The sequence below is a fragment of the Caballeronia sp. AZ7_KS35 genome, from assembly GCF_023631045.1.
GTDB lineage: Bacteria > Pseudomonadota > Gammaproteobacteria > Burkholderiales > Burkholderiaceae > Caballeronia > Caballeronia zhejiangensis.
Map to the genome: position 1 here is coordinate 57,672 of NZ_JALQDV010000063.1, position 112,093 is coordinate 169,764.

The following is a 112,093-nucleotide window of genomic DNA, read 5'->3' on the forward strand; positions in this document are numbered from 1 at the left end:
CGCCAGCGCGGCCTGCGAGGCAGCGGTATCGAGATTGATGACGCGCAGATCGCGTTCGCTGAGGCCGTTTTGCTTCAGCACGTTATCGGCGACGAGTTGCAGATTCGTCCCGCGAAAGATGCCGACGCGCTTGCCCTTCAGATCCTTGACGCTCTTGATGTCCGAATCAGGAGGCACCGCGAGGTACACACCCGTCCGGACGTTCGACGCCAGCAGCAGATGCGTCTTCAATCCGTTCGCGCGGCCGAGCACGGAAGGCAAATCGCCCTGATACGCGAAGTCGAGCTGTTTGTTCGCGAGCGCCTCGTTGACGGCGGGCCCCGCGCCCTTGAAGAAGATCCACTCGACCTTGATGTGCTCGGGCTGCAACGCATCTTCGACGCGATGCTGCAAAAGCGCGGTCGCCGCGGGCGAGCCGCCGAAAACGGGCGGATCGCCGGTTCCCTGCTGCGCGACGCCGATGCGCACCACGGCCGGATCGGCGGCCTGCGCGGGACCGATGAGCGCAGCGAACAGCGTCGCCGCGCCGACGAAGAGCTTGAATCGTAGTGTCATCGTGCAATGAGAAAGAGTGGATCGCCGGCGATGCGATCGCCGGTGCATGGGGTATCGCGCCACGCGTCAGGCGGTGCGCGTTTCCTGCTTGACGATGCGGCTCTTGCGCCCGTCGATGCCTACGGGCACATCGCCGTGCACGGTCGCGCGACGCACGACGCGATGCGCATCGGCGTAATCGGCCACCGCGTAATGCTGCGTCGCGCGGTTGTCCCAGATCGCGACATCGCCTTGCGTCCAGCGCCAGCGCACGGTGTTTTCGAGGCGCGTGACGTGATCGTGGAAGATTTCGGCGAGACGGTCCGAATCGCGCTGCGAAAGACCGATGAAGCGCTGCACGAAGTGACCCAGCACGAGCGTGCGTTCGCCCGTTTCCGGATGCACGCGCACGACCGGATGCTCCGTTTCATAGAGCGTCGAGGTGAATTGCTTGCGGTACTCGCGCTCGGATTCCGTATCGGGCACGTTGCGCGTGGCGGCATAGTCGTAGGCGTTCGAATGCAGCGCCCAGAGTTTGTCGGCGAGATCGCGCAGCGCTTCCGGCAGGTTCGCATATGCGGCGGCCGTGTTGGCCCATACCGTGTCGCCGCCGGCGGGCGGGATCACGACGCCGCGCAGAATCGAAATCTTCGGATAAGCATCGACGAACGTGACGTCCGTATGCCATGAATTCGCGCGCGTGCCATGCTTCGAATCGAGTTCGAGCAGACGGCTTCCGCTCGAAAGCGACGGCACGGTCGGATGCGCGACGGTCTCGCCGAAACGCGCGGCGAAGGCTTCCTGCGCGGCGTCGTCGAGATGCGACTGGCCGCGGAAGAACAGAACCTTGTGTTCGAGCAGCGCATTGTTGATCGCGGCGATGGCGTTATCGTCGAGATCGGCGGAAAGCGTCACGCCGCGCACTTCGGCGCCGATGCGCCCGCCGATCGGGCGCACCTGGAACGGTTCATTCGACGTGACGGGAGACAGCGTGGATTCGGCGGCGAGCGTGGAAAGTTCGGACATCGAAAATCTCCGTTGTGGTTTGCGTTTGTCGGATGCAGGCCGCATTCAATGCGACGGAAACATTGAAGCATCGACAAGACGCGTCGCCAACGAAGCGTTTCGACTATGCATATCGCTGCAATCCCGCGATGCTTTCCCGCAGCTCGCCCATTGCGCGCCGTAGCCGAATTCGTTCGTTGCTTTCGCGGCCGCGTGCGATGCCTTCCTCTGCGATACCGAGTTACCTTTTCGTATTTGCAGCGCGTACTAGGCTTGCTCGGCAGTACCTCAGAAGAACAGCAGGCTGCGCAACTCGATGCTGCGGCGTGGCCGTGCATCGGGCGGCGATGCGGGATCGTCGAAGGCCGTGTGCGCGGTGAAACGCGCAACGCCGTCGCCGGCCGAGTCGTAGATCTTGATGAGCAGCGCCTCGTCGGGCGACATCAGCGGGAAGTAGTACCAGCGATGCAGCGGGTTATGCACGAACGCGTAGGTTTCGCCCGTCATCGTCGGATAGATGAAGTCCTGCGCGACCGTATCGCGTTCGTCGATGCTGCGCGAATCGCACAGTGCGAGCGGTGACGATTCCACGACCTCGCCCACCGGCCGCCACAGATTGACGATCGCAAAGCGCCCTTGCAGCAGGCGGGCGGCTTCATCGGCGGGAAGATGATCGCGCACCCGGCGCGGCCCGGAAACGAAGGTCTGATCGTTGTGGATCAGATGCACCGGCTCCTTCACGCCGTTCGCGCGTGCCGCCGCGCCATCCCGCAGTGTGTGATCGAAGATGACGACGCGCTTCGCCCCCGTCCATTGCTTCAGCAGGCGCTCGGATTGCGGGTAGTAGACCGAACGAATCGCGGCATCGTCGGAGAAATTGCTGAGCGCGCTCGCTTCGCGATGCAACTCGAAACCATTCCGGTCCAGCGACAGGCCGCCCGGCGGCGGTCGCAGCCGCGCATTCGAAATCCTCACCGCGTGCGTGCGATATTCGCCGGTGCGGCGCGGCACGCCGGGCGGCGGATCGTAGGCGTAGGAGGCGGGCTTCACGCCCGTAGGCACGAGATAGTTCAACCCGGCCTCGACTTCGACCGGCTGCTCGATCACGACATCGCTCATGATTGCACGCCCCGCTGGCTAGGTTCGACAGATCGAATCTAGGCTCGCCGGAACGGTTCAACAACGAAGCTTTTCTGCAATGCATTGCACGCGAGGAACGCGCGGCATCGTCAGACGGTCGATCAGCCCGAGCGCAAGCGCGACCAGCGGTGGCTCGAGGTTATAGCTGCTCGCCTTGGCCCACGCGCCTGCCGCGAAGATGGCCGTCGACACCAGATAACGGCGAATAGCGGCGATTGCGCTTAGCTTCTGATGATTCATCGTTTAGCGTTGGCGCACGGGTTGCAGATAATCGACGCTTTCACGAATCACATCGGAGCGCCATGCCTTTCGATCGCAATGCTCCCCTGCCTTCCGGCGTCGAAGTCGGCGCAGCGTGGGGTCCCGGTCCCACTGAACGGTACGCCGCGCTCGCCGCGCGCTTTCGGCCCGTGTTCGCTCGCATCCGCGCACAGAGCGTCGCGCGCGAGCTCGAACGCCGTCTTCCCACCGACGAAATCGCCTGGCTGCGCGACGCCGGCTTCACGTCCTTGCGCGTGCCGGCCGACTATGGCGGCCAGGGCATCCGCCTCGTCGAATTGTTCGAATTGCTGATCGAGTTGTCGGAAGCCGATTCGAACATCACGCAGGCGCTGCGCGCGCACTTCGGCTTCATCGAGCACGCGCTCGACAGTCCCGTCGAACGACGCGAGCGATGGCTCGCGCGGCTCGCGAAGGGCGTCATCGTCGGGGCGGCGTGGTCCGAGACGGGCGAAGCGCCGCGCAGCCAGTTCGCGACGCGTCTCACCCGCGACGCGAACGGCTGGCATCTGAACGGCACGAAGTTCTATACGACCGGCTCGCTCTTCGCCGACTGGATCCACGTCGGCGCAACCGATGCGGACGACGAGGCCGTGTCCGTCACGGTCGATCGTCGTGCGGACGGCGTCGAAGTGATCGACGACTGGGACGGCATGGGCCAGCGCCTCACCGCGAGCGGCACGAGCCGCTTCGACAACGTGAAGGTCGACGAACGCGAAATCGTCGCGGGCCGCGCGCCGTTCCCGTACTCCGAAGCGTTCTATCAGCTCGTGCATCTGGCGACGCTCGCGGGCATCGGCCGGGCCGTCGCGAGCGATGCGGCCGCCGCCATCGCCGCGCGCACGCGCAGTTACAGCCACGCGGTCAGCACGCGCGCCGCGGACGATCCGCAATTGCTGCAAGTAGTCGGCCGCGCCCGCGCGCACGCCTGGACGGCCGGCGCGATCGTCGCGCAGGCGGCGCGCGCGCTCGAACGCGCGGCGGCGTCGTTCGACAGGCCGGATGCGCTCGCCGTCATCGCGGAAACGGAGATCGAGATCTGGCAGGCGCAGACGGTCGCGTCGCAACTCGTTCTCGACGCGAGCGCGAGCGTGTTCGACGCGCTCGGCGCATCCGCGACGCTGCGCACCGCCGGGCTCGACCGCTACTGGCGCAACGCGCGCACCATCGCGTCGCACAATCCGCGCATCTACAAGGACCGGATCGTCGGCGATTTCGCCGTGAACGGCACGCTGCCGCCGGGCCAATGGCGCATCGGCGTGGCCTGACTTTTTCTTCGTTCGCCCCGCCCTTTCATGAGCAAGAAGCACATCATTCTGAACGCGTTCAACATGAACTGCGTCGGCCATATCAATCATGGCCTCTGGACCCATCCGCGCGACCGTTCGACGGACTATCGCAAACTCTCCTATTGGACCGACCTCGCGAAGCTGCTTGAGCGTGGCCTCTTCGACGGGCTGTTCATCGCGGATATCGTCGGCGTGTACGACGTTTATCAGCAATCGGTCGATGTCACGCTGAAGGAGTCGGTGCAGTTACCCGTCAACGATCCGATGATGCTCGTCTCCGCGATGGCCGCCGCGACGCAGAACTTGGGCTTCGGCATCACCGTCAATCTCACCTATGAAGCGCCGTATCTGCTCGCGCGGCGCTTCTCGACGCTCGATCATCTGACCGAGGGACGTATCGGCTGGAACATCGTGACCGGCTATCTCGACAGCGCCGCCCGCGCGATGGGCGCAACCGAGATGATCGCGCACGACGAGCGCTACGATCGCGCCGACGAGTATCTGGACGTGCTCTACAAGCTGTGGGAAGGAAGCTGGCAGGACGATGCCGTGCTGCGCGACCGCGAGGCGCGCGTGTTCGCCCATCCCGCGAAGGTGCGCAAGGTGCGGCATCGCGGCCGTTATTACGACGTCGACGGTTATCACCTGTGCGAGCCGTCGCCGCAACGCACGCCGGTGCTGTTCCAGGCCGGATCGTCGGGGCGCGGCCAGGCGTTCGCCGTGCGTCATGCCGAATGCGTGTTCGTGTCGAGCCAGAGCAAGGAAGGCACGCGCAAGCTCGTGAACGCGCTGCGCGCGCAAGCCGTCGAAGCCGGACGCGATGCGGGCGATCTGAAGATCATCATGGGCATCACCGTGGTAGTCGGCCGCACGCAGCGCGAAGCCGAAGAGAAGCTCGCCGAGTACGCGCGGTATGCGAGTCCTGAAGCGGGTCTCGCGCACTTCGCGGCGGGCAGCGGCATCGACTATTCGACCTACGCGCCCGATGACGAACTCGCGCCGCCCGGCGGCCACAAGGGACGCGGCATCGAATCGTCGGTGCAGCGCGTGACCGACGGCAAGCGCGGCGTCACCGTGCGGCATCTGCTCGACCAGATGCAACTGGGCGGCCGCTACACGACGATCGTCGGCGACCCGGTTCAGGTGGCCGACGCGCTGCAATCCTGGGTCGACGAGGCCGGCATCGACGGCTTCAATCTCACGCGGACCGTGACGCCGGAAAGCTACGAGGACTTCATCGATCTCGTCATTCCGGAATTGCAGTCGCGCGGCATCTACAAGACGGCGTATGCAGAAGGCACGCTGCGCGAGAAGCTCTTCGGCGGCGGCGCGCGGCTCGGCGCGCGTCACACGGCCGCCGGCTTCCGCGATCCGTCCGGGCCGGCCGACAGGCAGGCGACATGAGCGCCGCGACGCCCCTGCTCGAGATCGACCAGTTGAGCGTGTCCTTCGGCGGCCATGCGGCGGTTCGCCCGTTCGATCTGACGATCGCGCGTGGCGAGATCGTCGCGCTCGTCGGCGAATCGGGCAGCGGGAAATCGACCGTCGCGCTCGCGACGATGGGACTGCTGCCGGAACGTGCGCGCGTGCAAGGCGCGATCCGCTTCGAAGGGAAACCGCTCTTCGCGCAAAGCGAGCGTGAATGGAGCGCGCTGCGGGGCGATCGCATCAGCATGATCTTTCAGGAGCCGATGACCTCGCTGAATCCGCTTCAGCCCGTCGGCAAGCAGGTCGCCGAAGCGCTCACGCTGCATCGCCCGATGTCCGCTCAGGCCGCGCGCAAGGAAGCGCTCGAGCTGCTCGAACTCGTGCATCTGCCGGAGCCGCGCCGGCGCTTCGCGCACTATCCGCATCAACTGTCGGGCGGACAGCGGCAACGCGTGATGATCGCCATTGCGGTCGCGTGCCGCCCCGGCCTCCTGATCGCCGACGAGCCGACCACCGCGCTCGACGTCACCATTCAGGCGCAGATTCTGGCGCTGATCGACCGCCTGCGGCGCGAACTGTCGATGGCCGTGCTGCTCATCACGCACGATCTCGGCGTGGTCGGGCGCTGGGCGGATCGCGTGGTCGTGATGAAGGACGGCGCGAAGGTCGAGGAAGCATCGAGCCGGCAACTGTTCACGCAGCCCGCGCAACCGTACACGCGCGCGCTGCTCGGCGCGTCGCTGCATTTCGGCGCGGGACTGCATTATCGCGACGCGCGGCTCACCGACGCGCCGCGCGCCAAGCCGCGATCCACCGCCGAAACGCCCGCGCGCGTGCTGCTGGACGCCCGCGACGTGCGCGTCGACTACGACGGCGTGCGCGCCGTGGACGGCGTCAGCTTCGAGATTCGCGCGGGCGAGACAGTGGGCCTCGTCGGCGAATCGGGATGCGGGAAGTCATCGCTGTCGCGCGCGCTGACGCGGCTCGTGGAGCCCACGGGCGGGCGCATCGTCTTCGACGGCGACGATGTCACGCATCGTGGACGGCGTGCGTTGCGGCCCTATCGCCGCCGCGTGCAGATGATCTTTCAGGATCCGTACGGCTCGCTCAATCCGCGTCATACCGTCGAACGCACGCTCGGTCATGCGCTCGCCATTCACGGCGTCTCGAACCGGCGCGAACGGCACGACAGGATTCGCCGCATCGTCGATGCCGTCGGTCTGCCGGAATCGGCGCTGCGGCGCTATCCGCACGAGTTCTCCGGCGGGCAGCGGCAGCGCATCGGCATCGCGCGCGCGCTCGTGCTGCGGCCGGAACTCGTCATCTGCGACGAGCCCGTGTCCGCGCTCGACGTCTCCATTCAGGCGCAGATTCTCGACCTGCTCGCCGACCTCAAGCACGAGCTGGGCCTTGCGCTGCTCTTCATTTCGCATGACCTGTCGGTAGTCCGCTATATCGCCGACCGCGTGCTCGTGATGCAGGCGGGACGCATCGTCGAGAGCGGGGATCACGCTTCGATCTGGACTTCGCCGCAACACACCTACACGCGCGCGCTGATCGACGCGGTGCCGTCATCGCATGCGCCATTCTTATTCGATACAAGGAAAATTGATCGTGACTTTCAAGCGCAAGCCGCAGCCGACCTCGACCTCGACCTCGACGCTTCTGTTCCGCGATGATCCGCTGGGCGCCGCCGTGGCCGATCTGAAGCGGCGCAGGCTGCTCAAGGGCGCGGGCGCGCTCGTCGCGGGCGCGGCGACGCCGTTCGTGTTCACGGGCAACGCCTGGGCCACGACCGAAACGACGCCGATCACGCTGAACGGCGCGAAGCGCGGCGGCACGCTCACGGCGGTCATCCATCCGGAACCGCCGACGCTCGCCTTCTTCGTCAATTCCGCGACGATGATCGGCGCGGTCGCAAGCAAGATCTTCGACGGCCTCGTCGAATACGGCCCGGACCTCAAGCCGCGCCCGCAGCTCGCGGAGAGCTGGACCGTCTCGCCCGACGGCCTCGCATGGACCTTCAGGCTGCGCCGCCATGCGCTGTGGCACGACGGCCAGCCCTTCACGTCCGCCGACGTCAAATTCTCAGCCGAGGAAGTGTGGTTGAAGATCAGCCCGGCGTCGCGGCGCGTGCTGCAATACCTGACGAAGATCGATACGCCGGATGCGCATACGGTCGTGCTGCATCTGTCGAAATCGACGCCCGCGACCTTCGGCATTCTCGATTCGCTCGGCACGCCGATCCTGCCGAAGCATCTCTATGAGAATACGGACATCCGCAACAATCCGTACAACAACAAGCCGGTCGGCACGGGTCCGTTCATGTTCACGGAATGGGCGCGCGGCGACCGCATCGTGCTCGACCGCTTCGACAAGTATTGGGCGCCGGGTCAGCCGTATCTCGACCGCATCACATGGAAAATCACGCCCGACGTTTCCGGCCGCGCGACCGCGCTGGAAACCGGCGCGGCGCAATATGGCGAACGCAATCCGGTGACTTTCGCCGATGCCGACCGGCTCGCGCAGCTGCCCGATCTCGTCGTTTCGCGTGAAGGCTATAACGGCTACGCGGCGTGGCTCTGGCTGGAACCGAATCTGCGCGATCCGATTCTCGGCAAGCTCGAAGTGCGTCAGGCGATCGCGCACGCGATCAACCGCGACGTGCTCGTCAAGACCGTGTGGGGCGGCTACGCGGTGCCCGCGACGGGGCCGGAGTCGTCGCTGGTGAAGTCTTTCTATACGGCGGATACGCAGCAGTATCCGTACGATCCGAAGCGCGCCGAGGCCTTGCTCGACAAGGCCGGATTCCCGAAGAAGGCGGACGGCTGGCGCTTCAAGCTCGATCACGATTTCATTCCCTACGGCGACGACTATCGGCGCACCGGCGAATTCGTGCGTCAGGCGCTGCGGCGCGTGGGCATCGACGTGAATCTGCGCGGACAAGACTTGCCGACGTGGATCAAGAACGTCTTCACCGATTACAACTTCCAGCTCATCAGCAGTTGGGGCACGGACGGCCTCGATCCGCAGATCGGCATCGAGCAGCATTACTGGTCGAAGGCGGCCTCCAACGGCACGCCGTGGTTCAACGCGTCCGGCTATGCGAGCACCGAGATGGACCGCGTGATCGAAGCGGCGCAGACGGAAACCGATCCGGCCAAACGGCGCGACCTGTACGTCGAGTTGCAGAAGATCGCGCAGCGCGACCTGTCGCTCATCAATCTGTTCGAGTTCCGCTGGTTCGGCGTGTGGGCGAAGGACTTGCGCAACGTCACCGACACCGCCAGCCATTCGCGCGCCAATTTCGCGCGCGTCTGGTTCGACAAGGCGTGACCGTCATGCGGCTTACATCGGCGCTCGCGGGACGCAGGATCGGGCACAGGCTGATTCAGCTCGTGCTCGTGCTGCTCGGCACCACCGTGCTCAACTTCGTGCTGCTCAAGCTGATGCCCGGCGATCTCGTCGATGTCATCGCGAGCGAGAGCGGCAACGTGTCGCCGCAATACGTCGCGCAGTTACGCGAAGCATATGGCTTGAATCACGGCGTCGGGTGGCAACTGCTGCATTACATCGAACATGCGCTGCGGCTCGATCTCGGCTTTTCGTTTCGCTTCGGCGAACCGGTCGCGTCGCTGATCTTCGCGCGCCTGCCCGCCACGCTCGCGCTGATCGGCACGGCGCTCGTCGTCTCCGTCAGTCTCGGGCTCATGCTCGGCGTGCTCGCCGCGCGCCGCCCGCACGGCGTCGTCGATACGCTCGTCTCCACGCTCGCGACCATCGGCTATTCCGCGCCGATGTTCTGGACCGCGCTGCTCCTGATCGTCGTCTTCGGCGTGCATCTCGACTGGCTGCCGATCGGCGGTGTCGCCGATACCAACGTTGCGCATCGCGGCGTTTCGCGCCTGCTCGATCATCTGCGCCATCTCGTGCTGCCCGCCGCGACGCTCGTGCTGTATTACGTGGCCATTTTCGCGCGGCTCGCGCGGGCTTCGATGATCGAGACGCTGCAGGAAGATTTCATCCGCACCGCGCGCGCGAAGGGCGGCCGGCCGTGGTACGTGACGACGCGTCATGCGCTGCGCCATGCGGTGCTGCCCGTGCTCACGATGCTCGGCCTGCAGGGCAGCGCGCTGATCGGCGGCTCGGTGATCGTCGAGACGGTGTTCGGCTGGCCGGGGCTCGGGCAACTGTCGTTCGAGGCCATCAAAAGCCGCGACGTCAACCTGCTGGTCGGCGTGCTGCTGCTCTCGGCATGTCTCGTCGTCCTGCTCAATCTGATGGTCGATCTGCTCTACGGACTCGTCGATCCACGCACGAGGTCGAACCGATGAAGCCGCTCACTTTCCTGCGCCAGCCTTCCGCGTTCGTCGGCGCGCTCCTGCTCGCGCTGGCGCTTGTCGCGGCGCTCTCGGCCAACTGGCTCTTTCCCGGCGATCCGCTCGACATGGTCGCCGCGCCCTATCAATGGCCCGGCGCCGATCGCGCGTTTCCGCTCGGCACCGACCTGATGGGCCGCGACCTGCTCGCCGGTCTCTTTCACGGCGCGCGCGTCTCGCTGTCCGTCGGCGGGACGGTCGCCGTTATCGCGCTCGTGCTGGGCGTGCTGATCGGCGGCGTCGCGGGTTACTTCGGCGGCGCGATCGACCGCGTGCTCATGGCGATCACCGAGTTCTTCCAGACCGTGCCGCCGTTTCTGCTCGCGATCATCCTCGTGGCGATTCTCACGCCGTCGCTTTCGACGATCGTGTTCGCGCTCGGCGTGACCGCGTGGCCGGGCATCGCGCGGCTCACGCGTGGCGAGTTCATCGTGCTGCGCGAGCGCGAGTTCGTCCGCGCGAGCATCGCGCTCGGCGCAAGCGATGCGCATCTGATCTTCATCGAGATCCTGCCCAACGCGCTCACGCCGATTCTCGTTTCGACCGCGCTGCTCGTCGCGAACGCGATTTTGTCGGAGGCGGCGCTGTCGTTTCTCGGGCTCGGCGATCCGAACGTGGTGAGCTGGGGCTCGATGGTCGGCACCGGGCGCGAAGCGCTGCGCACCGCGTGGTACATGATCGCGGTGCCCGGCTCGGCGATCGCCCTGACGGTGCTCGCGCTCAATCTGCTGAGCGATGCGCTGCACGCCGCGTTCAATCCGCGTCTGTCGAGAAGCCGCCGCGACGATGCGGCGTCGCGGCTCGAAGCCGTCGAAGGGCTGCGGCCTTGAGCGTTGCGCCGCAGCGTTCCCGCTTACTGCGCCGGCTTGGAGAATCCCGCGAAGCGCTGCTCGATCACGCGCGCGAAATCCGCCGACCGGTACGCGTTTGCGATGTCCGTCACATACGGCTTGTTCAGATCGGCCGTGCGTACCGCAACGAGATTCAGGTAGTACGGCGGAATCTTTTCGAGCAGGAGCGCGTCATTGAGCTTGAGGCCGGCCGCGAGCGCGAAGTTGCCGTTCACGAACGCATAGTCGACGTCATCGAGCGAGCGCGGCAGTTGCGCGGCTTCGAGCGGCACGAGCTTGATCCTGTGCGGATTCGACGCGATATCCCGCTCCGACGATTTCACCGGATCGACGCCGGACTTGAGCGTCACCCAGCCGAGTTGCTGCAACAGAATGATCGCGCGCGCCTGGTTGGTGACGTCGTTCGGCAGCGACACGGTCGCGCCGTCCTTCAGCTCGTCGAGGCGCTTGTGTTTGTGGCTGTAGAGTCCGATCGGCGCGGTGGGCACCTTCACGAGCTCCGAGAGCGCGAGCTTGTGGTCCGCCGAGAACTTCTTGAGATACACCTCGTGCTGGAATGCGTTGGCGTCGAGCGCGCCGTCGGCGAGCGCGAGGTTCGGCTGCACGTAGTCGCTGAACTCGACGATCGTCACCTTGTAACCTTCCTTCTCCAACTGTGGCTTGATACCGTAGCGAATCTGGTCCGAGTACGGACCGGCCGTCGCGCCGAAGCGAATCTCGGGCTTGTTCGGATCGGCGGCCTGCGCGAGCGATGCGATCATTGCGCTCGATGCGATGGCCAGCACGCCGGCCCGCAACGGATGGAACTTCTTCATTGGGTTCTCCTCTTGCTTCGCGCGCGCGAGGCAGCGAAGCGGTTATCGTCGATGGTGCGCGACAAGCTTACAAATCGGCCCATCCAAGCCAAACCAATGTATTTATCTATGGTTTTCCGGTTTGACGCCAAAGCCGGGCATCGAACACGGCGCACCCTTCATCGACAGGAGACACTGCAATGAGCCGCACTCAAGACGCCCCGTGGGCCGAGCCTTTGGAAGCGGTGCTGCGCGAATGGGCGAAAACCGCCGCGGCACGCGACAAGGCCGGCGGCACCGCCTTTCATGAGCGCCGCCTGTTGCGCGAGAGCGGCCTGCTGCGACTGTCGTTGCCGGTGGAGTACGGCGGCGACGGCGCTCCGTGGTCGACGACGCTCGATGTCGTCAGACGGATGGCACGAGTCGACAGCTCGCTCGCGCATCTGTTCGCGTTCCATCATCTGCAACTCGCGACGATCCGCCTCTTCGGCAGCGATGCGCAGATTCGCCATTGGTCGCGTGAGACTGTCGCGCAGGGCTGGTTCTGGGGCAACGCGCTCAATCCGCTCGACAAGAGCACGCGCGCGCTGCCAGGCGACGCCGGCGGCTATGTCTTCGATGGCCGCAAGAGCTTTTGTTCCGGCGCCCGCGATTCGGACCAGCTGCTCGCGTCCGCGTTCGATGGCGACGGGCGGCTGCTGATCGGCATCACACCGACGAATCGCGCGGGCATCACCGTGCTCGACGACTGGGACAACATGGGGCAGCGCCAGACCGACAGCGGCACGGTGATCTTCGAGCGCGTGCCCATCGCGGCGGACGAATTGCTGCTCAATCCCGGACCGCTTTCCAGCCCGTTCGCGACGCTGCGGCCGCTGCTCGCGCAGTCGATCCTGTGCCATATCTATCTCGGCATCGGCGAAGGCGCATTGCAGGCGGCGCGCGACGCGACGCTCGCGCAGACGCGGCCGTGGATTGCCTCGCAGGCCGAGCGTCCCGCCGAGGATCCGTATGTGATCGCGCACTACGGCGACTTCTTTGTCGCGCTCGAAGGGGCGTGTCTGCTAGTCGAACGTTCGATGCAGGCCTTCGATCGCGCGTGGGCGCGCGGCCTTTCCCTCACCGAAAGCGAGCGCGGCGAAGTGGCCGTCGCAGTCGCCACGGCGAAGGTGGCGGCGGCGCGCGCGGGGCTCGACGTCGCGCATCGCATGTTCGAAGTGACGGGCGCGCGCTCGACGACGGCGGCGTTGCGGCTCGACCGCTTCTGGCGCAATGTGCGCGTGCATACGCTGCACGATCCGCTCGATTACAAGGTGCGCGAGCTGGGCGACTGGGCGCTCAACGGACGAATTCCGAAGCCGTCGTTCTATTCGTGAGACGACGCGCCGCGCCATGCGCTTTCGCCATGGCGCGCGGCCATTCCAGCAAACTGCGCGCGATCTTCAGGCCGCGCACTATTCGAATCCGGAAGTGGACCGACTGCTCGAAGCGGCCTCGGTGGAAACCGACGAAAACAGGCGCCGTCAGCTGTTCCGGCAGTTCCAGCAGATCGTGCATGACGATATTCCGTCGATCGAGTTCGGCGCCAATCCGAACATCACGATCGCATCGACCAAAGTGAAGAACCATGCATCCACAGGCGAAGGTCTGAGAGGCAATTTCGCGGACCTTTACATCCTGCCGTGACGCGCGCCGAAACCGAAGGCAGGCCGGCATAAGGTTATGCCAACGGATTGGTTATCGGAACGGGATCGGGTCCATAGAATGACCGGGTTCGCCATCCTCACGACAAGGACACAGTTCTCGTGCAACGACTCTCCCTTTCCCTTCTGCGCGCGCTGCTATGCGCATTTTTTGCCGTGGTCGTGAGCGCGACCGCGCAGGCGGAAACGCCCTTGCTCAAGATCGGCGTGACGAGCGGACCTCATGAGGAAATCTTCGAGGCTGTGAAAAAGGTCGCGGAGCGCGACTACGGTCTGCGCATCAAGATCGTGTCGTTCAACGACTATATTCAGCCCGACGCGGCCCTCGACGCAGGCGATCTCGATGCCAACAGCTACCAGCACCGGCCTTTCCTCTCCTCGCAGATTCGCGCGCGCGGCTACAAGCTGGTCGGCATCGGCCGCACGTGGATCGGGCCGATCGGACTCTATTCGAAGCGTTACCGGAAGTACTCGGACCTGCCGGACGGCGCGACCATCGGCATTCCGAACGATCCCGCCAACGAGAGCCGGATTCTCCTGCTGTTGCAGAAGGCGGGCAGCATTCGGCTGCGACAGGGCATCGATCCTGTCACGGGCGTCAACGCGACGCCCCTCGACATCATCGACAATCCCAGGCACTTCCGATTCAAGGAAGTGGATGCGGCGCAGCTTCCGCGCACGCTCGACGATTTCGACGCCACGACGGTCAATGCGGACTATGCGATCAAGGCCGGACTCAACCCGGCGAAGGACACGATCCTGCGCGAGGACGGCTCCGGGGTCTACGCGTGTCTGATCGCCGTACGCGAGCAGGATGCGAACAAGCCGTGGGTGCAGCAGATCGTCGCCGCCTATCAGTCTCCCGAAGTCAGGCAGTTCATCCTGTCGCGCTATCGAGGCGCGATCATTCCGGCGTTCTGAGGGGCCGACAGACGCGCCTTCGACGACCGATGCAAACCGCGGATAAGACACGATATCGCGCCGGACCGACTTCGCGCTCAGCGCGACAGAGACTGCGGAGCGTGCCCTCGCGGATGTGTATCGAGCGCGGGGGAGGCGTCGTCTTCCGGCTCGGCGGACAGGTCCCGCTTGAAGGTGCCCGAGCGCCGGTCCTGGCGCATTGGCGCTCGAACCGACGATGGTGCTGGCCGAAATGGCACGGGGTCGCCATCGACATGTCCGCGGCCCTGCAATGCCGTGAGTGATGGCGCGCCGGACTCAACGAGGCGCCGCCCTCGCAGCGGCATGAATGCTCGATCTCGAAGCGACGATAGACAGGACGGCCGAAACGGTCAGACTGCCGCCGACGCACATCATGGCGACGACCAGTGCCTTGGCCAAGGTCACCGGATCCGGCGAAGTCCCCGCGACACTGAAGAAGACACCGCCGATGACCGCGACACCCAGTGCTGCGCTGATTTGCAACGCCGAATTCGTGATGCCCGCGATCATCCCGGAACCGGTCGCCGGTGCGCGATTGATAACCGAGCGCACCAGCGTCGGCAGCGCCCAGCCCTGACCGAATCCCAAGAGCGCTACTGCTGCTATCAGCGGAAACTGAGCCGGCATCTGTCCGGGCGCGCCGGCCACGAGGGCGGCGAGGAGTATGCAGCCGGCGACCTCCAGCATCATGCCGATGGCGGGGACGCGGTCGCCGAAGAGGCGAATGGCCAGCGGGGTCGTCAGCGGCCCGATGAAGGCGCCGACACCGAACGGAAGGAACACCAGCCCTGTCTCGAATGGGCTCATCCCAAGCGCCGCCTGGAGGTAGACGGAGAACGTCAGGAAGAATGCAGAGACGACGTAGAAGAAGAGGACGCCCGTAAGCCCGCTCATCAGGCCGGGCCTGCGGATCAGCTCCACGCTGATTAGAGGCACGCCGCCTCGGCGGGCGTAGGCCATCTCATATCGGCAGAAGCCCACCCCGGCGACGGGGGATGCGATCAGCATTGCGCAGGCCCACCACGGCCAATCCAGTTCCCGCCCTTCGACCAGAGGCACGATGAGCAAGCCCAGCGTGAGTGCGCAGAGCAGCACGCCGATTCGGTCTACAGGTGCCGGGCTGTCACCGCGGACGTCGGGTAGCAACGGCAGCCCGAAGATCAGAACAGCGGCGACGACGGGCAAGTTGATGAGAAAGACGACGCGCCACTCAAGGTGAAAGACGTCCGCAGAGATCAACGCGCCCCCGAGCGCCTGCGCGGCTACGGCGGCCAGACCCACCGCCGCGCCGTATAGGCCCAAGGCGCGCGCACGCTCTCTCTCTGGAAACAGGGCGTGAATGGAGGCCAGTCCTTGCGGCGCCATGGCGGCGGCGCTCAGACCCTGCAGCACTCGCCCGAGGATCAGTATGGCGGGCGACGATGCGAGCCCGCAGATCACCGATGTCAGTCCGAAGCCCATGACGCCGATCAGAAAGATACTTCGTCGTCCGAATAGATCGCCTAGCCGTCCGCCTGTGATAAGGAAAACCGCGTAGGCCGCGGCATATCCGGAAATGACGAGTTGCAGCTCCGCAGCGCTCGTGTGGAGCGTGCTTTGGATGGACGGCAGGGCGACGTTCACGATGAAGAAGTCCAGCGGCGGCAGAAATGCGCCCACCAGCAACACCGCGAACGCCGACCATCGACGTGTGGAAGAGGTTGTCATATGCATAAGTCCCGGCGGCCGCGGGCCGCATCAAGCCGGACGGCCGAAGCGCTCCGTTCCCGCGATGGGGTGCCAGTTCTGGAGCGGCGTCGCGTAGTGCATGGTGAAGGTGCGCTCCATGAATGCCCAGCGGCCTTCGCGTCGCTGATAGATGTCGCGGTATTGGCCGCTCACCTGGAGCGTGCCCTGATCGACGTCGTAGAAAAGACAGTCCGCCGCTACAAGGCCGTGGCCGTTGTCACCGTCCACCGTGATTAACGCGTTCGCCATCCAATGATGCATGTGGGGCATGCGCTTCATGTTGATGCGCGCTTGCGCCAGGATCGCCTCCAGGCCATCGGAGTTGCCGTTCGCGCCCAGGTGCAGTCGCGAATCGGGATGCCAGAGCGTGGCCAGCAGCTCGATATTCATGGTGTCGAACGCCTCGGCGTAGTTGGCGATCAGCGCCTCGATGGCGAAGCGGCTTTCGATGGCGTCAAGACGTGCTTCGAGTTCTTTGGACATTGGCTTATTCCATACCGAATGGTACACAAATAGCTAAAAAAATGCGGGATTCGTGTGATGACCCCGCGCGGCTCCGGCTTTACATACCGAATGGTACATATTTAAAAGAATACGGAAGGCTGTGTCAACCGCTTTCTTGAACGGCCCGCTGACATGCACCAGAGGTGCCAGCTCGCGACTTGCAACGAAATTATGTATCGACTAGTATGTATATTTCGACTGAAGGAGATGTTCATGGTTCAGCGGGGTCGGCCACGCACGTTCGACCGCGATGCGGCAATCATTTCGGCGATGCATCTGTTCTGGGAACATGGCTATGAATCGACGTCTTTGTCGCAGTTGAAGGCCGCGATCGGCGGGGGCATCTCCGCGCCCAGCTTCTATGCGGCCTTCGAGTCCAAAGAGGCGCTGTACAAGGAGGCGCTGGAACGATACATGGAGATTTACGGCAAGGTGACGCGCAGTCTCCATGACACGTCGCTTCCGCCACGGGAGGGCGTGTTTCTGGCGATGCTTCGGTCGGCAAGGATGCAGACCGAGAGCGGCCACCCGAAAGGCTGTATGGTCGCGCTAGGCGTTGTGGGGGCCAGTTCCACCGGCAGCGAAGCCGTCACTCAGTTGCTTCGTGACGTGCGCAATCGCACGCGCGCTGGCTTCCGCGCCTGCGTGGCACGGGGCATCAAGAGTGGGGAGCTGCGCAGCAGCACGGATCCGGCGTCGCTATCCATTGCGCTCGACTGCTTTTTTCAGGGGTTGTCCGTGCTCGCCCGCGATTCAGTCCGGCATGCCGTCATCGAGAAGGCCGTGAACGACGCGATGGGGATCTGGGATGCCGCAGTAGACCGGCCGATGCCGCAGTAGTAGCGCGTGGTGCCGTGGAAGGCACCGATGCATATCATCACGATCGCCCATTCCCGCCGCCGCGCATGTACCGCTGTTAGCACCGGCAACACGCGGCCGGCCTCGTATATGTCGCGATACTGCTTCCGCTGTCCGTTCACGCGCTTCCAGATGACAAGGTAATCGCCCGCGTCATTCCGCAGGGACTCGGCCATCGGCCTTGCTGTCGCATCCGAATGAGGATGACCGGAAACTGGCGGGGATAGCGCTCTCCGCGCTGTATTCGACGGGGCGCATGGCGCATGGCGAGCGGCAGAGCGCGTCGTCTCCCTGCTTTCGTTTGAAGGATGTCTGTCGGCCGAATTTGCGCCGACGCTCCGCTCTGCGTGAAAGAGCCGACAAAAAACTTGACTATACGAGCATATGCACCTAATCTCCATCTTAAGAGAGCATATGCTCTCACTTTCAAACGGAGCGAAGCGATGAACAAGCCTGAGATTCTTGTGAGCGGTGCAACCGGACGGACCGGAGGCAATGCTATTGACGAACTGCTCGAGATGGGCAAACGCGTGCGGGCATATGTGCGTACGGATGACGATCGAGCGGAAGCGCTGAGGCAGCGCGGCGTCGATGTCGCGGTCGGGGACTTTACCGACATCGACGATATTCGGGCAGCGATGGAAGGCATCCGATCGGCCTATTTCCTTCATCCGATTGCGCCGGGAATCATCGGGGCCGCGGCCTATTTCGCGCAGGCAGCACAGGAAGCGGGCGTCACGGCGATCGTCAACATGTCGCAGATTTCCGCGCGTCGGGAATCGATGAGCCACGCAGCACAGGATCACTGGGTCTCCGAGCGAGTCTTCGATTGGTCGGGTGTCGCGACTACGCATTTGCGCCCGACGTTCTTTGCCGATTGGCTCGTCTATCCGCATTTCGCGCGGGAAATCTGGGCCACAAAGAAGATCGAATTTCCGTTCGGCAACGGCCGTCACGCGCCTATCTCCAGCGACGATCAGGGACGCGTGATCGCCCACATCCTCGCCAACCCCGAAGGCCACGAGGGCAGGACCTACACGCTCCACGGCCCCGTCGAGATGAATCACGTCGAGATCGCAGCCAAAATGAGCGAGGTTCTCGGCGCCCGGATCGAATACGCGCCGACTTCCATCGAGGAGTTTCGGATCAAGATGGAAACCCTATACAAGTTTCCGCCGTTCCTCACGCAGCATCTGGTCGAAGTCGCGCAGGACTATCGCGACGGCATTTTCTCGGGCACTAACGACGCCGTCGAGAAGATCACCGGGAAGCCGCCGCTGTCGGTCCAGGAGTTCGTCGCGAAGTATCGGGACGCCTTCGTGTGAACAGGTCCTTGAATAGCTATCGCCGCACTTTCGCACGACGCGCGCGTAAGCTTCTCGCAATTAACCGAATGAGGAGTGCAACGGATGTTGCCAGTAAATAAGCCGCTCGGCATCGATCAATGCAACTGCTTCGCCGTGAGGAAGGCGAGCAGGCAGATTTCCCGACTCTACGATAGCCATCTCGAGCCCTCGGGTCTGCGCATCACGCAATTCCTCACCCTGGCCGCCCTGCGCGAAGTGGGAAGTACCCCGGTCAACGCGCTTGCCGAACGGCTCGATATCGAACGAACCGCGATGGGGAAGATGGTGGGCTTCCTGGAGCGCGACGGTTTCGTCACGATCAAGCCCTCGCCCACCGATGGCCGAAGCCGCCTTGTCGAACTCACCAAGGAGGGACGGCGCCTGCATGAAAGAGCAGCCCCTCTCTGGCAGGAAGCGCAACGGGAGTTCGAGCAGTTGAACGGTGCGGACAACGTGCTCGCGTTACGAGAACGGTTGAGAGGGGTACTCATCGGCGACGTGTCGATGCGTTCGTCGGAAGACTGAGCCTTCCGATGCATTGCGGCAAGAACGTCATTCGTCAAGCACGTGTTCCGCAACCAGATCACCGCACATGTCGAATCAATCGCGCAAACATCTTTCCTGCACGCCGGCACCGGCCACCCCCGGTCCGGCCTGCAACGCCAAAGACCCGCACGCGAGAATGAGGCCGACACCACACACTCCCGGCCATTGCCATACGCTCCACGCCCACACGCCCAGCAACGAACCGAGCGCGCCGCCCGCGAAGCGAATCGTCATATACAGCGTGTTAATGCGGCTCATCGCATCGCTCCTGATACTCATGCTGCGTGCCATGTTCGCGACGTGTGCGCTTTGCAGCCCGAAATCGAGAAGGATCACGCCGGCGATCAGACCGGCGATACCGTAGCCCACCCACGCGAAGATTGCGAACGCCATGAAGAAAATTGCGGAGCTCGCCAAAACCACAAGACGCGGATTGCGCTTGTCTATCAGCTTGCCCGCTCCCGTCGAGGCCAGCGCTCCGACCACGCCCACAAGTCCGAACAGACCGGCGATCTCGCTGCCGTAATGCGCATTCATGCTGCGCAAATGAAACGTCAGCGTGACCCAGAATGCGCTGAACGCAGCGAACTGAAGGGCCGCGATCGCCGACGTCCGACGCAAGAGCGCCTCTTCGCGGATCAGCGTCCATAGCGAACCCATCAGGCGTCGGTACGTGCCCGACCAAGTCGGCGTCGAGCGAGGCAGCCTGTGCGACAGTACGGCGGCCGTGACAAGCATCGCTGCGGATGCAAGCCAGTACACGGTCCGCCATCCCCAATGCTGGGCGATCGATCCGGATACCGCGCGCGACATGAGGATGCCGGATAGCAATCCGAACATCACGATGCCGACCGCTTCGCCGCGTCGCTCGGGTCCTGCAATTTGCGCCGCGAAGGGTGTGAGCAACTGCGGCGCGACGCTGGTAAGCCCGGTCAGGAAACTGGCGGCCACGAGCCAGTCGAGTGTCGGTGACACTGCCACTGCGGCGAGTGCGAGGCTCGAGATGCACAGCAGCGTGCCCAGTATCGAACGTCGATCGAGCTTGTCGCCCAGCGGAACGAAGAGCAGAAGTCCGAGCGCATAGCCGGTCTGCGTCGCAACCGATGCTGCACCGGCTGCGCGCTCGGTGGTGTGAAACGTGAGCGCGAAGTCGGCGAGCAAGGGCTGGTTGTAGTAGTTGTTCGCGACCACGATGCCCGCCGCCGCGGCCATCAGCCAATACACCGACCGTTTCATCTCTGTGCTCCTCAGGCTGCGCCCCGCCTTTGCTATTCCGTTTGCGACGAATGTAGACTATTCCGGATTTCGCCAGTATCCCTCTGATGCGGCAATCACCCTTGCTGAATACGGAAGAGCCGAATCATGGACCGCCTCGAAGCAATGAACGTCTACGTGCGGGTCGTCGATGCCGGTAGTTTGTCGGCCGCCGCGCGCGCGATTCCGATGTCGCTAACTTCGGTCAGCAGGCACATTTCGGCGCTGGAAGAGCATTTCGGCGCGCAACTGCTTCGACGCACCACACGCCATCTCGCGATGACCGACGAAGGTCGCATCCTGTACGACCGCGCGAAGGCAATCCTTGGCGAAGTGGATGAACTCGGCAGTGCGATGTCGGCGGGGCGTGGCAAGCTCTCTGGCCGCCTACGGCTCAGCGCGCCGAACCTGCTCGGCCGGCTGGTGATCGCGCCACTTTTGCCGCGCTTTCTCGAGCTTCATCCGGACGTGGCTGTTGATCTCCTGCTCGTCGATCGTGCGGTCAATCTGGTCGACGAGGGTCTGCATCTCGCCGTGCGCATCGGGCGTCTGCCGGATTCGAGCCTCGTCGCGCGCAAGCTCGGCGACATTCAGATGGTGACCTGCGCAGCGCCCGCGTACCTCGCGCATCGCGGCACGCCTCATACTCCCGGCGATCTGCGCAAGCACGACTGCCTCGTCTTTTCAGACGCACCTGGGGCCGTTGACTGGCGCTTCGAGTCGCGTGCGATGCGCACGCGCGTCAGCGTAACGGGCCGTCTGTGGATGAATAGCCTGGACGCGCTGGTACTGGCGTCGATTCAAGGTGCCGGGATCGTGCGCGCGCCCGCATGGCAGGTCGCGGAGCACGTCCAGTCGGGTCGCTTGCGGCCCGTCCTGGAGATGTACGCACCGCCCGCAACGCCGGTCCACGTGCTGTTTGAACGCGTGAAATTGTCGTCGCCGAAAATCCGGATCTTCGCCGACTATCTCGTCGAACATTGGCCATCCGCATGACCGTCTTGCGCCAGGCAAGCGACGCCGCGCAAGTTCAACCGATCCGAACGCTGTCGAGAATCTCGTCTGAACCGGCCTCGAGCGGAGCGAAATTGGTCGAGCGCACATAATCCGGTCGCGGCTGCTCTACTTCTTCAGGCTTGTTCTTCACCTGGTTGTAGACGATATAGGCCTGCCATCGATCGTCACCGGACAGGTTATGACCCGAAGCATGCACAATGTTCGCGTCGAAAAACACGACTGTTCCCGGGCGGCCGATGATAGGCACGGCCTTGGGATGGCTCGACAAAATATCGAGCATGGTCGGCTTCGGTACCACGTAGAAGCGATAACCGGTTGCCTCGTCGAACGTCGGATCGAGCGAACCCAGTTTGTGGCTCCCCGGGATGAAGTAGAGACATCCGCCCATTTCGGTCGGCTGGTCGAGCATGACCAAGGCAGTTGTCATCCGCGGCTCTTTCACGCCGTCGATATGCCAGGTGCCGAAGTCTTGATGCCATTGCCAGACGGAACCGTCGATTGCCGTCTTCAAATTGCACTTCGTGTGATAGACGTAGAGCTGGTCATCGTCGATCAGTTGTTGTGCCGGCCCGAGCAATCTGGGAGAGCGCACTGCGGCGTGAAAAACCGCCGATGCCGTCGGACTTTCTGTCTCGTGAACCTTGTAGATGGTTTTTGCAATGCCGCCCGTTTTTTCCCGGACAAGATGGTCGGTGTCAATCTTCTGGATTCGGCGCAACTCGCTCTTCATATGCGCAATTTCTTCTTCTGAGAAAAGCTCCGGCAGAACAACGAATCCATCGCGCTCGTATGCTTCCAACTGTGACGCGGTAAGTTTCATGAGGGGTCTCCTGACTTGTCGGCGCAATGTCACGATCGTAAGACCGGTCACGTCCAATGTAAAAGATATAATAAGTTGCGTATCGATACCTCAGAGGTTCCACATGGAACTGCGTCATCTACGCTACTTTCTGGTGGTGGCACGCACACTCAACTTCACGAAAGCGGCGGATGAACTGCACATGGCGCAGCCGCCGTTGAGCCGGCAGATACGCGATCTGGAAGAAGAACTCGGCGTAGCGCTTTTTGAGCGACGGGGCAAACGAGTGTTTCTTTCGTCGGCGGGCCAGGTCTTCGAAGAACGGGCCAAGCGAATCCTGATGGAAACGAACTCCGCGATCGTGGATTCGCAACGCGCGGCACGAGGGGAAGTCGGCCGGGTGGCGGTGGGGTTCTTCGAGCACATCGCGTATACGCTGCTGCCGCCGCTCTTGCGCGAATTTCAGCAGCGTTATCCCGCGGTGACAGTCGAGCTTCGATGGTTTTCCTCCGCGGAACAGATCAATGCGCTCGACCGAGGGGACATCGATCTGGCGTTCGTCCGCTCTTTGCCGCCTGATACGCGACTGAACAGCGTCTTGTTGCTTCAGGAGCCGTTTTACGTTGCTATCGCCAAGGACAACCCACTCGCAGCAAAACGGCGGATTTCCATCAAGGACTGCAGGCAGTTGCGCGTCATCAATTACCGGAAAGATGTCGCGCCGGACTATCACGCCACCATCAACCAGTTGTGCGCGCTTGCCGGATTTTCCCCATCCACGAGCTTTGAAATGGGGCAGATCTACGCTTCGCTTGGCCTCGTAAGCGCCGGGTTTGGCGTGACGCTCGTACCGGCGTCAGTTCAACGAACGCACATGGACAACGTCGTCTATCGTCCTCTGCGCGAACAGCACGCGAAAAGCGAACTCTACCTCGCGTGGAAGGAACCCGGTCCGCCCCCCGCGCTAGGCTCTTTTGTTCAACTAGCGCGCGAGATAGCCGCGCACTACCCGCGAAAAGCGAAGGTCGAGTAAGCGCGAAGCGGTACGGCGTCAATGGCGATGAACAGGTTGGTTTTGAAAAAGGGAAAATGTCGGCGAACCTGCTCTGCTTTGCGGCCACCCTATGCGACGCTGATGCGATTGCTCGATCGCCACGCATTCGGCAAGATTCGGTGATCGCTTCGCCCGACGTCATCCAGCACACCGCCTGCATCGGCGCGCACTCATACGTTTGCAACGTTCGCCATCGTCTCCAAGAAGGTCGACATGAATTTCAGGTCCTTACAGTGCTTCGTCATTCTCGCGGAGGAACTGAACTTCAGCCGCGCGGCCGAGCGGCTGCATATCGCGCAACCGGCGTTGAGCCAGCAGATCCGGCTGCTGGAAGAGCGGCTCGGCACGCAACTCGTCGATCGCGCGAGACGCCCGCTGCGGCTCACCGAGGCGGGCCACTATCTCTGCACCGAAGCGCGTCAGATTCTCGGCTCGTGGGAACAAGCCAGTCTGGGCGCGCAGGAAATCGGCATCGGGCGGCGCGGCTGGCTGTCGATCGGGTTCACGCGGTCCGCGATGTACAGCATCCTGCCGCCCGCGCTGAAGGCGTTCCATCACTCGTATCCGGAAGTCGAGCTCAAGCTCTTCGAGATGCTGACCGAAGAACAGACCGATGCACTGCGCGACCTGCGCATTCATGTCGGGATCGGACGTCAGCCGCTCGACATCCCCGGTTGCACGTCGTATCCGCTGCTGCGTGAACATGTGGTGGCCGTGCTGTCGCCGGATCATCCGCTGGCGGGCAGGAAGAAGGTGCGTATCGCCGAACTCGAAGATACGCCGCTCATCGTGTATCCGAAGCATCAGAACGCGCAGTTCAAGCGCACCGTGCAGTCCTTGTATCGCGATGCGGGCGTCACGCCTTTCATCGCTCATCAGGCTTACGAAATCCAGACGGCGATCGCGCTCGTCGCGGCGGGGCTCGGCGTGACCTTCGTCGGCGAATCGGTGGCGCGGCATGGACGCACCGACGTCGTGTTCCGTCAGCTCTCAGGCCCGGGTGCGTCGCGCTGGTCGACGCTCGCCGCCACATTCCGCACGGACGACGATTCGGCGCATCTGCGTGCCTTTCTCGCATGCCTTCCTCCGCCGCTGACCGGCGCCGCACTATAAGAGAACGCTTATAGAAGCATAAGGAACGCGTCTTGGACGCGGGCCGGCGCGCTACTTATCATCGATTTTCATGTCCTGGGCCGGCATGCCTTACGCGCAGCCGAACGGACAGACGAGCGGCGCAGGCCGTTTGTAAAGCGAGGCCGCAGAGCCTCGCGATCCGATGAAAAAGAACGTGGAGACGGCATGGCCCCATTCAACGAAGCAGCAACGATGCGAAAGGTATACGGGCGGCTCATGCCCCTGCTCTTCGCGATGATGTTCTTCAACTACCTCGATCGCATCAACATCGGCTTTGCCGCGCTCGACATGAACAAGGCGCTCGGCTTCAGCCCCGCCGTGTTCGGCTTCGCAGGCAGCATCTTCTTCGTCGGCTACATGGTGCTCGAGGTGCCGAGCAATCTGCTGCTGCATCGCGTGGGCGCGCGCCGCTGGATCGCGCGCATCCTGCTCACGTGGGGCGCGGTCGCGGCCGTCACCGCGTTCGTATTCGACGACAAGAGCTTCTACGTGCTGCGCTTTCTGCTCGGCGTCATGGAAGCGGGTTTCCTTCCGGGCGTCGCGGTCTATCTGACGAAGTGGTTCCCCGAGCGCTATCGGGCGCGCGCGGTCGGCGGCTACATCATCGCGGGATCGTTTTCCGCCGTGCTCGGCGGCCCGATCTCGACCGCGCTGATGACCTACGCGAACGGCATCCTCGGCCTGCAGGGATGGCAATGGATGTTCATCCTCGAAGGCATTCCGGCGATGCTGCTCGGCCTGCTCACGCTGCGCATCATGACGGAGCGCCCCGCCGACGCCGACTGGCTCGCCGACGACGAAAAGCGCTGGCTCGAAACGACGCTCGCGGCAGAGCGCGAAGCGGTCGGCGGCAACGCGCACTTCCCGCTGCTGCGCGTGGCGGGCGATGTCCGCGTATGGAGCCTCGCGTGTCTCTTCGGCTGCGCGCTCGTCGGCATCTACGGGCTCTTTCTGTGGCTGCCGCAGATCGTCAAGAGTCTCGGTCATCTGAGCAACATCGAAGTCGGCTTTCTTTCCGCCGCGCCGCCGCTTCTCGGCGTGCTCGGCACGTTCATCATCAGCCGCAGTTCGGACCGCACGGGCGACCGCAAGAAGCATCTCGCGTTCGTCTACGGCATGAGCGCACTCGCGATCGCGGGCAGCGCGTATGCGCCGAATCCGGTCGTCGCCTATGCGCTGCTGTGCGTGACCGGCCTCTTCATCTACGCAGGCAATCCGCTGTTCTGGAGCCTCGCCTCGTCGTTCAGGACCGGCGCGGCGGGCGCGGCGACCATCGCGCTCATCAACACGATCGCGCAGTTCGGCGGCCTCGTCGGGCCGTGGAGCATCGGGCTCGTGCGCAACGCGACGGGCAACTTCAAGCTCGCGTTGCTGACGATCGCGGCGTTCCTCGTCTTCGCGACGATCATCGCGCTCGTCATGCGCGTGAAGCCCGCCGACGACGAAGACACTTCGCTGCCCGCATCCGATTCGCACGAAGCGGGCGCACAACGACAGGAAAACCACGCATGATCATCGATTGTCACGGTCACTACACGACCTCGCCGCCGCAGCACGAAGCATGGCGCGCGCAGCAGATCGCCGCGCTGAAGGACGGCGCATCGGCGCCGCCGCGCCCCGCCATCTCCGACGATGAAATCCGCGAAAGCATCGAGAACGGCCAGCTTCGCATCCAGCGCGAGCGCGGCACCGATCTCACGATCTTCTCGCCGCGCGCCGCCGGCATGGGCCATCATCTGGCGACGGCGGAGGCCAACGCGGTCTGGTCGGAAGCATGCAACGACCTCGTGCATCGCGTCGTCGAACTGTTTCCGCGTAATTTCGTCGGCGTCTGTCAGTTGCCGCAAGCGCCGGGCGTGGCGCCCGAGAATTGCATCGCCGAACTGCGCCGCTGCGTGGACGAGCTGGGTTTCATCGGCTGCAATCTGAATCCCGACCCTTCGGGCGGGCACTGGTCCGGGCTGCCGCTCACCGACCGCTCGTGGTATCCGCTCTACGAAGCGATGGTCGAGCTCGACGTGCCCGCGATGATCCACGTTTCGTCGTCGTGCAATCCGAACTTCCATGCGACCGGCGCGCATTACATCAACGGCGATACATCGGCGTTCATGCAATTGCTCCAAGGCGATCTGTTCGCGGATTTCCCGACGCTCAAGTTCGTCATTCCGCACGGCGGCGGCGCGGTGCCGTATCACTGGGGACGATATCGCGGACTCGCGCAGGACATGAAGCGGCCGCTGCTCACCGAATATCTGCTGAACAACGTGTTCTTCGATACCTGCGTCTACCATCAGCCGGGCGCCGAGCTGCTCGCAAAGGTGATTCCGGCGAAGAACATCCTGTTCGCGTCGGAGACGATCGGCGCGGTGCAGGGCATCGATCCCGAAACGGGTCATTACTTCGACGACACGCGCCGTTATATCGACGCGATCGAATGGCTCAGCGACGCGGATCGCCAGCGCATTTTCGAGGACAACGCGCGCGCGGTGTACGGACGGCTTTCCGCGCAACTGGAACGGCAACCATCGAACGAAGGAGCGACCGCATGAATCCGGCCGGATGGCGTGAATACGAATCCGCGGCTCAGGCGAGCCCCGCGACGCTCGCCGCGTTGCGCGAGCTGGCGGTATCGCTTCTGAGCGACAACATGGCCCGCGTGAGCGGCACGACCGGACTGCGTCCCTATCATCGTCCGAAGCCGATGGCCGGCACGGCCGTCACGGTACGCACGCGCGGCGGCGACAATCTCGCGATCCATCGCGCGTTCGACTACTGCCGCCCCGGCGACGTGCTCGTCATCGACGGCGCCGGCGAGCTCACGCAGGCGCTCATGGGCGACATCATGGCGAGCTTCGCGCAGAGCATCGGCGTGCAGGGTCTCGTCATCGACGGCGCGATCCGCGATGTCGGCGCGCTCGGCCAGCGCGACTTTCCCGTGTACGCGCGCGGCGTCACGCATCGTGGGCCGTACAAGAACGGGCCGGGCGAGATCAACGTGCCGGTAACGGTCGGCGGGATGGTGGTGAATCCGGGTGATATCGTCGTCGGCGATGAAGACGGCGTGCTCGCCATCGCGCCCGCCGACGTCGAAGCGGTGATCGAAGGCGCGCGCAAGCAGGCGGCGAAGGAAGCGGCGGCGCTCGAGTCGATCGCGGAAGGCCGTTTCGATCGTGCGTGGGTCGCGGTTCAACGCGACCGCATGATGAACGGCTGACGCCTTGCCGAACCGCCGCGAACGCGCGCATGATGGCGCGTTCGCTTCATCGACTATCGACCGCCATGCCCGACTTTCTCGACGCCGCCGCGCTCATCGACCTCGCGCGACGCGCGCAAGCCCGCGCGCCGCAACCCTGCGCGTGCACGAAAACGCCGCTCGACGGCTGGCAATCGCAGCCGCTGTCGCTCGACGAATCGCAGTTCCGCGAGATCGGCACGCTGTTACCGGAGCACGATCCGGAGCCGACCTTCGCCGAATATCTGCCCGGCAAGACGAACTACTGGTCCGCCGATGCGCCCATCGCGCCGCGCTTCTTTCCGTATAACCGCTGCGGCGTCTGGGAATGCTCGTCCTGCGGGCGGCTGTATCTGCGCTACACGGAAGGCGGCGGCTACTTCGTCGATCGCAGGATTCGCGCGGTGCGCGCGGATCTGATCGAAGACGTCTCGCCGTGACAATGCGCGCTCGCGCAGGAACGTCCGTTTCGCGCGAGCACGCATTTCAGCCTCAACTCACCGCATCCTTCACCTTCTTGCCATCGGGCCGTCCGAGGCCGGTGCAGGCGTCCCATCCGGCTGTCGCGTGGAAATCGTCGTTATTGCCCTTTGTGATGTCGACGAGCGCCAGCGGGTCCTTGTAGAGATGCGGATTGATATACCCCACCGGCGCGCCCTTGATCGCGTTGATGCGCGCGATCAGTCCGGCCCATAGCGGCGCGACCGCGCTCGTTCCGCCGATCACCATGTCGTGACCGTCGACGCGCACTTCGTAGCCGGTCACGGGATCGGCATTGCCGGCGACATCGGGCACGCCGCGCATCGCGAGCGGACTGTGTGCGCCGCCCGCGCGCGTGACCCGCAGCCCTTCCTGCCACGCGGGCAGCGCGAAGAACGAGCTCACGCCGCCGCCGGTCGCGCCGCCGTTGGCGCCGTCGTTCCATACGGTCTCGCTAGCGATTCCGTTGCCGCTCGCCTGCAGCGACGTGCCGCCGCAGCCCAGCGCATACGGACTGGACGCCGGGAAATCGACGTGATCCGCGCCATCGCCCACGCCGTCGCCGGAACCGTTGTCGCCGGATGCCGCGCAAATCGTCACGCCGAGCGCCGCCGCCGACTGAAACGCCTGATCGAACGCGTTCATCGCCTGCTGCGTCCATGCCGATTCCGGACCGCCCCAGCTGATCGAAATCACCGACGGCTTGTTCTTCGTGTCATGAATCGCGGTGCCGATGGCGTCGATAAAACCCGCGTCGGTGTTGGGCGCGAAATAGACGACGATCTTCGCGCCCGGCGCGACCGCGCCCGCGACTTCGATATCGAGCATCACTTCGCCATCGGGACCGTTCGGATCGCCGGTCGGATGATTGCGTCCGTGATCGACCGAAACCGCGGTCACGGACGGCGCCTTCATATTCAGCGACGCGAAATACGTCTTGAGATCCGCGGGACGGTAGCCGCCGCCCAGCTCGATGATCCCGATGCATTGATTCTGGCCGTCGCCTTGCGGGAAGTCATAGAGCGACGCGAGTTGCACGGGCGTGAACGTCGACGCGCCCGCTGCGCGCGCTGTCCAGCGCACGTTGCCCTGCGCGCGGGTCCGGAAGCTGGGCCGCGCCTGCGGACGGTTGTCGAGACCCATGACGGCATCGACGACGCCGTTCAGTTCATCGGGCAGATGGATCGGTCCCGTGCGGCCGCGATAGGTGCCGCCGTCATGTTCGTACTGTTGCAGGCTCACGCCGAAGGCCGCGTCGAACTGCGCGACCGTGCCGGAGAGCACGACCGCGCGCCGCGCCTCGTGACTCTCGACGACCGACAGTCCGTGCTTTTGCGCGAACGCATGGACCGCCGCCAGGTCCGCGCTGTCCGCGCCGAAATGCTTCGTGAACTCGTCGTGATCGATATGCTTCGCCGACGCGCCTTGCGCCGCGAGCGCGCTGATGTGCTTCTCGAACGCATCGTGCGAGCGCCGTCGAACGAGCATGGTGACCTCCAGACGTTCGTTCGGGTCTGCCTTGCCGATGGGCTGCGCGTCCTTTAAACACTCGCGTTCGCTTCCGTTGAGCGGATGGTTTGCCATGTCTGAACACTCCTGAGAAACGCCGCCGTCGTGGGTTGCGTTTTCGATGCCTCGCGGGCGGCGGGCGGGCATCGGATGCCGTGCGATACGCGCTTATTGACCGCCGAAATAGATCTGCTTCATCTCCTGCGCTGATGCCGGGCGCATGACGGCGCGAGCGCCCGTCGCCGACGCGCCCGACATCGCGCCGCCATAGCCAGTCGCGTCGTTCCGGCTCGATACGCGCGCCTCCGCTGCCTGGATCGCCGCCGGATAGCCGGGATCCTCGCCTCTGCCCGGGTAGTAGCCGGCCTGCTCCAGTTGCTCGAGCTCGGCGCGCACCTGGGCGCGCGTGAGCGCCGCGTCCGTCTGCGCGAGCGCGGCAATCGGCAGCGCAAGCGCGGACGCCGCCGCGAGCGCCATCAAAATCGGTTTCATGATGATCTCCTTGGTGATGCGAAAGTCCGTGACGCGGACGTGCTCGTCCGCAGATGAAAGACGATCACCGATGGAAAAAATCGCATTCTTCGTTGCGCGATATGAACGCGATGCGCGCGAAGGGCAACGCCTTCGCGAATCGTCCGTAGAATCGCGTCAGAATAATGCTGCGCGAAAAGCTGCAAGGAGCTAACGATGTCACAACGAAACACTGACGAGGCGCTTCGTCGCATGGCGTCGATCGTCGCGCTGGTGTTCGCGCTGGTGCTCGTCGTGTTGAAGGTGTGGGCCTGGTTCGCGACCGGATCGATTTCGCTGCTCACCGCCGCAGCCGATGGCCTCGTCGATGTCGTCGCGTCTTCGGTGACGTTCATGGGTGTGCGCTATGCCCTGCGCCCGGTCGACGAGGGGCACCGCTACGGTCACGGCAAGGCCGAAGCGGTGGCGGCGTTCGTGCAGGCGCTGCTGCTCACGGGCGTGGCTGTCGGACTCGGCATCGAATCGGGGCAGCGCGTCGTGAATCCCGAACCGTTGAATCAGACAGACTTCGGGATCGCGGTCATCGTCGTGAGTACGCTTGCGGCCATCGGACTCGTGCTGATGCAGACGTGGGTCGTGAAGCGCACGGGATCGACCGCCATCGCCGCCGACCGCGCGCACTATGCGACCGATATCGCCGTGAATATCGCCGTGCTCGTCGCCCTGCTGCTCGATCACTTGCTCGACTGGCCACGCGCCGACGCAATCGGCGCGCTGTGCATCTCGCTCTACATGCTGTGGAACGCGCGCGGCATGGCGGTGGCTGCGCTCGTGCAACTGCTCGATCGCGAACTGGACGATCCCGAACGCGCGCGCATCGCGGCGGCCGTGACGGCGGTCGAAGGCGTGCAAGGCGTGCACGACATCCGCACGCGAAACGGCGGCGATCGCGTATTCGTCGAGTTCCATCTCGAAGTGGCCGGCGAGCTGACCGTCGCGCAGGGCCACGCCATCGCCGATGACGCGGAAAGAGCCGTGCAGCGGCTCTTTCAGGCATCGGACGTCACGGCGCACGTCGAACCGGCGGGCATCGTCGACGATCGTCTGGACGACCGCGTGCTCGGCACGGCATCCACCGCCGGCCACAAGTGATTGCATCGGTTCGTCGTGGCGCGGCGCACGCGGCATCGGCTGGACAAAATTACCGCGTCGGCGCGTCGGCCGACGCCCGCCGGCTTCCGGGCGCCTAAAGCTCCTGAATCCGGCTGACGTAAACAAGGCGTGATCTTCGCTAAAAGCAACGCCGAGCCCGCTGCCCGTTCATCGAGAGCCCGCGTCATCAACGTAATGTCCCAGTCTCCCCAATCCGGATCGTCCAGCACCGTCGCCAGCGGCGATCGCTCGCGACAGGGGCACAAGACCGCGCGAAATCAGGAATTTCTCGCTTTCTTTCTGTCCACGCGGAGCGACCGCGCGACGCTCTCCTGGCCCGTTCTCACGCAGATCGGCCTCGCGGGCCTGGGCGTCGGCGCGCTCTGCTACCTCGCACTGTCGTTCGTGTCCGAAGGTGCGGCTTCCTGCGCGGGCGTCGTCTCGGGCGCGATCGCGTTCGCGTTCTTTTTGCGTCTTGCACGCCGGAGCGCCGCGCGCGCGAACGCCACGACCGCGCTCGCAAAAGCGCTTCTCGACGCCAATCGCGAATGCCTGAAACTGCTCGACGCCGATGGCCGCATGGTCCGCATTTCCGAATATGGCGCCGAACTCATGGAAGCGAGCGCGCCCGAACAACTCGCCGGTTCGAACTGGCTCGGCTTCTGGTCCGGTGAAGACGCGACCGCCGCGCACGATGCGTTTCATGCCGCCATGAGCGGCGCACGCGCGACATTCCGAGGCAGTTGCCCGACCACGTCGGGCGCGCCCAAGACCTGGCATTCGCGCCTCATTCCGATAGAGAACGGCGACGGCGGCGTGGAAGGCGTGATTTGCGCCTCGCAGGACATGACGCAGCAGGCGGAACTCGCCGCCGCGCTCTGCGCCAGAGAGACGCTGATGTCGGAGATGGAGGCGCACGTCGGCCTTTGCTTCTATTCCTATAACGCCGATTTCACGGGCTTTCATCACATCAGCGCGGGATGCGCAGCCGTCTTCGGCCTGGATGCGCAAACGTTTCGCGAGTCGCCCCAGGCCTGGATGGCGCTCGTGCTGCAGGAAGACCTGCCGCAACTCACGGCCGCGATGCGCCGGATCGCCGAATCGAAAGTCAGCCAGAAGGCGCTATACCGCATCCGCCGTCTGGACGGCAATGTGCGCTGGATTCAAAGCACCGGATCGCCCGTTCTGGACAGCGCGGGCAATGTGGCGCGCATCGTCGGCATCAGCGAGGATGTCACGGCGGAGCAGGACCGCCTCGCCGAACTCGACCGCCTCGCCTTCACGGATTCGCTGACCGGTCTCGCGAATCGCGCCGCGCTCATGTGCAGGATCGACGAGCGATGCCGCAAGCAGGCGCCCTTCGCGTTGATGTTCATCGACCTGGACCGTTTCAAGGTGCTCAACGACACGCTCGGTCACACGGCGGCGGACCGGCTGCTCAAATCGCTGAGCAGGGTCATCCGGGCCGCGTTGCCGGCCGATGCATTTCTCGCACGTCTCGGCGGCGACGAATTCGCCGTGCTGATCGACGGCGCGAAGCACAAGGACCCGCTCGCCGAGATCGCGCGCGCCACGCTCGATGCGCTCGTGCAGGCGGATCAGGCACACCGCGCCGGCACGATCACGGCGTCGATCGGCATATCGGTCTTTCCCGAAAACGGGGCGAATCGCGAGACGCTTCTGACGAGCGCCGATATCGCGATGTATGCGGCCAAGAAAGCCGGACGCAACGGCTACCGTTTCGCCGACAAGGATTCGAGCGAACGCATCGTCGATTTCGAACTCGAGCGCGACCTGCCCGCGGCGCTCGCCAAGAAGGAGTTTCAGCTTCACTACCAGGCGATCCACGAGCCGCACACGCGCGAGGTCCGCAGCGTCGAAGCGCTCATTCGCTGGCGGCATCCGGAGCGCGGGCTCGTCTCGCCGGGCGTCTTCATTCCCATTCTCGAAGAGAGCGGCTTCATCGCCGAAGTCGGCGCATGGGTGATGGACGACGCCCTGCGTCAGCTCGCGCTATGGCGGCAGGCCGGCGCGCGCGCGCTCGGCGTTTCGGTGAACGTGTCGGCGCGACAGTTGCGCGACGCGACCATCGTCGATGTCGTCGACGAAGCCTTGCGCCGCCATGCCCTGCCCGCCTCGACGCTGCAACTCGAACTCACCGAGAGCGCGCTGATGGACGACCCGAGCCTTGCACAGCGCACGCTCGGTGCGTTGAAGAAGCTGGGCGTGCGCATCGCCATCGACGACTTCGGCACCGGCTATTCGAGTCTGCGCTATCTGGCTGATTTCGCACCGGACTGCGTGAAGATCGACCGCTCCTTCATCACGCGGATGGAATCGGATCAGGCAACGCGCAGCATCGTGTGCGGCATCATCCAGATGTGTCACACGCTGGGCCTGAGCGTGACGGCTGAAGGCGTCGAGGAAACAGCGCAACTGGAATTGCTCAGGCATGCGCAATGTGACTTCGTGCAAGGCTTCCTGCTGAGCCGGCCGGTCGCCCCCGACGACGTGCTCGGGCTCCCGATCGCCACGCCGTCCGCATTGATAGATTAGGAAAGGAACCGCGAAATTCGCGCGCTTGCTTTTCCTTTCGGTGAACCCTAACCTTACGCCGAAGTTGTGACTAAATGTAACGTTTGTATCAAGATGATCGCGAACGTCGATCGAGTCGCAAACGACGCACAAGAAAATTGCACGGCAAGAATGCCGGCATGAACCACGGGGTTTTTCCGAAGAGCGGGAAACCATGAATAGCAGTGAATCGCTTGACTCGATCCGCGAGATCAATCTGTCGTACGTGATCCTTGCACAACGCATGTTGCTCGAGGACAAGTCCGTCGCCATGTTCCGGCTCGGGCTTTCGCCGGAAATCGCCATGATTCTGGCCAGTCTCACGCCCGCGCAAACAATCAAGCTTTGCAGTTCGAACCAGTTGTTGTGCGCGTTCCGCTTCAACGATCATTCGTTGCTGTCCGCATTGACGCAACCGGCCACGCACGTCGACGTCGGCGCCACTCACGCCGCCATCCTGCTGGCCGGACAGCCGGCGGAACAGTTCGCATGAGCATGGAAACCACGCTTCGCAAAAGCGTCAGCGACGACGCGCAGGAAGTCTATCGCGCGATTGCTCTCATCGAACTGGGCGCTCGCATGCAGTTGCTCGAAACCGAGTTGACGTTATCGCGCGACCGCATGATCCGTCTGTATCGGGAATTGAAGGGCATGCCGCCGCCCAAGGGCATGCTGCCGTTCTCGGCGGACTGGTACATGACGTGGATGCCCAACATCCATTCATCGCTCTTCTACAACATCTATCTGTTTCTCAAGGAGCAGACACGCTGTTCGCGTCTCGATGCATTGACCAAGGCTTATCGACTGTATGTCGAGCACTGCGGGCAGAACCGGCTCGAAGTCGTCCTGAGCCTGACGCGTGCATGGACACTGGTGCGCTTCTTCGAAGCGGACATGCTGCAGCAGACGCCATGCCGCCGCTGCAAGGGCAAGTTCGTCGCGCACAGGCACGATCTTCAGGCGCATTTCGTGTGCGGCGCGTGTCAGCCGCCGTCACGCGCGGGGCGGACGAAGAAGGCTGCGAGCAGCAAGGCCGAGTGCGGTTCGCTGGCGGCGTGAGTGGATGAACTCAGGTCTGCCATCCATGTGTGAAGCGCTGTAGCCACGCCATGGTCTGGCCGCCTTCCCATCGAGTGCTCCAGAACGGTTCGTGGCTCTTGATCTGCATCGGCAACAACGCACGTGCGACATCGAAATACGGTTTCAGATCCGCTTGAACGTTGCGGTCGCCGAGCGTCGGGCTGTCCGACACCTGCAAAAGCGTCGCGAAAGGCCCATCGACGAAATCGAAAGCAGCAAGCTTCGCCTGCGCTAATTCCTTTTGAAATTGCGTTCGAAAAGGTTCGCCGATGACCGTCAGCCAACTCAAGCACTTGTAGCCTCGCTTGAGTTCCCTGGCGCTCAGTTCGATCTCCTCCACATCGCAGCCCCAGTATCGGCGCGCCAAAGCATAGATGCGCTCGAACGAAACTTCTTCGTATTTCGAAGATGGACGTCCCTGCAGCAGATAACCGCCATAGCCCGAGCAAACCGGAAACATCGACATCATGTCGAGTGCGAGTGAACGGAGGAATGCGGCATCGACTTGCCAATCGAATTCGAAGCGAAAGAAGCTCGCCATTTCGGGTTCCGTAAAAGGCCGAAAGCCGTGAAACATGAAGACCCGCGAATCGACGGGCTTTGCGTCCGAAAACCCATAGCCCCAATGCACCGTCTTGCGCAGTTCGGGAAGCAAGACGGTTTCGAAGCGAATGCGCGCCGCCGCATCCCACGCTTCGAGCCTCGCCCACGAAACGGTCGACCTGTAGTTCCTGAAGACATCGCCGACCGCGCGAAGGTACGCGTCATACACGCGTCTCGCCGTGACCGGACCGGGCGGATCGGGCACATAGAACACGAGATGCTGTTTCAATTCGACCAGCGGCATGGGCGACGAAGGATCATCCGTGAATTCGAGGATGGGGTTTGCCATCGCGTCGGACTTCCCGGTCAGGGTTTGAGGTTTTTCCGGTCTTTCTGCTGAGCGGCAACACGACGCTCCAGCACTGAAAGATAGCCCTTCAGGAAAGCCTCGAAGTTATCGTGACGCCATTGCTCCCCGATGCTGGAAATCCACACAACCTCGTAGCCATGCTTAGAGGGCGAAGTGTCCACGTCGAACGAAACGCACTCCGGCGTGTTCCCCGCACCGATGACGAACTGGCTGCACGCCGGGTACTCGTCGACCATTTCCGGAAGGAGACCGTGGTCGTCGCGCGCGACCTCGAGCGCCGAAAGCAGTGACAATTCATCATTCATCAAGCTGGATACGCCATCGCTCGTGGACAGAAACAATCGATAACTCGCCGGCATGACGAGGTTGCGCGCTTGCAGAAAGGCATCGAGCGCCGCGAGGTCGCCTCCGCTCGCCGGCGGGCGCAGTTGAGGCCGCACGGGATCGTCGCTGAAGTAGCCGTTGAGCTTGAACTTGGTATCACTCAGCTTCTGCAGCAGGTCTTGCATCTGTTGGGTGTTCACGCGACCTCCTTAATCACAGTTACAAGAGGGATGCGCTTTCATGCGCTTGGGGGCGGGTTTGAGCCGGTTCATGCTGCCGCCGACCGTGTAATTCACGCGGGCGTCGGCCCATCGCATATTGGCGCTGGTGAGTGGCCCGCTAAGAGAAGCCGGGTGCATGTGATCCGGATTCATCGCGCCCCGGCCGCTGCGAGCGGGGTCCGCCAATCCTCCCGCCTGCTTCCATTTTTCGTGCTGACAGTCCGGCGGCCTCACGTTCTTCGGACTGTAAAACATGCGCTTGATGGCCGGATGATCGGGATTGCCGGCGGCCGCGGTCACTGCGTCGGCGAAGTCCTTCGCGAATTGCTTGAGGCTCGCCTGATACGCATCGTAGTGGTCGGAACCGGGATTGCTGGGACTATCGCTCAGCCTCGCCTTCTTGCTCTTCGACTGGTTGTAGGCCTTGACCATCTCGCAGACCTGACCGCACATGCAATCGTCCCATTTGCGCTTTTTCTTTTTCTTCTTTTTCCCGCAATCCGGTCCGACCTGAGTCGCCGGCGGACGTTTCGATCTTTTCTGCTTCACGCCTGTCATCGTCGCGCCGGTATTGGGCGGAGAACCGTTCGGGCCGCAGTTGTTGAGCATCGGCTCGGCGAGAAGATGAACGCTCTTGCCCTCGATTTTCACCGTCATCGAACCCGGCGTGATGAATCTGGCCGGCCCGTGCGTGTTGCTCGAAAGCAGACCGCCGCCCGTGCCCTTGCTGGCCATGTCGCCGAAGCTGTTGAACATCGCGCCCCGGATAGCCACCTCGTCGCCCTCGATCTTGACGCTCGTCGAATAGCCGTCCGGCGAATCCCCCGATTTGGCGGTATTGGGCAACGCAGCCGGAACGAACGGAGCGGGCGGCCCCGGCATCTTGCACATGTTCGGGAGCGTGGCCCGAGCAGTGCCGGAACTGCCCTTGGTGACAGGCGTCTTCGGAGGATGGATTCCAACGCTGGTCATGGCGCGTCGAGCAAGTCAATGGCGCGAAGCGGCCGGCATCGTGGCCGATTCGAAAAGCGCGCAGGCCCGCAAGCCCGCCTCCGAACTCGACCAGATCAATGTTCTCGGGCCTGCCGCATAGCCACGCGACGCCGCCTGATGAGCCAGCATCGCGAACAATGGCCCGGACGCCGCGCCCACATCGCCCCAGACGTCCGCTGGCGACAGATAGCCGGTGGCATCCTTGAAATGCCGGCCCAGTCTCAGGCAGACGAACCCCCACTCTTCGCCTCGATAACGCTCGCCGTTGATATCGCAGATGACATGATCGATCGTCTTCCGCGCGCCCGGCGCGCTCGTCAGCGCGTCTCGCACGACCGCGGTCAGACCCTTGCCGACGCACACCTCGCGCGTTTTGATGAGGCAGCGCTCCGATCCTGTCGCAGCGGCGACGAGGTGCATCGTTTCGGCAACGCCGAGCCGCCGGCACGCGGCGTCGCTCATCAACAGGCAGAATGCCGCGCCCTCGCCGGGGACGAAGCCGCTCCTCGATCCTTCGCCTGCGATCTGCCTGCGGCCGTCGAGCCAATTCAGCGTCTCAGGATGCAGATAGCTGTCGATGCCGCCGACGACGCACGCGTCCAGTTCGCCGCTTCCGAGCGACTCGCTCGCCTTCCTGAAGGCCGCTACTCCGCCTGCGTGCCCCTGCGCATGCACCGAGACTTGTATCGGATCGATCGTCGATCCGCCCAGCCGCCGCAATCCCTGCATGACGGCGCTCGCGTCTTCATGCGTGAAGCCAGGGCGGATTTCCGGCAGCGCGACCATCATCGGCGATCGAAGCGGCGCTTCGCCCAGGTGAGCGAGGGCGCGCGTCAGGTCGCGCCACGCGAAACCTGCCAGCGCAAGCAGACGAGACGGACCGTGCAGCCCCGGGTCGAGTTCGGCGTCGAAGGCCAGGTTCACGTAGTTGCCGAGCCTGTCGACGATGAACGGATGCTCGCGCGCCGCCCCTATACCCGCCCGCACGGCCGCCGCGCTTGCCTCTGCCCCGAGACCGAGCGGCGTGCGCGCACCGGCGGCCGCCATGACGACGCGTGCGCTCATGACAGGTAATCCTTCTCGCGGACCAGCGTGCTCTCGAGATAATCGGGTTCGTCCTCGACCTTCAGAACCGTGACCCACACGAGCATCAAACGCAGCGCATCGGGTTCCAGTATCACCGACGAAAGGCGTGCGCGATGCTCCTCGTCGCGGGTGTCGATGCGCGTCGTGAAAGCCAGGCGCACCTTCGGCAGCGCGAAGGACATCGACCCTGCGGGCGTGAGGTTGATCAGTTCGACCGGCTCTCCGCCCTGCAGAGGGCTTGCGGGGTGCTGATCGGGTGGAGCGCACTGCAAGGAGTGCGGACTCCAATCCTCGGGCAACAGCGGCGAGCGATCGCGCATCCACGCATCGTCGTAAGTGCCGGCGCGTTCCCGCCTCGGCGACCAGAAGCTGTCGATGGCGCCGAACCCGGCGGGGCCATCCTTGTCCAGACGTCCGTTCGGGTATTCGAAATTGGGCATCGCCATGCCTTCCCGGCTCTGCCCTGCGCCGACTACGCCTCGCCCGACCGGATTTCGGGCGTCATAGCCGTGTCTGGCGGGGTCGTCGCCGGGCGCATCGTAGCCGCCATAAGCGAGCTCGTAGATGACCGGCAGACGGACGACCGGCTCCGCCAGCATGCGGCCGGGCATCCCTTTTCCCCATCTACGATGTCCGCGAACACGCAGCGTCTTGCGAACCGGCCCAACCCGCATGCCAACCAGAAAGTCGTCGCTGGGCCTGCCGCCGGGCGCGTAAGCGGTACCGTTGAGCACGATGTCGGTCGTCGGCTTGGGCCCGAGCAAGTCCGAGTCGTAGCGAAGGCTGGACCGTCCGGGCGTGCCGGTGTATTCGGCGGTCTCGACCGGCGGCGTCTGCTCGTCCGCGAGCCGCGGTCCCGCCGGCGTGATGTCATAGGTCGCCTTTACCGCGACGATCCATTCGTGCGTGCCCTCCTTGTCGCGCGTCCATGACGTATCGACTTCGTAGGCAGTCCGATTCTCGATGCTCCACATTGACGACCCCCTATCGCGAACAGTGTTAAGACGAAGCACGAAGAATCGTTTTGAAAGAGCGTCAATCCATCGCCTGCAATGCGCGTCGCTGACGCCATGCAGGCGCTGCGCAATTGAAGAGCACGCTGCGCGGATCGGCGAGGCGCAGTTGAATGGCCGCCGCGGCGCGCTGCCGCTGAGCGCCATTGCGCAACACGTCGATGCACTGCGCTTTCGACGACAACGCGCCCATGAGATAGCGCCCGTTGCCCGGCATCCGCGCCTTGTTGGCGTGCCACCATGTGCGCGTCTTGTCGGGGTCCGGCCACGGCGCGCCGTCGTCCTCTTCCTCGGCGGCATCGGCATCTTTTTCGCCGCCGGAATTCCCCGATGCCAACGGCGCGCGTTCCAGCCCGAGACGAACGAAATCCGCTCCCGTGATGAGACTGAAGCTCTCGCCCGCGAGCCGTGCTACGCGGTCATCGTCCATACGGCCGATCAGCCACTGCGCATAACGTGGATTGCCGGTGAAACCGACGGCGCGAATCAGCCTGCGCGCACTCTCCGGTTTAGAAGCGAATCGCTCCAGCCATCGATGCGCATCGGCGGGCGCGAGCACGCTCGCCGCGAGCGCGAGCGCGATGTCGCCGAACATGGATGGCGTAGCCGCAATATCGCGAATGACCTCGAGCGCCTCGTCGCGATCGCCGAACAGCAGCGCGGATCGCGCGGCATGAAACCGGCATGACGCGTCCGCGTGATCGAGATGGGCCTGACATGTTCCGAGCAGATCGACGCGGCCGATCTCACCCGCGCAGCGCAGCGCCCGGGCGCGCAGCACAGCGTCGTCGGAAACGAGCGCCGCGTCGAGATGCCGCTTCGGATCGACGCGATGCTGCGCACATCCCTCGATGCCAGCCAGTCGCGCGGCGGGGTCGTCGCACGCGAGCAGGATCGAGACGACACCGGCGAGACGGCCCGGACTCACCCAGCCGAACGCCGAATGAAAGCCCGCTCTGGCATTGGGCGTGGCCTGACTCAAAGCGAGCAGCCGCATGATCGCCGGGCCCGAACGCGCCTCGATGCAACCGACGGCGGCGGTGAACAGTTCGCCCTTGCCCGCGTGCTCCAGCGCCCGAATGCTCGAACGCAGGCCGGCGCGTCCCGCCACGGCGATGCCGTCGAGATGCGCCGCGATGCGTTCGTCGAGCCGTGTCAGATCGGAGAGCCTCACATGCGGCGCGCGCACGAGACGGGAGCGGATTCGCCGCAAGGCGGCGGCGTCTTCGACATGTTGCTCCAGCACGCGGAAAAGCACGCCGCTCGCCGAGTCCGCGACCGGTTCGGCTTCGTCGGCTTTCGTCGTGTCCACGGCGACATGCATCAGTTGATCTGCACCGATCCGCCGATGATGCGATTCAGTCCTGACGCACTGCTCGACACGCTGCTTCCGCGTATGCGCACATGTCCGTCGCGCGTGAGCGTGATGCTGGCTTTTCCGCAACGCAGCACCATCTGCTCCTTCGCCGTCACGAGAAGCCGCTTGCCATCGGCGTCGACATCGATCTGTGCGGGCGCATCGTCGAACGGCCAGGCTTCGCATCCGATCAGACAGCCGATGACGATCGGGCGCGTCGGGTCTCCGGCTTCGAACATCAGCGCGACTTGACGGCCGATATGCATGCCGCGCAGATCGACGACCGTGCGCGCGACGAGCGCCGCGCTCCCCGGCTGGCCAGGGTAGACGACGAACGGGGACGCAGCGTCGCCATCGAGTCCGATCAACTCGCCGATCCTCACCCCGTCGATGGCCGCAAGAGGGCCTTGTTCGAGAAAATCGCGTCCGCTCATCGCGTGCTCCTTCGGGTCTCATTCAAAGACGAACGAGCCGACGGCGATTTGCAAAGCTATCCATGACTTCGCGGCGCTTGAAATAAGCGCATCGCGAACCTATGCTCATTGAACAGTCGAATCCGGTCCGCAAGCCCCATGCGGACGTCGTCAGTGGAAGGAGACGCCTCATGCGTCTGTCGCTTATCTTCGTGGTCCTGTCGGCCGTGAGCGCAATGTCCCTGCATGCGGACGCAGACGACAGGCAGGACTGGCGACGACATCGTGACCAGCCCGCTCTGAAAGTATTCGATGCACAAGGCAAACTTATCGGACGCCTTGCTTCTTACGGCGGCTACGACGGCGTGTTCCTCACGATCGACCGCGCGCTCGTCTTCGCGCAGATCACGCGCCTGAACAACAACGGCGAAGCGTACGACTCGGCGAAATTCCAGTGGTCGACTTACGGACCATTCGACTACTCGACCGCCGATTGCAGCGGCTCGCCGATCATTCCTCCCGGCAGCGGCCCACGACCGTCGATCGCGATGAGAACGGGCGCGGACGTCACGCTCCTGATCGCGGGCGATACGGACTCGTCGCCCGCTCAGGTCGTCGCGGTCTTCGACGGCAAGCAGTGCACGCCGCCGCCGACTATCGGGCACATGCCGCCATCCACCGCGCCCGTGCCCGCATTCACGGCCGAGACGAACTATCCGCTGACGGCTCATTATCCCGAGCCGCTCACCATCAGATATTGATCGGGCACGATCGACGGAGACGCTTCATGTGTCGAATGCTTGTTGTGCTGCTCGTCCTGTGCGCGAGCGTGAGCGCCGCCGATGAACGCGATGAACGCGATAAACGCGACGATCGCGCGCATTTCGGCGAGAACACACTGCGCCAGCCGATGGTGTACGACGCACAGGGAAAGCGCGTCGGCCCGCTGGAGGTTTATTCGGGCGTCAACGGCGTGTATCTCGCGATAGACGGCGAGCCCGTCTTCGTGGCGGTGAATCACAAGCGCGTCGGTCCGTTGCAGTATTCGGCCTCGCAATATGAATGGGTCGGCTATACGTTCGTGCCGTACCCATCGCGCGATTGCACCGGAAGCGTCGCCGTCGCGGATGCCGGCAGCCCCGCTCCGGCGATGCCGCTCAGAGAAGGCGCCGACGTGACCGTCTATATCGCGGGCAAGCAAATGTCCGGCAACGTGCAAGTGTGGTCGTTCAGGCAGACAGATCCGTCTACCGGGGCGACGACCTGCCTGACGAGTCTGTCTGACCAAGGCGCCAACTACTGGGCCATCGAGCGCACGTATCCGCTGACGCAGCATTATCCCGAGCCGTTGCGCGTGGCTTATTGACGGAAGACGCGCACGGACCGCACGGAGACCGACATGAGGCACTGGCTGATCGGAGCGCTGATCGCGCTATACGCAACAACATCGCCCGCCGATGACTTCGCGCATCAGGCAAGGCATCGCCCTGTCAGGGTGTTCGATGCGAACGGTCACGTCATCGGCGATCTCACGATCTTCGCCGCGCAAAACGGCGTCGCGCTGACGGCCGGAGACGCAACCGCCGTGATTCCCATTGCACGCGTACAGGATGCGACCTTTCACTTTTCCGCGACCGACTTCAACTGGCTCGCGACGAAGGTCGTCGATTTCGCATCGTCCGATTGCAGCGGCGATCCGATCCTCGACTCGCTCAACGGACCGCGCGCCGCGCTCGCGGTCAGACGCGGCAACGACGTCACCGTGTACTTCGCGGCCGAAGGCGTCACGCAGTCGTTCCAGGCGAATTCGGCGCTCGATCCGAACGTGGCGAACGGATGCCGTCCGTTCACGGCATCCATCACACTTTCGGGCTTCAAGGTCGGCGCGACGCTCGCGATCAGCCGCACGCATCCCGAGCCGCTCAGGATCGGCTATTGAACGGCATCACACGCGGCCTTTCCACGGCACCATCGCTTTTTCCAGGTATCGCATCAGCAGATCGAAGCAAAGCGCGAAGAAGCCGATCACGATGATGCCCATGATGACGACATCGCTCGCAAGAAACTCGGCCGCGTTGAGCACCATGAAGCCGAGACCGCGCGTCGAAGCGACCATCTCCGCCGCGACGAGCGTCGTCCAGCCGACGCCGATGCCGATACGCATGCCCGTGAAAATCTCCGGCAGCGCGGACTTGAGGATCACATGCGTGACGACCTGCGTGCGCGACGCGCCCATCGAATACGCGGCGTGGATCTGCTCGATCGACACCGAGCGCACGCCCGCGCGCGCGGCGATCGCGAGCGGCGCGAAGATCGCGAGATAGATCAGGAAGATCTTGGAGAACTCGCCGATGCCGAACCAGATGATGATGAGCGGCAAATACGCGAGCGGCGGCAGCGGCCGGTAAAACTCGATCGGCGGATCGAACACGCCGCGCGCGTGCCGCGAGACGCCCATCATCACGCCGACCGGAATCGCCGTCGCACACGCGAGCGCGAACGCGCCGAACACGCGCAGCAAGCTCGCGACGACGTGTTCCGCGAGCGTCGAGTTCGCGAAGCCATCGCTCGCCACCGCGATGAACTTCGCATAGACCGCTTGCGGCGACGGCAGAAAGAGCGGCTTGACCCAGTGCATGCCGGTGATCAGAAACCAGCCGGCCACGAGCACGGCGACGGTCGCGATGCTCATCGCGAAGCTGCTGCCGTAGCCTGGCACGCCGAACGTGTCGCCCGGCTTCACCGGCTTCTTCTTCGATTGCCGCGCGGGCCGGCCCGGCGGACGCCGCGATGCGCCGATGCCGCTGTCGATCGCGGGACCGGGCACCGTCATCGATGCGCGCTTAACCATGATGAATCTCCTCCGCATGATGAGCGGCGCGCTCGTCGCCGTAGATGATGCCGAGCACCCGCTCGCGCATCTCGATGAAATCGGGGCTGGACTTGATCGCGCGCGCATCGCGTGTGGCGAGGAAGCGGCGGTTGAAATCGAGATCGTAGCTATGCGTGATGCGGCCCGGACGCGGCGACATCACGATCAGCCTGCTCGCCAGAAAAAGCGCCTCCTCGACGCTATGCGTGATGAAGAACAACATCTTCTGCGTGCGCTGCCAGACATCGAGCAGCAGCTCCTGGATGGTCTCGCGCGTGAGGGCATCGAGCGCGGCCATCGGCTCGTCCATCAGCAGCATCGCCGGATCGCAGGTCAGCGCGCGCGCAATGCCGACGCGCTGCTGCATGCCGCCCGACAGCTGATAAATCATGTGCCGATGAAAATCCTGAAGGCCGACGAGCGCGAGATTGCGCTTCGCGATGTCCTCGCGCTGCGCCTTCGGCACGCCTTGCAGCTTCAGGCCGAAGGTCGCGTTGTCGAGCACGTTGAGCCACGGCAAGAGCGCGTGCTTCTGGAACACGACGCCGCGATCGGCGCCCGGCCCTTCTACCGGCCTGCCGTTGAGCAGCATCTCACCCGATGACGGCGCGATGAAACCCGCCATCAGCGATAAAAGCGTCGTCTTGCCGCAACCCGACGCACCCAGCGCGACGACGAATTCGCCATCGCCGATGGTGAGATCGATGCCGTCGAGCGCTTGCACGCGCTCGCCCGGGCGTCGGCCCGGAAACACCACGCTCACGTTCTTCACCTGCATGCAACCCATATGTCCTCCGGACTCGGATGTGCCAAGGGCAAGCGGCGCGCGGCCGGGCTTATTTCAGTTTTTCCGCGGCTTCGACGTATTCCGCCGTCACGAACTTCGAATAGTCCGGCAGCACGGCGTCGACGCGCTTCTGCTGCTTCAGGAAGTCCGCCGTGTCCTTGAGCGCGAAGGCCGCTCGGCTCGATGCGCCGCCGCCGAGCCACTGCTTCGTCGCCTGCTCCTGCGCCGACGGATAGCCATACAGCGAAAGCGAGCCCGGCACGTCGGCCGGCGCGCCGCCGATCGTCTTCGCGATGGCCGCGGCCTGCTGCGACTGCGCGGTCCATTTGGCCGGATCGTTGCGGTATTGCGCATCGAGATCGGAGATGGCCTTGACGAACTTCGCCATGAAGTCCTTGTGCGCTTCGCCCCACGCACGATCGACCGCGATGCCGTCGAACGTCGGCTTGCCGAGCTTGGACAGATCGCCCGACGTAATCAGCACCTTGCCGCTCTTCTTGAGTTGCGAGAGCGCCGGATCCCACACGTAGGCAGCGTCGATATCGCCGCGCTCCCACGCCGCCGCGATCTGATTCGGCTGCATGTTGAGAATCTTCACCGACGACGGATCGATGCCCCAGTGCTGCAGCGCGAACATCGTGTGATAGTGCGTCGTCGAGACGAACGGGACGCCGATGGTCTTGCCCTTCAGATCCGCCGGCTTGGCGATGCCCGAGCCGTTGCGCACGACCATCGCCTCGGCTTCGTTGATGTTGTCGAGAATCCAGAAGAGCTGCGCGTCCACGCCCTGGCTGACGGCGGCGGCGAGCGGGCTGGAGCCGATCACGCCGATCTTGATGTCGCCCGAGGCCATCGCGGTCGCCACCTTCGCGCCGGATTCGAACTGCCGCCAGTTGATCTTGTAACCGGTCGCCTTGGCGATGGAGCCATCGGCGATGCCGACGACCCAGGGATCGACGATCTGCTGATACGCGATCGTCACTTCCTTGTCTTCGGCGTTCGCGGCCTGCGCGCCGCCCCACGCGCACACGGCGACGGCGAGTGTCGCCAGCGCGCGCGCCGGCGAGAACTTTCTAAGCAACTTGCCCGGCAGGCGTTTCAAGCCACAGACGCGGATCGTGTTCATGACGGTTCCTGGAGAAGTGGAAAATCGGGCTCGCCGGCGCGGCATTCCCCGTTTCGGTGCGGTCCGTCGCGCAAGCGGCGAACCGATGACCGAGTATCCACAGCGAAAAATCCAGGAAGTTAGTGCCAGACGGGAACAATCGTTGAGTCCACATTCCGTCGGGCGGCGGGAAGGCTTCTTATGAAGGCGTCGGCGCTGCGGATGCGCCTTTTATTTGATCTTCGCGGCGGCGGCGAGCTTGCGCACGCCTTCCTTCGCATCCTCGTTCGAGTTCATGAAATTCGTCACGACGTCGGTGATCGCGCCCGCCGTCACCGGCGATTGAAGTTCGCCGAAAGCCAGCGAAGGCAGGAAGCCGCCCGACTTGATCGTCGCCTGCTCGTCCGCGCGAGACTTCTTCGCGCAGCTGTCGAACTTGTCCATCGGCACATCGAGGCGAACGGGAATCGAACCCTTGTTGAGGCTGAACTGTTCCTGGAATTCGGGCGACATGATCGTCTTCGCCATCGCGATCTGTCCCGGCGTCGCATCCTTCTTGCCGTTCTGCTGGAAGAACACGAAGGCATCCGCCGTGTACGTGTAGGCGTTCGACGTGCCCGGAGCGGGCGCGCAGACGAAGTCGACGTCCGCCTTCTTGCTCGCGTTCGCGAATTCGCCCTTGGCCCAGTCGCCCATGAACTGCATGCCGCCCGAGCCCGAGATCACCATCGCGGTGGCGAGATTCCAGTCGCGGCCGTGATAGGCCTTGTCGAAGTAAGTGCGTATCTTCTGCACCGTCTCGAAGACCTGAATCATTTGCGGCGACGTGAGCGTCTTCTGATCGAGATCGATGAGCGCCTTGCGATAGAAGTCCGTGCCTTGCGACAGCACGACCGTCTCCCAGATGGTCATGTCCTGCCACGGCTGACCGCCATGCGCGACAGGCGTGATGCCCGCCGCGCGAAATTTGTCGGCAAGGGCGAAGAACTCCGGCCACGTCGTGGGCGGCTTGCCGCCGACCTTGTCGAGATCCGCCTTGTTGATCCACAGCCAGTTGATCCGATGCACCGAGAACGGCGCGGCGACGTAATGTCCGCCCGACTTCATCGCGTTGTCGATCTGCGCGGGCGTGTGCGCTTTCCAGTCGGCCGCGGCCTGATCGATCGTGACGACCACGCCCTGATCGGCCCAGTCCTGAATCAGCGGTCCTTTGATCTGCGCGGCGGAGGGCGCGTTGCCCGAGATCACCTGTGTCTTCAGCGCGGTCATGGCCGCCGTGCCCGATCCGCCCGCGACGGCGAAGTCCTTCCATTCGTATCCTTGCTTGCTCATGTCGTCCTTGAGCACGCGGATCGCTTTCGATTCGCCGCCGGAAGTCCACCAGTGCAGGACCGAGATCTGTTCGGCGGCCGATACCGCGTGCGTGCCGGCGATGAACATCGCGACGGCTGCCGCAACCGACATCGTTGATCGTTTCATTGCTTGTCTCCGGGTTTTATTTATTTATGAAGCGACGCGTTCACGCGCGCTGTTCGAATCCGAGTTGCGACTTGCCGAGCGGCGTCAGGTCGTCGGGCGTCGCGCGGCCTTCGAAATCGACTTCGAAATGATCGCCTGGAAAATCGGGCGGGCTTTCGCCCTTCAGGAAGCTCGGCAATTGACGCTTCAGATACGCGTCGTTTTTGGCGCATCCGGGCGCGGAAGCGATGTACATGACGTTGCTGTAGCCGGCTCCCTTGTGTTCGTCTTCGACTGCGTGAATGACGTCGCTATGCCAGAACACGGTGTCGCCCGCATCCATCTTCGGGATCGACGACAGCGCCTCGAACAGCGGCGCGTGATACTCCGGCCTGATCGACAGCGCGCGTCCGGGCATCGCGCCGCACAGGTCGTCGTCGGCGACGTCGTCCTGAAGCGCGCGCAGCAGGATGTACACCATCGCGTTGGCGATGGGCACGAGCTGCAGCGTGCCGTCGCCCGGACCTTGCGGCGTCAATGCGATCCAGCCCTGGAACGTGCGGAACATCGAGCACACGGCCGGCGATGCGATCTCTTCGACATCGGGACGGAAAGCGGCATCGAACGCATCGTAATCGCGCCAGTTGCCCGCGAAGACGTGGCGATACACCTTGCGGAAATTGCCTTCGATCCAGCGCTCGACCGAGCCGCCATCGCAATGCGCCGACAAGCCGAGCGACGCGGAACCGGGCGGCCGCCGGCGCAGACGGTCGGCATAAACCGGCACATGTTCCGGGTCGAAGTGAACGCGTCCTTCGCTCTCGTTGCGCCAGAGCTTGTTGAGAAACACGCGCGCCGCGGTCAGCGACTCCGACTGGCGCGCCAGCACTTGAGGCTTCGACCAGTACACGCCGTAGATTTGCGGCTTGCTCGACGCGAGCTGACCGAAGTACTTGTCTTCGGCGCGGTTTTCGAGGCGCTTGTCGAGGCGATTTCGTTCGACGTAATGCGCGATGTCTTCATCCCATTGCTGTACCTGTGCGCGTGGAAAGACATTGCGGATCACGCACGCGCCGCTCGACTTGACGAGCGCGATCTGCTCGCCGCTCACGCGCCCTTCGGTGATGTCGGCGAACTGAATTTCCGGAATGACGTCTTCGCCGCGATCGCGCCGCGCGGCGATCCGCTTCGCTTCCTCGCCGATCGTCTGCTCGACTTGCGCGAACACTTCGCGGTAGTTCGGCAGCGCGGCGCGCAGTTCCTTTTTTGCTTGCCGGATCGCGCCCGGCAAGTCATCGATTTTCAGCGCCATGATCGTCTCCACATGAATTGCCGTGGACACAGCATATGATGCGTCCGTCTGCGGCGGTGATACGATTCAGGCAATTCATTTGCGTTTTCGGCCATGAAACCAGCCTACGAGCATGTCGAATTCGGCGCGGACTGTTCGGTGCGGGTTTACCATCGGCGGCTCGCGCGTATTCCATTCGAATGGCATCACCATCCGGAATACGAGCTGACGCTGACGATGAACAGTCACGGCAAGCGCTATATCGGCGATTCGGTGAACGACTATCAGGCCGAGGATCTCGTCCTCGTGCCGCCTGATTTGCCGCATACGTGGTCGTCGAACCGGTCGATCGACTCGTCGTTGCCGCAAGTCGCCATCGTCATCTGGTTCGACGGCGACTGGGCGCGGCGCATGGCGGACTGCTGCCGCGAATACGAGCCGCTTCGCAAGCTCCTGCGCCGTGCGGCGTGCGGGCTGGCGTTCGAGCCTCCCGCCGGCGAACGGATGCGCAGCCGTCTCGAACAGTTGCTCTCGACCGCGCCGCGCGAACGACTGAGCGCCGCGCTCGATGTCCTGTGCACGCTCGCCGATGCGCCGGGCCATCCGCTCGCGTCGCCGAGCGCTTTCAATCAGACGAACGCGGGGCCGTCCGGTCACGAGCCCGAGCGCATCAATCGCGTTCTTTCGATGATCGATGCGCGCTTTGCCGAACCGCTCCGGCTATCGGAGCTATGCGAAGCGGCGAGCCTTTCGGAGCGCACCTTGACGCGCTATTTCGTGCAGCACATCGGCGAGAGCGTCGGGCGATACATCGCTCGGGTTCGAATCGGCCATGCGTGCCGGATGCTGGGCGACACGTCCCTGCCGATATCGGTCATCGCTGCGCGCTCGGGATTTGCGAACGTCGCCAACTTCAATCGGCAATTCAAGGCCGCGAAGCAAACGACGCCGGCGGAGTACCGGCGTCAGTTCATCGATGCAGGCGCGCTCGTCAAGGACACGGCGAACAGCCTGACCGAACGGCCGCCTTCGCTTCAGCAGAAGCGGCGGCGTTGAAGTTATCGCGATGCGCTGAGCCTATGCCCTGCATCGCGCGACAATCTCAGATAGCCCACGATCGTCCGGCTCGCCTTCTTGTGCGCCGGCGTGCTCACGCTCTTGTTAAGCGTCGGTCGCGGCCGATGCGCTTGGGTCGGAGCGGACCCCGGCGGTGCCTTCATGCGAATGGGCTGAAGTCGTCTCCGCGTTGCGATTAGCTTGGGTTCCTAATCAATCGACACGCGCCGACCGCGCACGATCAGACGATTACCTGCAGACCGGCGCGTCGAGGCACGCACATTGCGCAGTGGCTTCGGATCGATTCATCGAAAGCAACCGGCCATGCCTCTCTCCGCTCAAAGAACCCTGGTGATTTCCCCGCATCTCGACGATGCCGTCTTCAGTTGCGGCGCCCTGCTCGCCGCGTCGCCGGGCGCATCCGTCTGCACGATATTCGCGGGTGCGCCGGACACGGCGCTCGCCACCGACTGGGACGCGCAGTGCGGCTTCGCGGACGCACATCAGGCGATGCGCGAGCGCCGTGTCGAAGACAAAGCCGCGCTGCACGTCCTGGGCGCGCGCTCCGTGCATCTCGGCTTTCTCGACTCCCAATACACGCAAGGCGGCACGAGCGCGACCACCGCGAAGATCGCTTCGGCCATTCGCGACGTGATGCGCGAGACGGATTGCACCACGCTCCTCATCCCGCTTGGCCTCTTTCATTCCGACCACGCGCTGGTTCATACGGCCGCGCGCGAGGCGTCCCTTTCGGACGCGACGGCATGCATTGCGTACGAAGACTGTCTATATCGGCGCATGGATGGCCTCGTGCAGCAACGGCTCGTCGAACTCATCGGAAGCGGCATCGAAGCGACGCCGCTGCTCGATCCGATCGATGCCGCCACGCTCTCGCGCTGCATCGAAGCGAAGCAACGCGCGGTGCAATGTTATGCGAGTCAGCTCAAAGCCTTCGGGCCCCACGGCTATGACGACGTGCTCGCGCCCGAACGCTTCTGGACTCTGAGAGCCGTCGACCATGGCTGAACCGGCAACACTTTCCGAGCCCGATCGCGCGCGGCTCACCGTCGTCGTGCTGACGTACAACCGTGCCGATCAGGTGCTCGACACGCTCGCAAGACTTGCCGCGCTGCCGGACCGCATCCGCATCGTAGCGGTCGATAATGCGTCCACCGACGGCACGGCCGAGCGCATTGCGGCGCAGTTTCCGTCGGTCGAACTCGTCGTGGCGCCGGACAATCTCGGCGCGGCCGGACGCAATCTCGGCGTCGCTCGCGTCGCGACGGAGTACGTCGCATTCTGCGATGACGACACCTGGTGGAGCGCCGGATCGCTGTCGCGCGCCGTCGCGATCCTCGACGCGGCGCCGCGCGTCGCGGTGCTCAACGCGCGCGTCGTCGTCGGTGCCGAGGGCGCGGCGGACGAGACCTGCCAACGAATGCGCGAAAGCCCGCTGCCGCATCGCGGCTTGCCCGGTCCCGCGCTCGTCGGCTTCATGGCGGGCGCGTGCGTGTTCCGCACCGACGTCTTCCGGCAAGTCGGCGGCTACGAGCCCAGGCTTTTCATCGGCGGAGAAGAAACGCTCGTCTCGCTGGATGTCCTGTCCGCCGGCTACGAGATGGTCTATATGGATGACCTCGTCCTTCATCACCATCCCTCACCGCTGCGCGACAGCGCACAACGGCGCAGGCTCCTCGCGCGCAACGCCGCGTGGGTCGCATGGATGCGCCTGCCATTCGACCAAGCCCTTCACGCCACCGGAAAAGCCTTCCTCGTGGCATGGCGCGAGCGCACGTTGATGCGCGATTTACCGATCCTCGCAAGCGGCATCGCATGGGCGATGACCAGGCGCCGCGTGATCCCCTCGCGCGTCCAGGACATGCGCCGCGTCGTGCGCGAAGACGATTTGCGCCGCGCCAGGCAGACGAAATCGTCGGCGTCTTTCGGTTCTACACGCCCCACGTAAAAACGCGTGCGTCGCGCGACGAACCAAACGAAATTTGGTTCGTCCCGCATCGAACCGCAAATCGTTTCGCAGTTCTCGCCAGTTCGACAACGAGTGGCACAGGGAATGCTGAACGCTGGTGACTGATCCACGCGATGGCGCGCCGCGCACACGCACATTGGGATCGCAAGATAAGGGGACTTCCGTGAAAATCGCATTGATCAGTGAGCACGCATCGCCGTTGGCGATCGCGGGTGGCGTAGACAGCGGCGGGCAAAACATCTATGTGGCGAATGTCGCGCGTCAGCTCGTTCGCATCGGTCACGACGTCGATGTGTTCACGCGTTGCGACCGTTCGTTATTGCCGCTCGTCTCGCGCTTCGAAAACATCCGCGTGATAAATGTACCGGCCGGTCCGCCCGTGCAGTTACCGAAGGAACAGCTTCTGCCGCATATGGATGCGTTCGCCGGCTTCATGATCGACTTCATGAAGAAGGAAGCGCAACCGTATGACATCGTGCACGCGAACTTCTTCATGTCGGGCCTCGTGGGTCTGCGCATCAAGGACGCGCTCGGCGTGCCGCTCGTCACGACGTTTCATGCGCTGGGGCGCGTGCGACGCCTGCATCAAGGCGAATCGGACGGCTTTCCCGATGCGCGCTTCGATATCGAAGACGAGCTCGTCAGGCGCTCCGATTCGGTCATCGCCGAATGTCCCCAGGACGAGAACGATCTGATTCATCTGTACGACGCCGATCCCGCGCGCATCGACCTCGTGCCGTGCGGCTTCGATCGCGCAGAGTTCCATCCGCTAGACAAGGCGGCAGCGAGAGAACGTCTCGGCTGGCCGCAAGACCGGTTCATCGTGCTGCAACTCGGGCGCATGGTGCCGCGCAAGGGCGTCGACAATGTCGTGCGCGCGCTCGGCATGCTACACGGTGAGCATGGCGAAAGTGCCGAGCTTTATGTGGCGGGCGGCAATTCCGACGAAGCGAACGAGAACGCGACGCCGGAGATCGGCAGGCTGCGCGGCGTCGCACGCGAATGCGGCATCGAAGAGCATGTTCACTTCGTGGGCCGTCATGGACGAGGTGAACTGAAGCACTTCTATAACGCAGCCGATGTCTTCGTGACGACGCCGTGGTATGAGCCGTTCGGCATCACGCCGCTGGAGGCGATGGCTTGCGGGCGGCCCGTCATCGGTGCTGCTGTCGGCGGCATTCGCTACTCGGTGGCGCACGGAGAAACCGGCTTGCTCGTGCCGCCGAAGAATCCGGCCGCGCTCGCGGATGCGCTCGTCGCGCTCAAGCGAGATGCCGCGCTCGCCACGCGAATGGGCGAAGCGGGCCTCGCCCGCGCCAACGCAATGTTCACATGGTCGAGCGTCGCGCAGGCGCTCGCACAGGTCTACGCGCGACTTGCGGGCGAGGAAGGACAAGCCGCCGCGCGCGTTGCCATGGGCGGAGCCGCACGATGACGCAACCACTGCGGCCTGCGATCTTCATCGACAAGGACGGCACCTTGCTCGACGATGTGCCCTGGAACGTCGATCCGCTGAAAATGCGCCTCGCGCCGGGCGCGCTCGACGCGTTGCGCCTGTTTTCGTGGCTCGAACTGCCGATCTTCGTAATCAGCAATCAGAGCGGCGTCGCGCTCGGCAAGTTCGACTTGCAGGCACTCGATCGCGTCGAAGCGCGTTTGCGTGAACTTGCAGCCGAAGCGGGCGCGTCGTTCGCCGGCATTTACTGGTGCCCGCATCATCCGCGGGGCGTCGTGCCTGAATTCACGCGCGCGTGTGAATGCCGCAAGCCCGCGCCCGGCCTGCTGTTGCGTGCGGCGCGCGAGCATGGCATCGATCTTTCGCAGAGCTGGTTCATCGGCGACATTCTCGATGACGTCGAAGCCGGTCATCGCGCGGGCTGCCGCAGTGCGCTGATCGATAACGGCAACGAAACCGAATGGCTCAAAGGCGTTGGACGCGAGCCGGATATCGTCGCGAAGGACCTGTACGAGGCGGCGATTGCAGTCGTCAATGCGGAGTGTCCCGCATGAAGCCCATGCTTGCACCCGTCGTCGAAGCGCATGCGCGCAAGAGCGCCGCGAGCCAGGCGCGCGAATGGGGCGCGGATGTCAAGCGCATTCTCTGCATCCGTCTCGACAATCTCGGCGACGTGCTGATGACGACGCCCGCGCTGCACGCTTTACGCGCCGCGCAGCCGGGCAGGCATCTGACCTTGCTCGCATCGCGAGCGGGCAAGGCGACGGCGCCTTTCATCGATGCAATCGACGATGTGATCGAATACGACGCGCCGTGGGTCAAGCAGGATGCGCCCATCGACGCCCTCGCCGATCTCGCCATGCGTGCGCGCCTTGCATCGGCGCATTTCGATGCAGCGGTGATCTTCAGCGTCTACAGCCAGAATCCGCTGCCCGCGGCCATGTTGTGTCATCTCGCCGGCATTCCGCTGCGGCTCGCGCATTGCCGCGAGAATCCGTATGGTTTGCTCACCGACTGGGTTCAGGAGACTGAACCGCAGCACGGCACCCGGCATGAAGTGGAGCGGCAACTCGCTCTCGTCGCAAGAGTCGGTGCGAAAGCCGACGACACGCGCATGCGCTTCTCCGTGCGCCCCGCCGATATCGACTCGCTGACGCAAAAGCTCATCGCCCGCGATGTCGATGTGGACGCACCGTTCATCGTCGTGCATCCGGGTGCGAGCGCGGAATCGCGCCGCTATCCCGTCGAACGCTTCGCCGAAACGATCGAACGTCTCGGCGCTCAATGGGAATGGCCGATTCTCGTGACGGGCTCGCGAAGCGAAAGTCACTTGTGCCGTGCCGCCTGCGGCACGAGTCCCTACGCGCACGATCTGTCCGGCGCGCTCGAACTCGGCGAACTCGCCGCGCTCATCCAGCGCGCTCGCGTTCTCATTTCGAACAACAGCGGACCGGTGCATCTCGCATCCGCGCTGGGCGCGCCCGTCGTGGATCTCTACGCACTCACGAATCCGCAGCACATGCCGTGGCAAACATCGCATCGCGTGCTGTATCACGATGTCTCGTGCCGCTGGTGCTATCGCAGCGTGTGTCCCGAAGGCCATCACGCGTGCCTTGTCGGCGTCGAGGTAGACGAGGTTGTCTCCGCCGCGCTCGAGCTCATCGAAGAAGAACATGCATCGCCCGTCCATCCGATAACACAGGCAAGCTAAGCTATGTACACACTTGGAATCAACGCGGTTTATCACGACAGCGCCGCGGCGCTGGTCAAGGACGGCGTCGTCATCGCGGCGGCCGAGGACGAGCGCTTCACGCACGTCAAGCATGCGAAACGGCCGGTGCCGTTTTCCACATGGCAGCTTCCGTTCGATGCAATCGACTATTGCCTGAAGGAAGCGGGCATCGAACTCGCGGATGTGGACCACATCGCGTATTCGTACGATCCGCATCTGTTTTCCGGCATGCCGAAGGACGCAAACGCGAACATATCCCTGCCGATGATGCCCTCGGCGCAAGCGATGACGAACCCGTCCGAATCGCCCTGGGATCCGCTGTTCCTGAGCTATATCGTCAATGCGAAGGGTCAGTTGATCGACGGCGCCCCGCATCATTTGAAGCGGCGTTTCCTAAGCGGCGGACGCGCCCCGCGCTTCGCGTGGCATAACGTCGATCATCATCTCTGTCACGAAGCGAGCGCGTTTCTCGCCGCACCTTTCGACGACACCGCCGTACTCACGATGGACGGTCGCGGCGAAGGCGTCACGACGAGTCTCGGGCAATTCGTGAATGGCGAATACACGCGCATCAAGCAAGTGGAACTGCCGCACTCGCTCGGCCTGCTCTATGAAACGGTGACGGGCTATCTCGGCTTCCTGCACTCGTCCGACGAGTACAAGGTGATGGCGCTCGCGTCGTTCGGCAAGCCCGCGTATGTCGATCAGTTTCACGAGATCGTGAAGTATCGCCGCGACGGCAGCTATACCGTCGATGCGCCGCGTCTCGTCGAGCGCTTCGGTCCCGCGCGCGAACGCGGCGGCCCGCTCACGCAGCATCATTTCGATATCGCGCATTCATTGCAGGTCGTTCTGGAAGAGACCGCGCTCGAACTCGCGAAGTGGCTGCACGAACGTACGGGTCTGAAGAATCTCGCGATGGCGGGCGGCGTCGCGCTCAACTGCGTGATGAACGCGCGCCTGCGCGATCGCGGACCGTTCGATGAAATCTGGGTTCAGCCCGCCGCCGGCGATGCGGGCACGGCGCTCGGCGCTGCCTTGTGGACCGACTATCAGCAACGCGCGAAGACCGGCGATCGCGGTCGAAAATGGCGCATGGATCACGCATATCTCGGACCGTCGTTCGATGACGACGAGATCGAAACCTTCCTCAAGTGGACGCGCGCGCCGTATCGCAAGCTCACGAATATCGCCGAAGAAACCGCGGGCATTCTCGCGCAGAACCGCGTCATCGGCTGGTATCAGGGACGCACCGAGTTCGGCCCGCGTGCGCTCGGCGCGCGTTCGATTCTGGCATCGCCCATCGATGCGTCCATGCAGGCGCGCCTCAACGAGATCAAGGATCGCGAGGACTTTCGTCCGGTTGCGCCCGTCGTGATGGAAGAGCACGCAGCCGACTGGTTCGTCGATGCACGCGTCGCGCCGTTCATGCTCTTCGTGTTCGACGTGCGCGACGACATGAAGACGCGCATTCCCGCGGTCACGCATATCGACGGCACCGCGCGCGTGCAGACCGTCAATCGCGCGCAGCATCCGCTTTACTACGATCTGCTCGCGGCGTTCAAGGCGCGCACGGGCGTGCCGGTTCTCGTCAATACATCGTTCAATACGCGCGGCGAGCCGATGGTGAATACGCCGCGCGACGCACTCGAATCGTTCTGGACGTCGCCGCTCGATGCGCTCGTGATCGGCTCGTTCCTTGTCGAAAAGCCGGGCGCGCACGCATGAGCACCTACGCCGAACTCTTCGATCACGGCGCGATGAGCGTGGCCGATGCACCCGCGATACCGCGCGGCGATTTCATCCCGGACGTGACCGTGGTCGTGCCGACGTATCGCCGCCCCGCGATGCTCGAACGCTGCGTGCTGGCGCTCGCGGCGCAGACCTACGATCCGGCGCGCTACGAGATCATCGTATGCGACGACGGCCCCGACGAAGCGACGAAGGCATGCGTGCAGCGCCTGTCGCAATCGCGTGCGCGGCGCGGCCCGTTGATCCGCTACGTTCCCGTCACCGCGACGCAGGGTCCGGCGGGCGCGCGCAACGCGGGCTGGCGCGCATCCCTTGCGCGGCGCATCGCCTTCACCGACGACGACACCATTCCCGATCCGAACTGGATCGCCAATGGCATGCGTGCGCTCGATGCGGGCGCGGATGCCGTGTCGGGCCGCATCGTCGTGCCGCTGGGACCACGCCCGACCGATTACGAACGCGACGCCGCCGGACTCGCCAGCGCCGAATTCGCGACGGCGAACACCTTCGTCACGCGCGCCGCACTCGAACGTACGGGCGGCTTCGATGCGCGCTTTACGGCGGCGTGGCGCGAGGACTCGGATCTGCAATTCGCGCTGATTAAGGCGGGACTCGTCATCGCGCGTGCGGAAGACGCAACCGTGCTGCATCCGGTGCGCCCTGCGCGCTGGGGCGTGAGCATATCGCAGCAGAAGAAGAGCCAGTTCGATGCACTGCTCTACAAAAAGTATCCCGCGATGTTTCGCACGCGCATCCGCCGCAATCCGCCGCTTTTGTACTACGCGATGCTCGCGGCGCTCGTCGTTGCGATCGGATCGTTCGCAGCACACGCGCCGCGCACCGGGTCGCTCGCATTGCTTGCCTGGGCCGCGATGACCATATGGTTCAGCATGCAACGATTGAAGACGACTGCGCGCACGCCGTCGCACGTCGCGGAAATGCTGTGGACGTCGGCGATCATTCCGTATCTGTCGATCTACTGGCGCATACGCGGCGCGTTCAAGTTCAGGGTCTTCTTTCTATGAACGTCGAGCGCATCGTCATCTTTCGCGCATTGCAGCTCGGGGACATGTTGTGCGCCGTGCCTGCGTTGCGTGCATTGCGCCGCGCCTATCCGCAAGCACATATCGCGCTTATCGGTCTGCCTTGGGCGGCGAGTTTCGTCGAACGATACGCGCATCTCGTCGATGAACTCATCGTGTTTCCCGGCGCTATCGGTTTTCCCGAGCAGCAGGAAACAGATGCACATCTGCCTCGTTTTCATCAAGCGATGCGCGCACGTCGCTTCGATCTCGCGATTCAACTGCATGGAAGCGGCGGCGTGGCGAACGATATCGTCGAAGGCATCGGCGCGCGTCTGAACGCGGGCTTTCTGAAGCCGGACGAAGCCATGCGTAAAGGCGTCTTCATGCCATGGCCCGACGATCTGCCCGAATCCGCGCGATACACCGCGCTCATGCAGCGACTCGGCATCGACGCAGGCGATCTCGATCTCGAGATTCCGCTGACCGATGCCGACAATCGCGAATGCGATGCGCTGATCGAAGCGTGCGCGCTCGATAGCGAGCGGCTCGTGCTCGTGCATCCGGGCGCGCAGCTGCCTTCCCGTCGATGGCCCGTCGAGCGCTTCGCCGACGTGGCGCGCGCGTTGTCGCGGCGCGGCTGGCAAGTCGCCATCACAGGCAGCGCGGGTGAAGCCTCGTTGACGGCGTGCGTTGCGCAAGGTGCCGGCATCGATCTCGCCGGCCGCACGTCGCTCGGCTCGCTCGCGGCGCTCGTCGCGAAGGCGCGGCTCATCGTATGCAACGACACAGGGCTTTCGCATGTCGCCGCAGCGATGCGCACGCCGAGTGTCGTCGTCGCGTCGGGCAGCGATACACGTCGCTGGGCGCCGCTCGATCACGCGCGTCATCGCGTGCTCGCGGACTGGCCCTCGTGCCGTCCGTGCGCGTTTCGCGAGTGCCCTTACGGTCATGAATGCGCGATGAACATAAGCGTGCAATCCGTGATCGACACGGCTTTCGCCCAGCTTGAATCGACCGTCCGAGAGGAGACGCTTCTTCATGCCCACGACTAGTTCCCGGCGTCTGCGCGTGCTTACCTGGCATATTCACGGCAATTATCTTTACTATCTGAGCCAGGCGCCGCACGACTTCTATCTCGTCACGCGCCCCGGTTATCCGCCGGGCTATGCGGGCACGGCGGGTGCGTTACCCTTCGGCCCGAACGTGCATGAAATTCCGGCGAGCGAAGTGCAGTCGCAATCCTTCGATGTCGTGCTCTTTCAGCACAAGCGTCAATGGGACGACGACCGCATCAATCTGCTGAGCGACGCGCAACGCCGGCTGCCGCGCGTCTACATCGAGCACGATCCGCCGCAGGAAAACCCCTTCGAACAGAAGCACTGGGTGCAGGAACGCGACACGCTGCTCGTGCACGTCACGCACTTCAACAAGCTGATGTGGGACAGCGGCGAAACGCCGACGCGCGTCATCGAACACGGCGTGATCGTGCCCGAAGGCGTGCGCTATAGCGGCGAACTCGAACGCGGCATCGCGGTGATCAATCATCTGCGCCAGCGCGGCAGGCGGCTCGGCAACGATGTCTATGCACAAGCGGCCGCGCGCGTGCCGCTCGATCTCGTCGGCATGGATGCGCAGTCGGCGGGCGGCATCGGCGAGATCGGCAATCTGGAGCTTGCGGCGTTCAGCGCGCGCTATCGCTTCTTCTTCAATCCGATTCGCTGGACGAGCCTCGGGCTCGCCATCGTCGAAGCGATGACGATCGGCATGCCGATCATCGGTCTCGCGACGACCGAACTCGCCACCGTGATCCGCAACGGCGAAAGCGGCTACGTACATACCGACACGCAGGCGCTCATCGACGCGATGCAGCACCTGCTGCGCGATCCCGCCGAAGCGCGGCGTCTCGGCGAAGGCGCGCGGCGCACCGCGCTCGAACGATTCAATATCGCGCGCTTCGCCCGCGACTGGGACGAAACGCTGCGCTTCGTATGCAGTTAGCACACACATCGAAAGGATGAAGGCGACATGAGAGAAGTCTATAGAAAGCGGATTCTGGTGACGGGCGGCGCGGGCTTTCTCGGCTCGCATCTGTGCGAGCGGCTGCTCGCGCTCGGGCACGATGTGCTGTGTGTCGATAACTTCTACACCGGCACGAAGGACAACATCGCGCATCTGCTCGACAGCCCGAATTTCGAACTGATGCGGCACGATGTGACATTTCCGCTTTACGTCGAAGTGGACGAGATTTACAACCTCGCCTGCCCCGCTTCGCCGATTCATTACCAGCACGATCCGGTGCAGACGACGAAGACCAGCGTGCACGGCGCGATCAACATGCTCGGGCTTGCGAAGCGCGTGCATGCGCGCATCTTTCAGGCATCGACGAGCGAAGTGTATGGCGACGCGCATGTGCATCCGCAACAGGAAGCGTACTGGGGCAACGTGAATCCGATCGGTCCGCGCTCGTGTTACGACGAAGGCAAGCGCTGCGCCGAAACGCTCTTCATGGATTATCGGCGGCAGCACGGACTGTCGATCAAGATCGCGCGCATCTTCAACACGTACGGGCCGCGCATGCATCCGTCGGACGGACGCGTGATCTCCAACTTCATGATGCAGGCGCTCTCGGGCGAGCCGATCACCGTGTACGGCGAAGGCTCGCAGACGCGCTCCTTCTGCTATGTCGACGATATGGTCGACGCATTCATCCGCCTGATGGACACGCCCGATGAACTCACCGGACCCGTCAATCTCGGCAATCCGCACGAGCTTTCGATGCTCGAGATCGCGCGGCGCATCATCGAGTTGACGGGATCGTCATCGGAGATCGTGTTCAAGCCTTTGCCGATGGACGATCCGTGGCATCGTCAGCCGGATATCGCGCTCGCACGCGATGCCCTCGGCTGGACACCGACGACGCCGCTCGACGAAGGCCTGCGTCGCACGGCGCAGCATTTCCGTGGCGTCATCGAGGCGATGCAGGGACGTCACGCGCTCACTATCGCCACGTCAGGTTGATGCTTCCGTTCAACGGCGCAGCATTGCATCGTCACATTCGAACGCGCGCTCGCGCCGCCCTCATCGAAGCGATGTGCGCGCCGTCACGTCGCCGATCGTCGCGATCAGCTTCGGCGCGGCGACCGGCTTCGTCAGATGCGCCTGAAAGCCCGCGGCCTGTGCGCGCGAACGTGCATCCGCCTGCGTGTGTCCCGTCAGCGCGATCGCGGGCATGCGTTCGGACAGCGACGCGCCGCGGCGCGACTCTTCCTCGCGAATGAGTCGCAGCACGTCGTAGCCGTTCTGTTCGCCACCTAGCACGATGTCACACAGAAGCGCGTCCGGCCACTGCGCGCCGGGCAGTTCGCGCAGACGCGCAAGCGCTTCATCGCCCGATGCGCAAGACATGACGCGCGCGCCCACCGATTCGAGCACGGCTTCGAGCGCATCGCGCGCGTCTTCCTGGTCGTCGAGCACCATCACGGTGATGCCGGCCAATGCATCGTCATGCGTGGCTTCGGACGCTTGCGGATCGTCGAGCACGGGACGCAGCGGCATCGTCGCGACATACGCGACATGCTCGTCGATATAGCGCACCGTGAAGCCGCCGCCCATTTCGTTCAATGCGGATTCGAGCCGCCGCATCTGCTGCGAAGACAGATCGGCGGGACTCGCGCGCTGACCGATCACCGTGAGATTCGCGTGATTGTCTTCGCGGAACACGCGCAGTTCGATGCGCTCGCCGCGCGCCGCCGAGCTCATGTGCGAACGGCACAGATCGGCCACGATCTGCTGCAGCACGCTGGCATCGCCCGAGACGCGCAAACCCGGATCGCTGATGACCGTGTAGAGATTCACGCCGCGCGTGACGATCTCGTCGTGCAGCGCATCGACCACGCCTGCGACGAGCGCATCCAGTCCGAGCGCCGTCGCGGACACCTTGCGTTGCGCGTGCTTCAGCTCGCCCTGCTGCCATTGCAGCGACCACATGCGCGCGTACACGCCATCGCGCGCGAGCAGTTCGTCGTGCTGTCCCTGCTCAACGATGCGTCCATGCTCCATCACGAGAATCCAGTCGGCATCGACGACAGTGGACAGCCGGTGCGCGATGACGATCGACGTGCGGCCCTCCGCGAGCCTGTCGAGCTCGTTCTGGATCGCGCGTTCGGAGCGCGTATCGAGCGCGGACGTCGCTTCGTCGAACACGATGATGCGCGGATTCTTGAGTATCGCGCGCGCAATCGCGATGCGCTGACGCTCGCCGCCAGAGAGCCGCACGCCGCGCTCGCCGACGCGCGTCTCGTAGTCGTCCGGCAGACGCTCGATGAAGCCGTCGAGTTGCGCCGCGCGGGCCGCCCGCGCGATGTCCGCGCGCGTCGCGCCGGGACGCCCATAGCCGATGTTGTAGGCGATCGTGTCGTTGAAGAGCACAGTGTCCTGCGGCACGATGCCGATGGTCGCGCGCAGGCTGTTCTGCGTGACCTGCGAGATGTCCTGACCGTCGATGCGTATCGCGCCCCCCGTCGGCTCGTAGAGCCTGAACAGCAGCTTCACGAGCGTCGACTTGCCCGATCCGCTGCCGCCGACGACCGCGAGCTTCTTGCCCGGATGCGCGCGAAAATCGACATCGCGCAGAATCTGCCGCGCCGGATCGTAGCCGAACTCGACATGATCGAACTCGATCTCGCCCGCCGTCACGACGAGCGGCTTCGCGTGCGCTTCATCGACATCCTCGCGCACGCGGCCGCGCGACAGCAGAATGTTGAACATGCGCTCGACGTTGACCATCGCGTCGTTGGTCTCGCGAAACACGAAGCCGAGCGTGTTGAGCGGATTGCACACCTGCACGATATACGCGTTGACGAGCACGAGATCGCCCACGCTCATGGTGCCCGCGACGACGTGTTGCGCCGCGCGCAACATCACCGCCGCAATACCGATCGTGATGATCGTGCTCTGCCCGACATGCAGCAGCGTGAGCGCGCGCTGATTGGCGATGCGCGCATGCACCCACTGCTCCAGCACGCTCGAAAGACGCCGCGTTTCGATGCTTTCGCTCGCGAAGAACTTCACCGTTTCGTAGTTGAGCAGGCTGTCGACGAGACGGCCGTCCGATTGTGCTTCGAGGCCGTTCACCGCGCGCTGGAAGCGCATGCGAAAGCGCGTGAAGATGACCGTCCACACCGAATACAGCACGAACGTCGCGCCGATGATCGCCATGAATTCCAGCGAATACGCGTGCACCATGACCGCGACGATCGTGCCGATCTCGATCATCACCGGCACGATCGTGAAGAGCGATGTGCCGAGCAAAAAGCCGATGCCGTCCGCGCCCTTCTGCACGTCGCGCACGACCGCGCCGGTTTCGCGCCGCGCATGAAAGCGCGCGCCGAGCGCATGAAGATGCGCGAACGTGCGCTCGGTGAACGACGCGACCGTGCGCTGCGTGACGATGCTGAAGACGACGTCGCGCGCTTCGTTGAGCACATCGCCGAGATAGCGCAGCAGCACGTAGGCGAGGACGAGAAAGACCGGAAAGACGACGCTCGATGCGGGATGGCTGAACTCGTCGATGACGCGCTTCAGCATCAGCGGCACGCCGACCACCGCGAGCCGCGCGCCAATCATCAGCGCGACCGCCGCGGCGGTCTGATAGCGCCAGGCCCACACCGCGCGCCACAGATCGGCGCCGATGCGCCTGCGCAGACGCGCGCGCTCCTGATCCTCCGTTACGCGGGCCGTCACTCCTTCCAGTCCTTGCGCTTGCCCGCGCCGGCATTCGATGCGCCCTTCGTCGCGGATTGCGCGTTGTTCTTCTGCACGCGCTCTTCTTCCATGCGGCTAAGCGTGGCCGGGTCCGTGCCCGACTGGCCCGCGGCGCCCGCGCCGCCGGCGACACCCGCGGATTTCCCGGACGCCTGGTTTCCCGATGTGGAATGGCCTGGCGGCGCACCGTTTTGCTGGGCGTTTGCGAGCGTGACGCCCGACAGCGAGACGCACGCGAGCGTGTGGATCATTCCCGATCGTAATTTGCGATTCATGGCGTTCTTCCTGCAACAGGGAGTGGTCAGCACTGGTGTGTCGATCAGCAACCCGTGCGCCCGGGACCGCGATGACGGACCGAATGGGAAGCGTCAAAGGGCCTGAATCCAGCATGAACCCACGTCATCATCGGGACGCCCGAAGGTCTTGTCCGACAGCGAATCGATATCGCCGGAGGCATCTCAGGCTGTTTTGCAATTCGTGAAGCAATGCCATGCACTCTTTACTATTGCAACCGATCTGTCGTAGACGAATCTGACGCCATTCCTGTTCGGAAACTCTACGCTCGAATTGCGTGAGCGTGAGGTCGATCCTCGAGAGAGTCTGCCTATCCATCTTGTCGTAGTGGGATTGAGATCGAAAAGACTCGACCCAGTACGTTTGCAGGCAATTGCCTTCAATGAGCCTTGCGCGCCGCCTCTTCCAGCCGCAAGGACGATTCGAGAACTTCGCTCGAAGACGTGACGAATTCGCGTGCCCATTGCGTGGCGGCGCGCTCGGCGGCGCTCCGCGTTCCATACGCCACGTTGGTCGGAAAGGTCGCTTTGGGCACTTCGTCGTGCTTTCGATAATCTCGCTGGCGCGAGAACTGTGCGATCGCGGTCCAGCCATCATCCGGTACGTGTTCTGGAATGATCTCGACAAAAAAACCGCTCATGGAGTACATGATGTCCTTCGTTTAAAAGCACATCTGCTGATGCAAGGTCCGAACGCCCGGAGAAACGCCCGACCGTTCGAGCGCTGCCTTGCCGCGCCGCTTTCGACGGCCACGCAATGCACGTTTTTCCAGACATGCGATGTAAATCAGGCATTCGGATAGCTTAGCCCTTATCGAGCAAATATCGGACCGCGGCGCCTAAAAAATCACGCGCATTTCATGATGTGGTTATAGGAAAGCATTCGATTAAATGCGCCGCTTTCTTGGCCGCATCCCGGGCAACATCCGGTAAGAGGCGCGTAACCCAATGCGCGTCGTGCCTTCATAGACTGTGCGCTTTCGATAACCCGCTTCGAACGCACATGCGCCCGGCTCTCACCATCGATTCGCTCGCGAGCTTCCGGCTTAGCGAAGACGGCGGCTATCTCGTCGTCGACGCGCGCTCGGGCTCGTCGGTCGCATTGCATTGCTCCGTCATGCACGAGTTGATCGCCGCGCTCGCGCACGCCATCGCGTGCTCGGAAAGAATCCGCAAGAAAAATCGCGCGGCCAAATTCACGATGCATTGCGCAGGCTGGGAAGTCGCGCTCGATGCGGATGGCACCGGCGCGCTGATTCTCTCCTTCGTCCTTCAGGGCGGCGCGCAGCTCTCCTTTCGCATACGCCGCGAAAGCGCGCTGCAGATCCATGAAGTCATCGGCGCGGCGACCGGCCAGTCCCTGCCCGCCATCGGCGATGCACCGATCCAGTAAGCCCGCGCCGCTCTCTCCACTTTTCCCGGTTCCCGCATGAAGCATCACATCTATCGCTCGCTCGCAGTCGCGGCGGGCGCCCTCGTCAGCGCGCACGCGCATGCCGGCAGCAGCTTCATCGTGCGCGACATTCGCGTGGAAGGCGTGAGCCGCGTCGATCCGTCGACGGTCTTCGCCAATCTCAAGATACGGCGCGGCGACACCTTCACCGAGACGGGAGCCACCGATGCGATCCGCGCGCTCTACGACACCGGCCTCTTCACCGACGTGAGCGTGTCGACCGAAGGCGACGTGCTCGTCGTGCGCGTCGTCGAAGCGGCGGCCATCGCCGGCGTTCAGTTCGCGGGCGTGCATGAATTCGACAAGGACAATTTGTCGAAGGCGTTGAAATCGGTCGGACTCGCGCCGGGGCAGACCTACAACAAGGCGCTCGCGAACCGCGCGGAACAGGAACTCAAGCGCCAATATCTGATGCGCGGCTTTTACGCCGCCGAAGTCACGACCACGGTGACGCCGCTCGATCGCGGCCGCGTGCAACTGCTTTTCTCGGTCGCCGAAGGACCGAGCGCGAAGATCAGGCAGATCAATTTCCTCGGCAACACCGCATTCGATGAAAAGACGCTGCACGACGAGATGCAGCTCTCCACGCCCAACTGGTTTTCCTGGTACACGAAGAACGATCTTTATCAGAAGGAAAAGCTCACCGGCGATCTGCAAAACCTGCGCTCGTTCTATCTCGATCGCGGCTACCTCGAATTCAGCGTGGAATCGACGCAGGTTTCGATCTCGCCCGACAAGAAGGACATGTATCTGACGATCATGCTGCACGAAGGCAAGCCTTACACCATCACGAGCGTGAAGCTCGCGGGCAATCTGCTCGGGCGCGATGCGGAATTGGCGCGGCTCGTGAGCATCGAGCCGGGCGAGCTGTTCTCGGCTAACAAGCTGCAGCAAGTGACGCAGACGCTCGTCGACAGGCTCGGCGGATACGGCTACGCCTTCGCGAGCGTGAACGCGCAGCCGGACATCGATCAGGCGCATCACACGGTCGCGCTCACGTTGCAGGTCGATCCGGGCAAGCGCGTGTATGTGCGCCGCGTCGAAGTGATCGGCAATACGCGCACGCGCGATGAAGTCGTGCGCCGTGAAATGCGCCAGTTCGAAAGCGCATGGTTCGACAGTCAGGCGCTCAAGCTCTCGAAAGACCGCATCAGCCGTCTCGGCTATTTCACCGATGTCGATGTGACGACCGTGCCCATCGAAGGCGATCCGGATCAGGTCGACGTGCAGATGAAAGTGACAGAGAAACCGACAGGGGCGATCACGCTCGGCGCAGGCTTTTCATCGACGGACAAGGTCGTGCTGTCCGCCGGCGTCACGCAGGACAACGTGTTCGGCTCGGGCACGAGTCTCGGCGTGAACGTCAATACGGCGAAGACGTATCGCACGCTGAGCATCACGCAGACGGACCCGTACTTCACCGTCGACGGCATTCAGCGCATCACCGATGCGTATTACCGGACGACGTATCCGCTCTACTATTCGAGCGATTCGAGCTTTCGTATCGTGAGCATGGGCGTCGACACGAAGTTCGGCATTCCGTTCTCCGAATCGGACATGGTGTACTTCGGCGCGGGCGTCGAGCAGGATCGCTTCAATACCGATTCGGATACGCCGCAATCGTATCTGGACTACGTGAGCGAGTTCGGCCGTGTGGTGAACAACGTGCCGCTCACGGCGAGCTGGAAGCGCGACCATCGCGACAGCGCGCTGGTGCCGAGCCGCGGCTATTATTTGCAGGCCAACGCGGAAGTGGGCACGCCGCTCGGCAACACCGAGTACTACAAGACCGATTTCACCGCGCAGTATTACCACTCGTTCTCGCGCGGCTTCGTGTTCGGCGTTAACCTTCAGGCGGGCTATGGCTCGGGTCTGGGCGGCAAGTCGTATCCGATCTTCAAGAATTACTACGCGGGCGGCATCGGTTCCGTGCGCGGCTACGAGTCGAGCTCGCTCGGTCCGCGCGACAAGACGACGAACGATCCGATCGGCGGCTCGAAGATGGTCGTCGCCAATATCGAGATGACGTTCCCGTTGCCGGGCACCGGCTACGACCGCACCTTGCGCGTGTTCACCTTCGTCGATGGCGGCAACGTCTGGGGCGACGAAGGCAACAGCACCGGATCGAACGGCCTGCGTTACAGCTACGGCATGGGCCTCGAATGGATTTCGCCGATCGGCCCGCTCAAGCTGAGCCTCGGTTTCCCGATCGTGCATCACAGCGGAGACACGTATCAGAAGTTCCAGTTTCAGATCGGCACCGCGTTTTAAGGCTCTTTACGTGAATCTCCGGCGAAGAGCCCGGCCCGTCCCGGTTCGGCGATCTAAGCATGAGCGGGCATGACCGCGCCGAGCTTCGCGCCATTCGGACTGAAGGCGTAGCCGCGCCCGCGTATCGTCTGAATGAGGCGCGGCTCTGCGGGATCGTCCTCGACGATCTGTCGCAAACGGCACACGAGCGCATCGACCGAGCGCTCGGACAGCGCGCAGCCCTGCTCGCTCAACTGACGCGTGAGGCGCAGGCGCGACATCACCGTCATCGGATTGCGCGCGAACAATGCGAGCAGTTCGATGAGCCTGTCGTGTACGTCGATGGCCACGCGCTTGCGCTTCAGCGTGCGCTTCGCCGGATCGAGCACGAAGTCGCCGAGGCGCAGCTTGCCGTCGCCGGGCGTGACCGGCAATGCACGCCCCGCGCGATGACGCAACAGATTGCGCATCCGTGAAAGAATCTCGCGCTCGTTGCAGGGCAGTTGCACAAAGTCGTCGGCGCCGAGATCGAGACAGGTGATGGCGTCCGTCCAGCCGTGCGGCGCGCCGATGACGAGCACCGCGATATCCGGATGCAGCGTGCGCAGATCGCAGAGCACGGCTGCCGTGGGCGTGTCGGTCAGTTCGTTGCTGAGCAGGATCAGCGAAGGCTTCGTGTGCTCGATCTCGACGGCGAGCGTCTCTGCATTCGAGATCGTTCGCATCGCCGGGTAATAGCTCGAAAGAAATGCGCGCAGTTTTTGCCGAAAGCCGTCATCCGGCTCGACGATGACGATGCGATGCGGCTCGTGCGTACCGGACATCATCGTTACGCCCTCCGCAGCTTCGGACGGCCGAGCGCGGCCGCATCGAGCGCGACGTGACGTTCGCCGTTGGCGTGCAGGCGCATGCGCTCGCGGATTTCCGGTTCCGTCGCGCTCACATGCACCGCGATGAACGAGCGTTCGCCGCGAAAGTTGATCCATTCGACGACACGGCAGGACGCGCCCCACGGCTGCACGATCGGCGCCGAAAGGCGGCAGCCGCGCAGTTTCGTCGCGGGTTCGTCGGCGATCTGCGCTACATCGGCGGAACTTCGTCCGGGCCAGGACGGGCGCTTCATATCGGCCTCCTTTCGTTCGGTGCGTGGCATGGCGTAACTCCGTGGTTTTCCCTTGAGATTGCCAGCGACGTTAGCGATCAATGCCGCATCCAGCATGGAGAAAAAGTGGAGAAGTCGTGGAGATTCGCGAGGAAACTGCGTGACGAAGGCCGCATCAACTAGAATCGGCCGTCATTCAATCCGCCTGCCACGCGAAGGGTTCCTCATTGAAGTTTCGTTTTGGCATCGCCTCGAAGATCTTTCTGCTCGTGCTGGTCGCGTGTCTCGTCATCACGTTGACGATGGGCTACGCCGTGCGCGTCAGCTTCGAGAACGGCTTTCTGCATTACGTGCGCGAACGCGATGCGGGGCGCGAACGCGCCGTGATGGCGAAGGTCGCGAGCGAGTACGCCGCGCACGGCAACTGGGCGTTCCTGCGCGGCAACGACGACGCATGGCTCGCGCTGCTCGACGACGCACAGGAGCAGTTCGTGCGGCGCGAGATCGAAGACATGCGCGCGACCGTGCCGAGCGCGTGGCGCAGCTTTCCGGGCAGCGGGAGCGTGGCGCGCATCCTCGGGCCGCTCGGCGAGCCGTGGCACGGTCCGCACTGGGGCATGCGTCCTTCGAACGCGTTGCCGAACCCGTCGCCTTTCGCGCCGCCCGAATCCGCACGTCTGCGCGATTCGCTGAATACAGCGCCCGAAATCGAATCGGCGGATCGCGTGCGCGGGCATAGACGGGAACGTCCGCCTGCCGCGCTGTTCGATGCGGATCGCGCGCTCGTCGCATCCACCAACGAGCCGCCGCCGCCGGATGCGCCCGCGTCGCCCGTGCGCGTGCATGGCAAGATCGTCGGCTGGCTCGCAACCGCCGGGCCGACGCCGCTCACCGACGCCGCCGACATCGCGTTTCAGGCGCAGCAGATGCGCGCGACCTGGCAGATCGGCGGCGTCGCCGTGATACTCGCCGCCGTCGTCGCGATGGTGCTCGCGCGCCTCGTGCTCGTGCCGGTGCGCCGCGTGATGGCCGCGACGCATCGGCTCGCGAGCGGTGACTATTCGATTCGCGTGCCCGCGAAGAATCGCGACGAGCTCGACAAGCTCGCATCGGACTTCAACTCGCTCGCCGATTCGCTGGAGCGCGCGGAACGTTGCCGGCGCGAGTTCATCGCGGACGTGTCGCACGAATTGCGCACGCCGCTCGCCGTGCTGCGCAGCGAACTCGAAGCGATCGAAGACGGCGTGCATGTATTCGATGCCGCATCGCTCGCCTCGCTGCAGACGGAAGTCGCGGCGCTGAACAAGCTCATCGAAGACCTGTACGACCTGTCGCTGAGCGATGTCGGCATGCTGCGCTATCGCAAGGCGCCCGCGCAGGTGAACGCGCTCACGCGCGCGTCCGTCGATGCGATGCGTCAGTCGTTCCGCGCGAAGCGGCTCGCCATCGATGTCGAATGCAGCGATGCGCTCGCCTCCGCCGATGTCGATGTCGACGCCGCGCGTTTCGTGCAATTGCTGAAGAACCTGCTGCAGAATTCCCTGCGCTACACGGATCCGAACGGGCGCGTGCGCGTCGCGCTCGCGGGCGCACCCGACGACTGGACGCTCAACGTGCAGGACTCGTCGCCGGGCGTGCCGACGTCCGCGCTGCCGCATCTCTTCGACCGTTTCTATCGCGTCGACGAATCGCGCAGCCGGCAAAGCGGCGGCGCGGGACTCGGGCTCTCGCTATGCAAGGCGATCGTCACGGCGCATGGCGGCAGCATCCGCGCGGACGATTCGGCGCACGGCGGCGTGTCCATCACCGCGCGCTTTCCTTCCCACCGCGAGTAAGCGATGCCCGTAACTTCTCCCGCCCATGTCCTGATCGTCGAGGACGAGCCGAAGCTGGCCGCCGTGCTCGCCGACTATCTGCGCGTCGCGGGTTACATCGTGACGACGCTCGCCGATGGCGCGCAGGTCATCCCGTTCGTGCGTCAAACGCCGCCTTCGCTGATGCTGCTCGACCTGATGTTGCCGGGCCGCGGCGGACTCGATATCTGCCGCGAATTGCGGACGTTTTCGGAGCTGCCGGTCATCATCCTGACGGCGCGCATCGACGAGATCGATCGTCTGCTCGGACTCGAAACCGGCGCGGACGACTACGTGTGCAAGCCGTTCAGCCCGCGTGAAGTGGTCGCGCGCGTGAAGGCGATCTTGCGTCGCGCGGGCGGCGCGAACGCAACCGCGATCGGTACGGCGGCCAGTGCGCTGCAAATCGATCCGCAGTTTCATCGCGTGACGCTCGACGGCCACGAACTGCGCCTCACGCCGATCGAATTCCGATTGCTGCATCTGCTGCATGTGTCGATGGGCCGAATACTGCCGCGCTCGTTTCTGCTCGATAACGTCTACGCGGATCATCGCGTGGTGACGGATCGCACGATCGACAGCCACATCAAGAATCTGCGCCGCAAGCTGCAGGACGTCCGGCCCGAGGGCGAGATCATCGTCTCGGTCTACGGCGTCGGATACAAGCTCGAAATCTGAGCGAACGTTCAGTTCGATGCGGGCATCGTCACGCGCGCGATCAGGCCCGAAGGCTCGCGATTGATGAGCGCGAGCGTGCCGCCGTGCGAACGCACGATGTCATCGACGATCGACAGCCCGAGGCCCACGCTGCCGGGCCGCTGCGCGCGCGCCGGGTCCAGGCGCACGAACGGCTCGATCACGTCCTGAAGGCGATCGGCGGGAATGCCCGGCCCGTCGTCGGTCACGTCGATCACCACGTTGCCTGCATCGAGCGCCGCCGTCACGACGATCTCCGTGCCGAAGTGAATGGCGTTGTCGATGAGATTCGTGAGAACGCGCTGGATCGCATCCGGCTTGCAGAAGAACGGAATCTGATCCGGCCCGTCGTAGCGGATCGCCGCGCCCGACTCCGCGTATTCGTCGCATAGCGTGCCGAGCAGCGCGCCGAGATCGAGCCACTCTTTTTTCTCCGCGCCCGCATCGCTCGTGAGGAATGCGAGGGCAGAACTCACCATTGTCTGCATCAGATCGATGTCGCGCAGCAGCTTGGCGCGCTCGATCTCTTTCTTCTCGGCGTCGAGCTGCAGGCGCATGCGCGTGAGCGGCGTGCGCAGATCGTGGCTGATCGCGGCGAGCATGCGCGTGCGGCTTTGCATCGAGCGCGCGATGCGTTCCTGCATACGGTTGAACGCATGCGCGGCGCGGCGGATTTCGAGCGGTCCTTCTTCATCGATCGGCGCAACGGTGATGTCGCGGCCGAACGCATCGGCTTTCTCGGACAATCGCCGCAACGGGCGAATCACGCGCGACACCGCCCACGCCGACAATCCCGCGACGCCCACGCACAGAAACGCGAGCGCGCCGAAGAACGGAATCGTGAAGCGATCGGGCTCGCGTTCGTTGCGGTCGGTGCGAATCTCCAGCGTGCGCTGGCCGAGGGGAATCAGCACTTGAAGATTCTGCGTCGGCTGACGCGCATCGCACGTTCGCACCGTCAGCGCCGCGCCCGCGTGCAGTTCCGCTCTGAGCGCGGCTTCGAGATCGTGCGTGTCGAGCGTCGAGCCTTTGCAGATGACGGCATCGTCGACGAGCTTCGCCGTCATGCGCGCGCGATCGGCGGCGGCCAGCACGCGCACGCGGTCCGCGTCGGGCGTCGCGCTCAGCATGTCCACCAGCGCGACGATGCGATACGACGTCTGCCACGGCCACGGCGGGCTCGGCGGCGCGCCGGGATAGAACAGCAACACGATGAAAAGCAACAGCGTCGCCGCCGACGAGCCCGCGACGATCGCGAGAATCTGCCCGAGCGTGGTCGCGAAAACGCGCGGCATCAGGCGGCGCATCACTGGGCGGTCACTTCGGGCTGGAACGCGTAACCGTCGGCGCGCACGGTTCGGATCGGATCATCGAGCGGATCGTCGCCCGCGAGCTTGCGGCGCAGCCGGCTCACGAGCAGATCGACGGAGCGCGTCGCGATCGGGAAGTTTTTGCCGCGCGTGAGACGGATGAGTTCTTCGCGCGATAGCACTTGCCGCGGATGCTGGCACAGTACGAGCAGCAAGTCGGTTTCGGCGCCCGTCAACGGCACGCGCAAGCCGGCGGGCGAGCGTAGAAAGCGTCGGTACGGATAGAACGTGAAGCCGGAGAACGTCATCACGATTTCGCTTGCCGGCGCGCGCGCGGCGGCCTCGTTCGTCTGGCCGCGGCGCAACACGACGCGGATGCGCGCGAGCAGCTCGCGCAGATCGAAGGGCTTCGACACGTAATCGTCCGCGCCGAGTTCGAGGCCGACGACCTTGTCGGTCGGTTCGGACAGCGCGGTCAGCATGATGATGGGCGGCCCGCCCGATGCACGCACGCGACGGCAGAAGCTCAGGCCGTCTTCGCCGGGCAGCATCACGTCGAGCAGCACGAGGTCGAAGCCGCCGCGCGCGAGCAGTTCGTGTCCGGCTTCCGCGCTTCCGGCGACCTGCACGCGAAAGCCTTTGCCGCGCAGATAATCCGCGAGCGATTCGCTGATTTCCGGGTCGTCTTCCACGAGCAGCAGTTGAGATTCGTTCACTTCGTTGCACCGGTTCGAGAGCGGGCGGCGTCGCGCCTCAAGACGAGATTGTCCATCAATCCGGACCTGAACTTCATGTCAATCCGGACACACTCGGCCATCTTACTCAGTACGCGGATGTCGCGCGCAGACCACAACGGCCTTCCGATTCGCACAAGGCATTACCGCAGGTAATCGCGATTCGCGCCGCATTGCGGCATCGCGCGCACGCGAACGCATTGATGCTCAAGGGATTCCTCTTTCGCTGTGCTCCGCAGGCGCACGCGTTACACAACATTCGGTAACTCGCGTCCAACGAAAGCACGTCATGTGCCGTGATTTAATCCGCCGTCCGATGCGTCGACCGATCGATCGGAAAGAACCTCAAGCTCTCTTGGAGATACCACAGTGAAGAAATCCCTATTCACGCTGAGCGCGCTGGCCGCGCTCGGCACCGTCGCCGGCACGGCGCACGCGCAAAGCAGCGTGACGCTCTACGGCCTCATCGACGCGGGCCTCACCTACACGAACAATCAGGGCGGCGCGCATAACGTTCAGGCGACGAGCGGCGCCGTCAACGGCAGCCGCTGGGGCCTGCGCGGAACGGAAGATCTCGGCGGCGGCCTGAAGGCGATCTTCACCCTCGAAAGCGGCTTCAGCATCATGAACGGCAAGCTCGGCCAAGGCGGACGCGAGTTCGGCCGTCAGGCGTTCGTCGGACTGTCGAGCGATCGCGCGGGCGCACTCACGCTCGGCCGTCAGTACGATTCCGTCGTCGATTATCTCGGCCCGCTCGCACTCACGGGCACGCAATACGGCGGCACGCAGGCCGCGCATCCGTTCGACAACGACAACCTCGACAACTCGTTCCGCGTCAGCAACTCCGTGAAGTACCAGAGCCTGAACTACGGCGGCTTCAAGTTCGGCGGCCTGTATGGCTTCTCGAACGATGCGGGCGGCTTCGCGACGAATCGCGCGTATAGCGTGGGCGCATCGTACAACTACGGTCCGTTGAACGTAGCGGCGAGCTACATGCAGCTGAACAACGCGGGCGCGACGCTGAATTCGAGCGGCGCAGTCAGCGATGACGCCACGTTCAGCGCAAGCCGTCAGCGCACGTTCGGCGCGGGCCTGAGCTATACGTTCGGCGCGGCGCAAGCGGGCTTCGTCTTCACGCAGACGCGACTCGACGGCGCGACGGGCATCGGCGCATCGGCATCGGGCACGACCAACGGCATCACGCTCGATGGCGGCAGCGCGCGCTTCACCAACTACGAAGTGAACGGCCGCTACAACCTGACGCCCGCGTGGTCGGTGTCGGGCGCGTACACCTTCACCGACGGCCATCTCGAAGGCGTCGATCCGAAGTGGAATCAGTTCAGCCTGCAAACGGCGTACGCGCTGTCCAAGCGCACCGACGTGTATCTGCAAGGCGTGTATCAGCACGTGAGCGATACGGGCGATTCGGGCATCACGGCGGCGATCAACGGACTGTCGGCATCGTCGACGAACAGCCAGGTCTCGGCGACCGTGGGCTTGCGTCACCGCTTCTGATCGAAGCGTGAGCGAACGGCGGACGCGTATGTCCGCCGTTTTTGCGTCGCATGGGTTGCGGCGTTACTGATCGTCCCAGCGCGCGACGGTCTGTTCCTGAACGCCGAGCCCTTCGACGGATAGCTTCATCACGTCGCCCGGTTTCAGGTATTGCTCGGGCTTCATGCCGAGGCCGACGCCCGGCGGCGTGCCCGTCGTGATGACATCGCCCGCTTCGAGCACGACGAACTGGCTGATGTACGAAACGAGCTTGCTGATCGGAAAGATCATGTCGGACGTCGATGAGTTCTGGATGCGCTCGCCGTTCAGTTCGAGCCACAGCGGCAGATTCTGCACGTCGCCGAGTTCATCGGGCGTGACGAGCCACGGACCGAGCGGACCGAAGGTGGGCGCCATCTTGCCTTTCACCCATTGACCGCCGTGTTCGAGCTGGAACGCGCGCTCGGACACGTCGTTGCAGACGCAATATCCGGCGACATGATCGAGCGCGTTCTCCTCGCTCACGTAATGCGCGCGCTTGCCGATGACGAACGCGATCTCCACTTCCCAATCCGCCTTTGTCGAGTTGCGCGGCAACAGCACGCGATCGTTGGGGCCGCTGATGCACGACGGCGCCTTGTTGAAAAGAATCGGCTCTTCGGGAATCGGCGCGTTGGTTTCGATCGCATGTTGAACGTAGTTCAATCCCACCGCGATGAAGTTGCCCGGCCGCGCAATGCACGCGCCGATGCGCGGGTTGCCTTCGACGACCGGCAACGTCGCGATGTCGAGCCCCTGAAGGCGCTGCATGCCGCCCTTGGCGAAGAACGCGGGATCGAAGTCGTCGGTGATGGCGAAGGCATCGCGGATGCGGCCTTCATCGTCGAGAATGCCGGGCTTTTCCTGGCCGGGATTGCCGTAACGCAGAAGTTTCATGACGTGATTTCCTTTGAGTGGGCGGATTCAGGCGGCGTGAAAGAATTCGAGAATCGCGTCGATCTGACCGCTATGCATGTCGATGCCGGTCACGACCGGACAGCCGCATTCGATCGCCTTCGCGATGAGCGCCGTCGGCTCGCCGGGCGGACGCAACACGACGTCGCCGACGATCTGCTTGTTCTCGAACGCATCGAACGGCGCGGGCATGCCATCGCCTGATTCCATGCCGACAATCGACGCGTTCACGATGATGTCTGCACGCTGCGCATCGGCATCGCCGGAAACGATCTCGCAGCCTTCGCACGACGCCGACAGTCGCGCAGCCAGCGCACTCGCCTTCGCGCGATCGATATCGCAGAGCGTGATGTGCGCGACGCCTGCATCCGCGAGCGATACCGCGATCGCCGCGCCCGCGCCGCCGCATCCGAGCACGAGCGCGCGCTTCGCTTTCACGTCGTGGCCCTTCGCGAGCAGGCCGCGCACGAAGCCTTCGCCGTCGAACATGTCGGCGTGCCAGCGGCCTTCGTCATCGCGACGCAAAGCGTTCACCGCGCCGATGCGCCGTCCGCGCGAATGCACTTCATCGGCGATGGCGAGCGCACGTGTCTTGAACGGCGACGTCACGAGCAGGCCGTCGAGGTTCTTCAGGCGCAGCAGCGCGGGCAGAACCGCATCGATCTCGCTTGCCTCGATGTGCATCGGCACGAGCACCGCATCGATGCCCGCGTCGGCGAACTTGCGCGTATAGACTTCGGGCGAGCGCACCTGCGCGATCGGATCGCCGATGATGCCGTACAAGCGCGTGCGCCCCGTGATCGACGCGGCACTCATGCGCGGCTCCCGTACCACTCGGCGATGCGTTGCGAACGATGCCTACGTTCCCGGGCCACCGTTTCATCCTTGATGCCCATGAGTTGCGGCGCGAAGATGCGCGCGTCCATCTCGTGCACGTCGGTGGCGATGGCTGGACGGAACTCCATCTGCGCGAAGACATCGCGTTCGATATCGATGCCCGGCGCGACTTCGATCAACTCCAGCCCTTTATCGCCGACACGAAACACCGCGCGCTCGGTGATGAACAACGCGGAATTGCCGCGCTCGTGCGCGAGCGGCGCGCTATAGCAGATCTGTTCGAGCGAACGCACGAACTTGCGATGCCTGCCTTCCTGCACGATCCGCGTCTTGCCGTTCTCCCATTGCACGTCGAGCCCGCCCGCGGTGAGCGTGCCGCTGAAGATCACGCGCTTCGCGTTCTGGCTGATGTTGATGAACCCGCCGACGCCGACGATCTTGTCGCCGAAGCGGCTGATGTTCACGTTGCCGTGCGCGTCGACTTCCGCGAACGAGAGGAACGCGAGATCGAGACCGCCACCATCGTAGAAGTCGAATTGCGACGGCTGCTCGATCATCGCGGCGAAGTTCTGCGCGCCGCCCGAATCGCGGCCTGTGATGGGCGCACCGCCGATCAGCCCTTGCTCGTTGGTGAGGATCACCGAGTCGAGCAGGTCTTCTTCCGCGGCGACGGTCGAGAGTCCCGTCGAAATGCCTGCGCCGAGATTGCACACGGCATGCGGATACAGCTCCATCGCCGCGCGCCGCACGATTACCTTGCGCGGGCCGAACGGCAGCGGACGAATCTCCGAAAGCGGCACGCGCAATTCGCCGGCGTAGCTCGGATCGTAATCGGTCGCGTAAGTCTGACGCTGCTCCGGCTCGACGACGACGAAGTCCACGAGAATGCCGGGGATCTTCACTTGCTTGGGCGGCAGCGTGCCGCGCCGCGCCATGCGTTTCACCTGCACGACGACGATGCCGCCCGCGCGCCGTGTCGCCTGCGCCATCGCGAGCATTTCGCCGAGCACGGCTTCCTGTTCCATCGTGACGTTGCCGTCTTCGTCGGCGGTGGTGCCGCGCAGGAACGCGATATCGATCGGGAACGGCTTGAAGCGCAGCCATTCCTCGCCGTCGATATGCATCAGCTCGACGAGCATCTCTTCCGTCGACGGACTCTGACGCGCGCCCTGCTGACGCGGATCGACGAACGTGCCGAGCCCCGTCTTCGTAATGAGGCCGGGACGCCCGCCCGCCATTTCGCGCATCAGTTGAGACAGCACGCCTTGCGGCAGCGTGTATGCCTCGATGCTGTCGTTCGCGGCCATGGTGACGAGACCGGGCGAATCGACGAGCGCACTCGTGATCGCGCGCTTTAGCAGACCTTCGTGCGCGAGATGGCTCGCCCCGAGCGCGGCGCGATCGCCGATGCCGACCACGCTGATCGACGTGATGCCGCGCGGTTGCTCGTCAGCGAGAAAGCGCCGTTCCACAGCCGCCAGCAGCGCTTCGGGCACCGCGTGTCCGCCGCCCGATCCGCTGATCAGGATGGAATCGCCCGAACGCACCAGTGCGGCTGCGTCGTCGCTGGAAATTCGTTCCATGGATTGCCTCGTCTCCGTAAGTCTCTTGCGGCCTTCTTTTCGCCGACAAGCCGAATGTAACCGGTCTCATTTTCGGTTTCAAGCTGCACCGGCAGGTTTCAGGGAATACCACTATCGTCGTTCTTCCATGGCATTCGCGAGTTGGCAGGAGGCGTCTGTAACCGGTAACATGAACGCACCGTTTGCAGCGCAGGCGCATTGCTATAATCGGCCCACTCCGCACGAACCCCGATCATGGCCAAGAGCAAGAAGACGACGACCGAAGACGCCGACGCCGGCAAGAAGCCACGCGCGTCCGGCGTGACCTTGCGCGACGTCGCGCGCTTCGCGGGCGTTTCGTCGGCTACGGTGTCGCGGGTGATGAACAATCCCGAGGTCGTGTCCGACGAATTGCGCTCGCGCATCATGGTCGCGATCGATCATCTCGGCTGGGTGCCGCACGCCGCCGCGCGCGCGCTCGCCACGCAACGCACCGGCACGATCGGCGCGGTGTTTCCCACGCTCGCCAACGAGCATTTCGCTACCGCCATCCAGACCTTGCAGGAAGCGTTCGAGCAGGTCGGATACACGTTGCTGCTCGGCTGCTCGCAATACGATCCCGAACGCGAGCACCGGCAGGTTCGCACGATGCTCGAACGCGGCGTCGATGCCGTGGTGCTCGTCGGCGAGGCGCATCATCCGGACCTTTACGCGCTGCTCGCGCAGCGGCAGGTGCCGTTCGTGAACACGTTCGCGTATCGCGAGGGCGCGCAATCCTTGTGCGTCGGCATCGACAATCATCAGGCGTTCTTCGACTTCACGACGTATCTCATTGGACTCGGACATCGCCGCTTCGCGATGCTGTCGCAAACCGCCGACTCGAACGACCGCGCCCGCGCGCGGCGTGAAGGCGTGCGCGATGCGCTCGCCGAACACGGGCTGGGCATTTCGGCGGCGCACATGGTGGAAGGGTTCTGGGGCGCTCGTGTCGGACGCCAACTCTTCTCGCAAGTGATGGATACGCCGCAACCGCCGACGGTCGTCATCTGCGGCAACGGCTCGTTCGCGATGGGCGCGATGCTCGAAGCCATGCAGAAAGGCTACGACATTCCGAATCAGCTCAGTCTCGTCGGCTTCGACGACTTCGAACTGATGGCCGAACTGCCGATTCCGATCACGACGGTGCGCGTGCCTAGCGCGCAGATCGGCGCGGAGGCCGCGCGCATGATCCTCGCCGAGCTCGCGCAGAAGGGCAGCGCGCGCAGCGTGAAATGCGAGGCGGAGATCATCGTGCGGGCGTCTTCGGGTCCGCCGCCGAAAGCGCGTCGCGTGCGGGCTTAGTTCACTTCGCGACCGCGCGCGGCCTCCCAGATCGCGTACCACTCTTCACGCGTCAATTCGATATCGAGCGCATTCACCGCGTCGCGCATGCCATCGATGCGCTGCGTGCCCGCAATCGCTATCGGACGCGACGGCAGCCTGAAAATCCACGCATAAGCGATCGACACCCAACTCGTCACGCCACGTTCATGCTGTATCGCTTGCAGCGTCTCACGCACGCGCGCTGCGACGGGATCGCGCTCGTCGAACAATCTGCCGCCGCCGAGCGGCGACCAGAACATCGGCGTGACGCGCGCCGCTTGCAGCGCGCTGAATGTGCCGTCTTCGAGCGGCGCCGACATGAACGGTGACAGTTCGATCTGATTCGTCGCAAGCGGAATGCGTGCATGGAGTGCATCGAAATCGCGCGCCATGAAATTCGATACGCCGAACGCGCCGACCTTGCCTTCGCTAATCAGACGCTCCATCTCGAGCGCGAGTTCTTCCGCGTCCATCAGCGGATCGGGCCGATGCAGCAGAAACAGTTCGACGCGCTCGCTTTGCAACGCACGCAGCGAACGCTCGACGCTCTCCCGCACATGCGCCGCGCTGCTGTCGTAATGCTTCACGCGATGCGCGGGCCGCGCCGGCGATACCAGCATGATGCCCGCCTTGGTGATCAGTTGCATACGCGAGCGCAGACCGGGACGCAACGCCAGCGCATCGCCGAAGAAGGTTTCCGCTTCGTATCCGCCGTAGATATCGGCGTGATCGAAACTGGTCACGCCCAGTGCGACGCATTCTTCGATGAACGCCGCGAGCGTTTCGCGACTCATGTTCCAGCGCATCGCGCGCCACATGCCGGCGACGACGCGCGACAGCTCGACACCCGCCGAAAGCGTTGCGGTTCGATATTTTTCCGTCATGTTTTATGGCCGGTCACACCTTCGGTCAAGTTCGCGCGCCTTGCATCGACTTCGCGATGCGTAATACGATCACGCCACTCTCGCCGCTCTCCGGTCAGGCAGCGCAGTGCCGCTCGGTCTCAGCGGCCAAAGCCCGGCGAGTTCGGCCGCGGTGCTCTGCAACCGCGGCGCGATGGCTTCGATTTGCGCCGTCGTCATGCGCACGCTCGGACCTGCAACGCTGACCGTGCCCAGTGCCGGGCCGACGCCATTCACGCGGACAGGCACCGCCAGCGCCGAAACGCCGGGCTCCGCTTCGCTGACCGCGATCGCATAACCGCGCTGCTCCGTGAGCGTCAGTTCCTTCAGGAGATCGTCGATGGACCTGACGACGTTCGGGCCTTGTCGATCGGCATCGCCGAAGCCCATGTCGGTGACGATCTGGATGGCGCGTTCGCGAGGCATCGTGGACAGCCACGCCTTGCCCGTCGCCGTCGAATAAACGGTGACTCTTCCCGTCGCGGAACTCGGCGGCTGATAGATGAGGCCGGCAGTCGCGCCTTGCGCCTGTGCGAGCCAGACGAGCGTGTCGCCATCGGCGACGGCGAGGCGCACGAACTCGCGCGTTTCCTGCGCGAGCCGGTCGAGAATCGGCTGGCAGATGATCGGAATGCCGGTCGCCGCGTAGAACCGCTGGCCCATGACGGCGAGACGCATCGTCAGCCGATAGAAGCTCGTGTCGGGTTCCTTGGCGACCCAGCCGAGATCGACGAGCGTCGAAAGCAGCCGATGCGCGCCGCTCTTCGGCAACGACAGACGTTCCGCGATCTCTCCGAGGGGCAAGGTGTTTGCACCCTCGGCAAGAAGGCTGATTATGTCCAGGCACCGCTCTGCTGGTATGTGCGACATGGTGATTCCGGTGGCCAGGTTGAATTCAGGTCGAACGCGATAACACGCCGAGCCGGCATATTTCGAGCGCGTACACGGCGGCGTCGCGTCTCGGCCGCAATCCGGCGTCGTGCAGTTGCGGGGCATCGATGAATTCGCGCGCCCGTTCGGCGGCTTCCTCCGTCGATGCTTCGACGAGCACGATCCATGCGGGCACATCGAACGCGCGGGTGCGCGACTCTTCGGTATCGAGAAAGCTCGCCTGATCGGATGCGAACAGATGGCACGCGAGCACACCGGTCGATGACATCGCTTGCGGAAAGGCCACATCGCGCAGCCAGGCTTCAGGCGTCACGTCCGATGAAGACGCCCCGTCGATGCGGATCGCGAGCACATGACCGCCCGAGCTCTCGCCGACGCTGAACACGGGCCGGCAGACCGCGCGCGACGTGTTGCGGAAATACGTGAGCGTCTTCGTCGTCGCGGGCGTCGGCGCGTTCAGGCGCGCCATGTAGCCGGGCGAACTCATCACGTCGAGATCGGCGGCTTCGTACATCGTCAGCCATTCGGGCGAATGGCCCGCCTTGCGAAACCTCCGGCCGCGCCTGAAGCCGGCAATCGCGAGCCGCTCGGGAATATGCTCCTTGTCGTGCCATTCGTAGAACTGCTCGCGCCCCGCTTCGTCGATGTCGTTCCACACGAGAACGATGCCGCTTCCCAGCAGCGCGGCGGGCGCCATCGCGTTGCCCGCATCTTGATCTGTTTGCAGATTCATCGTCCGAGAAACTCAGGTTCGCGTTTGGCAAAGAACGCTGCGACGCCTTCGTGAAGATCGCGGCTGTCGAAGATCTTTTGCTGAACGACGGTTGAAAGCGACAACGCTGCATCGAGCGGCTGATCCTGCGCGGCATCGACGAGCTGCTTGGCGAACCGGTTCGACAGCGGGCCGCGCGCGCAGATTGCCTTCGCGAGCTCGCGCGCCGCCGGCAACGCGGAACCGTTCTCTGCAATCCGGTTGACGAGACCCCACGAGAGCGCCTCTTCCGCGCCGATGGTCGTGCCCGTGAAAAGCAGTTCCTTCGCGCGCGCAGGACCGATAAGACGCGTCAGCCGCAACGAACCATTGCCCGCGAGGCCGCCGAGGCGCGATTCGGTGAGTCCGAGCGTCACGCCCGCGCGGCACACGCGCAGATCGCATGCGAGCGCCAGTTCGAGACCGCCGCCGAGCGCAGGGCCATCGATTGCGGCGATCGTCGGCATCGGCAGGCGTGCGAGACGGCGCAACACCATGTCCTCGAACAGAATCTTCTTCTCGCTCGCGTCCGCGAAGATGTCCGCGAACTCGTTGATATCGCTGCCCGCGCAGAACGCGCGCGCCGAGCCGCCATGCACGATCACGCAACGCACATCGCCGCGCGTTTCGAGTTCGTCGATGGCCTTGTTCAGCGAGCGCAGCAGTGCGCGCGTGACCAGATTCAGCGGACCGTTCGCCAAACCGATCTCCGCGATACGGCCATCGATCCGCACGATCACCCCGCCTTCCGATGCCTCGTTCATGCCTGCTCCGCGCTGGCCCGCGGAACCTCGATGCCATGCAGCACGCCCATGCGCGCGAAATGCGCGTAGATGGTGTCCACGTAACGAGCGAACTCGGGCGCATCGCCGAGCACGATAGGCCGCGGACGCGGCAGCTCGACGACGATCTCATCGACGACTTCACCCGGCGTCGGGCTCATGACGAAGATGCGGTCGGATAGGCCGACAGCTTCCTCGACGCTATGCGTGATGAAGAGCACCGTCGGACGCCGCCGCATCCACAGCGCTTCGAGATCCATGCGCACTTGAAGGCGCGTGAGCGCATCGAGCGCGCCGAAAGGCTCGTCCATCAGGATCAGCGAAGGATCGTGGACGAGCGTGCGAATCAGCGATACGCGCTGACGCATGCCGCCGGAAAGCTGCCTCGGATACTTGTCGACGGCATGTTGCAGCCGCAGTTGCGCGAACAACTCGCGAGCGCGCGCCGCGATTTTTTCGCGCGGCAGGCCACGGATGTCGGCCTGAAGGAGAACGTTCTCCATCGCGGTTCGAAAGTCGAGCAGCAAGTGATCCTGAAACGCAATGCCGACATCGGTCACGGGCTTGTCGACGGTGCGATCGCCGACGACGATGGTTCCTTCCGAGCGCTCCAGCAAGCCCGCGACCATCAGCATGAGCGTGCTCTTGCCGCAGCCCGACGGACCGACGACGGAAACGAATTCTCCCGCCTCGATATTGATGCTGAGTGCCTTGAGCGCACGGAACGGCTTGTCGGTGTCCTCGCCAAAAATCTTGGACACGCCGTCGATGCGAATCGGCACGCCGGCCGGCGTCACGTCGTTGCTTGCGGTTGTCGGCATGATCGTTTCGGTGGTCATAATGTGATCGGGTCAGGCGGATTTTTCGACGGCGGCGAGCGGAACCTTCGAGCACAGCAGCGCCTTGGTGCCTTGCTGGACGACTTGTCCGTCCTGATTCACGATTTTCACGTCGAAGAGCGCGATGGCCTGCGTGGGCTTCGATTTGCTGTCGCGCAGTTCCTTGATCGAATAGTCGACGAACATCGTATCGCCGACGAAGAGCGGCGCGACGAACTTCCAGTCGTTGATGCCGAGAAAGGCAATCGCGGTTTCGCGTAGTTCGCCGGTACGCGCCCACATCAGGCCGTGAGCGTAGGCCAGCCCCAGCATGCCGTGCGCGACGCGCCGGCCGAACTGGCTGTTCTTTGCGTAGACGTCGCTGGTGTGCAGTTCCGAGAAGTCGCCCGTCATTCCGGCGAAGCCCACGAGGTCCGCGTCGGTGATAGTGCGTCCTGGGCTGCGAAACCGCATGCCTTCTTGTAGATCCGAATAGCGGTATCCGGTGCGTCGCTCTTCAGTCATGTTCAGGTATCCGTATCATTGTGATTTACTTGCACGCGCGCATTTGGTTCGCCGGCGGCAGGAACTCGTCGGTGTAGTACTTCTTCGGGTCTTGCCCGGCGGGAAGCAGCTTCACTTGCGACAGCAGTTCCTGCGTCTTTGTCCACGAAGCATCCTCTGCCTTGCCGACGCTCTTCGCGCCGCCGCTGCAGAACAACGGCGTGATCGCGGCAAGTTCGGCGGCAGCCAGCTTTTCGTTGACGTTCGGGAACACGGTCTTGAGATCCTTCACCGCCTTGTCGGGGTTGTCCATGGCGAAACTCCAGCCCTTCAGGCTCGCCGCGACGAACTTCCTGACGACATCCGGATTGCTCTTCAGGTAATCGTTGGTCGCGAAGATCGACGTGCTGACGGTCGGCACGCCGTAGTCCGCGAAGCGGAAGTTCACGAGCTCCGCGCCCTGCGCTTCCAGTTGAAGCTGATACGAATCCATCGAACCGAGAATCGCATCGACCTGGCCTTGCAGCAGCGCGGGCACCATGCTCGATACCGGCATGTTGATGAGCGTGACATCCGATTCCTTCAGGCCGTTTGCCTGGAGGAACAGGGGCAGCATCGTCGTTTGCGACGAACCGGAAGGCACGCCGACCTTGCGCCCGGTCAGATCCTTGATGGACTTGATGCCCGATTTCTTCAGCGCCGATACCTCGTTCGGGTTCGACTGATAGATCGTGGCGATCACGCGCATCGGCGCGCCCTTCGCGATCAGTTGGCTCACCGCGACGGCATCGGCATAGGCAAGCGAGGCGCGGCCGTTCGCGACGAGCTGCGCGGTGTTGCCGGAGCCGTTGCCCTCGGTGAGTTTCACGTCGAGTCCCGCCTGCTTGTAGAAGCCTTCCGCGACGGCCGCCGCGAAGCCTGCGTTCGGACCACCGGCAGTCCAGTTCAGTTGAAACGGAACCTCGGTATCGGCGACGGCCTTCCCGCAGACGCCCGCCGCGAGAGCGAGAGCCAGCGTGGCCGAAGCGAGTTTGCCGATGGTCGTATGCATGTGTGCGCTCCGTTTGTATTTGGATTAGTTGAATTTCGCGCGCTGCCAGGGCGTCATGGCCCATTCCGCGAACTCGACGACATAGTTGATCGCAATGCCGATCAGCGTCAGCACCGCGAGCACGGCGAACGTCAGTTCGACATCCATCGTGCTCGTGCCTTTCAGAAGCACGTAGCCAAGCCCTTTATTCGAGCCGACGAATTCGGCCACGATGGCCGCCGTCGAAGCGATCGTCGCGGATGTCTTGATGCCCGAGAAAATGACCGGCAACGCAGCGGGAAGCCGAAGAAAACGAAACGTCTGCCACGACGATGCGCCCATCGACTTCGTCAGATACAGCAGACGCGTATCGAGAATCTGAAAGCCGCTGATGCTCGCGAGCAAGAGCGGGAAGAAGGTCATGAGCACGGTCAGCAGCACCTTCGATTCCATGCCGAAGCCAAGCCACACGAGGAAAAGCGGCGCGACGGCGATCTTGGGCACGAGCTGCATGAACATGAGCGGCGGATAGACGATCTGCTTCGCCACGCGCGAGAGCGCAATGGCGAGACCGAGCGGAATCGCGGTCACGACGGTCAGGCCGAAGCCAAGCAGGATTTCGGTGAGCGTGATCAGCGAGTTCGACCAGATATCGCGCCAGTCGGTGATGATGCGTCCGAAGACGCCGCCCGGACTCGGCACGAGATAAGGCGGAATCTTGAAGAGGGGAATCGCCACCGCCCACAGGACGATGAGCGCGACGAAAGTCGAGGGCGGCAAACATAGCCAGCCGATGCGCCGCGCTCGCCGGAGAGCGAGAGAAGGCGGATTGACAGTCGTGCCGTGCGCCGATGCGTGAGCCATAAGAACGTTCCGTGGGTCGAGAACTACGTTGGTCTGCGCGGGGCGGCATTTCGTCGGAAGATTTTGCGCCGTCCGTAGATTGAATGTCGTTCAATCTTGACGACGAGGCCATTGGGACAAACCCAAAGGACAAGGCATCGACGGGCACGCTCGATTTACAGGCTATGATCTGTTTTAATGCTTAACAACTCAGAGGCTGTAAAATGGCTTTACAGATCAAAACCTGTAGGAGCACGCGATGGACTATTCGCTGAAAACACTGAGCCAGCTCAGGCCGATCCTGATCGGCTTTCGCAAGGCGGCGGGCCTCACGCAAGCGGCGGTCGCGGCGCGTCTCGGCGTTACGCAGCAGACGTACGCGCAACTCGAAGCCAATCCGGCAGCAGTGAGCGTCGAACGTCTCTTCAAGGTTCTACGCGTGCTCGACGTGGAACTCGCGCTCACGCGAGCGGAAAAGGCGAGCGAAGCCGCGTCGATACACCCGCCGCCGCCCATCGCGGCCAAGGCCACCGCCGCGCGCCCCGCACGCAAGCGCGCCACGGCCGCCGCTGCGGCCTCGAAGAAACGGGAGAACTGGTAAACATGGCGCGCCGCACGCAATCCGGCCGACTCGACCTGTGGATGAACGGCCTGCCCGTCGGGCATTGGGAAACAGGCGCGGCCGGCGAACGCCTCGTCTATCGCGACGACTGGATCGCCGATCCTCAAGGCCGTCCGCTATCGCTGTCGCTGCCCTTCACGCCGGGCAATCAGCCGTGGCGCGGGCAAGTCGTCACCGACTTCTTCGATAATCTCCTGCCCGATAGCGAGCCGATCCGCCGCCGCATCGCCACGCGATTCCGCACCGGCGGCACGGCGCCGTTCCAGTTGCTCGCGCAGTTGGGCCGCGATTGCGTCGGCGCCCTTCAAATGCTGCCGCCCGGCGAAGCGCCCGTCGATCTCGACACCATAAAAGGCCGTGCGCTCACCGCATCGCAGATCGCGCGTCTGTTGCGCAAGACCACATCGGCGCCGCAACTCGGCCAGCACGAAACGGTCGACGACCTGCGCCTGTCCATCGCCGGGGCGCAGGAAAAGACCGCGCTTCTGCGTCACGGCAAGCGCTGGCTTCTGCCCGAAGGCAGCACGCCGACCACGCATATCTTCAAGCTGCCGCTCGGGCTCGTCGGCAACATGCGCGCCGACATGCGTACATCGGTCGAGAACGAATGGCTCTGCTCGAAGATCGTCGCGGCGCTCGGCCTGCCCATCGCGCGATGCGAAATGGAACGCTTCGACGATCAGAAGGTGCTCGTCGTCGAGCGCTTCGATCGCCGTCTGTCGAGCGACAAATCGTGGATCCTGCGCCTGCCGCAAGAGGACATGTGTCAGGCCACCGGCACGCCAGCGCTGCTCAAGTACGAGTCGGACGGCGGTCCCGGCATCGAACGGATCATGGAGGTGCTCGCCGGATCGACGCACGCCGCACAGGACCGTCTTCGCTTCTTTCGCACGCAGATGATCTTCTGGATACTCGCCGCCAGCGATGGTCACGCGAAGAACTTCAGCATCGCGCATCTGCCCGGCAACCGGTATGAATCGACGCCGCTTTATGACGTGCTCTCGGCGCATCCGGTCATCGGTACGCGGGCCAATCAATTCGCCGCGCAACGCGTGCGCCTCGCGATGGCCGTGCGCAGCAAGAACGCGCACTATCTGATCGGCGAGATTCAGCGGCGGCACTGGATCGCGCAGGGGCGGCGCGTCGGCCTTGCCGCGAACGATGTCGAAACGATGATCGATGAACTCGGCGCGCGCACGCCGCACGTCATCGACGAAGTGGCCGCACGCTTGCCACGCGATTTCCCGATGGACGTCGCCGAGACGATCTTCGACGGCATGCGCCGCCTCGCGCGCAAGCTCGCATCGTGACGCGCGGCGTCACTTGCCCATGTACTTCTGCGCGAGCGCTTCGTAGAGCGGCGGTGCGAACAGCTTCGACACCTGGCTCGCAATCAGCGCGGTGGCCATCAGCGACAGCACGAGCGCGTGACCGTTGATCATCTCGATGACGATCACGAACGCCGTGATCGGACTCTGCGTGACGGCGGCGAGATAGCCGACCATGCCGAGCGCGATCAGCATCGGCAATTCCATGTTGCCGAACACGAGATGCAGCGCATTGCCGATGCCCGCGCCGATCGCGAGCGACGGCGCGAAAAGTCCGCCCGGCGCGCCCGGCAGATACGACCCGACCATCGACGCCATTTTCAGCAACGGATAGCTCGCGCCGACTTCCGTGTGGCCTTCGAGCATGCCGCGCGCTTCCGCATAGCCGCTGCCGAAGGTATGGCCGCCCGCCACCACGCCGATGACCGCGATGACGAGCCCGCACGCCGCGCCGAACGCCACCGGATGCGTCTGACGCCAGCTCACGAGACGGCCCGGCATCCAGCGCTCCGTGTTGAGCAACAGCCAGCAGAAGATGCCGCCCGCGATGCCCGTCACCACGCCGAGCAAAACGACGGCGAGCGCGAGCGATTCGGGGAAGTGTCCGGTGAGATCGATCGTGCCGAAGTAGACGTAGTTGCCTTGCAGCGCGAGCGAAACGATGCCGGCAAAGATGATCGCCGTAATCAGCACGCCGCTCGTGCGCTGCTCGAAGCTGCGCGTGAGCTCTTCGATGGCGAACACCACGCCGGCGAGCGGCGCATTGAACGCCGCCGACAATCCCGCAGCCGCACCCGCGAGCGCGAGATTGCGTTCCAGCGCGCCGCCGCGCATGTTGCGCAAGCGTGTGGGATAGAAGCGGCGCAAGCTGAACATGAGCGCCGCGCCCACATGGATGGTCGGCCCTTCGCGCCCGATGGTGAAGCCGCCGAGAATCGACAGAAACGATATGGCGATCTTGCCGACGAGAATGCGCAGCGTGAGCAGGCGCGGCCCGAGCTCGCGCTTGTCGTGCAGCATCGCGATGACCTGCGGAATGCCGCTGCCTTCGGAGCCGGGAAAGAAGCGGCGCGTCAGCCAGACAGCGAGCGCGCCGATTGCGGGCGTGAGCAGCAGCGGCAACCACCAGTAGACGGCGACGACGCGCAGAAAGGCGTCGTACCCGAAGTCGATCAGCCGTGCATACATGACCGCGACGAGCCCGGTCGCGATCGCGCCGAGCCAGAACACGCCGTAATGCAGCCACAGTCTGCGCGCGCGCAGGATGGTGCGCCGGTCGATGAATCCAGGAATGTGCATCGGGGAAGTCGCCTAAAATTTAAGGCACATTGTGACATAAAAGTTGCATCACACTTCCTGCGGACCGAACACCCAGCCGAACGATCCATAGTGCGCCTTGTGTTCTGCAGCGAGCCTGAGCAGGCACCGCTCGCCCTTCGCGGTGAGGTGAACCTGCACTTGACGGCGATCGGTCTTGTCGGTTTTGCGCGTGACGAGTCCCGCCGTCTCGCATCGCGACACCAGCGCCGCGGTGCCGTTCGGCGCGGCCTGCAGCCGTTCCGCGAGCTCGCCCACGGTGGCCCAGCGCCGTTCGGGAAATCCGCGTACATGCAGAAGCAACTGGTATTGAAGCGTCGTGATGCCGGCCGCGTTGCAGACTTCCTCCGACACGCGCAGGAACTTGCGCAGCTCGTAACGGAAGCTCGACATCGCTTCCAGATCCTGCTTGTTGATGCTCGATGACATTGGCGATCCTGATTCGAGATTGGCTTGCTCGCGGATCATACGACGCCGGCTACCCGAACACGCGTCGCCACGCCACCCGAAGGCGCCGCGCGCGGTCCTCGAACAGATACGAAGCGAGCAGCGCGAGAAGCATGGAGACGGCGCCCGTCAGCACATGCTCGACGTAAGGCAGACGATAGTGGCCCGGATGCGCATACGCGTCGCCGATCGCGGTGAGCACGCCGACGAGCGCCGCATTGCCGTACCGGTTTCCGTAGAGTTTCGCGGCGGGCGTGAAGGTCAGAAGCAGCGCGAGCAGTCCGGTCAGAAGGCCGGTCTTGAACGCCACCATCCAGTGCGCGGCGCTGGCGATATTGCCCCAGCTGCCGGGCATGCACGTCATGCATGCGCTCGTCGGCTGCCAGAAGCGTTGAACGAAGACCTTGATTCGACGCGTCCATTCGTTCCACATGATCGCCGTCCTCATCGACGCAGCGCGTCATCGATTGCTGCGAGCGCGTAAAGCAAGCCGCGCTTCCTGCCCTCTTGCGCGAGCCGCTGTAGCGCATCCGTCGACGCCGCTTTCCGGTCGCCCTTGCCATGCGCGACGAGCGCGCGCGCCCGCGCCACGACGAATGCCGAAAACGGCGATGGCTCGCGTCGCGCGTAATCTTCGAGCGCCGCAGCGTGATGCGCGGCCGCGTCCAGAAGTCCGCGATCGAGGCACGCGTCTATCGCGTCGCGCCGAAAGAGAAAGTGGTTGTGGCTCACCGCGCCGCTGGCGAGCAGAGCTTCGCCTTCCGCGAGCGCGCTGTCGAACACCGCGACGTCGTCCGTCGAACGCGCCAGCACGCCGAGATACGCGGCGCCCAGATACGTCATGCCGGTCTCGCGGCTGATCGACAGCGCCTCTTCGATATCGTCGAGCGCGTCGCGCCGGCGTCCCGCGACACGATGCAATTCCGCGCGCAACGCGAGCGCCTCGCCTTCGAAGCGCCGCGATTTCAGTTCGCGCGCACAGCGCAGCGCCGGGCCGACATGCTCCCACGCGCGATCCCACTGCGCGAGATCGTGCAGGCAGTGAAACGCCGCATGATGCGCAACCGCGAGCGCCCGCAATTGCCCGACCTTCTCCGCCGCGGCCACACTCGCGAGCGCCGCATCGAGCCCCGCGTTCGCCGCGCCCGCGAACCATGCGGTAATCGCGTGCATCGGCAGATTGGCGACTTCGATCCGTCCGAATCCGTGACGCCGGCACAGCTCGATGCAGCGGCTGAAGGCGTCGTTCGCGCTGATCATCCGTCCGCGCATGTACTGCGCGTCGCCGATTCCGCCGAGCGCGGCGGCCTCCAGTTCCGCGTCGCCCGCTTGCTGCGCGAGCGCGAGGCTGCGTTCGTGTTCGCGCACGCAGCCTTCGATATCGCCGCGCGGAAAACACAGGTTGCCGCGCAGGAAATGGATGCGCGCTTCCTCGCGCAGCAGTCCTTGCGCGGTCGCGGCCGATGCGGCGCGATTCAGATCGGCCCACGCGCCATCGAGATCGTCGATGACGCGCTTCACCGTCGCGCGCCCGATCCACGCGTGACAGCGCGCCGTGTCGGTCGTGGCGAAGCCGAGCGCGGTTTCGAACGCCGCGAGCGCCGATGTCATGTCGCCCGCGTCGTGCAGGATCGTGCCGCGCAGGCATTCGAGCGCGGCGCGGTCGCTGTCCGCATCCGCGATTTCGAGCCCGCGCGCGACGAGCCGAAGCGCCGCTTCATGCCGATACGCCGACGCCTGCACGCGCGCCGCGTCGCAATAGGCGAGCGCCGCTGCGCGATCCGCGGCGCGATCGAGATGCTCGGCGCACAGAACCGGATCGCGCTCGCCGAACCACTGCGCCGCGCGACGATGCAACGCGCGGCGACGGCTTTTCAGCAGCCCGTCGTAGATCGCGTCGCGGATCAGCGCGTGGTGGAAGATGAAGCCGGCGCCCTGGCGTCGCACCAGGCGATCCATCGACGGCGATTCGAGCGCGGCGCCCGCGCCGGTTTCATCGACGAGAAAATCGACTGCATCCTTCTCGACGAGCTGCCCGAGCACCGACGCCGCCTGCAAAGCGGTCTTGCCGGCGGAATCGAGCCGGTCGAGCCGCGCCTGCACGAGACTGCGCACCGAGCCGGGCACGCCGGATTCCGCGCCGTCCTGCGCGTGGTTCAGCAACTGTTCGAGAAACAGCGGATTGCCCGCCGCCCGCGCGATGCAGCGCTCCGCGAGATCCGCCGTCGCGCCGGGAAACGATTCGGCCATGACGCGCGCCTCGCTTGCGCTCAACGGTCCGAGATCGATGAGCGAATACGGCGCGCCGTGCGCGGCGTGCCAGGACGCGTCGAAGGTTTCGGATAACGGGCGCGCGGTCAGTACGAGCACGGCCGCGCAATCCGCCGCCGTCGCGGATAGCGCCGCGAGGTCCGCCAGCGTCGGCGCATCCGACCAGTGAATGTCTTCGACGGCAAGAACCCGCGGATGCCGGCCGCTCGCGCGACGAACGAGCCGCGCCACGACATCGCGCCGGCCGCAAACGCGCATCGCGTTGTCCATTGCCTCGAAGACCGTGCGATCCGCGAGCGGCATGGGCATGTCGAGCAGGTCTTCGAGAAAGAGCGCATCGCCTTCATCGATCGAACCGGCGGCGATCGCCTGGGCGATGCCCTGCCCTATCGTTGCGTCATCGTTCGGATCGTCGAGCGCGAGCAGTCCGCGCACGAGCGATTGAATCGCGCCTCGTCCGGTCGCCGCGCCGAAGTCGAGCACGAGCCCGCCGTGACAGACGAATCCCGCATCTCGCGCGGCGCTTTCGAACGCTTCGACGAGGCGCGTCTTGCCGATGCCCGCCTCGCCGCGCAGCACGATCGTGCGTCCATGGCCCGTCGCGCGGCACGAGCCGAGCACGGTCCGGAACGCGAGCAGATCTTCGCAGCGGCCGACCATCGGCCGGATCGGCGGCGCGTGTCGAATGCCGGCGATGCGCCATGCCGGAACCGGATCGGCGAATCCCTTGACGGACAGCGCGCCGCGTTCGACGCAATCGAGACGCTCGGCCAGATGACGCCGCACGGCCTCCGATATGAGGATTTCTCCGGTGCCGGCTGCGTCCGTGAGACGCGACGCGAGATTGACCGTGTCGCCCGTGACGGTGTACGCCCGATGCGTCGCGCTGCCCGTGCCGCTCGCGACGACCTCGCCGCCCGCAATGCCGATGTGCACGCAAACCGCGCGACCGAGCGCGCGCGACAGGCCGGGCATCGCATCGTCGATTGCGAGCGCGGCGCGCACGGCGCGTTCGGCATCGTTTCCATGCGAGACCGGCGCGCCGAAGACCGCCATCACCGAGTCGCCGACGTGCTTGTCGACATGGCCGCCATGCAGCTCCACGATGCGATCGACCTGTTCGAAGTATCCATCGAGCACGTCGAGCACTTCTTCCGCGTCGATTTCCCGGCTCATCTGCGTGAAGCCGCACAGGTCGGCGAAAAGCACGGCGACTTGCCGCCGCTCTCCTTCATCGCCCGGTTTGATGGACGCATGCGGCAGTCCGGCCAGCGCATCGAGCAGCTTGCGCCGATGCCCGACCGGCGCGACGCCGAGTTCCTTCAGGTCGTCGGCGGTGAGATTGCGCAGCACGTCGGCGTCGATGGCGTTCTCGCGAAACACCGGCTCGTACCGTTCCATTCCGAGGCTGCGCAGCCAGGCGGCGACGTCCACGATCTCTCCTGGGCGGAAGATCTGCTTCCACTCAAAAAGATAGCACGCAGCCGGACGCGCGCCATGGCTCTCACGCTCCGATCGACTGCAGCAACCGCGTGAGATCGCGCGGCTCGACGCGGATCAATCCGCCTTTCGGACTGTCGATGTCGGCGATCAGCGCGAGCGACAGCGCGACCGTCGCCGGAAGAATCGTGATGAGCAGCCCTTTGGTCAGCTTGCCCTTCGCGCCGTAGCCCTGCATCACGCAGCCGAGCAGCGCGATGATGATCATCAGATACCACGCGCCCAGCGGAATATGGTTGATGCGCGCTGCCTCCGAGTAGTCCTGCGAGTTCAGCACGTCGTTCATGCCGGCGACGACGAGCGCGCCGATGGGCGTCGGCTGATCCTTCGCCACTTGCGTCGCGAGCTGCCACAGCTCCGTTTCGACATTCGGCGTATCGCGGACGATCGTCGCGAGCGCATCGGGCGCGCGCGTCGTGTAGTTCGCCAGTCTCAGCTTCGTATAGCGGAGCAGCGCGGACTTGATCTTCGCGCCGGTCGCGGCATCGACGAGATCGGCGCGCGCATATTCGGTGCCGATCGCGTTCGCCTCGCTTTCCTCCAGCGTCTTGCGCAAGTCGTAGCGATTCACCGCCATCGAAAGGCTGAAGCCGACGAGCAGCGCAAGCAAGGTCAGCGTGGAAGTCTGGATGATGTTGAAGTCTTCGCGATCCTCCGGCGGCAGCACGGCGAAGCGCCGCAATACGTGCGCGCCGCACGCCACCGCGCCGATGAACAGCGCGAGCAGCACGACGAACAAACCTTCCGGATGATCGACTAAAACCGTCATCGGCGCTCCTTCAGCGCGCGTCGGCCACGGAAGATTCGGCGCTCGCGAGCATCGTCGCCAGCGTCGTTCCGGCGAGCGCCGGCGCGTCGACGTGAAAGAGCGCATCGCCGAGCGCCGCGCGCGCGCCGATCCGTCCGGCGAGCCATGCGCGCAAGCCCGCCTCCGGCATCACGACGATGTTGCTGCGCCGCGATGCGTCGGTTGCCGTCACGTCTGGCAGCTCGGGGACGATGTCGGGATCGAAGCCATCGACGGTCGCGCGAAAGAACCCCCACGTATCGCTTTCGACGAGGAACACGTAGAACTCCGGCAGCGCGAGAAGCTCGTCCGGCGTGTGCGTTTCCTCGATGCGCGCCTGCAGCAGATTCAGCGCATCGATCGCCGACATGCGCGCGCGCGCCGCGGCGAGCGGCCCTTGCCCGGTATCGGCGGGATCGATCAGCCCGGCCTCGATGGCCTTGCGCGCGGCGACCGCGACCGTCAGCGCCGCCGGATGACCGACGCCGAATTCGATCTTGAAGTTGCAGATGGCGCACATGTCGGCCCCTCAAGGCGTGACGATATTGAAGTAAAACTCGAACGTGTCGAGCCAGGTGAGAAACGCGCCGAGCTGCTGGCTGTTGCCGTCCACCTTGGCTTCGCCGGACATCACGAGCTTCTGCATGTTCGTCGTGCCGAGCATGATGTTGTTCAGATTCTCGCGCGTCATCGTGATCGATGCATCGGCCGCGCCCGACGTCGTGCCCTTCGAGTAATGGATCGCGCTGTTCTCCACGCCGAGCACGACCTGCTCTTTCGTGTCGGTGAGCGTGAGATTGAACGTGACGGTCTTGCCCGCCGCGCGTTCGCCATTCAGACGGATGCCGAGAAAGTCGAGGAACATGTCGAGCGGCATCGCGCGGATCGTGTCCGGGCTTTGCGGCTGCGGCGCGGGCACTTTCTGAATGCCCTTGCGCAACTCCATCGCGCCCGTCAGATAGAAATTGCGCCACGGCGCGGATTCGGCCTGATAGCCGAGCTGCTCATAGGCGTCCGCGAGCAACTGCTTCGCGGCGACGTTCTGCGGCTCCGCGAACACGACGTGATTCATGACTTCGGCGACCCATCGGTATTCGCCCTTGTCGTAGGACGCGTGCGCCTTCCTGATGACCGCCGCCGCGCCGCCCATGTATTCGACGTAGCGCTTGCCGCTTTCGGTCGGCGGAAGCCTGTGCAGATTCGCGGGTACGCCGTCGAAAAAGCCCAGACGCAAGTTGTATTGCGCGACCGCGTCGTGATAAACGGTGCCGTAATAGCTGCGGCAATACCAGTGCTTCGCGAGGCTGTCGGGCAGACGAATCGCTTCGCCGATTTCGAGCGGAGTCTGTCCCATGTTCGCGAGCCGCAAGGTCTGATCGTGGAGATACCGGTACATGTCGCGCTGCGCGCGCAGAAACGGCTGGATGCGGTCATTGCCCCACGTCGGCCAGTAATGCGAGGCGAACAGCACTTGCGCATCCGCGCCCCACATGTCGATGGACGTCTGCAGATACTTCGACCAGAGCAGCCCGTCGCGAACCTTCGCGCCACGCAGCGTGTAGAGATTGTGCAGCGTGTGCGTTGCGTCCTCGGCCGCGCAGAACGCCTTGAATCTCGGCAGGTAGAACATGAATTCGGACGGCGCTTCCGATTCCGGCGCCATCAACACCTCGATCTCGACGCCGTCGAGCGTCATCTTCTGCCCGGTCTTCTCCGCGAATATCGTCGGGAAGGCGAGCGTGATCGTGCCGACGGACGTCGTCTTCCCGAGGCCGCCATCGACGATGCCGGTCGGGCTGCGCGGCAGCAGCGAGCCGTACATGTAGCTCGCGCGGCGTCCCATCGCGTTGCCGGCGATGACGTTCTCGCCCACGGCGGCGTCGGTGAATCCGACCGGCGCGACGATCTTCACTTTCCCCGATTGCAGATCCTGATCGCTGACGAGCTCGCGCACGCCGCCGTAGTGATCGACGTGACTGTGCGTGTAGATGACGTGCGTGATCGGCTTATCGCCCAGATGCGGAATGACGAGTTGCTTCCACACCGTCGACGCGACTTCCGTCGTGATGAACGGATCCACGACGATATAACCCTGATCTCCGCGGATGATGCTCATCACCGACAGATCGTAGCCGCGCACTTGCCAGATGCCCTCGACGACCGTGAACAGGCCGTGATTCATGTTGAGCTTGGCGTTGCGCCACAGGCTCGGATTGACCGTGGGCGGCGCATTGTTGTCCGGGCCGCCGTTCACGAACGCGAACGTCTGAAGGTTCCAGGCCGGAAAATTCCCTTGGCCGGGAATCACCACCGGTTCGGGCAGCGCGGCGATCAGGCCGCGGCGCGCGTCCTCGAAGTCCTGTGCATCCGCGAAGGAAAGGAAATTGGTGTACTGCTGATTGATGTCGAGCGTCGCGCGCGTCGCCGGCTTCGACGCCGCGCCCGTCCCGCCCGATGGCGACGCGTCGGCCTGCGCCAGCGCATCGCCTACGACGCCCGACAGGCCCGTCGCCATGCCGGCGACCGCAACGTTCTTTAGAAAGACTCGACGCGCTTCTGCATCGGCTGGATGTTTCAGCTCGGACATCTCGTCTCCTGTCGGGGAATGCCGGAACGCGATGTATTCCGTCTCGGATCGCCTTTGCGATCCGCACTGAAACACACGCGTGAATAACGTCCATGTGTTGAACCGATACTGGAAAAGCGCTGGATCAACGGTGGATTAAATCTATCGTCCGAATGTTCGAATAGACGAGCGTTATGAAAGTCAATCCTCGCGCACGCGCGCCGTGATCGGAACGTGCGCGCTCGTGCGTGAAGATTCGCGCGACGCGCCGACGAGACGGCGCCCTTGCGGACCGTGAACGGCGTCGGGTTCGGGAAAGAGCCGCAGCATCGTCAGATACAGCGCGCCGCCCACGACGAACGAAACCGGCACGCTGAGATCGCAGCCGCCCGCGAGCGCGCCGAGCGGCCCGGCGAACTGTCCCGGCAGATTCACGAACGTCAGCCCGATGAACGCGGCAGGCAGCCATGCGCCCATCGCGCGCCAGTTCCAGCCGTGGCTATACCAATAGTGGCCGCCGCGCCCGCCGCGATTGAACACTTGCAGATCGTCGGCCAGATAGAAACCGCCGCGCTGCACGAAGCCGATCACCATGATCGCCATCCACGGGCAACTGAAGGTGCAGATGAGCGTCGAGAACGTCGCCACGCTTTCCACGAGGTTGAACGCGAAACGCCCCACGAAAATGAAGCCGATGGCGAGCAGGCCGATCAGCGCCGTCGCGCGCACGCGGTTGAGGAACTTCGGGAACATGCTCGACGTGTCGAGGCCCGTGCCGTAGAGCGCGGTCGTGCCCGTCGACAGTCCGCCGATGATGGCGATCAGACACATCGGCAACAGGAACCAGCGCGGCGATACCGCAAGCAAGCCGCCCACGTAGTCGTTCGAGCTGATGAAGCTCGGCGCTTGCGTCGCGATGATCGTCGCGGTGACGAGGCCGAAGAGGAACGGCACGAACGTCGCGATCTGCGCGAGAAACACGGCGCCCATCACGCGGTGGCGCGGCGTCGATTGCGGAATGTAGCGCGCCCAGTCACCGAGCGTCGACGCGAACGAAACCGGATTGCTCAACGCGACCAGCGCCGCGCCGACGAACGCCGCCCAGAAGCCCGCGCTGCCGTGCTGAAGCGTGCCCGCGTAGTGGACGTCGAAAGGCTTCGCGAACGCGAATGCGCCGAGCACGAACATGAGGCTCGCCGCCCACACGGCGATCTTGTTCACCCACAGCATGAAGCGAAACCCGTAGATGCAGACGATCAGCACGAGCACCGCGAACACCAGATACGCCGTGCCGAGCGTCCACGGATTGACCGGCAAGCCGATCATGTCGTGCGCGCCGCCGACGAGCGCATCGCCCGAACTCCATACGGCGAGCGAGAAGAACGCGACCGATGTGAGCACCGCGAGAAACGATCCGACGATGCGGCCATGAATGCCGAAGTGCGCCCCCGACGACACCGGATCGCTCGTGCCGTTGCGCGGCCCGAAGAGGCTCATCGGCGCGAGCATGCAGGTGCCCGCGAGCACGCCGATCACGATGGACCACACGCTGGCTTCGAACGAAAGGCCGACGAGCACCGGAAAGCTGCCAAGCACCGAAGTCGAAAACGTATTGCAGCCGCCGAACAGCAGGCGGAACAGATCGATGGGCCGCGCGTATCGCGAAGCGTCGGGAATGCGCTCGAAACCGTAGGTTTCGATCTTCGTGATGCTGGTGCTGTCGCTGGTGTTGTCTGCCATGTTGTCTCGCTCCATTGTTATCGGCGGTCATTCCGTTGCGTCGGAATGCGCGCCGTAATGCGTCATCAAGGCGTCGTCAAGGCGTTCACATCGGGCACGTTGCTACCGCGCGTTCAGGCTCATCGTGATGAATCTCGCGCGCGCCATAGACGCCGAAAAGGCCTTCACAGAAGGATCGAACGATGGCTTTGTCGGCCATGTCGCGCTTCATCGCGAGATGCAGCGGCACGTCGAAGCCGAACGCGGTGCGTCCCAGCACGCGGATCAGTCCGCGCTGCTCGAAGGCGTCCGCGTGATGCGCGGGCAAATAGCCGATATGACTGCCCGACAGGATCAGCACGGTGGCCGCGTCGATGCTGTCCGCGATCGCCGTCACGCGCCGCTCGCCGATGCTCGCGAGTTCTTCCGGCACCGGATAGCTGCGCCAGATCCAGTCGTGCGCGCGCAGATCGTCGAGCGTCACGAGCGGGTCCGCATGAAAGAGCGGATGTCCGCGCCCGCAACAGATCACTTGCCGCTCGTTGAACAGCCTGCTGTACGACAGCCCCGCGACGCGATGCCAGAAATAGCCGATCGCCAGATCGAGTTCGCGATTGACGAGGCTTTCTTCGAGTTCCTGCGGCGGCGCGACGTGCATCGCGAAACGCACGGCCTGATCGCGCTTGCGAAATGCGCCGATAGCTTCCGCGAGCCGCGCGTTCTCGACATGCGATGCCTGTCCGATCAACCCGATCGACAGCGTGCCGACCAGCTTGCGATCTATGTCGCGCACCTGCGCGACGAATTGCGATGTCGCGCCGATCAGCGCCCGCGCCGACATCACGAAACGCTCGCCTTTGGACGTCAGCCGAAAGCCGCCGCGTCCGCGTTCGCACAGCCTGAAGCCGACGCGCGCCTCCAGCGCGGAAAGCTGCGAGCTGATGGTCGACTGGCGCACGCCGAGCGACGCTTGCGCGGCGGTGATGCCGCGCGCGTCGACGACCGCGAGAAAGACGCGCACGAGGCGAAGGTCGAGATCGGATGTATTGGAGAACATGTCGTCGCGCTCACATCGGGAAGCCCATCGCCTTGATGCCCTTGATCCACGCGCGCTTCCAGCCGCCCTCGGCATCGGCGCCGTCGAATGCGTGGAACGTGACTTTCGCGGCGAGCCATCGCACCGGCTCGGGCGGAATGTAGGTCGGGCTTCGATTGGCGATGTCGAGCGCGCGCTCGGGACTGTCGCGATCGAAAAGGATGTTCAGGCCCATGAACGCGCCGAAGCGGCTCGCGGCCACGCCGAAGCCGGTGTAGCCCGCGACGAACACGGCCTTGTCGCCGAGATAGCGCTTCGCGAATACCGATCCGCGCGAGCAGTAGTCGATCGGACCGCCCCACGCGTGCGAGAAACGCACGTCGCTCAGTTGCGGGAACGTCTTGTAGAACGCCTCCGCGAGACGGTAGTACGTGTCGCGCTGCCGATCGCGCGGCGGATTCGGATCGCCATCGAAGTGATAACTCACGAGGCCGCCGAAGATGATGTTGTTGTTCTTCGTGAGGCGGAAATAGTTGAGCTGCGTGCGCGTGTCGTAGATGCCCTGACGCTGCCTCCAGCCGATGCGCGCAAGTTGCTCGCCGGTTAGCGGCTCGGTCGCGAGTACGTGATCGCGCACTTGCAGGACGCGCCGGTTGATATCCGGAATGCCGACTTTCGCGGTGCCGCTGCCCAACAGCACGCGCGGCGCGCGCACGCTGCCTGCGGGCGTCGTCACGAAGACGGTCGCGCCTTCGTCGATCACGTCGATCAGCGGACTGTGCTCGTAAAGCCGCACGCCGAGTTCGAGCGCCGCGCGCTTGAGACCCCACGCGAGCTTCGCCGGATGCACGATGCCGCTGCGATTGCGCGACCACAGCGCGCCCGCGAACAGCGGCGAATCGAGTTGTTCGCGCGTGGCCGCGGCGTCGAGCAGCGTGACGTCGTGGCCATACGATCTGTGCAGATCATAATCGGCACGCAGATGGTCGATATGCTCGGGATCGACGGCGACCGTCATCTCGCCGTTCCATTCGATATCGGCGTCGATGCCATAGCGTTCGAGCGTCTCTTCGAAGCCGTCGAGATTGCGCTGGCCGAAGGCTTCGAGCTCGGCGATATCGTTCGGAAAGACGCGCACGGCGTTGGGCAGGCCGTGCATCACCGATGTCGAGATGATGCCGCCCGCGCGCCCCGATGCGCCGTGCGCGACCCGTCCTGCTTCGATCAGCACGACGTCGAGTTCGGGCATCTGCTCTTTCGCCTGCACGGCGGCCCACAAGCCGGTGAAGCCGCCGCCGACGATCAGCAGATCGGCGCGTGTTTCGCCCGCGAGCGACGGTTCGGCGGGCGGCTCGGCGGGATTGTCGAGCCAGTAGGGAGAGAGCTTCGTGCGGGCGAGCGCTTCTTCGACGGTCAGTCGGGCCGGCTTGCGGCGCACATCGCGCGATGCGCCGGGTGCGGCGAAGTCGGCTTCGAACAGTTGCGCGCTTTCGTTCATGACGTGTCTCCTCCTTGGGCGCGGTGCGCGACGTTATTGCTGCGGTTCGAGCACGACGTAGAACTTCTTCGCGTCCTCGATCGTTTCCCAGCGGCCCGCGAAACCGGCCGGCAGCAGATAGCCCTCGCCCGCCGCGAACTCGCGGCGCGCGCCGTTCATATCGGTCAGCGCGATGCGGCCTTCGACAAGCCAGACGGCTTCGTCGACGGTGGTCGCGGGGAAATCGACGGCGCCGACCTTGCCTTCCCACCAGCCGATCACGTAGTTGCCGGTCTTGCCTTCGGCCGCGCGCCAGTCGCTTTCGTCCATGCCGTAATCGAGTTGCGTGAATTGCCCGATGCCAGCGCCCAGCGGCGCGATGTCCTGAATCAGCTTGCTCATGTGTTTCCTTCGGTGCGTCGTTTTCAATGAATCGGTGCGCCAAAGTTACCGGGTCGACATGCCCCGGTATGCCCCCCCGCAGGGGGGACAAGCCGCGTTTCAGCGATCTGCGGGTAAATACCTAGTTACCTCGAAATCCCCGTCTGGCGGGCGATGCGGCGCTTGATCTACAATCGGACAGCCTTTTCTTTGGGGCGCGCCATGCTGCTCAACGTACCCCCGCTCAATCAGGATCAAGCCGCGTTTCCTCTGTCTTTCAAGACGCTCGGCAAAGTCATCGAAGCTGTCGGCACGCCGGATTTCGTGCCGCGTCTCACGCTGCTTCTCAATGAAGTTGTGCCGCTCAATGTCGTGCACATCGAACGTTCGCGCGTCGATCGCAGCAAGCCCACGGGGTTTCGCTGCGAGTGGATCGGCAGCAGCGGCGTCGGCATGGACACGAGCGTCATCTCCGATGTCATGACGCTGTACTACGACCGCTTCTACGACAGCGATCCGCTCTTCGCGGGCATTCGCGGCAAGGTCGGGACGATGCTCGTCGTGCGCGATATCGGCGCGATTCCGCCGGGCGAATTCCGTCAGCGGCTCTTCGACGAAGCGTCGATCGCGCACGAATGCGTGCTCGCGCGCGGCACGCCGCACGCGCAGGATTCCATCGCGCTCGAACGCGCGCTCGATGCGCCGCCGTTCACGCTCGCCGAGATGAACCGCTTTCGCAACGTGAGCGAGTTCCTGTTTCCGCTGCTGGAGCTGCATGCTTCGACGAGCGCCGCGAAACGCGTCGCGCATCCGACGTCGTTCCTGCATCCGCTCGCTCAGTTCGATGCGCGCATCGCCGAGGATCGCGTGCGTCTGTCGAAGCGCGAATACGAGATCTGCACGCATCTGATCACGGGCCGCACGGTGCCCGAAGCGGCGGAAATCATCGGTGTGCGAATCGGTACGGCCGAGTCGTATGTGAAGCGCGCGTTCGCGAAGCTCGGCGTGCGGACCAAGCGCGATCTGATCGCGTGGGGGCAGGAGCATCCTCGTCTGCACGCCACCTGAAGCCGCGTTCACATAGAACCGGCTCGATGTGAACATCTCCATTTCGTGATTCGCGCGGCGCTCGCCTCGCCTAACATCGCCCCGTCCTTACAACGATGACGGGAGATGTATCGATGCAGCGCGAACTCAATCAGCCGCTCGGCGGCAACGACATGCCGCGCTTCGCCGGCATCGCGACCATGATGCGGCTGCCGCAGGCGGCGAGCACCGTTGGTCTCGACGCGTGTTTCGTCGGCGTGCCGCTCGATATCGGCACGTCGAACCGTTCGGGCGCGCGCTTCGGGCCGCGCCAGATCCGCGCGGAATCGGTGCTGCTGCGTCCGTACAACATGGCGACGCGCGCCGCGCCCTTCGATTCGCTGCAAGTGGCCGATATCGGCGACGTCGCGACGAATCCCTACGACCTGAAGGATTCGATGCGGCTGATCGAATCGGCGTACGACGAGATCGTCGCGAGCGGCTGTCGCCCGATCACGCTCGGCGGCGATCACACGATCGCGTGGCCGATCCTGCGCGCGCTGCACAAGAAGTACGGCAAGGTCGCGGTCGTGCACGTCGATGCGCACGCGGACGTCAACGACACGATGTTCGGCGAGAAGATCGCGCACGGCACGCCGTTTCGACGCGCGGTCGAGGACGGCCTGCTTCGCTGCGATCAGGTCACGCAAATCGGTCTGCGCGGCACGGGCTATCACGCCGACGACTTCGACTGGTGCCGCAAGCAGGGCTTCACCGTCGTGCAGGCCGAAGCGTGCTGGAACCGGTCGCTCGCGCCGTTGATGGAAGAAGTCCGCGCGCGCGTGGGCGACGCACCGGTGTATCTGAGCTTCGATATCGACGGGCTCGATCCCTCGTTTGCACCCGGCACCGGCACGCCGGAAATCGGCGGCCTTTCCGTGCAGCAAGGCCTTGAAATCGTGCGCGGCATGAAGGGCCTGAATGTCGTGGGCGCGGATCTCGTCGAGGTCTCGCCGCCTTACGATCAGGCCGGAACGACGGCGCTCGTCGACGCGAATCTCGCATTCGAGATGCTCTGCGTGATGCCGGGCGTCGCGTACCGTTGAACCATCGAGGACGATCATGAATATCCGCGACAATCACTCGATTCTTCTGCCCGCCGCGACGATCGCGGGCACGCGCTATGGCGCATCGGTTCTGGAAGCGGGCAACGCGATCCACAACGCGTCGACGGGCGCGGTCATCGGCTGGCAGGAACATGCCGACGCCGCGCAAGTCGATGCCGCCGTGCGTGCCGCGCACGCCGCGCTCGATGCATGGCGCAACCGCACGCCCGCATCGCGCGGCGAGGTGCTGCGCAAGATCGCGCAGTCGCTCGCTGCGAACCGCACGCGTCTTTCGTCGATGCAGCAAGCAGTCAGCGGCAAGCCTGCGCTCGAAGCCGACACCGACGTCAGCGACGCCATCGCCACGTTCGACTACTACGCGGACCTGTGCGCGGACGCATCGCTTTTTGCGACCGAGACGCTGACATTGCCCGACGACGCCGTGACGGGCGAGCGCCATTACGAAGCGGTCGGCGTGGCCGCGCTGATCGTGCCGTGGAATTTCCCGATGGTCACGACCGCGTGGAAAATCGCGCCCGCGCTCGCGGCGGGGTGCACGGCCGTGCTGAAGCCGTCGGAATTGACGTCGCCGGTCGAGCATCTGCTCGCGGAAATCATGACGGCGGCGGGCGTGCCCGATGGCGTCGTGAATATCGTGTACGGCGGCGGCGAAGTCGGCGCGCTGCTCGCGGCGCATCCGCTCATCGACAAGATTTCGTTCACGGGCAGCACGGGCGTCGGCCGCAAGGTGATGCAGACGGCGGCGCAGGACATGAAGCGCGTGACGCTCGAACTCGGCGGGAAATCGGCGCTGATCGTGCGCGCCGATGCGGACATCGAGTACGCGGTCGCGCTCGCAATGGGCGGCGCGTTCACGAACGCCGGGCAAATGTGCTCGGCGACGTCGCGCATCCTCGTTCACGACGAGGTCTATCGCAAGTTCGTGGCCGCGCTCGAAGCGGCCGTGCGCGCGCTCGTGGTTGCCCCGCCGCACGTCGAAAATGCCGCGATGGGCCCGCTCGTATCGCATGCGCAGCGTGCGCGCGTGCAGGCGCTCGTCGAGCAGGGCGTGGCGGACGGCGCGCGCATCGCGTTCCGCGGCGCGCTCGACGGCGCTTGCGCGGACGGCTTTTTCATGGCGCCGGTCGTCGTCGCCGAACCGGATGCCGCCAACGTGCTTTGGACGGAAGAAGTGTTCGGGCCGGTCGCGTGCGTGAAGTCGTTCCGCACCGACGATGAAGCCATCGCGCTCGCCAACGGCACGCGTTATGGGCTCGTCGCAACCGTCGTGACGCGCGATGAAGACGCCGCACGGCGCTTTCGCCATGCGCTGCGCGCGGGCCTCGTGTGGATCAACACACCGCAGTTGATCTTCCCGCAGGCGTGCTGGGGCGGACTCGGACTGAGCGGAATCGGCCGCGAGCTCGGCGTGGCGGGATTGCGCGGCTATCAGGAATTGCGCCACGCGATCGTGGCGCGCGGATAGTCGGCCCGTCGACGCGCGTGAGCAAGCTCACGCGCGCGTCGCTTGGGCCAACTTGCGCGCGAGACCGGACTAGCTGCGCGGCGGACGCGGCGGACGGTCGCCCGGACCACGGCTCTCGCGATGATTCGGCCGGCCGGGCGCGCCGTGATCTTCGCAAATGGTGGAAATCGCGTGCTTGAAAAGAACCTGGTTTCCGCTCGTCGAATTGAGATAGACCATATAGGTGTCGAACGACTGGATATGGCCCGTCAGCTTGATCCCATTAACGAGATAAATGGAAACCCGCTTGCGTTCTTTGCGCAGCGCGTTGAGAAAATCGCCTTGAATGCTGGCTGGACTGTTGGACATTTATGACCCGTGTTTAACCGAGCGCAGTCACCCCGACCGACCCTCGTCATTCGTGGAGCCTGCTTTTTTTGCTCGGCGTGTTTTTCTTTGGACAAGTCATTATCCCGTTTCCGCGCCGTTGTTGCGATGAAAAGATAATCGCCCTATATGGCGCATGGCCGTTTCCTTCGAATCGTCGGACAAAATACGACGAATCCACGGCCGATAGAGACTGGAAGGCCCGTCCATCATTTGAGCACCGCCGCCTCCACGGCGGCGAGATACGCGGCGAGCGCCCGCTTGACCTCGCGCAGATAACGGCGCGCCAGTTGCACGTCGCCCATTGCGGGACGCAGCTTGACGGCCAGCGCGCCGCTCGCGAGCGCGTGCAGCATGTCCACGTACAGTTCGCGCTCGGACGCTTTCACGCCGGGCATGCGTGCGTCGATCACCTTGCGCATCATGCTGGACTTGCGCTTTTTCTTCGCTTCATCGTGCGGCATGACCGACATCAGAATCAGGAGATCGGTCTTGCGGTCGAAATATTCGATATGCGGCGACATGATCCGATCGATCACCGCTTCCGCCGACAACGCCCGCCAGGTCTCGCTGTCGACCCGCGCAAGTTCGTCTTCGAGTTCCTGCAGCGCCGCCGCGTGGCGGTCCCACAACGCGGCGAGCAACGCGTCGCGATCCGGAAAGAAGTGATACATCGAGCCGATCGGCGTTTGCGCACGCCGCGCGACGCCGTGCATCGTCACGCCTTCCAACCCCTTTTCGACGATCAGCTCGGCGGTCGCATCCAGCACCGCCTCGATGCGCGCGCGCCCGCGCGCCTGCAAGGGCGAACGAGCCGTGCTGGCGCGCTCCGGATCCTGCAATTCGCTTTCATTGTCGGCGCGAGCCTTCTTCATTGTCTCTCCTCGAGCAAGGTCAAACTAGACGCTCGCGTCTAGATTCGTGCATACTAGACGGCATCGTCTAGTTTGGCGAGCGCGTCGCGGTGACATCGTAGTCATTTCTGGCCGCAACGCCCTCGCCGTCCCGCATTCATCGAAGGCTACCGCACCCGCGCGGTGGCGCGAAAGCTCCCGGAGAACACATGTCAGTCACAGCGCCCACGCACGGCGGCCAACCCGCCGACGCCGTCGAACGCAAACCGTCACGCAAACGCCTGCTGATTGCAATCGGCATCGTCGCGGTCGTCGCCGGCATTGCATGGGGCGTGCGCTGGTGGACGGTCGGCCGTTTCGTCGAAACCACCGACGACGCCTATCTCAAGGCCGACAGCGTCACCATCGCGCCGAAAGTAAGCGGCTATATCACCGAAGTGCTCGTCGCCGACAATCAGGCGGTCGAGGCCGGCGCGCCGCTCGCGCGGCTCGATACGCGGCAGTATCAGGCCTCGCTCGATCAGGCGAAGGCCGCGCTCGATGCGCGCGCCGCCGACATTGACCGCGCCGAAGCCGAGCTGAAGCAGCAGCACGCCAACGCCGATCAGGCGAAGGCGCAGGCCGAAGTGTCGCGCGTAAGCCTCGCGCATGCGGAAGACGACGTGAACCGTTATCGTCCGCTCGTCGCGACGGGCGCCGAAACCGCCGAGCGTCTCGCGAGCCTCGTCTCCACGCGCGATCAGGCGCGCGCCACGCTTGCCGCGAATCTCGCCGCCGCGCGTTCGGCATCGACGCAGATCGGCGCGACCGAAGCGCAGATCGCGCAGGCGCGCGCGCAAGTCGAAGCGGCGCAGGCGCAACTGAATCAGTCGAAGCTCGATCTGAGCGACACGACGCTCGTGAGCCCGGTCGCGGGGCGCGTCGGCGATCGCACCGTGCGCGTCGGCCAGTATGTGCAGCCGGGCACGCGCTTGATGACGGTCGTGCCGGTCGAGGCGCTCTATCTGGAAGCGAACTTCAAGGAAACGCAGGTCGGGCGCATGCGCGTCGGCCAGCCGGCGACGCTGCACGTCGATGCACTCAAGGGCACCGAGTTGCACGGCGTCGTCGAAAGCTTCGCGCCCGGCACCGGCGCGCAGTTCGCGCTGCTGCCGCCGGAGAACGCGACAGGCAACTTCACGAAGATCGTGCAGCGCGTGCCGGTGCGCATTCGCGTCGATACGGGTCCGCAAACGCGCAAGGTGCTGCTGCCGGGCCTCTCGGTAACGGTCGATGTCGACACCAAAACCGCCACCGACGACAGCCATCGCATCGCGGCGGAAAATCGCCATGACTGAGGCCGCCGCGCATCCGCATCGCGCGAGCGCGACCGACTGGATCGCGGTCACGGCCGGCGCGCTCGGCGCGCTGATGGCCACGCTCGACATTTCCATCACCAACTCCGCGCTGCCGCAGATTCAAGGCGAAATCGGCGCGACCGGCACCGAAGGGACCTGGATCTCCACCGGCTATCTGATGTCGGAAATCGTGATGATCCCGCTCGCCGCGTGGCTCACGCGCGTGTTCGGGCTGCGCAATTTTCTGCTCGGCAACGCGGTGCTCTTCACGCTGTTCTCGGTGATGTGCGGCTTCTCGACGTCGCTGTCGATGATGGTCGTGGGCCGCATCGGCCAGGGCTTCACCGGCGGCGCGATGATTCCGACCGCGCAGACCATCATCCGCACGCGGCTGCCGCGCGAGCAGATGCCCGTCGGCATGACGATCTTCGGCCTGATCGTGTTGCTCGGGCCGCTGCTCGGACCCGTGCTGGGCGGTTGGCTCGCGGAGAACATCTCGTGGTCGTGGTGCTTCTTCGTCAACGCGCCGGTCGGCTTCGCGCTCGTCGCATTGCTCATCACCGGCTTGCCGGCGGAGAAGTCGCATTGGGAATCGTTCTTCAAGGCCGACTGGATCGGCATAGCGGGACTCGCCATCGGCCTGAGCTCGCTTACCGTCGTGCTCGAAGAAGGCCAGCGCAATCAGTGGTTCGAATCGCATGAAATCGTAATGCTCACGTGCGTCACGGCGTTCGGCTTCCTGCTCATCGCGATCTCGCAATTCGTCGCGACGAAACCAATCGTGCGGCTGTCGCTGCTGCGCAATCCGCGCTATGCCAGCGTGATTCTGATCGTGTTCGCCGTCGGCGCGGGGCTGTATTGCGTGTCGTTCCTGCTGCCGCAGTTTCTGAGCGTCGTCGCGGGCTATAACGCGCTGCAATCCGGCGCGATCATGCTCGTGTCGGGCGTGCCCGCGTTTCTCATCATGCCGGTGCTGCCGCGTCTGCTCGGCAAGGTGGATTTTCGCGTGCTCGTCATCTCGGGCCTGCTGTGCTTCGCCGCGAGCTGCCTGCTCGATATCTCGCTCACCGCGCAAAGCGTCGGCCACGATTTCTTCTGGTCGCAGATCTTGCGCGGCTTCGGCCAGATGCTCGCGATGATGCCGCTCAATCAGGCGTCGATGGCCGCCGTTTCGCGCGAAGAATCCGGCGATGCGGCCGGCCTCTACAACATGGCGCGCAATCTCGGCGGTTCGGTCGGGCTTGCGATCATCGGCACCGTGATCGACCGTCGCAACGACTTTCACACCGCATCGATCCGCGAATCGCTGACGGCGAATTCCGTCATCGGTCAGGAACGCATGGCCGCGAGCGCCGCCAGCTTTTTCGCGCAGGGCGGCGACATGGCGCATGCGAAGATGCAGGCGCTCGGCCAGTTGTCGATGCAAATCGGTCAGCAGGCGATCGTCATGACTTACTCCGAAACCTTCTACGTGCTGGCGATCGCGCTGCTCGCGTGTCTGCCGCTCGCGCTCTTGCTCAAGACGCCGCGCGGCCAATCCGGCGACATGTCTTCTGCCGGCCACTGATTCATGAACTCATCGACGATGTTCCCTCGCACGCTTCGCCAGACCGCCCTGCTTCCGCTCGCTGCTTTCGCGCTCGCCGCGTGCACGGTCGGACCCGACTATCGCGGCGCGCCGGAAATCGCGCCCGACGCCGCGAAAAGCGCCGCCTTCGTGCGCGCGCCGGCGCAGGGCGTCGTCGCGACGCACGCGCCCGCGACGTGGTGGCAAGCGCTCAACGATCCGCAACTGAACGCGCTCATCGATGCCGCGTTCGCCCACAATCCCGATCTGAAGATGGCGCAGGCGCGCTTGCGTCAGTCGCGTTCGCAACTGCGCGGACAGCGCGCCAACGAGTTGCCGAAAGTGTCGGGATCGGCGGCGGCGTTGCGCATGCGCTCGCCGGATACGTCGATCTTCGGTTCGTCGGGCGATGACGGTTCGTCGGGTTCGACGGGACGCGGTCCGGTCGATTTCTACACCGTCGGCTTCGATGCCTCGTGGGAGCTCGATCTCTTCGGCGGCACGCGCCGCGCGATCGAAGCGGCATCCGGCGAAGCCGAAGCCGTGCACGCCGATCTTTCGGACGCGCAGGTGTCGCTCGCGGCGGAAGTGGCGTCGGTGTACATCGACTTGCGCGATCAGCAGGAACGTCTCGCGCTCGCGGAACGCACGGCCGAGTATCAGCAGCAGATGCTGACGCTCACCGAGCAGCGGCGCGCGCGCGGCACGGCGGCGGAAGTCGATGTCGAGCGGCTCACGACGCAGGTCGACACGACGCGTGCGACGCTCGTGCCCTTGCAGACGCAGATCACCGATTCGCTGGATCAACTCGCCGTGCTGACGGGCCGCGCGCCCGGCGCGCTCGATGCCGAACTCGGCGCGCGTGCGCCGTTGCCCGCGTTGCCGTCGTCGGTGCCGATCGGCGATCCGGCGGCCATGCTCCAGCAGCGTCCGGATATCCGCGCGGCCGAGCGTCGTCTCGCATCGAGCAATGCGCAGATCGGCGAGCATATTGCCGATTATTTTCCGAAGGTGACGCTGCTCGGCGATATCGGTTTCTCAGCATCGGAGCCGAGTCATCTGCTGCGCAAGCAGAATTTCTCGTGGGTCGGCGTGCCGTATCTGCAATGGAATCTGTTCGACTTCGGGCGCACGGCGGCGAATGTCGATGCCGCCAAAGCCGCGCGCGACGAAGCCGAAGCGCGCTACGAAAAGACCGTGCTCGGCGCGCTGAAGGACGCGAATTCGTCGCTGTCGCGTTACGGCAACCAGCGCGAGCATGTCGTGCGGCTGCAGCAGGTGCAGGCGTCGGCGGAGCGGTCGGCCACGCTCGTGCGGCAACGTTATACGGCGGGCGTATCGACGCTCATCGATCTGCTCGACGCACAGCGCACGCAATTCGCCGCGCAGCAGGACGTGGTCGCCGCGCAGGCCGAACTGCTGAAGGACTTCGTCGCGTTGCAGAAGAGTCTCGGACTCGGCTGGGCGACCTAAGCGTCTTCGGTCGATTGACGCTGCGACGCCATCTCCCGCTCGAACATCGGCGCATAGAACGCGACGGCCTTGCGCAAGATGTCGTTCACTTCCCTTAGCGCGACATTCTCTTCTTCGAGTTGCGCGATGCGTCGAAGCGGATCGTCGTCTGCGGCTGGCGTCGTCATGTGCGTTCGCGTGATGTGCGCTATCGATGCGACAGCGCCTTCGCCGATTGCAGAAGGTCGTCGAGCATCGACTGGCGTCGCTCTGGATCGGTGTCGCGGCCCGTCATGAAGCACAGCGCCGCGATCGGCAGTCCGGCGCGATCGCGCACGGGCGCGGCCATGCACAGGCGAAACGCGTTCGACAAGCCTTCGGTGCAGCAATAGCCCTGATTCTTCGCGGCTTGCACATCGCGCATGAATTCATCGAAGTCGATGCGCACGCCGTTGTCGAGCGCGAAGTCTTCGGCGGGAATCAGGGCGCGGATTTCATCGGCGTTCAGGTGGCCGAGCAGCAGGCGTCCGGTCGCCGTCCACGGAATCGGCACGCGCACGCCGATATCCGAGCTGATGTTGAACGGCCGCGCGCTGTTTTCGGACAGCACCACGGTGTACTTGTTTCCTTCGAGCATGCAAAGCTGCGTGGTCTCGTCGTACTTGCGCACGAGCGCGAGTATCGACTGATGCGCGCGGCTGATGAGGTCGTTGTGCGTCGCGTAGTCGGAGCCGTAGTAATGCATCTCGCGTCCGAAGAACACGCTGCCATCGGCCGATGTCTCGAGCCAGCCCACTTCCGCCAGGATCGCGACCAGCTCGTAGATGCTCGAACGCGGCGCGCCGGTCGCTTCGATCAGCTCGCGCATCGTCATCGGGCGCTGCGCGAGATGCAATTGCCGGAACATGGCGATGACCCGATCGACTCCCCTCGCTCGCGACGATTCCGTAACTGCCATTCATTCGCTCCGTGTGCGTCAGTGGTCGAGCACGCGATGCAGGAACTGCCGCGTCCGCTCGTTGGATGGATTCACGAAAATCTGCTCCGGCTCGCCCTGCTCCGCGATCACGCCTTTGTCCATGAAGACGACCCGATCGGCGGTCTTGCGCGCGAAACCCATCTCGTGCGTGACGACGACCATCGTCATGCCATCGCGTGCGAGTCCGCGCATCACTTCGGTCACTTCGCCGACGAGTTCGGGATCGAGCGCCGAAGTCGCTTCGTCGAAGAACATGATGCCCGGCTCGACGGCGAGCGCCCGCGCAATCGCGACGCGCTGCTGCTGTCCGCCGGACAACTGGCTCGGATAATGATCCGCACGGTCGGCAAGCCCGACGCGAT

At 64.2% G+C, this 112,093-nt stretch carries 108 protein-coding genes (2 of these 108 only partly in view); 51 read left to right on the forward strand and 57 right to left on the reverse strand.

Features of this window, described 5'->3' with window-relative positions; translation table 11 throughout:
• The 4 genes from NCT05_RS33610 to NCT05_RS33625 all read right to left on the reverse strand — a co-directional run.
• Positions 1–555, reverse strand: partial view of an ABC transporter substrate-binding protein gene (locus tag NCT05_RS33610; RefSeq protein WP_250504350.1) — the 5' portion only. Its footprint begins 531 nt before the window's first position; 555 of the gene's 1,086 nt are visible here — the first part of the coding sequence; the start codon lies at positions 553–555; its stop codon lies beyond the left edge, outside the window.
• Between the two features lie 66 nt (positions 556–621).
• Positions 622–1,560, reverse strand: a complete 939-nt coding sequence (locus NCT05_RS33615; protein WP_008345425.1) for a TauD/TfdA dioxygenase family protein — start codon at positions 1,558–1,560, stop codon at positions 622–624.
• Between the two features lie 267 nt (positions 1,561–1,827).
• The gene (locus tag NCT05_RS33620; protein WP_250504351.1) at positions 1,828–2,658 is read right to left on the reverse strand and encodes a CmcJ/NvfI family oxidoreductase; all 831 of its coding nucleotides are present in this window, start codon (positions 2,656–2,658) and stop codon (positions 1,828–1,830) included.
• 57 nt (positions 2,659–2,715) lie between these two features.
• Positions 2,716–2,919 carry a hypothetical protein gene (locus NCT05_RS33625; protein ID WP_250504352.1) on the reverse strand — a complete coding sequence of 68 codons (204 nt, stop codon included), beginning with the start codon at positions 2,917–2,919 and terminating at the stop codon, positions 2,716–2,718.
• A gap of 62 nt (positions 2,920–2,981) precedes the next feature.
• Between NCT05_RS33625 and NCT05_RS33630 the strand changes: the two genes are divergently transcribed.
• Genes NCT05_RS33630 through NCT05_RS33655 form a run of 6 tightly spaced genes read left to right on the forward strand, consistent with a single transcriptional unit; the run spans position 2,982 to position 10,884 of the window.
• Positions 2,982–4,226, forward strand: a complete 1,245-nt coding sequence (locus tag NCT05_RS33630) for an acyl-CoA dehydrogenase family protein (protein ID WP_175982452.1) — start codon at positions 2,982–2,984, stop codon at positions 4,224–4,226.
• 27 nt (positions 4,227–4,253) lie between these two features.
• On the forward strand, positions 4,254–5,651 hold the full coding sequence (locus NCT05_RS33635; RefSeq protein WP_250504353.1) for an LLM class flavin-dependent oxidoreductase: 1,398 nt from the start codon (positions 4,254–4,256) through the stop codon (positions 5,649–5,651).
• Complete coding sequence (locus tag NCT05_RS33640) at positions 5,648–7,354, forward strand: ABC transporter ATP-binding protein (protein WP_250442111.1); 1,707 nt, start codon at positions 5,648–5,650, stop codon at positions 7,352–7,354. Before NCT05_RS33635 ends, NCT05_RS33640 begins: the two co-directional genes overlap by 4 nt.
• Positions 7,290–9,011: an ABC transporter substrate-binding protein gene (locus tag NCT05_RS33645; RefSeq protein WP_250504354.1), complete on the forward strand. Its 1,722-nt coding sequence runs from the start codon at positions 7,290–7,292 to the stop codon at positions 9,009–9,011. The genes NCT05_RS33640 and NCT05_RS33645 overlap by 65 nt, the downstream gene beginning before the upstream one ends.
• A gap of 5 nt (positions 9,012–9,016) precedes the next feature.
• Positions 9,017–10,009 (forward strand): ABC transporter permease, encoded by a 993-nt coding sequence (locus NCT05_RS33650; protein WP_175982448.1) that lies wholly within the window; start codon positions 9,017–9,019, stop codon positions 10,007–10,009.
• Positions 10,006–10,884 (forward strand): ABC transporter permease, encoded by an 879-nt coding sequence (locus tag NCT05_RS33655; RefSeq protein WP_008345413.1) that lies wholly within the window; start codon positions 10,006–10,008, stop codon positions 10,882–10,884. Before NCT05_RS33650 ends, NCT05_RS33655 begins: the two co-directional genes overlap by 4 nt.
• 23 nt (positions 10,885–10,907) lie before the next feature.
• Here NCT05_RS33655 and NCT05_RS33660 read toward each other — a convergent pair whose 3' ends face one another.
• Positions 10,908–11,720 carry a MetQ/NlpA family ABC transporter substrate-binding protein gene (locus tag NCT05_RS33660; protein WP_175982446.1) on the reverse strand — a complete coding sequence of 271 codons (813 nt, stop codon included), beginning with the start codon at positions 11,718–11,720 and terminating at the stop codon, positions 10,908–10,910.
• Between the two features lie 179 nt (positions 11,721–11,899).
• On the opposite strand from NCT05_RS33660, the gene NCT05_RS33665 reads away from it, so the two are divergent.
• From NCT05_RS33665 to NCT05_RS33675, 3 genes are all read left to right on the forward strand, one after another.
• Positions 11,900–13,075 carry an acyl-CoA dehydrogenase family protein gene (locus NCT05_RS33665; protein ID WP_175982445.1) on the forward strand — a complete coding sequence of 392 codons (1,176 nt, stop codon included), beginning with the start codon at positions 11,900–11,902 and terminating at the stop codon, positions 13,073–13,075.
• Between the two features lie 16 nt (positions 13,076–13,091).
• Positions 13,092–13,385, forward strand: coding sequence for a peptide ABC transporter substrate-binding protein (locus tag NCT05_RS33670; protein ID WP_008345409.1), 294 nt, complete (start codon positions 13,092–13,094; stop codon positions 13,383–13,385).
• Between the two features lie 119 nt (positions 13,386–13,504).
• A complete protein-coding gene (locus NCT05_RS33675; protein ID WP_175982444.1) occupies positions 13,505–14,323 on the forward strand; it encodes a MetQ/NlpA family ABC transporter substrate-binding protein in 819 nt (272 codons plus the stop codon).
• 297 nt (positions 14,324–14,620) lie between these two features.
• On the opposite strand, the gene NCT05_RS33680 is transcribed toward NCT05_RS33675, so the two are convergent.
• Entirely contained in the window at positions 14,621–16,057 is a 1,437-nt protein-coding gene (locus tag NCT05_RS33680; protein WP_502801822.1) for an MFS transporter, read from the reverse strand.
• Between the two features lie 24 nt (positions 16,058–16,081).
• Positions 16,082–16,555 (reverse strand): nuclear transport factor 2 family protein, encoded by a 474-nt coding sequence (locus NCT05_RS33685; protein ID WP_250504356.1) that lies wholly within the window; start codon positions 16,553–16,555, stop codon positions 16,082–16,084.
• A gap of 234 nt (positions 16,556–16,789) precedes the next feature.
• Here NCT05_RS33685 and NCT05_RS33690 point away from each other — a divergent pair, with 234 nt between their 5' ends.
• From NCT05_RS33690 to NCT05_RS33700, 3 genes are all read left to right on the forward strand, one after another.
• The gene (locus NCT05_RS33690) at positions 16,790–17,416 is read left to right on the forward strand and encodes a TetR/AcrR family transcriptional regulator (protein WP_250504357.1); all 627 of its coding nucleotides are present in this window, start codon (positions 16,790–16,792) and stop codon (positions 17,414–17,416) included.
• A gap of 461 nt (positions 17,417–17,877) precedes the next feature.
• Positions 17,878–18,759, forward strand: coding sequence for an NmrA family NAD(P)-binding protein (locus NCT05_RS33695; protein WP_008345404.1), 882 nt, complete (start codon positions 17,878–17,880; stop codon positions 18,757–18,759).
• Positions 18,760–18,843: 84 nt separating this feature from the next.
• Positions 18,844–19,305, forward strand: coding sequence for a MarR family winged helix-turn-helix transcriptional regulator (locus tag NCT05_RS33700; protein WP_008345403.1), 462 nt, complete (start codon positions 18,844–18,846; stop codon positions 19,303–19,305).
• Between the two features lie 75 nt (positions 19,306–19,380).
• On the opposite strand, the gene NCT05_RS33705 is transcribed toward NCT05_RS33700, so the two are convergent.
• A complete protein-coding gene (locus tag NCT05_RS33705; RefSeq protein WP_008345402.1) occupies positions 19,381–20,562 on the reverse strand; it encodes an MFS transporter in 1,182 nt (393 codons plus the stop codon).
• A gap of 126 nt (positions 20,563–20,688) precedes the next feature.
• Here NCT05_RS33705 and NCT05_RS33710 point away from each other — a divergent pair, with 126 nt between their 5' ends.
• Positions 20,689–21,576 carry a LysR family transcriptional regulator gene (locus NCT05_RS33710; RefSeq protein WP_250504358.1) on the forward strand — a complete coding sequence of 296 codons (888 nt, stop codon included), beginning with the start codon at positions 20,689–20,691 and terminating at the stop codon, positions 21,574–21,576.
• 34 nt (positions 21,577–21,610) lie between these two features.
• Here the strand turns inward: NCT05_RS33710 and NCT05_RS33715 are convergent, their stop codons facing one another.
• Positions 21,611–22,417 (reverse strand): phytanoyl-CoA dioxygenase family protein, encoded by an 807-nt coding sequence (locus NCT05_RS33715; protein ID WP_250504359.1) that lies wholly within the window; start codon positions 22,415–22,417, stop codon positions 21,611–21,613.
• Between the two features lie 103 nt (positions 22,418–22,520).
• Between NCT05_RS33715 and NCT05_RS33720 the strand changes: the two genes are divergently transcribed.
• From NCT05_RS33720 to NCT05_RS33745, 6 genes are all read left to right on the forward strand, one after another.
• The gene (locus tag NCT05_RS33720) at positions 22,521–23,429 is read left to right on the forward strand and encodes a LysR family transcriptional regulator (protein ID WP_008345399.1); all 909 of its coding nucleotides are present in this window, start codon (positions 22,521–22,523) and stop codon (positions 23,427–23,429) included.
• Between the two features lie 234 nt (positions 23,430–23,663).
• The gene (locus NCT05_RS33725; RefSeq protein WP_175982437.1) at positions 23,664–24,563 is read left to right on the forward strand and encodes a LysR family transcriptional regulator; all 900 of its coding nucleotides are present in this window, start codon (positions 23,664–23,666) and stop codon (positions 24,561–24,563) included.
• A 186-nt stretch (positions 24,564–24,749) separates the two neighbouring features.
• Positions 24,750–26,096: an MFS transporter gene (locus NCT05_RS33730; RefSeq protein WP_250504360.1), complete on the forward strand. Its 1,347-nt coding sequence runs from the start codon at positions 24,750–24,752 to the stop codon at positions 26,094–26,096.
• Positions 26,093–27,133, forward strand: coding sequence for an amidohydrolase family protein (locus NCT05_RS33735; protein ID WP_250504361.1), 1,041 nt, complete (start codon positions 26,093–26,095; stop codon positions 27,131–27,133). Before NCT05_RS33730 ends, NCT05_RS33735 begins: the two co-directional genes overlap by 4 nt.
• A complete protein-coding gene (locus NCT05_RS33740) occupies positions 27,130–27,798 on the forward strand; it encodes an RraA family protein (RefSeq protein ID WP_008345394.1) in 669 nt (222 codons plus the stop codon). Before NCT05_RS33735 ends, NCT05_RS33740 begins: the two co-directional genes overlap by 4 nt.
• 65 nt (positions 27,799–27,863) lie before the next feature.
• A complete protein-coding gene (locus NCT05_RS33745; protein WP_033535664.1) occupies positions 27,864–28,256 on the forward strand; it encodes a hypothetical protein in 393 nt (130 codons plus the stop codon).
• Between the two features lie 52 nt (positions 28,257–28,308).
• Here NCT05_RS33745 and NCT05_RS33750 read toward each other — a convergent pair whose 3' ends face one another.
• Both NCT05_RS33750 and NCT05_RS33755 read right to left on the reverse strand, forming a co-directional pair.
• Positions 28,309–29,880, reverse strand: coding sequence for a S53 family peptidase (locus NCT05_RS33750; protein ID WP_008345391.1), 1,572 nt, complete (start codon positions 29,878–29,880; stop codon positions 28,309–28,311).
• A 93-nt stretch (positions 29,881–29,973) separates the two neighbouring features.
• The gene (locus NCT05_RS33755; RefSeq protein WP_250442119.1) at positions 29,974–30,297 is read right to left on the reverse strand and encodes a DUF4148 domain-containing protein; all 324 of its coding nucleotides are present in this window, start codon (positions 30,295–30,297) and stop codon (positions 29,974–29,976) included.
• A gap of 195 nt (positions 30,298–30,492) precedes the next feature.
• Here NCT05_RS33755 and NCT05_RS33760 point away from each other — a divergent pair, with 195 nt between their 5' ends.
• The 4 genes from NCT05_RS33760 to flhC all read left to right on the forward strand — a co-directional run bounded on the left by NCT05_RS33760 (position 30,493) and on the right by flhC (position 35,061).
• Positions 30,493–31,428, forward strand: a complete 936-nt coding sequence (locus tag NCT05_RS33760) for a cation diffusion facilitator family transporter (protein WP_033535665.1) — start codon at positions 30,493–30,495, stop codon at positions 31,426–31,428.
• A 195-nt stretch (positions 31,429–31,623) separates the two neighbouring features.
• A complete protein-coding gene (locus tag NCT05_RS33765) occupies positions 31,624–33,984 on the forward strand; it encodes a putative bifunctional diguanylate cyclase/phosphodiesterase (protein WP_250504362.1) in 2,361 nt (786 codons plus the stop codon).
• Positions 33,985–34,177: 193 nt separating this feature from the next.
• Positions 34,178–34,495, forward strand: a complete 318-nt coding sequence (gene flhD, locus NCT05_RS33770) for a flagellar transcriptional regulator FlhD (RefSeq protein ID WP_250437747.1) — start codon at positions 34,178–34,180, stop codon at positions 34,493–34,495.
• Complete coding sequence (gene flhC / locus NCT05_RS33775) at positions 34,492–35,061, forward strand: flagellar transcriptional regulator FlhC (protein ID WP_250504363.1); 570 nt, start codon at positions 34,492–34,494, stop codon at positions 35,059–35,061. The genes flhD and flhC overlap by 4 nt, the downstream gene beginning before the upstream one ends.
• 10 nt (positions 35,062–35,071) lie before the next feature.
• On the opposite strand, the gene NCT05_RS33780 is transcribed toward flhC, so the two are convergent.
• From NCT05_RS33780 to NCT05_RS33810, 7 genes are all read right to left on the reverse strand, one after another.
• Positions 35,072–35,737: a type VI immunity family protein gene (locus tag NCT05_RS33780; RefSeq protein WP_250504364.1), complete on the reverse strand. Its 666-nt coding sequence runs from the start codon at positions 35,735–35,737 to the stop codon at positions 35,072–35,074.
• 254 nt (positions 35,738–35,991) lie between these two features.
• Positions 35,992–36,519, reverse strand: coding sequence for a hypothetical protein (locus NCT05_RS33785; protein ID WP_250457687.1), 528 nt, complete (start codon positions 36,517–36,519; stop codon positions 35,992–35,994).
• A 9-nt stretch (positions 36,520–36,528) separates the two neighbouring features.
• Positions 36,529–37,512 (reverse strand): PAAR-like domain-containing protein, encoded by a 984-nt coding sequence (locus tag NCT05_RS33790; protein ID WP_250504365.1) that lies wholly within the window; start codon positions 37,510–37,512, stop codon positions 36,529–36,531.
• Between the two features lie 15 nt (positions 37,513–37,527).
• Positions 37,528–38,598: a beta-ketoacyl synthase N-terminal-like domain-containing protein gene (locus tag NCT05_RS33795; protein ID WP_250504366.1), complete on the reverse strand. Its 1,071-nt coding sequence runs from the start codon at positions 38,596–38,598 to the stop codon at positions 37,528–37,530.
• Positions 38,595–39,593 carry a DUF2169 family type VI secretion system accessory protein gene (locus tag NCT05_RS33800; protein ID WP_250504367.1) on the reverse strand — a complete coding sequence of 333 codons (999 nt, stop codon included), beginning with the start codon at positions 39,591–39,593 and terminating at the stop codon, positions 38,595–38,597. Before NCT05_RS33800 ends, NCT05_RS33795 begins: the two co-directional genes overlap by 4 nt.
• Positions 39,594–39,654: 61 nt before the next feature.
• Complete coding sequence (locus NCT05_RS33805) at positions 39,655–40,944, reverse strand: TIGR02270 family protein (RefSeq protein ID WP_250504368.1); 1,290 nt, start codon at positions 40,942–40,944, stop codon at positions 39,655–39,657.
• 11 nt (positions 40,945–40,955) lie between these two features.
• Positions 40,956–41,423 (reverse strand): DUF6484 domain-containing protein, encoded by a 468-nt coding sequence (locus NCT05_RS33810; RefSeq protein WP_250442125.1) that lies wholly within the window; start codon positions 41,421–41,423, stop codon positions 40,956–40,958.
• Between the two features lie 170 nt (positions 41,424–41,593).
• Here NCT05_RS33810 and NCT05_RS33815 point away from each other — a divergent pair, with 170 nt between their 5' ends.
• Genes NCT05_RS33815 through NCT05_RS33825 form a run of 3 tightly spaced genes read left to right on the forward strand, consistent with a single transcriptional unit; the run spans position 41,594 to position 43,341 of the window.
• Positions 41,594–42,163 (forward strand): hypothetical protein, encoded by a 570-nt coding sequence (locus NCT05_RS33815; RefSeq protein WP_250437753.1) that lies wholly within the window; start codon positions 41,594–41,596, stop codon positions 42,161–42,163.
• 26 nt (positions 42,164–42,189) lie between these two features.
• A complete protein-coding gene (locus NCT05_RS33820) occupies positions 42,190–42,768 on the forward strand; it encodes a hypothetical protein (protein WP_250504369.1) in 579 nt (192 codons plus the stop codon).
• Positions 42,769–42,801: 33 nt separating this feature from the next.
• Positions 42,802–43,341, forward strand: coding sequence for a hypothetical protein (locus tag NCT05_RS33825; protein WP_250504370.1), 540 nt, complete (start codon positions 42,802–42,804; stop codon positions 43,339–43,341).
• Between the two features lie 6 nt (positions 43,342–43,347).
• On the opposite strand, the gene NCT05_RS33830 is transcribed toward NCT05_RS33825, so the two are convergent.
• The 5 genes from NCT05_RS33830 to NCT05_RS33850 all read right to left on the reverse strand — a co-directional run bounded on the left by NCT05_RS33830 (position 43,348) and on the right by NCT05_RS33850 (position 48,936).
• The gene (locus NCT05_RS33830; protein ID WP_200889158.1) at positions 43,348–44,235 is read right to left on the reverse strand and encodes an ABC transporter permease subunit; all 888 of its coding nucleotides are present in this window, start codon (positions 44,233–44,235) and stop codon (positions 43,348–43,350) included.
• Positions 44,236–44,245: 10 nt separating this feature from the next.
• A complete protein-coding gene (locus NCT05_RS33835) occupies positions 44,246–45,061 on the reverse strand; it encodes a taurine ABC transporter ATP-binding protein (RefSeq protein ID WP_008345374.1) in 816 nt (271 codons plus the stop codon).
• 49 nt (positions 45,062–45,110) lie between these two features.
• Positions 45,111–46,187: a taurine ABC transporter substrate-binding protein gene (gene tauA / locus NCT05_RS33840; protein WP_008345373.1), complete on the reverse strand. Its 1,077-nt coding sequence runs from the start codon at positions 46,185–46,187 to the stop codon at positions 45,111–45,113.
• A gap of 210 nt (positions 46,188–46,397) precedes the next feature.
• Complete coding sequence (locus tag NCT05_RS33845) at positions 46,398–47,645, reverse strand: ABC transporter substrate-binding protein (protein WP_409017637.1); 1,248 nt, start codon at positions 47,643–47,645, stop codon at positions 46,398–46,400.
• Positions 47,646–47,685: 40 nt separating this feature from the next.
• A complete protein-coding gene (locus tag NCT05_RS33850) occupies positions 47,686–48,936 on the reverse strand; it encodes a DUF1479 domain-containing protein (RefSeq protein WP_250504371.1) in 1,251 nt (416 codons plus the stop codon).
• A 93-nt stretch (positions 48,937–49,029) separates the two neighbouring features.
• Between NCT05_RS33850 and NCT05_RS33855 the strand changes: the two genes are divergently transcribed.
• The 11 genes from NCT05_RS33855 to NCT05_RS33905 all read left to right on the forward strand — a co-directional run bounded on the left by NCT05_RS33855 (position 49,030) and on the right by NCT05_RS33905 (position 60,941).
• Positions 49,030–49,971 (forward strand): helix-turn-helix domain-containing protein, encoded by a 942-nt coding sequence (locus tag NCT05_RS33855; protein WP_008345370.1) that lies wholly within the window; start codon positions 49,030–49,032, stop codon positions 49,969–49,971.
• A 351-nt stretch (positions 49,972–50,322) separates the two neighbouring features.
• On the forward strand, positions 50,323–50,997 hold the full coding sequence (locus tag NCT05_RS33860; RefSeq protein WP_250504372.1) for a PIG-L deacetylase family protein: 675 nt from the start codon (positions 50,323–50,325) through the stop codon (positions 50,995–50,997).
• Complete coding sequence (locus NCT05_RS33865; RefSeq protein WP_250504373.1) at positions 50,990–51,937, forward strand: glycosyltransferase family 2 protein; 948 nt, start codon at positions 50,990–50,992, stop codon at positions 51,935–51,937. The genes NCT05_RS33860 and NCT05_RS33865 overlap by 8 nt, the downstream gene beginning before the upstream one ends.
• A 184-nt stretch (positions 51,938–52,121) precedes the next feature.
• Positions 52,122–53,393: a glycosyltransferase family 4 protein gene (locus NCT05_RS33870; protein WP_008345367.1), complete on the forward strand. Its 1,272-nt coding sequence runs from the start codon at positions 52,122–52,124 to the stop codon at positions 53,391–53,393.
• Positions 53,390–53,968, forward strand: coding sequence for a D-glycero-alpha-D-manno-heptose-1,7-bisphosphate 7-phosphatase (locus NCT05_RS33875; protein ID WP_008345366.1), 579 nt, complete (start codon positions 53,390–53,392; stop codon positions 53,966–53,968). Before NCT05_RS33870 ends, NCT05_RS33875 begins: the two co-directional genes overlap by 4 nt.
• A complete protein-coding gene (locus NCT05_RS33880; protein WP_502801823.1) occupies positions 53,965–55,125 on the forward strand; it encodes a glycosyltransferase family 9 protein in 1,161 nt (386 codons plus the stop codon). Before NCT05_RS33875 ends, NCT05_RS33880 begins: the two co-directional genes overlap by 4 nt.
• A 3-nt stretch (positions 55,126–55,128) precedes the next feature.
• On the forward strand, positions 55,129–56,874 hold the full coding sequence (locus NCT05_RS33885; protein ID WP_250504374.1) for a carbamoyltransferase family protein: 1,746 nt from the start codon (positions 55,129–55,131) through the stop codon (positions 56,872–56,874).
• A 32-nt stretch (positions 56,875–56,906) separates the two neighbouring features.
• Entirely contained in the window at positions 56,907–57,923 is a 1,017-nt protein-coding gene (locus tag NCT05_RS33890) for a glycosyltransferase family 2 protein (protein ID WP_250504413.1), read from the forward strand.
• Complete coding sequence (locus NCT05_RS33895; RefSeq protein WP_250504375.1) at positions 57,920–58,975, forward strand: glycosyltransferase family 9 protein; 1,056 nt, start codon at positions 57,920–57,922, stop codon at positions 58,973–58,975. Before NCT05_RS33890 ends, NCT05_RS33895 begins: the two co-directional genes overlap by 4 nt.
• Complete coding sequence (locus NCT05_RS33900) at positions 58,962–59,921, forward strand: glycosyltransferase family 4 protein (RefSeq protein ID WP_008345361.1); 960 nt, start codon at positions 58,962–58,964, stop codon at positions 59,919–59,921. Before NCT05_RS33895 ends, NCT05_RS33900 begins: the two co-directional genes overlap by 14 nt.
• Before the next feature lie 27 nt (positions 59,922–59,948).
• Positions 59,949–60,941 carry a UDP-glucuronic acid decarboxylase family protein gene (locus tag NCT05_RS33905; RefSeq protein WP_250504376.1) on the forward strand — a complete coding sequence of 331 codons (993 nt, stop codon included), beginning with the start codon at positions 59,949–59,951 and terminating at the stop codon, positions 60,939–60,941.
• Positions 60,942–61,001: 60 nt separating this feature from the next.
• Here the strand turns inward: NCT05_RS33905 and NCT05_RS33910 are convergent, their stop codons facing one another.
• The 3 genes from NCT05_RS33910 to NCT05_RS33920 form a co-directional block, all read right to left on the reverse strand.
• Positions 61,002–63,665, reverse strand: coding sequence for an ATP-binding cassette domain-containing protein (locus NCT05_RS33910; protein ID WP_250504377.1), 2,664 nt, complete (start codon positions 63,663–63,665; stop codon positions 61,002–61,004).
• On the reverse strand, positions 63,662–63,961 hold the full coding sequence (locus tag NCT05_RS33915) for a hypothetical protein (protein ID WP_250504378.1): 300 nt from the start codon (positions 63,959–63,961) through the stop codon (positions 63,662–63,664). The genes NCT05_RS33910 and NCT05_RS33915 overlap by 4 nt, the downstream gene beginning before the upstream one ends.
• Before the next feature lie 398 nt (positions 63,962–64,359).
• Complete coding sequence (locus NCT05_RS33920; RefSeq protein WP_008345357.1) at positions 64,360–64,629, reverse strand: hypothetical protein; 270 nt, start codon at positions 64,627–64,629, stop codon at positions 64,360–64,362.
• 353 nt (positions 64,630–64,982) lie between these two features.
• On the opposite strand from NCT05_RS33920, the gene NCT05_RS33925 reads away from it, so the two are divergent.
• Both NCT05_RS33925 and bamA read left to right on the forward strand, forming a co-directional pair.
• The gene (locus NCT05_RS33925; protein ID WP_008345356.1) at positions 64,983–65,372 is read left to right on the forward strand and encodes a hypothetical protein; all 390 of its coding nucleotides are present in this window, start codon (positions 64,983–64,985) and stop codon (positions 65,370–65,372) included.
• A gap of 36 nt (positions 65,373–65,408) precedes the next feature.
• Positions 65,409–67,703 (forward strand): outer membrane protein assembly factor BamA, encoded by a 2,295-nt coding sequence (gene bamA / locus NCT05_RS33930; protein WP_008345355.1) that lies wholly within the window; start codon positions 65,409–65,411, stop codon positions 67,701–67,703.
• 53 nt (positions 67,704–67,756) lie between these two features.
• Here bamA and NCT05_RS33935 read toward each other — a convergent pair whose 3' ends face one another.
• On the reverse strand, positions 67,757–68,509 hold the full coding sequence (locus tag NCT05_RS33935) for a winged helix-turn-helix domain-containing protein (RefSeq protein ID WP_250504379.1): 753 nt from the start codon (positions 68,507–68,509) through the stop codon (positions 67,757–67,759).
• 2 nt (positions 68,510–68,511) lie between these two features.
• On the reverse strand, positions 68,512–68,805 hold the full coding sequence (locus NCT05_RS33940) for a DUF2866 domain-containing protein (protein ID WP_051078953.1): 294 nt from the start codon (positions 68,803–68,805) through the stop codon (positions 68,512–68,514).
• Between the two features lie 206 nt (positions 68,806–69,011).
• Here NCT05_RS33940 and NCT05_RS33945 point away from each other — a divergent pair, with 206 nt between their 5' ends.
• Both NCT05_RS33945 and NCT05_RS33950 read left to right on the forward strand, forming a co-directional pair.
• Positions 69,012–70,619, forward strand: a complete 1,608-nt coding sequence (locus NCT05_RS33945; protein ID WP_008345352.1) for an ATP-binding protein — start codon at positions 69,012–69,014, stop codon at positions 70,617–70,619.
• Between the two features lie 3 nt (positions 70,620–70,622).
• Entirely contained in the window at positions 70,623–71,315 is a 693-nt protein-coding gene (locus NCT05_RS33950) for a response regulator (protein WP_250442134.1), read from the forward strand.
• 8 nt (positions 71,316–71,323) lie between these two features.
• Here NCT05_RS33950 and NCT05_RS33955 read toward each other — a convergent pair whose 3' ends face one another.
• Positions 71,324–72,628 carry an ATP-binding protein gene (locus NCT05_RS33955; protein ID WP_250504380.1) on the reverse strand — a complete coding sequence of 435 codons (1,305 nt, stop codon included), beginning with the start codon at positions 72,626–72,628 and terminating at the stop codon, positions 71,324–71,326.
• Between the two features lie 11 nt (positions 72,629–72,639).
• On the reverse strand, positions 72,640–73,359 hold the full coding sequence (locus NCT05_RS33960; protein ID WP_008345349.1) for a response regulator: 720 nt from the start codon (positions 73,357–73,359) through the stop codon (positions 72,640–72,642).
• A gap of 387 nt (positions 73,360–73,746) precedes the next feature.
• Here NCT05_RS33960 and NCT05_RS33965 point away from each other — a divergent pair, with 387 nt between their 5' ends.
• Positions 73,747–74,892, forward strand: a complete 1,146-nt coding sequence (locus NCT05_RS33965; protein WP_008345348.1) for a porin — start codon at positions 73,747–73,749, stop codon at positions 74,890–74,892.
• A 63-nt stretch (positions 74,893–74,955) separates the two neighbouring features.
• Here NCT05_RS33965 and NCT05_RS33970 read toward each other — a convergent pair whose 3' ends face one another.
• From NCT05_RS33970 to NCT05_RS33980, 3 genes are read right to left on the reverse strand one after another with little or no spacing between them, the layout of a single operon-like run.
• The gene (locus NCT05_RS33970) at positions 74,956–75,807 is read right to left on the reverse strand and encodes a fumarylacetoacetate hydrolase family protein (protein ID WP_250504381.1); all 852 of its coding nucleotides are present in this window, start codon (positions 75,805–75,807) and stop codon (positions 74,956–74,958) included.
• 27 nt (positions 75,808–75,834) lie between these two features.
• A complete protein-coding gene (locus NCT05_RS33975; protein WP_250504382.1) occupies positions 75,835–76,641 on the reverse strand; it encodes a shikimate dehydrogenase family protein in 807 nt (268 codons plus the stop codon).
• Positions 76,638–78,245, reverse strand: a complete 1,608-nt coding sequence (locus NCT05_RS33980; protein WP_250504383.1) for an acyl CoA:acetate/3-ketoacid CoA transferase — start codon at positions 78,243–78,245, stop codon at positions 76,638–76,640. Before NCT05_RS33980 ends, NCT05_RS33975 begins: the two co-directional genes overlap by 4 nt.
• Positions 78,246–78,479: 234 nt before the next feature.
• Here NCT05_RS33980 and NCT05_RS33985 point away from each other — a divergent pair, with 234 nt between their 5' ends.
• On the forward strand, positions 78,480–79,565 hold the full coding sequence (locus tag NCT05_RS33985; RefSeq protein ID WP_250504384.1) for a LacI family DNA-binding transcriptional regulator: 1,086 nt from the start codon (positions 78,480–78,482) through the stop codon (positions 79,563–79,565).
• On the opposite strand, the gene NCT05_RS33990 is transcribed toward NCT05_RS33985, so the two are convergent.
• The 8 genes from NCT05_RS33990 to NCT05_RS34025 all read right to left on the reverse strand — a co-directional run bounded on the left by NCT05_RS33990 (position 79,562) and on the right by NCT05_RS34025 (position 86,128).
• Positions 79,562–80,470, reverse strand: a complete 909-nt coding sequence (locus NCT05_RS33990; protein ID WP_250504385.1) for an aldo/keto reductase — start codon at positions 80,468–80,470, stop codon at positions 79,562–79,564. The two genes, NCT05_RS33985 and NCT05_RS33990, sit on opposite strands and share 4 nt — an antisense overlap.
• A gap of 69 nt (positions 80,471–80,539) precedes the next feature.
• Positions 80,540–81,484 carry an IclR family transcriptional regulator gene (locus tag NCT05_RS33995; protein WP_350030112.1) on the reverse strand — a complete coding sequence of 315 codons (945 nt, stop codon included), beginning with the start codon at positions 81,482–81,484 and terminating at the stop codon, positions 80,540–80,542.
• On the reverse strand, positions 81,384–82,112 hold the full coding sequence (locus NCT05_RS34000; RefSeq protein ID WP_250504387.1) for a hypothetical protein: 729 nt from the start codon (positions 82,110–82,112) through the stop codon (positions 81,384–81,386). Before NCT05_RS34000 ends, NCT05_RS33995 begins: the two co-directional genes overlap by 101 nt.
• On the reverse strand, positions 82,109–82,894 hold the full coding sequence (locus NCT05_RS34005) for an enoyl-CoA hydratase/isomerase family protein (RefSeq protein WP_250504388.1): 786 nt from the start codon (positions 82,892–82,894) through the stop codon (positions 82,109–82,111). The genes NCT05_RS34000 and NCT05_RS34005 overlap by 4 nt, the downstream gene beginning before the upstream one ends.
• Positions 82,891–83,733, reverse strand: coding sequence for an ABC transporter ATP-binding protein (locus NCT05_RS34010; protein WP_250504389.1), 843 nt, complete (start codon positions 83,731–83,733; stop codon positions 82,891–82,893). The genes NCT05_RS34005 and NCT05_RS34010 overlap by 4 nt, the downstream gene beginning before the upstream one ends.
• Positions 83,734–83,763: 30 nt before the next feature.
• On the reverse strand, positions 83,764–84,255 hold the full coding sequence (locus NCT05_RS34015) for a MaoC/PaaZ C-terminal domain-containing protein (protein ID WP_250504390.1): 492 nt from the start codon (positions 84,253–84,255) through the stop codon (positions 83,764–83,766).
• Between the two features lie 25 nt (positions 84,256–84,280).
• Positions 84,281–85,285, reverse strand: coding sequence for an ABC transporter substrate-binding protein (locus NCT05_RS34020; RefSeq protein WP_250504391.1), 1,005 nt, complete (start codon positions 85,283–85,285; stop codon positions 84,281–84,283).
• Between the two features lie 24 nt (positions 85,286–85,309).
• Positions 85,310–86,128, reverse strand: a complete 819-nt coding sequence (locus NCT05_RS34025) for an ABC transporter permease (protein ID WP_250504392.1) — start codon at positions 86,126–86,128, stop codon at positions 85,310–85,312.
• A gap of 238 nt (positions 86,129–86,366) precedes the next feature.
• Between NCT05_RS34025 and NCT05_RS34030 the strand changes: the two genes are divergently transcribed.
• Both NCT05_RS34030 and NCT05_RS34035 read left to right on the forward strand, forming a co-directional pair.
• Entirely contained in the window at positions 86,367–86,708 is a 342-nt protein-coding gene (locus tag NCT05_RS34030; RefSeq protein WP_250457703.1) for a helix-turn-helix domain-containing protein, read from the forward strand.
• A 2-nt stretch (positions 86,709–86,710) separates the two neighbouring features.
• Entirely contained in the window at positions 86,711–88,039 is a 1,329-nt protein-coding gene (locus NCT05_RS34035) for a type II toxin-antitoxin system HipA family toxin (protein WP_250504393.1), read from the forward strand.
• Between the two features lie 9 nt (positions 88,040–88,048).
• Here NCT05_RS34035 and NCT05_RS34040 read toward each other — a convergent pair whose 3' ends face one another.
• The 11 genes from NCT05_RS34040 to NCT05_RS34090 all read right to left on the reverse strand — a co-directional run bounded on the left by NCT05_RS34040 (position 88,049) and on the right by NCT05_RS34090 (position 101,579).
• Complete coding sequence (locus NCT05_RS34040) at positions 88,049–89,356, reverse strand: chloride channel protein (protein WP_250442137.1); 1,308 nt, start codon at positions 89,354–89,356, stop codon at positions 88,049–88,051.
• A 48-nt stretch (positions 89,357–89,404) separates the two neighbouring features.
• The gene (locus NCT05_RS34045; protein WP_008345341.1) at positions 89,405–89,803 is read right to left on the reverse strand and encodes a MarR family winged helix-turn-helix transcriptional regulator; all 399 of its coding nucleotides are present in this window, start codon (positions 89,801–89,803) and stop codon (positions 89,405–89,407) included.
• A gap of 49 nt (positions 89,804–89,852) precedes the next feature.
• Positions 89,853–90,254 (reverse strand): hypothetical protein, encoded by a 402-nt coding sequence (locus tag NCT05_RS34050; protein ID WP_008345340.1) that lies wholly within the window; start codon positions 90,252–90,254, stop codon positions 89,853–89,855.
• An 11-nt stretch (positions 90,255–90,265) separates the two neighbouring features.
• The gene (locus tag NCT05_RS34055; RefSeq protein WP_250504394.1) at positions 90,266–93,526 is read right to left on the reverse strand and encodes an adenylate/guanylate cyclase domain-containing protein; all 3,261 of its coding nucleotides are present in this window, start codon (positions 93,524–93,526) and stop codon (positions 90,266–90,268) included.
• Positions 93,527–93,596: 70 nt separating this feature from the next.
• On the reverse strand, positions 93,597–94,361 hold the full coding sequence (locus NCT05_RS34060; protein WP_250504395.1) for a bestrophin-like domain: 765 nt from the start codon (positions 94,359–94,361) through the stop codon (positions 93,597–93,599).
• 10 nt (positions 94,362–94,371) lie between these two features.
• On the reverse strand, positions 94,372–94,899 hold the full coding sequence (locus tag NCT05_RS34065) for a hypothetical protein (RefSeq protein ID WP_175982406.1): 528 nt from the start codon (positions 94,897–94,899) through the stop codon (positions 94,372–94,374).
• A 9-nt stretch (positions 94,900–94,908) separates the two neighbouring features.
• Positions 94,909–96,966, reverse strand: coding sequence for an alkyl/aryl-sulfatase (locus NCT05_RS34070; protein ID WP_250504396.1), 2,058 nt, complete (start codon positions 96,964–96,966; stop codon positions 94,909–94,911).
• 180 nt (positions 96,967–97,146) lie between these two features.
• On the reverse strand, positions 97,147–98,685 hold the full coding sequence (locus NCT05_RS34075; RefSeq protein WP_250504397.1) for a purine-cytosine permease family protein: 1,539 nt from the start codon (positions 98,683–98,685) through the stop codon (positions 97,147–97,149).
• An 85-nt stretch (positions 98,686–98,770) separates the two neighbouring features.
• On the reverse strand, positions 98,771–99,721 hold the full coding sequence (locus NCT05_RS34080) for a LysR family transcriptional regulator (protein WP_250504398.1): 951 nt from the start codon (positions 99,719–99,721) through the stop codon (positions 98,771–98,773).
• 10 nt (positions 99,722–99,731) lie between these two features.
• Positions 99,732–101,198 (reverse strand): NAD(P)/FAD-dependent oxidoreductase, encoded by a 1,467-nt coding sequence (locus tag NCT05_RS34085; RefSeq protein WP_250504399.1) that lies wholly within the window; start codon positions 101,196–101,198, stop codon positions 99,732–99,734.
• A gap of 33 nt (positions 101,199–101,231) precedes the next feature.
• Positions 101,232–101,579: a cupin domain-containing protein gene (locus NCT05_RS34090; RefSeq protein ID WP_250504400.1), complete on the reverse strand. Its 348-nt coding sequence runs from the start codon at positions 101,577–101,579 to the stop codon at positions 101,232–101,234.
• A gap of 201 nt (positions 101,580–101,780) precedes the next feature.
• Here NCT05_RS34090 and NCT05_RS34095 point away from each other — a divergent pair, with 201 nt between their 5' ends.
• The 3 genes from NCT05_RS34095 (at position 101,781) to NCT05_RS34105 (ending at position 105,176) form a co-directional block, all read left to right on the forward strand.
• Positions 101,781–102,626, forward strand: coding sequence for a helix-turn-helix transcriptional regulator (locus NCT05_RS34095; protein ID WP_008345332.1), 846 nt, complete (start codon positions 101,781–101,783; stop codon positions 102,624–102,626).
• A gap of 113 nt (positions 102,627–102,739) precedes the next feature.
• Complete coding sequence (speB, locus tag NCT05_RS34100) at positions 102,740–103,690, forward strand: agmatinase (protein ID WP_250504401.1); 951 nt, start codon at positions 102,740–102,742, stop codon at positions 103,688–103,690.
• 16 nt (positions 103,691–103,706) lie between these two features.
• Positions 103,707–105,176: an aldehyde dehydrogenase family protein gene (locus NCT05_RS34105; protein WP_250504402.1), complete on the forward strand. Its 1,470-nt coding sequence runs from the start codon at positions 103,707–103,709 to the stop codon at positions 105,174–105,176.
• A 69-nt stretch (positions 105,177–105,245) separates the two neighbouring features.
• Here NCT05_RS34105 and hfq read toward each other — a convergent pair whose 3' ends face one another.
• Together hfq and NCT05_RS34115 are read right to left on the reverse strand one after the other, a co-directional pair.
• Positions 105,246–105,524: an RNA chaperone Hfq gene (gene hfq, locus NCT05_RS34110; RefSeq protein ID WP_008345329.1), complete on the reverse strand. Its 279-nt coding sequence runs from the start codon at positions 105,522–105,524 to the stop codon at positions 105,246–105,248.
• A 227-nt stretch (positions 105,525–105,751) separates the two neighbouring features.
• The gene (locus tag NCT05_RS34115) at positions 105,752–106,417 is read right to left on the reverse strand and encodes a TetR/AcrR family transcriptional regulator (protein WP_008345328.1); all 666 of its coding nucleotides are present in this window, start codon (positions 106,415–106,417) and stop codon (positions 105,752–105,754) included.
• Positions 106,418–106,605: 188 nt separating this feature from the next.
• Here NCT05_RS34115 and NCT05_RS34120 point away from each other — a divergent pair, with 188 nt between their 5' ends.
• Genes NCT05_RS34120 through NCT05_RS34130 form a run of 3 tightly spaced genes read left to right on the forward strand, consistent with a single transcriptional unit; the run spans position 106,606 to position 110,773 of the window.
• Positions 106,606–107,733: an HlyD family secretion protein gene (locus tag NCT05_RS34120; RefSeq protein ID WP_008345327.1), complete on the forward strand. Its 1,128-nt coding sequence runs from the start codon at positions 106,606–106,608 to the stop codon at positions 107,731–107,733.
• Positions 107,726–109,300 (forward strand): MDR family MFS transporter, encoded by a 1,575-nt coding sequence (locus NCT05_RS34125; protein ID WP_250504403.1) that lies wholly within the window; start codon positions 107,726–107,728, stop codon positions 109,298–109,300. The genes NCT05_RS34120 and NCT05_RS34125 overlap by 8 nt, the downstream gene beginning before the upstream one ends.
• Positions 109,301–109,303: 3 nt before the next feature.
• Positions 109,304–110,773, forward strand: coding sequence for an efflux transporter outer membrane subunit (locus tag NCT05_RS34130; protein ID WP_502801824.1), 1,470 nt, complete (start codon positions 109,304–109,306; stop codon positions 110,771–110,773).
• On the opposite strand, the gene NCT05_RS34135 is transcribed toward NCT05_RS34130, so the two are convergent.
• The 3 genes in view from NCT05_RS34135 to NCT05_RS34145 are tightly spaced (at most 20 nt apart) and all read right to left on the reverse strand, a layout consistent with a single transcriptional unit that may run on beyond the window.
• Complete coding sequence (locus NCT05_RS34135; protein ID WP_008345324.1) at positions 110,770–110,940, reverse strand: hypothetical protein; 171 nt, start codon at positions 110,938–110,940, stop codon at positions 110,770–110,772. The two genes, NCT05_RS34130 and NCT05_RS34135, sit on opposite strands and share 4 nt — an antisense overlap.
• A 20-nt stretch (positions 110,941–110,960) precedes the next feature.
• On the reverse strand, positions 110,961–111,710 hold the full coding sequence (locus NCT05_RS34140) for an IclR family transcriptional regulator (RefSeq protein WP_008345323.1): 750 nt from the start codon (positions 111,708–111,710) through the stop codon (positions 110,961–110,963).
• Positions 111,711–111,728: 18 nt separating this feature from the next.
• Positions 111,729–112,093, reverse strand: the 3' end of a protein-coding gene (locus tag NCT05_RS34145; RefSeq protein WP_008345322.1) for an amino acid ABC transporter ATP-binding protein. Its footprint extends 388 nt past the window's final position; only the last 365 of its 753 coding nucleotides appear in the window; its start codon lies beyond the right edge, outside the window — the gene reads right to left on this strand; its stop codon occupies positions 111,729–111,731.

What these genes read in the sequence shown, in the direction of transcription:
- NCT05_RS34130 (WP_502801824.1), top strand. Translation starts at nt 109,304, where the DNA reads ATGAACTCATCGACGATGTTCCCTCGCACGCTTCGCCAGACCGCCCTG.
- NCT05_RS34085 (WP_250504399.1), bottom strand. Translation starts at nt 101,198, where the DNA reads ATGAACGAAAGCGCGCAACTGTTCGAAGCCGACTTCGCCGCACCCGGC.
- flhC (WP_250504363.1), top strand. Translation starts at nt 34,492, where the DNA reads ATGAGCATGGAAACCACGCTTCGCAAAAGCGTCAGCGACGACGCGCAG.
- NCT05_RS33635 (WP_250504353.1), top strand. Translation starts at nt 4,254, where the DNA reads ATGAGCAAGAAGCACATCATTCTGAACGCGTTCAACATGAACTGCGTC.
- NCT05_RS33690 (WP_250504357.1), top strand. Translation starts at nt 16,790, where the DNA reads ATGGTTCAGCGGGGTCGGCCACGCACGTTCGACCGCGATGCGGCAATC.
- NCT05_RS33760 (WP_033535665.1), top strand. Translation starts at nt 30,493, where the DNA reads ATGTCACAACGAAACACTGACGAGGCGCTTCGTCGCATGGCGTCGATC.
- NCT05_RS33665 (WP_175982445.1), top strand. Translation starts at nt 11,900, where the DNA reads ATGAGCCGCACTCAAGACGCCCCGTGGGCCGAGCCTTTGGAAGCGGTG.
- NCT05_RS34115 (WP_008345328.1), bottom strand. Translation starts at nt 106,417, where the DNA reads ATGAAGAAGGCTCGCGCCGACAATGAAAGCGAATTGCAGGATCCGGAG.
- NCT05_RS33915 (WP_250504378.1), bottom strand. Translation starts at nt 63,961, where the DNA reads ATGAATCGCAAATTACGATCGGGAATGATCCACACGCTCGCGTGCGTC.
- hfq (WP_008345329.1), bottom strand. Translation starts at nt 105,524, where the DNA reads ATGTCCAACAGTCCAGCCAGCATTCAAGGCGATTTTCTCAACGCGCTG.
- NCT05_RS33650 (WP_175982448.1), top strand. Translation starts at nt 9,017, where the DNA reads ATGCGGCTTACATCGGCGCTCGCGGGACGCAGGATCGGGCACAGGCTG.
- NCT05_RS33875 (WP_008345366.1), top strand. Translation starts at nt 53,390, where the DNA reads ATGACGCAACCACTGCGGCCTGCGATCTTCATCGACAAGGACGGCACC.
- NCT05_RS33625 (WP_250504352.1), bottom strand. Translation starts at nt 2,919, where the DNA reads ATGAATCATCAGAAGCTAAGCGCAATCGCCGCTATTCGCCGTTATCTG.
- NCT05_RS33700 (WP_008345403.1), top strand. Translation starts at nt 18,844, where the DNA reads ATGTTGCCAGTAAATAAGCCGCTCGGCATCGATCAATGCAACTGCTTC.
- NCT05_RS33985 (WP_250504384.1), top strand. Translation starts at nt 78,480, where the DNA reads ATGGCCAAGAGCAAGAAGACGACGACCGAAGACGCCGACGCCGGCAAG.
- NCT05_RS33695 (WP_008345404.1), top strand. Translation starts at nt 17,878, where the DNA reads ATGAACAAGCCTGAGATTCTTGTGAGCGGTGCAACCGGACGGACCGGA.
- NCT05_RS34065 (WP_175982406.1), bottom strand. Translation starts at nt 94,899, where the DNA reads ATGTGCGCCATCTGCAACTTCAAGATCGAATTCGGCGTCGGTCATCCG.
- NCT05_RS33830 (WP_200889158.1), bottom strand. Translation starts at nt 44,235, where the DNA reads ATGACGGTGCCCGGTCCCGCGATCGACAGCGGCATCGGCGCATCGCGG.
- NCT05_RS33970 (WP_250504381.1), bottom strand. Translation starts at nt 75,807, where the DNA reads ATGAAACTTCTGCGTTACGGCAATCCCGGCCAGGAAAAGCCCGGCATT.
- NCT05_RS33745 (WP_033535664.1), top strand. Translation starts at nt 27,864, where the DNA reads ATGCCCGACTTTCTCGACGCCGCCGCGCTCATCGACCTCGCGCGACGC.
- NCT05_RS33815 (WP_250437753.1), top strand. Translation starts at nt 41,594, where the DNA reads ATGCGTCTGTCGCTTATCTTCGTGGTCCTGTCGGCCGTGAGCGCAATG.
- NCT05_RS33880 (WP_502801823.1), top strand. Translation starts at nt 53,965, where the DNA reads ATGAAGCCCATGCTTGCACCCGTCGTCGAAGCGCATGCGCGCAAGAGC.
- NCT05_RS33790 (WP_250504365.1), bottom strand. Translation starts at nt 37,512, where the DNA reads ATGACCAGCGTTGGAATCCATCCTCCGAAGACGCCTGTCACCAAGGGC.
- NCT05_RS33935 (WP_250504379.1), bottom strand. Translation starts at nt 68,509, where the DNA reads ATGATGTCCGGTACGCACGAGCCGCATCGCATCGTCATCGTCGAGCCG.
- NCT05_RS34125 (WP_250504403.1), top strand. Translation starts at nt 107,726, where the DNA reads ATGACTGAGGCCGCCGCGCATCCGCATCGCGCGAGCGCGACCGACTGG.
- speB (WP_250504401.1), top strand. Translation starts at nt 102,740, where the DNA reads ATGCAGCGCGAACTCAATCAGCCGCTCGGCGGCAACGACATGCCGCGC.
- NCT05_RS34095 (WP_008345332.1), top strand. Translation starts at nt 101,781, where the DNA reads ATGCTGCTCAACGTACCCCCGCTCAATCAGGATCAAGCCGCGTTTCCT.
- NCT05_RS34135 (WP_008345324.1), bottom strand. Translation starts at nt 110,940, where the DNA reads ATGACGACGCCAGCCGCAGACGACGATCCGCTTCGACGCATCGCGCAA.
- NCT05_RS33835 (WP_008345374.1), bottom strand. Translation starts at nt 45,061, where the DNA reads ATGGGTTGCATGCAGGTGAAGAACGTGAGCGTGGTGTTTCCGGGCCGA.
- NCT05_RS33990 (WP_250504385.1), bottom strand. Translation starts at nt 80,470, where the DNA reads ATGACGGAAAAATATCGAACCGCAACGCTTTCGGCGGGTGTCGAGCTG.
- NCT05_RS33820 (WP_250504369.1), top strand. Translation starts at nt 42,190, where the DNA reads ATGTGTCGAATGCTTGTTGTGCTGCTCGTCCTGTGCGCGAGCGTGAGC.
- NCT05_RS33825 (WP_250504370.1), top strand. Translation starts at nt 42,802, where the DNA reads ATGAGGCACTGGCTGATCGGAGCGCTGATCGCGCTATACGCAACAACA.
- NCT05_RS33975 (WP_250504382.1), bottom strand. Translation starts at nt 76,641, where the DNA reads ATGAGTGCCGCGTCGATCACGGGGCGCACGCGCTTGTACGGCATCATC.
- NCT05_RS33995 (WP_350030112.1), bottom strand. Translation starts at nt 81,484, where the DNA reads ATGCCCCGCAACTGCACGACGCCGGATTGCGGCCGAGACGCGACGCCG.
- NCT05_RS34120 (WP_008345327.1), top strand. Translation starts at nt 106,606, where the DNA reads ATGTCAGTCACAGCGCCCACGCACGGCGGCCAACCCGCCGACGCCGTC.
- NCT05_RS34050 (WP_008345340.1), bottom strand. Translation starts at nt 90,254, where the DNA reads ATGTGGAACGAATGGACGCGTCGAATCAAGGTCTTCGTTCAACGCTTC.
- bamA (WP_008345355.1), top strand. Translation starts at nt 65,409, where the DNA reads ATGAAGCATCACATCTATCGCTCGCTCGCAGTCGCGGCGGGCGCCCTC.
- NCT05_RS34105 (WP_250504402.1), top strand. Translation starts at nt 103,707, where the DNA reads ATGAATATCCGCGACAATCACTCGATTCTTCTGCCCGCCGCGACGATC.
- NCT05_RS33905 (WP_250504376.1), top strand. Translation starts at nt 59,949, where the DNA reads ATGAGAGAAGTCTATAGAAAGCGGATTCTGGTGACGGGCGGCGCGGGC.
- NCT05_RS33940 (WP_051078953.1), bottom strand. Translation starts at nt 68,805, where the DNA reads ATGAAGCGCCCGTCCTGGCCCGGACGAAGTTCCGCCGATGTAGCGCAG.
- NCT05_RS33680 (WP_502801822.1), bottom strand. Translation starts at nt 16,057, where the DNA reads ATGCATATGACAACCTCTTCCACACGTCGATGGTCGGCGTTCGCGGTG.
- NCT05_RS33705 (WP_008345402.1), bottom strand. Translation starts at nt 20,562, where the DNA reads ATGAAACGGTCGGTGTATTGGCTGATGGCCGCGGCGGCGGGCATCGTG.
- NCT05_RS33640 (WP_250442111.1), top strand. Translation starts at nt 5,648, where the DNA reads ATGAGCGCCGCGACGCCCCTGCTCGAGATCGACCAGTTGAGCGTGTCC.
- NCT05_RS34140 (WP_008345323.1), bottom strand. Translation starts at nt 111,710, where the DNA reads ATGGCAGTTACGGAATCGTCGCGAGCGAGGGGAGTCGATCGGGTCATC.
- NCT05_RS34070 (WP_250504396.1), bottom strand. Translation starts at nt 96,966, where the DNA reads ATGTCCGAGCTGAAACATCCAGCCGATGCAGAAGCGCGTCGAGTCTTT.
- NCT05_RS33670 (WP_008345409.1), top strand. Translation starts at nt 13,092, where the DNA reads ATGCGCTTTCGCCATGGCGCGCGGCCATTCCAGCAAACTGCGCGCGAT.
- NCT05_RS33800 (WP_250504367.1), bottom strand. Translation starts at nt 39,593, where the DNA reads ATGTGGAGCATCGAGAATCGGACTGCCTACGAAGTCGATACGTCATGG.
- NCT05_RS33750 (WP_008345391.1), bottom strand. Translation starts at nt 29,880, where the DNA reads ATGGCAAACCATCCGCTCAACGGAAGCGAACGCGAGTGTTTAAAGGAC.
- NCT05_RS34025 (WP_250504392.1), bottom strand. Translation starts at nt 86,128, where the DNA reads ATGGCTCACGCATCGGCGCACGGCACGACTGTCAATCCGCCTTCTCTC.
- NCT05_RS33900 (WP_008345361.1), top strand. Translation starts at nt 58,962, where the DNA reads ATGCCCACGACTAGTTCCCGGCGTCTGCGCGTGCTTACCTGGCATATT.
- tauA (WP_008345373.1), bottom strand. Translation starts at nt 46,187, where the DNA reads ATGAACACGATCCGCGTCTGTGGCTTGAAACGCCTGCCGGGCAAGTTG.
- NCT05_RS33845 (WP_409017637.1), bottom strand. Translation starts at nt 47,645, where the DNA reads ATGAAACGATCAACGATGTCGGTTGCGGCAGCCGTCGCGATGTTCATC.
- NCT05_RS33710 (WP_250504358.1), top strand. Translation starts at nt 20,689, where the DNA reads ATGGACCGCCTCGAAGCAATGAACGTCTACGTGCGGGTCGTCGATGCC.
- NCT05_RS33720 (WP_008345399.1), top strand. Translation starts at nt 22,521, where the DNA reads ATGGAACTGCGTCATCTACGCTACTTTCTGGTGGTGGCACGCACACTC.
- NCT05_RS33885 (WP_250504374.1), top strand. Translation starts at nt 55,129, where the DNA reads ATGTACACACTTGGAATCAACGCGGTTTATCACGACAGCGCCGCGGCG.
- NCT05_RS34020 (WP_250504391.1), bottom strand. Translation starts at nt 85,285, where the DNA reads ATGCATACGACCATCGGCAAACTCGCTTCGGCCACGCTGGCTCTCGCT.
- NCT05_RS33660 (WP_175982446.1), bottom strand. Translation starts at nt 11,720, where the DNA reads ATGAAGAAGTTCCATCCGTTGCGGGCCGGCGTGCTGGCCATCGCATCG.
- NCT05_RS33920 (WP_008345357.1), bottom strand. Translation starts at nt 64,629, where the DNA reads ATGTACTCCATGAGCGGTTTTTTTGTCGAGATCATTCCAGAACACGTA.
- flhD (WP_250437747.1), top strand. Translation starts at nt 34,178, where the DNA reads ATGAATAGCAGTGAATCGCTTGACTCGATCCGCGAGATCAATCTGTCG.
- NCT05_RS33730 (WP_250504360.1), top strand. Translation starts at nt 24,750, where the DNA reads ATGGCCCCATTCAACGAAGCAGCAACGATGCGAAAGGTATACGGGCGG.
- NCT05_RS33850 (WP_250504371.1), bottom strand. Translation starts at nt 48,936, where the DNA reads ATGGCGCTGAAAATCGATGACTTGCCGGGCGCGATCCGGCAAGCAAAA.
- NCT05_RS33620 (WP_250504351.1), bottom strand. Translation starts at nt 2,658, where the DNA reads ATGAGCGATGTCGTGATCGAGCAGCCGGTCGAAGTCGAGGCCGGGTTG.
- NCT05_RS33755 (WP_250442119.1), bottom strand. Translation starts at nt 30,297, where the DNA reads ATGAAACCGATTTTGATGGCGCTCGCGGCGGCGTCCGCGCTTGCGCTG.
- NCT05_RS34045 (WP_008345341.1), bottom strand. Translation starts at nt 89,803, where the DNA reads ATGTCATCGAGCATCAACAAGCAGGATCTGGAAGCGATGTCGAGCTTC.
- NCT05_RS33955 (WP_250504380.1), bottom strand. Translation starts at nt 72,628, where the DNA reads ATGCCGCGCGTTTTCGCGACCACGCTCGGGCAGATTCTCGCGATCGTC.
- NCT05_RS33765 (WP_250504362.1), top strand. Translation starts at nt 31,624, where the DNA reads ATGTCCCAGTCTCCCCAATCCGGATCGTCCAGCACCGTCGCCAGCGGC.
- NCT05_RS34000 (WP_250504387.1), bottom strand. Translation starts at nt 82,112, where the DNA reads ATGAATCTGCAAACAGATCAAGATGCGGGCAACGCGATGGCGCCCGCC.
- NCT05_RS33725 (WP_175982437.1), top strand. Translation starts at nt 23,664, where the DNA reads ATGAATTTCAGGTCCTTACAGTGCTTCGTCATTCTCGCGGAGGAACTG.
- NCT05_RS33865 (WP_250504373.1), top strand. Translation starts at nt 50,990, where the DNA reads ATGGCTGAACCGGCAACACTTTCCGAGCCCGATCGCGCGCGGCTCACC.
- NCT05_RS34075 (WP_250504397.1), bottom strand. Translation starts at nt 98,685, where the DNA reads ATGGCAGACAACACCAGCGACAGCACCAGCATCACGAAGATCGAAACC.
- NCT05_RS34035 (WP_250504393.1), top strand. Translation starts at nt 86,711, where the DNA reads ATGGCGCGCCGCACGCAATCCGGCCGACTCGACCTGTGGATGAACGGC.
- NCT05_RS33615 (WP_008345425.1), bottom strand. Translation starts at nt 1,560, where the DNA reads ATGTCCGAACTTTCCACGCTCGCCGCCGAATCCACGCTGTCTCCCGTC.
- NCT05_RS33740 (WP_008345394.1), top strand. Translation starts at nt 27,130, where the DNA reads ATGAATCCGGCCGGATGGCGTGAATACGAATCCGCGGCTCAGGCGAGC.
- NCT05_RS34005 (WP_250504388.1), bottom strand. Translation starts at nt 82,894, where the DNA reads ATGAACGAGGCATCGGAAGGCGGGGTGATCGTGCGGATCGATGGCCGT.
- NCT05_RS33715 (WP_250504359.1), bottom strand. Translation starts at nt 22,417, where the DNA reads ATGAAACTTACCGCGTCACAGTTGGAAGCATACGAGCGCGATGGATTC.
- NCT05_RS34030 (WP_250457703.1), top strand. Translation starts at nt 86,367, where the DNA reads ATGGACTATTCGCTGAAAACACTGAGCCAGCTCAGGCCGATCCTGATC.
- NCT05_RS33685 (WP_250504356.1), bottom strand. Translation starts at nt 16,555, where the DNA reads ATGTCCAAAGAACTCGAAGCACGTCTTGACGCCATCGAAAGCCGCTTC.
- NCT05_RS34090 (WP_250504400.1), bottom strand. Translation starts at nt 101,579, where the DNA reads ATGAGCAAGCTGATTCAGGACATCGCGCCGCTGGGCGCTGGCATCGGG.
- NCT05_RS33925 (WP_008345356.1), top strand. Translation starts at nt 64,983, where the DNA reads ATGCGCCCGGCTCTCACCATCGATTCGCTCGCGAGCTTCCGGCTTAGC.
- NCT05_RS33810 (WP_250442125.1), bottom strand. Translation starts at nt 41,423, where the DNA reads ATGAGCGGACGCGATTTTCTCGAACAAGGCCCTCTTGCGGCCATCGAC.
- NCT05_RS34040 (WP_250442137.1), bottom strand. Translation starts at nt 89,356, where the DNA reads ATGCACATTCCTGGATTCATCGACCGGCGCACCATCCTGCGCGCGCGC.
- NCT05_RS34015 (WP_250504390.1), bottom strand. Translation starts at nt 84,255, where the DNA reads ATGACTGAAGAGCGACGCACCGGATACCGCTATTCGGATCTACAAGAA.
- NCT05_RS34080 (WP_250504398.1), bottom strand. Translation starts at nt 99,721, where the DNA reads ATGTTCTCCAATACATCCGATCTCGACCTTCGCCTCGTGCGCGTCTTT.
- NCT05_RS33795 (WP_250504366.1), bottom strand. Translation starts at nt 38,598, where the DNA reads ATGAGCGCACGCGTCGTCATGGCGGCCGCCGGTGCGCGCACGCCGCTC.
- NCT05_RS33890 (WP_250504413.1), top strand. Translation starts at nt 56,907, where the DNA reads ATGAGCGTGGCCGATGCACCCGCGATACCGCGCGGCGATTTCATCCCG.
- NCT05_RS33655 (WP_008345413.1), top strand. Translation starts at nt 10,006, where the DNA reads ATGAAGCCGCTCACTTTCCTGCGCCAGCCTTCCGCGTTCGTCGGCGCG.
- NCT05_RS33950 (WP_250442134.1), top strand. Translation starts at nt 70,623, where the DNA reads ATGCCCGTAACTTCTCCCGCCCATGTCCTGATCGTCGAGGACGAGCCG.
- NCT05_RS33735 (WP_250504361.1), top strand. Translation starts at nt 26,093, where the DNA reads ATGATCATCGATTGTCACGGTCACTACACGACCTCGCCGCCGCAGCAC.
- NCT05_RS33855 (WP_008345370.1), top strand. Translation starts at nt 49,030, where the DNA reads ATGAAACCAGCCTACGAGCATGTCGAATTCGGCGCGGACTGTTCGGTG.
- NCT05_RS34010 (WP_250504389.1), bottom strand. Translation starts at nt 83,733, where the DNA reads ATGCCGACAACCGCAAGCAACGACGTGACGCCGGCCGGCGTGCCGATT.
- NCT05_RS33980 (WP_250504383.1), bottom strand. Translation starts at nt 78,245, where the DNA reads ATGGAACGAATTTCCAGCGACGACGCAGCCGCACTGGTGCGTTCGGGC.
- NCT05_RS33895 (WP_250504375.1), top strand. Translation starts at nt 57,920, where the DNA reads ATGAACGTCGAGCGCATCGTCATCTTTCGCGCATTGCAGCTCGGGGAC.
- NCT05_RS33630 (WP_175982452.1), top strand. Translation starts at nt 2,982, where the DNA reads ATGCCTTTCGATCGCAATGCTCCCCTGCCTTCCGGCGTCGAAGTCGGC.
- NCT05_RS34060 (WP_250504395.1), bottom strand. Translation starts at nt 94,361, where the DNA reads ATGACGGTTTTAGTCGATCATCCGGAAGGTTTGTTCGTCGTGCTGCTC.